The sequence below is a fragment of the Paenibacillus oryzisoli genome, assembly GCF_001653565.1.
In the GTDB taxonomy this organism is placed as follows: Bacteria; Bacillota; Bacilli; order Paenibacillales; family NBRC-103111; genus Paenibacillus_E; species Paenibacillus_E oryzisoli.
In genome coordinates this window covers 1-115,343 of record NZ_LYPB01000047.1, presented here as the reverse complement: position 1 = coordinate 115,343, position 115,343 = coordinate 1, and the positions used below count along the sequence as shown (strand labels likewise).

86 protein-coding genes and 1 riboswitch (1 of these 87 running past the window's edge) are annotated in these 115,343 nt (G+C 44.1%); of the genes, 74 read left to right on the top strand and 12 right to left on the bottom strand.

Annotated features, from left to right (window positions below; translation table 11 throughout):
* The 23 genes from A8708_RS04625 to A8708_RS35225 form a co-directional block, all read left to right on the top strand.
* A protein-coding gene (locus A8708_RS04625) for a PrkA family serine protein kinase (protein WP_068662345.1) crosses the window boundary here: on the top strand, positions 1-47 show its 3' portion. It extends 1,849 nt beyond the left edge of the window; the window shows 47 of its 1,896 coding nt (coding positions 1,850-1,896); its start codon lies beyond the left edge, outside the window; it ends in the stop codon at positions 45-47.
* A gap of 146 nt (positions 48-193) precedes the next feature.
* Positions 194-415: a hypothetical protein gene (locus A8708_RS04620; protein WP_068662344.1), complete on the top strand. Its 222-nt coding sequence runs from the start codon at positions 194-196 to the stop codon at positions 413-415.
* Positions 387-710, top strand: a complete 324-nt coding sequence (locus A8708_RS04615; RefSeq protein ID WP_068662343.1) for a hypothetical protein — start codon at positions 387-389, stop codon at positions 708-710. The genes A8708_RS04620 and A8708_RS04615 overlap by 29 nt, the downstream gene beginning before the upstream one ends.
* Positions 711-1,153: 443 nt before the next feature.
* A complete protein-coding gene (locus tag A8708_RS04610; RefSeq protein ID WP_068662342.1) occupies positions 1,154-1,924 on the top strand; it encodes a tyrosine-protein phosphatase in 771 nt (256 codons plus the stop codon).
* A 36-nt stretch (positions 1,925-1,960) separates the two neighbouring features.
* Positions 1,961-4,372 (top strand): S-layer homology domain-containing protein, encoded by a 2,412-nt coding sequence (locus A8708_RS04605; protein WP_068662341.1) that lies wholly within the window; start codon positions 1,961-1,963, stop codon positions 4,370-4,372.
* A 123-nt stretch (positions 4,373-4,495) separates the two neighbouring features.
* On the top strand, positions 4,496-5,254 hold the full coding sequence (locus A8708_RS04600; protein ID WP_068662340.1) for a YveK family protein: 759 nt from the start codon (positions 4,496-4,498) through the stop codon (positions 5,252-5,254).
* Positions 5,235-5,924 carry a CpsD/CapB family tyrosine-protein kinase gene (locus A8708_RS04595; RefSeq protein WP_068662339.1) on the top strand — a complete coding sequence of 230 codons (690 nt, stop codon included), beginning with the start codon at positions 5,235-5,237 and terminating at the stop codon, positions 5,922-5,924. Before A8708_RS04600 ends, A8708_RS04595 begins: the two co-directional genes overlap by 20 nt.
* 25 nt (positions 5,925-5,949) lie before the next feature.
* Positions 5,950-7,770, top strand: coding sequence for a polysaccharide biosynthesis protein (locus A8708_RS04590; RefSeq protein ID WP_461824334.1), 1,821 nt, complete (start codon positions 5,950-5,952; stop codon positions 7,768-7,770).
* A gap of 74 nt (positions 7,771-7,844) precedes the next feature.
* Positions 7,845-9,071: a DegT/DnrJ/EryC1/StrS family aminotransferase gene (locus A8708_RS04585; RefSeq protein WP_068662387.1), complete on the top strand. Its 1,227-nt coding sequence runs from the start codon at positions 7,845-7,847 to the stop codon at positions 9,069-9,071.
* 4 nt (positions 9,072-9,075) lie between these two features.
* Positions 9,076-9,705, top strand: coding sequence for a sugar transferase (locus A8708_RS04580; protein WP_068662338.1), 630 nt, complete (start codon positions 9,076-9,078; stop codon positions 9,703-9,705).
* A gap of 16 nt (positions 9,706-9,721) precedes the next feature.
* On the top strand, positions 9,722-10,438 hold the full coding sequence (locus tag A8708_RS04575) for a GNAT family N-acetyltransferase (RefSeq protein WP_420848529.1): 717 nt from the start codon (positions 9,722-9,724) through the stop codon (positions 10,436-10,438).
* A 248-nt stretch (positions 10,439-10,686) separates the two neighbouring features.
* A complete protein-coding gene (locus tag A8708_RS04570) occupies positions 10,687-11,790 on the top strand; it encodes a glycosyltransferase family 4 protein (RefSeq protein WP_068662336.1) in 1,104 nt (367 codons plus the stop codon).
* A 19-nt stretch (positions 11,791-11,809) separates the two neighbouring features.
* Positions 11,810-12,931 (top strand): glycosyltransferase family 4 protein, encoded by a 1,122-nt coding sequence (locus A8708_RS04565; RefSeq protein ID WP_068662335.1) that lies wholly within the window; start codon positions 11,810-11,812, stop codon positions 12,929-12,931.
* Between the two features lie 61 nt (positions 12,932-12,992).
* Positions 12,993-14,165, top strand: a complete 1,173-nt coding sequence (locus A8708_RS04560; protein WP_068662334.1) for a glycosyltransferase family protein — start codon at positions 12,993-12,995, stop codon at positions 14,163-14,165.
* A 27-nt stretch (positions 14,166-14,192) separates the two neighbouring features.
* Positions 14,193-15,578, top strand: a complete 1,386-nt coding sequence (locus A8708_RS04555) for an O-antigen polymerase (protein WP_068662333.1) — start codon at positions 14,193-14,195, stop codon at positions 15,576-15,578.
* A 23-nt stretch (positions 15,579-15,601) separates the two neighbouring features.
* On the top strand, positions 15,602-16,222 hold the full coding sequence (locus A8708_RS04550) for an acyltransferase (protein ID WP_068662332.1): 621 nt from the start codon (positions 15,602-15,604) through the stop codon (positions 16,220-16,222).
* Complete coding sequence (locus A8708_RS04545; RefSeq protein ID WP_068662331.1) at positions 16,176-17,441, top strand: lipopolysaccharide biosynthesis protein; 1,266 nt, start codon at positions 16,176-16,178, stop codon at positions 17,439-17,441. The genes A8708_RS04550 and A8708_RS04545 overlap by 47 nt, the downstream gene beginning before the upstream one ends.
* 34 nt (positions 17,442-17,475) lie before the next feature.
* Positions 17,476-18,696: a nucleotide sugar dehydrogenase gene (locus tag A8708_RS04540; protein WP_068662330.1), complete on the top strand. Its 1,221-nt coding sequence runs from the start codon at positions 17,476-17,478 to the stop codon at positions 18,694-18,696.
* Between the two features lie 472 nt (positions 18,697-19,168).
* Positions 19,169-19,256: riboswitch (cyclic di-GMP riboswitch) on the top strand.
* A gap of 46 nt (positions 19,257-19,302) precedes the next feature.
* Complete coding sequence (locus A8708_RS36735; RefSeq protein WP_275667867.1) at positions 19,303-19,431, top strand: hypothetical protein; 129 nt, start codon at positions 19,303-19,305, stop codon at positions 19,429-19,431.
* 513 nt (positions 19,432-19,944) lie between these two features.
* Entirely contained in the window at positions 19,945-20,646 is a 702-nt protein-coding gene (locus A8708_RS04535; RefSeq protein ID WP_068662329.1) for a hypothetical protein, read from the top strand.
* Positions 20,647-20,683: 37 nt separating this feature from the next.
* Complete coding sequence (locus tag A8708_RS04530) at positions 20,684-21,247, top strand: hypothetical protein (RefSeq protein WP_068662328.1); 564 nt, start codon at positions 20,684-20,686, stop codon at positions 21,245-21,247.
* 23 nt (positions 21,248-21,270) lie between these two features.
* Positions 21,271-22,236: a copper amine oxidase N-terminal domain-containing protein gene (locus A8708_RS04525; RefSeq protein ID WP_068662327.1), complete on the top strand. Its 966-nt coding sequence runs from the start codon at positions 21,271-21,273 to the stop codon at positions 22,234-22,236.
* A 100-nt stretch (positions 22,237-22,336) separates the two neighbouring features.
* Positions 22,337-22,762 carry a hypothetical protein gene (locus A8708_RS35225; protein WP_068662326.1) on the top strand — a complete coding sequence of 142 codons (426 nt, stop codon included), beginning with the start codon at positions 22,337-22,339 and terminating at the stop codon, positions 22,760-22,762.
* Between the two features lie 60 nt (positions 22,763-22,822).
* On the opposite strand, the gene A8708_RS04515 is transcribed toward A8708_RS35225, so the two are convergent.
* On the bottom strand, positions 22,823-23,605 hold the full coding sequence (locus tag A8708_RS04515; protein ID WP_068662325.1) for a CPBP family intramembrane glutamic endopeptidase: 783 nt from the start codon (positions 23,603-23,605) through the stop codon (positions 22,823-22,825).
* A gap of 253 nt (positions 23,606-23,858) precedes the next feature.
* Here A8708_RS04515 and A8708_RS04510 point away from each other — a divergent pair, with 253 nt between their 5' ends.
* On the top strand, positions 23,859-26,210 hold the full coding sequence (locus A8708_RS04510; RefSeq protein WP_068662324.1) for an AraC family transcriptional regulator: 2,352 nt from the start codon (positions 23,859-23,861) through the stop codon (positions 26,208-26,210).
* A gap of 12 nt (positions 26,211-26,222) precedes the next feature.
* Here A8708_RS04510 and A8708_RS04505 read toward each other — a convergent pair whose 3' ends face one another.
* From A8708_RS04505 to A8708_RS04495, 3 genes are read right to left on the bottom strand one after another with little or no spacing between them, the layout of a single operon-like run.
* Positions 26,223-27,188 (bottom strand): ROK family protein, encoded by a 966-nt coding sequence (locus tag A8708_RS04505; RefSeq protein ID WP_068662323.1) that lies wholly within the window; start codon positions 27,186-27,188, stop codon positions 26,223-26,225.
* The gene (locus A8708_RS04500) at positions 27,185-27,838 is read right to left on the bottom strand and encodes a D-sedoheptulose-7-phosphate isomerase (RefSeq protein WP_068662322.1); all 654 of its coding nucleotides are present in this window, start codon (positions 27,836-27,838) and stop codon (positions 27,185-27,187) included. The genes A8708_RS04505 and A8708_RS04500 overlap by 4 nt, the downstream gene beginning before the upstream one ends.
* Before the next feature lie 12 nt (positions 27,839-27,850).
* Entirely contained in the window at positions 27,851-30,184 is a 2,334-nt protein-coding gene (locus A8708_RS04495) for a glycoside hydrolase family 2 protein (protein ID WP_068662321.1), read from the bottom strand.
* A 279-nt stretch (positions 30,185-30,463) separates the two neighbouring features.
* Here A8708_RS04495 and A8708_RS04490 point away from each other — a divergent pair, with 279 nt between their 5' ends.
* A complete protein-coding gene (locus A8708_RS04490) occupies positions 30,464-31,471 on the top strand; it encodes an SGNH/GDSL hydrolase family protein (RefSeq protein WP_068662320.1) in 1,008 nt (335 codons plus the stop codon).
* A gap of 72 nt (positions 31,472-31,543) precedes the next feature.
* Here the strand turns inward: A8708_RS04490 and A8708_RS04485 are convergent, their stop codons facing one another.
* Complete coding sequence (locus A8708_RS04485; RefSeq protein WP_068662319.1) at positions 31,544-32,395, bottom strand: AraC family transcriptional regulator; 852 nt, start codon at positions 32,393-32,395, stop codon at positions 31,544-31,546.
* Positions 32,396-32,665: 270 nt separating this feature from the next.
* Here A8708_RS04485 and A8708_RS04480 point away from each other — a divergent pair, with 270 nt between their 5' ends.
* From A8708_RS04480 to A8708_RS04455, 6 genes are all read left to right on the top strand, one after another.
* Positions 32,666-33,568 (top strand): ABC transporter permease, encoded by a 903-nt coding sequence (locus tag A8708_RS04480; RefSeq protein WP_068662386.1) that lies wholly within the window; start codon positions 32,666-32,668, stop codon positions 33,566-33,568.
* A gap of 12 nt (positions 33,569-33,580) precedes the next feature.
* Positions 33,581-34,489, top strand: a complete 909-nt coding sequence (locus tag A8708_RS04475) for a carbohydrate ABC transporter permease (protein ID WP_068662318.1) — start codon at positions 33,581-33,583, stop codon at positions 34,487-34,489.
* Between the two features lie 72 nt (positions 34,490-34,561).
* Entirely contained in the window at positions 34,562-36,118 is a 1,557-nt protein-coding gene (locus A8708_RS04470; protein ID WP_068662317.1) for an ABC transporter substrate-binding protein, read from the top strand.
* Positions 36,119-36,242: 124 nt separating this feature from the next.
* Positions 36,243-42,494, top strand: a complete 6,252-nt coding sequence (locus A8708_RS04465) for an OmpL47-type beta-barrel domain-containing protein (protein WP_204787462.1) — start codon at positions 36,243-36,245, stop codon at positions 42,492-42,494.
* Between the two features lie 60 nt (positions 42,495-42,554).
* Positions 42,555-43,631 (top strand): Gfo/Idh/MocA family protein, encoded by a 1,077-nt coding sequence (locus A8708_RS04460; protein WP_068662315.1) that lies wholly within the window; start codon positions 42,555-42,557, stop codon positions 43,629-43,631.
* Entirely contained in the window at positions 43,624-46,200 is a 2,577-nt protein-coding gene (locus A8708_RS04455; RefSeq protein WP_167355849.1) for a glycoside hydrolase family 2 protein, read from the top strand. The genes A8708_RS04460 and A8708_RS04455 overlap by 8 nt, the downstream gene beginning before the upstream one ends.
* 87 nt (positions 46,201-46,287) lie before the next feature.
* Here the strand turns inward: A8708_RS04455 and A8708_RS04450 are convergent, their stop codons facing one another.
* A complete protein-coding gene (locus tag A8708_RS04450) occupies positions 46,288-47,118 on the bottom strand; it encodes a helix-turn-helix transcriptional regulator (protein ID WP_068662314.1) in 831 nt (276 codons plus the stop codon).
* 142 nt (positions 47,119-47,260) lie between these two features.
* Between A8708_RS04450 and A8708_RS04445 the strand changes: the two genes are divergently transcribed.
* The 8 genes from A8708_RS04445 to A8708_RS04410 all read left to right on the top strand — a co-directional run bounded on the left by A8708_RS04445 (position 47,261) and on the right by A8708_RS04410 (position 62,188).
* Positions 47,261-49,276: a beta-galactosidase gene (locus tag A8708_RS04445; protein ID WP_068662313.1), complete on the top strand. Its 2,016-nt coding sequence runs from the start codon at positions 47,261-47,263 to the stop codon at positions 49,274-49,276.
* A 243-nt stretch (positions 49,277-49,519) separates the two neighbouring features.
* Entirely contained in the window at positions 49,520-52,327 is a 2,808-nt protein-coding gene (locus A8708_RS04440; RefSeq protein ID WP_068662312.1) for a glycoside hydrolase family 2 TIM barrel-domain containing protein, read from the top strand.
* A 53-nt stretch (positions 52,328-52,380) separates the two neighbouring features.
* Positions 52,381-54,921: a beta-mannosidase gene (locus A8708_RS04435; RefSeq protein ID WP_068662311.1), complete on the top strand. Its 2,541-nt coding sequence runs from the start codon at positions 52,381-52,383 to the stop codon at positions 54,919-54,921.
* 200 nt (positions 54,922-55,121) lie between these two features.
* Positions 55,122-56,015, top strand: coding sequence for an ABC transporter permease (locus tag A8708_RS04430; protein WP_068662310.1), 894 nt, complete (start codon positions 55,122-55,124; stop codon positions 56,013-56,015).
* Positions 56,016-56,018: 3 nt separating this feature from the next.
* Complete coding sequence (locus A8708_RS04425; protein WP_068662309.1) at positions 56,019-56,912, top strand: carbohydrate ABC transporter permease; 894 nt, start codon at positions 56,019-56,021, stop codon at positions 56,910-56,912.
* 63 nt (positions 56,913-56,975) lie between these two features.
* Positions 56,976-58,646, top strand: a complete 1,671-nt coding sequence (locus A8708_RS04420; protein ID WP_068662308.1) for a type 2 periplasmic-binding domain-containing protein — start codon at positions 56,976-56,978, stop codon at positions 58,644-58,646.
* Positions 58,647-58,804: 158 nt separating this feature from the next.
* Positions 58,805-60,589 (top strand): sensor histidine kinase, encoded by a 1,785-nt coding sequence (locus A8708_RS04415; protein ID WP_239696534.1) that lies wholly within the window; start codon positions 58,805-58,807, stop codon positions 60,587-60,589.
* Positions 60,590-60,592: 3 nt separating this feature from the next.
* A complete protein-coding gene (locus A8708_RS04410) occupies positions 60,593-62,188 on the top strand; it encodes a response regulator (RefSeq protein WP_068662307.1) in 1,596 nt (531 codons plus the stop codon).
* Positions 62,189-62,504: 316 nt separating this feature from the next.
* Here the strand turns inward: A8708_RS04410 and A8708_RS04405 are convergent, their stop codons facing one another.
* Genes A8708_RS04405 through A8708_RS04395 form a run of 3 tightly spaced genes read right to left on the bottom strand, consistent with a single transcriptional unit; the run spans position 62,505 to position 66,127 of the window.
* Positions 62,505-64,076 carry a glycoside hydrolase family 32 protein gene (locus tag A8708_RS04405; RefSeq protein ID WP_082927268.1) on the bottom strand — a complete coding sequence of 524 codons (1,572 nt, stop codon included), beginning with the start codon at positions 64,074-64,076 and terminating at the stop codon, positions 62,505-62,507.
* Positions 64,077-64,113: 37 nt separating this feature from the next.
* Positions 64,114-65,298 (bottom strand): acyl-CoA dehydrogenase family protein, encoded by a 1,185-nt coding sequence (locus A8708_RS04400; RefSeq protein WP_082927267.1) that lies wholly within the window; start codon positions 65,296-65,298, stop codon positions 64,114-64,116.
* Positions 65,270-66,127, bottom strand: coding sequence for a PIG-L deacetylase family protein (locus tag A8708_RS04395; RefSeq protein WP_068662306.1), 858 nt, complete (start codon positions 66,125-66,127; stop codon positions 65,270-65,272). The genes A8708_RS04400 and A8708_RS04395 overlap by 29 nt, the downstream gene beginning before the upstream one ends.
* A gap of 237 nt (positions 66,128-66,364) precedes the next feature.
* On the opposite strand from A8708_RS04395, the gene A8708_RS04390 reads away from it, so the two are divergent.
* From A8708_RS04390 to A8708_RS04350, 9 genes are all read left to right on the top strand, one after another.
* The gene (locus tag A8708_RS04390) at positions 66,365-66,613 is read left to right on the top strand and encodes an acyl carrier protein (RefSeq protein ID WP_068662305.1); all 249 of its coding nucleotides are present in this window, start codon (positions 66,365-66,367) and stop codon (positions 66,611-66,613) included.
* Positions 66,614-67,031: 418 nt separating this feature from the next.
* Complete coding sequence (locus A8708_RS04385) at positions 67,032-67,940, top strand: ATP-grasp domain-containing protein (RefSeq protein ID WP_204787461.1); 909 nt, start codon at positions 67,032-67,034, stop codon at positions 67,938-67,940.
* On the top strand, positions 67,933-69,024 hold the full coding sequence (locus A8708_RS04380; RefSeq protein ID WP_068662303.1) for a hypothetical protein: 1,092 nt from the start codon (positions 67,933-67,935) through the stop codon (positions 69,022-69,024). The genes A8708_RS04385 and A8708_RS04380 overlap by 8 nt, the downstream gene beginning before the upstream one ends.
* The gene (locus A8708_RS04375) at positions 69,014-70,183 is read left to right on the top strand and encodes a radical SAM protein (RefSeq protein ID WP_068662302.1); all 1,170 of its coding nucleotides are present in this window, start codon (positions 69,014-69,016) and stop codon (positions 70,181-70,183) included. Before A8708_RS04380 ends, A8708_RS04375 begins: the two co-directional genes overlap by 11 nt.
* 40 nt (positions 70,184-70,223) lie before the next feature.
* Entirely contained in the window at positions 70,224-71,207 is a 984-nt protein-coding gene (locus A8708_RS04370) for an ABC transporter ATP-binding protein (protein WP_068662301.1), read from the top strand.
* Positions 71,204-72,013 (top strand): ABC transporter permease, encoded by an 810-nt coding sequence (locus tag A8708_RS04365; RefSeq protein ID WP_068662300.1) that lies wholly within the window; start codon positions 71,204-71,206, stop codon positions 72,011-72,013. Before A8708_RS04370 ends, A8708_RS04365 begins: the two co-directional genes overlap by 4 nt.
* 3 nt (positions 72,014-72,016) lie before the next feature.
* Positions 72,017-72,829: an ABC transporter permease gene (locus A8708_RS04360; RefSeq protein WP_068662299.1), complete on the top strand. Its 813-nt coding sequence runs from the start codon at positions 72,017-72,019 to the stop codon at positions 72,827-72,829.
* A 17-nt stretch (positions 72,830-72,846) separates the two neighbouring features.
* Entirely contained in the window at positions 72,847-73,755 is a 909-nt protein-coding gene (locus A8708_RS04355) for a methyltransferase domain-containing protein (protein ID WP_068662298.1), read from the top strand.
* Between the two features lie 45 nt (positions 73,756-73,800).
* Positions 73,801-74,925: a hypothetical protein gene (locus A8708_RS04350; RefSeq protein ID WP_068662297.1), complete on the top strand. Its 1,125-nt coding sequence runs from the start codon at positions 73,801-73,803 to the stop codon at positions 74,923-74,925.
* Between the two features lie 43 nt (positions 74,926-74,968).
* Here A8708_RS04350 and A8708_RS04345 read toward each other — a convergent pair whose 3' ends face one another.
* A complete protein-coding gene (locus A8708_RS04345) occupies positions 74,969-76,012 on the bottom strand; it encodes a LacI family DNA-binding transcriptional regulator (RefSeq protein ID WP_068662296.1) in 1,044 nt (347 codons plus the stop codon).
* Positions 76,013-76,433: 421 nt separating this feature from the next.
* On the opposite strand from A8708_RS04345, the gene A8708_RS04340 reads away from it, so the two are divergent.
* The 17 genes from A8708_RS04340 to A8708_RS04260 all read left to right on the top strand — a co-directional run bounded on the left by A8708_RS04340 (position 76,434) and on the right by A8708_RS04260 (position 101,263).
* Positions 76,434-77,789 carry an ABC transporter substrate-binding protein gene (locus A8708_RS04340; protein ID WP_068662295.1) on the top strand — a complete coding sequence of 452 codons (1,356 nt, stop codon included), beginning with the start codon at positions 76,434-76,436 and terminating at the stop codon, positions 77,787-77,789.
* 136 nt (positions 77,790-77,925) lie between these two features.
* Complete coding sequence (locus tag A8708_RS04335) at positions 77,926-79,680, top strand: sensor histidine kinase (protein WP_239696533.1); 1,755 nt, start codon at positions 77,926-77,928, stop codon at positions 79,678-79,680.
* Between the two features lie 8 nt (positions 79,681-79,688).
* Positions 79,689-81,305: a response regulator transcription factor gene (locus A8708_RS04330; protein WP_068662293.1), complete on the top strand. Its 1,617-nt coding sequence runs from the start codon at positions 79,689-79,691 to the stop codon at positions 81,303-81,305.
* Between the two features lie 230 nt (positions 81,306-81,535).
* Positions 81,536-83,383 (top strand): glycoside hydrolase family 32 protein, encoded by a 1,848-nt coding sequence (locus A8708_RS04325; protein ID WP_068662292.1) that lies wholly within the window; start codon positions 81,536-81,538, stop codon positions 83,381-83,383.
* Between the two features lie 24 nt (positions 83,384-83,407).
* On the top strand, positions 83,408-84,340 hold the full coding sequence (locus A8708_RS04320) for a carbohydrate ABC transporter permease (protein ID WP_239696532.1): 933 nt from the start codon (positions 83,408-83,410) through the stop codon (positions 84,338-84,340).
* Positions 84,341-84,359: 19 nt separating this feature from the next.
* Positions 84,360-85,196 carry a carbohydrate ABC transporter permease gene (locus A8708_RS04315; RefSeq protein WP_239696531.1) on the top strand — a complete coding sequence of 279 codons (837 nt, stop codon included), beginning with the start codon at positions 84,360-84,362 and terminating at the stop codon, positions 85,194-85,196.
* A 45-nt stretch (positions 85,197-85,241) separates the two neighbouring features.
* A complete protein-coding gene (locus A8708_RS04310; protein ID WP_068662291.1) occupies positions 85,242-86,243 on the top strand; it encodes a carbohydrate kinase family protein in 1,002 nt (333 codons plus the stop codon).
* A 375-nt stretch (positions 86,244-86,618) separates the two neighbouring features.
* Positions 86,619-86,741 (top strand): AraC family transcriptional regulator, encoded by a 123-nt coding sequence (locus tag A8708_RS37045; protein ID WP_420848528.1) that lies wholly within the window; start codon positions 86,619-86,621, stop codon positions 86,739-86,741.
* A 96-nt stretch (positions 86,742-86,837) separates the two neighbouring features.
* Positions 86,838-87,143 (top strand): HAD family hydrolase, encoded by a 306-nt coding sequence (locus tag A8708_RS04300; protein ID WP_068662289.1) that lies wholly within the window; start codon positions 86,838-86,840, stop codon positions 87,141-87,143.
* 710 nt (positions 87,144-87,853) lie between these two features.
* Complete coding sequence (locus A8708_RS04295; protein WP_068662288.1) at positions 87,854-90,973, top strand: GH32 C-terminal domain-containing protein; 3,120 nt, start codon at positions 87,854-87,856, stop codon at positions 90,971-90,973.
* A 113-nt stretch (positions 90,974-91,086) separates the two neighbouring features.
* The gene (locus A8708_RS04290) at positions 91,087-97,533 is read left to right on the top strand and encodes a family 16 glycoside hydrolase (protein WP_068662287.1); all 6,447 of its coding nucleotides are present in this window, start codon (positions 91,087-91,089) and stop codon (positions 97,531-97,533) included.
* Positions 97,534-98,091: 558 nt separating this feature from the next.
* Positions 98,092-99,015 (top strand): NAD(P)/FAD-dependent oxidoreductase, encoded by a 924-nt coding sequence (locus A8708_RS04285; RefSeq protein ID WP_068662286.1) that lies wholly within the window; start codon positions 98,092-98,094, stop codon positions 99,013-99,015.
* 26 nt (positions 99,016-99,041) lie between these two features.
* Complete coding sequence (locus A8708_RS04280; protein WP_068662285.1) at positions 99,042-99,281, top strand: glutaredoxin family protein; 240 nt, start codon at positions 99,042-99,044, stop codon at positions 99,279-99,281.
* Positions 99,282-99,311: 30 nt separating this feature from the next.
* On the top strand, positions 99,312-99,884 hold the full coding sequence (locus A8708_RS04275) for a peroxiredoxin (protein WP_068662284.1): 573 nt from the start codon (positions 99,312-99,314) through the stop codon (positions 99,882-99,884).
* A 196-nt stretch (positions 99,885-100,080) separates the two neighbouring features.
* On the top strand, positions 100,081-100,230 hold the full coding sequence (locus A8708_RS35220) for a hypothetical protein (protein ID WP_157264537.1): 150 nt from the start codon (positions 100,081-100,083) through the stop codon (positions 100,228-100,230).
* A 319-nt stretch (positions 100,231-100,549) separates the two neighbouring features.
* Entirely contained in the window at positions 100,550-100,858 is a 309-nt protein-coding gene (locus A8708_RS04265) for a hypothetical protein (RefSeq protein ID WP_157276877.1), read from the top strand.
* A 177-nt stretch (positions 100,859-101,035) separates the two neighbouring features.
* The gene (locus tag A8708_RS04260) at positions 101,036-101,263 is read left to right on the top strand and encodes a hypothetical protein (protein ID WP_068662282.1); all 228 of its coding nucleotides are present in this window, start codon (positions 101,036-101,038) and stop codon (positions 101,261-101,263) included.
* 533 nt (positions 101,264-101,796) lie between these two features.
* On the opposite strand, the gene A8708_RS04255 is transcribed toward A8708_RS04260, so the two are convergent.
* Positions 101,797-102,870: a LacI family DNA-binding transcriptional regulator gene (locus tag A8708_RS04255; RefSeq protein ID WP_068662281.1), complete on the bottom strand. Its 1,074-nt coding sequence runs from the start codon at positions 102,868-102,870 to the stop codon at positions 101,797-101,799.
* A gap of 244 nt (positions 102,871-103,114) precedes the next feature.
* On the opposite strand from A8708_RS04255, the gene A8708_RS04250 reads away from it, so the two are divergent.
* Positions 103,115-106,231, top strand: a complete 3,117-nt coding sequence (locus A8708_RS04250; protein WP_068662280.1) for a beta-galactosidase — start codon at positions 103,115-103,117, stop codon at positions 106,229-106,231.
* A gap of 866 nt (positions 106,232-107,097) precedes the next feature.
* On the opposite strand, the gene A8708_RS04245 is transcribed toward A8708_RS04250, so the two are convergent.
* On the bottom strand, positions 107,098-107,334 hold the full coding sequence (locus tag A8708_RS04245; protein ID WP_068662279.1) for an AbrB/MazE/SpoVT family DNA-binding domain-containing protein: 237 nt from the start codon (positions 107,332-107,334) through the stop codon (positions 107,098-107,100).
* Between the two features lie 254 nt (positions 107,335-107,588).
* On the opposite strand from A8708_RS04245, the gene A8708_RS04240 reads away from it, so the two are divergent.
* The 8 genes from A8708_RS04240 to A8708_RS35215 all read left to right on the top strand — a co-directional run.
* Positions 107,589-108,443 carry a sugar phosphate isomerase/epimerase family protein gene (locus A8708_RS04240; protein ID WP_068662278.1) on the top strand — a complete coding sequence of 285 codons (855 nt, stop codon included), beginning with the start codon at positions 107,589-107,591 and terminating at the stop codon, positions 108,441-108,443.
* Positions 108,444-108,445: 2 nt separating this feature from the next.
* A complete protein-coding gene (locus A8708_RS04235) occupies positions 108,446-109,462 on the top strand; it encodes a Gfo/Idh/MocA family protein (RefSeq protein ID WP_068662277.1) in 1,017 nt (338 codons plus the stop codon).
* A 22-nt stretch (positions 109,463-109,484) separates the two neighbouring features.
* Positions 109,485-110,267 (top strand): glucosamine-6-phosphate deaminase, encoded by a 783-nt coding sequence (locus A8708_RS04230; RefSeq protein WP_068662276.1) that lies wholly within the window; start codon positions 109,485-109,487, stop codon positions 110,265-110,267.
* A complete protein-coding gene (locus A8708_RS04225; RefSeq protein WP_338044175.1) occupies positions 110,176-111,438 on the top strand; it encodes an N-acetylglucosamine-6-phosphate deacetylase in 1,263 nt (420 codons plus the stop codon). The genes A8708_RS04230 and A8708_RS04225 overlap by 92 nt, the downstream gene beginning before the upstream one ends.
* Before the next feature lie 99 nt (positions 111,439-111,537).
* Positions 111,538-112,443, top strand: a complete 906-nt coding sequence (locus A8708_RS04220; RefSeq protein ID WP_068662274.1) for an AraC family transcriptional regulator — start codon at positions 111,538-111,540, stop codon at positions 112,441-112,443.
* Positions 112,444-112,469: 26 nt separating this feature from the next.
* On the top strand, positions 112,470-113,555 hold the full coding sequence (locus A8708_RS04215; RefSeq protein WP_068662273.1) for a Gfo/Idh/MocA family protein: 1,086 nt from the start codon (positions 112,470-112,472) through the stop codon (positions 113,553-113,555).
* Positions 113,556-113,804: 249 nt separating this feature from the next.
* Positions 113,805-114,773: a GNAT family N-acetyltransferase gene (locus tag A8708_RS04210; protein WP_068662272.1), complete on the top strand. Its 969-nt coding sequence runs from the start codon at positions 113,805-113,807 to the stop codon at positions 114,771-114,773.
* Positions 114,748-115,343, top strand: a 596-nt coding sequence (locus A8708_RS35215) for a hypothetical protein (RefSeq protein ID WP_157264535.1), incomplete at its 3' end; no start/stop codon positions are given. The genes A8708_RS04210 and A8708_RS35215, both read left to right, overlap by 26 nt.

Here is a 115,343-nt window from a genome sequence, read left to right as displayed (position 1 = left end):
GCGCGAATGAATTACTCCGATATGTAGGAAGCTTATTGAATAGATAGGCGAAAGACTTGAAGCCAAAGACCTGAGAGGGTGACGACCCCTTAGGTCTTTTTGCTGTGCAAAGGATGCTGATTGTTGCCTAACACGAAATCTAGTAATCTCTCATATACTACTTTAGCTTCATATAAGGGAGGTGTAGAAGATTATGGCAGGAAACTCAATGAAAATAACAGGCGCGTATATTTTATTCGTAGTCAGCTTTCTAGCTATCATCTTGACCTTGGAGATGAAGCTTTTATCACCTTTGGGGGGGATTTTCATTGCAGGTGTAAGCTTCACTGGTGCTGTTCTGATGTGGAAGGATGCAGTCGAGTCATTACAAGGAGTTGGCACGGAACATGTCAACCGAGCCAAAGCCGATCGCTGATAAACAAGAGGATATAGACAACACCCCCCAGAAGTCGAAGTCTGAATCAGGAAAGTGGAGCGATCTATTTGGTTTCGGCAAGATGATGGACAAACTCCCACTTCACAAGCTCTCTGCAAGAATGGCTTACTGCATGTTTTTCGATTTACTCTTATTGTTTTTTGTTCTTATTTTACGTGCGACGGATACCAAAATGAATGATTTTCCGAATGCATGGGATTTCAGACTAATCGTACTCACGACCATTGTTGTTTTCTTCGTAGGCCTGTGCGATATGATGAAAATGAAGAAATAATTGCGATGAAATCCGTATTCGAAGCCTCTTTTGTAAAAAAAATTTAAAGAGGCTTATTTTTTGTTAGTAACATTTCGGGGGAATTGTAAACTATAGTTTACAGAAAATTCAGCATTTTACACAACGGTGAATAATGTCGAAAAATAAAGGTAGTTTGTAGAACTTTGTCGAATCAAATGGGAAAATAGGATATTTTAGTCTATTCTAGCAGTTCGTAAGAGAATCCGCATAAATTGCGCATAAAATTCGGAACTATTACAAAGGCGAAAATTTCATAAATATTCCATAAAATTCGTAATTTTTGGTACTTGGTACCTAGTCCGTAAGGTAGGCAACACATCGTATATATGATACACTTTGTGTACGAGATATACGAGAAAAATGATTATTATCCAAATTTTTTGTCGAAATCATCCTGTTTGTTTTCGTGATTGGGGTTTCCTATGATTGACATACATAGTCATATTCTGCCAGATTTAGATGATGGGGCATCTGATCTGGAACAAGCCGTTCTCATGGCAAGGGCAGCCGTGGAACAAGGAATACATACAGTAATTGCTACTCCCCATCATGAAAATGGTAGATTCACCAACGATGCAACTTTAGTTATAGAGCAAGTGAATTTGTTGCAAGCGGAGCTCAACAGGAGGGATATTCCTCTTCATATCCATCCTGGTCAAGAGATTCGCGTCTACCGAGAATTAATGGACGATCTAGAAGCGGGGCGCGCCATCACGTTAGATGGTTCACGCTACGTCCTTTTGGAATTCCCATCGGATCGCATCCCTTCGGGAATTGATGAGGTCTTGCACGAACTGCTGCTGCTGGATATCGTACCTATCATTGCACACCCGGAGCGCAATCGTGAGATTGCCCAGGATCCTACGAAGTTGCTCCAATTAGTGCAGTTAGGTGCTTTGAGTCAAGTGACAGCTCATTCCCTGCTCGGTCACTTCGGCAAGTCCATTGAATCACTGTCATTTGATTTATGCAGGAATCACTTAGCACATTTTATTTCGTCAGACGCACACAACACGACAAATCGTGGGTTTGCACTGGCCGAAGGCTATGAAGCTTTGCGTTCAGAACTAGGGCAAGGAATTGTGGTTTCTTTTCAAAACAATGCCAACAGGATCATACATAACCTATCGATTGAAACGCATTCCCCTGTTTGGTCGAAACCCAAGTGGTTTCAGTTTTGGAAATCTAAATAAAAGCAAGACAACTAATTTAAAGAGGTGAATTTTAGCATGACGATGAAAAAGAAATTAACGGTTACAACTTTGGCAGCGAGCATCATGTTTGCATCCATTGCTGGACTTCCATTGAGTGAGAAAGGTCTAGCTAACAAATTAGGGATTACGGCGGGTGTGGCTTCTGCTGCTACTGTTCAAGATCAACTGAATGCCCTGCGCACTGAACTTGCAAGAGATACACAAGGAATTGCAGATGTTAAGGCGACTAGAGATAATATCGCGGCACATACTTTTACAGATGTCGAGATGAAAGCAATTCTTGGGCCTGTATGGACGAAAGTTGCTGCGAAAGTGAATGCCAAGCACTTGACGGTTAATGTTAGCTCCGTATTTGCACTCTTTAATAGTCTGGACCTGTTCTATGATGGATCTGGCGCGGCTATAGAAGATTTGATTAATAATGAGGATGTTAGAACTGCAATTAATACTTTATTTGCCGCAGTTGATCTTCCGATCATTGGTCAAGTTGGCGGGTTGAGCAAACAAAGCATAGTTGAATTCCAAGATAAAGTCATTGAAGCTTTAAAGAACGAGTCCAATCAAACTACTCTAAAGTTAGGCGTGCTTGATGCGTTTGCGACGGAAAGTTTAGATCCAATAGTTGTTGCTATGAACACCGTAGTTAGAAATGACGTTTTAACGAAAGATCTACCTTTAAGTAATTTCTTGTCCTTATATGATATTGACCTTGAGGACCTTAATGAGATTCAAGAAAATGTTTCCAACTATTTTGAACTAAATAATCCTGCTCAGGGTGCACAAGCCAAATTAGCATCTAAAGCTGTTATTTCAGCTGGTTTGAGAAATGTACTTGCGGATAAAATCATTTATACACCAGGTGCATCTACTTCGATATCCGTCGCACCTGGCTCATTATCAGTACTCGGTGTACCAACAAGTAGTTTTATTGAATGGTCCCTTCACAGCGGAACAGGCGTGAAATACGAAGGTGGTAAGCTAGTTCTTGACGGTGGAAACTACGGAACTGGTATTATCCAAGCACGTGATTCTAAGTTCGGACTACTTCTATATATTTCACCTACGCTTACATTGTCGAAAACAGATGATACTGCTATAGGTGGTGGTGGTGGTTCAGTTAATACACCGGATCTAGAAGCAGCAAAAGAACTAAATGCTCTAAAAGGTCAGCTTGAAGGTGCATCAGAAGAAAAGAAACAAGAAATTTTCCGTAAAGCACAAGAAGCAGTAGCCAATGCCATTCGTGAACTAGCTACATTTGATCTGAACAAGTCGATTAAAGTTGAAGGCGACACGGCGAAACCAACGCTAAATGCGACTGAGCTAGCAGGCAAGATGAAAGATATTGCTGGAAAAGCGAAAGTGCTTAACGATCAATTGAAACAATTGAATCCTAATGCGACAGCGGAAAAGATTCAACTTACACTTGATTTCGGTTCAATCTCTGCCAAAACAACGGAAATCCCGTTAGGGAAAGCATTGTTGGATGCGGCCATTGCTAATGGTGTTGGCACAGTAGCGATTGCAATGAACGGTCTTTCACTTGGCGTGAATCCTAACGAATTTGGTGCTGATACTTCTCTTAAAGTAACTAGTCAAGATTCCAAAGTTGCAACAAGTGCAACACAATTGCCTGTAGCAGCTGGGGTTTACGAATTCGAATTTACATCTGGTGGCAAGAATATCAGTAACTTCAATACACCTGTTGAAGTGACGATTCCAGTTCCTAACGGCAGCAAATACGATACAGAATTGTTATCCCTAGCCAAAATCGTAGATGGCAAATTAGAATTCTACGGTGGCAGCTATGAGAATGGTGTTCTTAATGCACTACGTACAGGATTCTCCACCTATACAGTAGTTGAGAATAAAGTTGAATTCGGCGACACAGCTTCCGTTAAAGCATGGGCTGGCAGACAAATTCAAGTTGCCGCATCCAAAGGTATCCTAGAAGGTCGTGCAGATCAATCTTTCGTACCGAACGGACAAGTAACACGTGCAGAATTCGCGAAAATGATCGTCAAAACGTTCTCACTAGAAAGTGCAACAGCAACTGAGAACTTTACTGACGTCAATGATTCCGACTGGTTCAAAGTCTACGTGGCTTCTGCTGTTAAGAATGGTATCGTAAACGGGAAAGAAGAAGGCAAGTTTGACCCGAATGGCAACATTACACGTGCTGAAATGGCCGTAATGTCCGCTAGAGCACTTGCACTTAAAGGGATTTCATTGAGCCCAGCTAAGGTTGACGAAGCGCTCAAAGGATTCACGGATGTGAACGCAATTAACACATCATTGAAAGCTGGCGTTGCGCTTGCAGCAAATGAAGGCATTGTTATTGGTGAGGAAGGCAACGTATTTAATCCAAATGCGAATTCCACACGTGCTGAAGCCGCAGTTGTTATCTATCGTTTGTTGAATAAATAGAAACCGTATATTTCAGGAGGAATCCTCATCTCTACCAGATAGAGGGGGATTCCTTATCTTTTGTGTAAAATTGAAACCAACGACCAAGGTGAGACATGACATCATGTAGATGGAGGGAATGGCATGGAACTGGATTTAAAAGATTACTTGAAGATTATAAAGAAAAGGGTGTGGATGATACTTTCAATTGTTGTTCTGGCTACAGTAGCAACGGGGATTATCAGCTATTTCTTTATGCAACCCATCTATCAAGCATCCACCAAGTTAATTGTAAATAAATCAAATGATCAAATAGGCGTATCTCAAGTTGATATCAATACAGTGAATTTAAATATCAGACTCATTGACACGTATAAAGAAATTATTCGTACGCCAAGAATCATGGATAAGGTCGTTGCCGAATACCCACATTTGAAAATGACTGCTGAGCAGCTCGTCAAAACGGTAAAAGTGAGCTCAGTTAACAATACACAAGTTATGACGCTTATTGTAGAAGATCCTTCGTATGCACGTGCAGCGAGCATTGCCAATGCTGTGTCCATCGTATTCCAAGATGAAATCCCTAAGATTATGAAAGTCGATAATATTTCGTTGCTGAATGAGGCCAAAGATATAGAGAATCCGGTGCCTGTGAAGCCGAATAAAAAATTAAATGTAGCAATCGCCTTCGTCGTGTCCTTAATGATTGCACTAGGAATTGCCTTCCTATTGGAGCACTTTAACGATCAACTGACAACAGAAGAAGAAGTAGAGCAATTCCTCGGATTGCCAACACTAGCTATGATTACGAAGATGAAGCCGGAAGATTTCCAGAATCATCATAGCAAACAAATGAACGAACAAGTCGTGGGAGGACGATCGGATGTCAAACTCAACCAATAAAAGACCTATTATTACACATCAGAATCCCAAATCTCCCATTTCCGAATCATACAGAGCGTTAAGAACGAACATTCAATTCTCATCCATTGATGAGGAATTGCGAGTCATTATGGTGACGTCTGCTGGACCTGGCGAAGGTAAATCAACGACACTAATCAACCTAGCTGTAGCTTATGCACAGACAGATAAGAGAGTATTAGTCATTGATGGGGATCTTCGAAAACCAACCATGCACCATACTTTGCGCGTATCCAATCGTTGGGGACTTACCAACCTGCTAACGAATGAACTTACCATTCGCGAAGTGCTTCAAGACACATTCATTCCTAATTTGCAGATTATTACTTCGGGACCTATCCCACCTAACCCATCCGAGATTCTTGCTTCTAAGAAAATGACAAGCACGATTGAAGAATTGAAACAACGCTTTGATGTTATCCTGATCGACGCTCCACCCGCAATTGCTGTAACGGATTCGCAGATTATTTCTTCTCGCTCAGATGGTGTTATCTTGGTCGTGAATTCGGATCGGACGAAGAGAGAGGCCGTACTTAAAGCGAAGCAGAATCTAGATAATGTACGTGCGAGGATACTTGGCGTCGTCTTGAATAACGTAGATCGCAAAAATAAAGATGCTTACTATTACTATTATTATGGTGAAAGTCAATAAGATCACCTATGAGTGAGGGATTCCCGTGAAGTTAGGCAACAAACAGACAATACTTGTTATGCTCGATATGTTTCTGATTTGGTTAAGCATATTGATTGCCTATTTATTGAGGTTCGAATTGCATATTCCTGCGTCCTATATGAGACAGTGGGTGGAATATTCAGTGTTATCCATTGTTGTGGGATCTGCTTGTTTAATCTACTTCAAGATGTATCGACGCGTTTGGGAATATGCAAGCATAGGCGAAGTCATTTCCATTGTCAAAGCCGTCGTCGTTACCTGCACGCTATCTTATTTCATTATGATTTTGTTACATGAGCCAAGAGTCCCGTTCGCCATATTCATCAGGGTAATGGAGAACATGATTCTTATCATTGGAGCAAGTCGTTTTGTCTGGAGAGTGGTTAGAGATAAATACTACAAGAAGAAATCTAACCAACGGAAAGCGTTAATTATTGGGGCAGGTGCCTGCGGAATCTTAATTGCTAAAGAGTTGAAATATAATGCCAATTCCCCCGTTTATCCTGTTGCCTTCGTTGATGATGATCCAGCCAAGTTCAAGCATATAATCATGGGTGTCCCCGTTCTTGGTGACCGAAATACGATTATTCAAATCGTTGAATCCAGTGAAATTGACGAAATCATTATTGCAATACCATCCGTTTCCAAACTGGAAGTTTCTGAAATCATTGCAATTTGCAAACATACCAAAGCCAAAATGAAAATTATTCCTAGGATTAATGACTTGATCGAAGGCAAAGTCACAATTAATGCAATTCGCGATGTGCAGGTAGAGGATCTGCTTGGCCGTGACCCGATTAACGTTGATCTCGAGGGTATTGCGAATTATGTACAAGGTAAAGTCGTTCTCATCACAGGAGCAGGAGGGTCCATTGGCTCCGAATTGTGTCGGCAAATTGCACCTTTTCATCCCCATAAGTTAATTTTGTTAGGTCATGGTGAGAATAGTATTTATACTATCGAGAAAGAGATACATAGACTTTTCCCAACCTTACATATAGAAGCAGTGATTGCAGACGTTCAAGATATGGAACGAATGAAAGAAGTCTTCCAAACTTTTCAGCCAAAAGTTATTTTCCACGCAGCTGCTCATAAACACGTTCCCCTCATGGAACGCAATCCAGCAGAAGCTATTAAGAATAACGTTTTTGGAACCCGAAATGTTGCAGAATGTGCTCATCAATTTAACGCAGAAAGATTTGTACTCATCTCAACGGATAAAGCCGTCAATCCCACAAGCATCATGGGAGCTACAAAGCGGATTGCTGAACAAATCATTCAAAGTATGGATCTCGTCAGCCAAACCAAATTCGTAGCCGTGCGCTTCGGTAATGTACTAGGTAGTCGCGGTAGTGTAATCCCGCATTTCAAAGAACAGATCGCCTTAGGCGGTCCTGTAACCGTTACGCATCCTGAGATGGTGCGTTATTTCATGACTATTCCTGAAGCTGTTCAGCTAGTTATCCAAGCAGGTGCATTCGCCAAAGGCGGAGAGATCTTCGTCCTAGACATGGGTGAACCGGTCAAAATCGTTGATCTAGCTATTGATCTTATTCGTCTATCCGGTTTCGAACCAGAAGTCGACATTGAGATTCAATTCTCTGGCGTTCGTCCAGGAGAGAAGCTATATGAAGAGCTGCTGTTAAGTGAGGAAGGGCTAGGGAACACCTCCCATGACCGTATCTTCGTGGGAAGTCCCCTGAAGATTAGTCAGAGTGAATTAGCATTGAAAATTCTAAGATTAGAAAAAGTAATTGCTGATAAACATGGAACCGTCTATGAGGCTGTAAAGCATTTGGTGCCGAGTTTTAGTAATGTTGGTTAGAGGGATTTCGGTAGTAAGTTTGATATTACAAAAATTGTATGGTTAATGAGGTGGAAAATATGACAAACACTAATATGATTAATATTAACATGAGAAATATTCCTTTCTCTCCACCCGATATAACAGATGCTGAAATTGAAGAAGTAATTAAAACAATGAAGTCCGGTTGGATTACAACTGGGCCAAGAACAAAGTTATTTGAGATGAAAATAGCAGAATATATTGGTTCTAATAAAGCTGTTTGCTTAAATTCTGCAACAGCGGCAATGGAACTTACATTGCGAATTCTGGGAATCGGTGTTGGAGATGAGGTAATTACAACAGCTTACACCTATACTGCTACTGCTTCGGTTATTGAACACGTGGGTGCAAAGATTGTGTTGGTAGATAACGCGGCAGATTCTTATGAAATGGACTATGAGAAGCTAGCTGATGCTATTACAGAAAGAACGAAAGCTATCATTCCTGTTGATTTAGCTGGGAAAATGTGTGATTACAAAACAATATATAAAGTATTAGAAAGCAAGAAAGAGCTATTTAAAGCTAATAATGAATTTCAAAAGCTGTTCGATAGAGTGATAGTGATGTCTGATGCTGCACATGCTTTTGGAGCTGAGGCAAATGGATTGAAATGCGGAAACGTTGCAGATTTTACTTGTTTCTCTTTTCATGCAGTGAAAAACTTGACAACTGCCGAAGGCGGTGCGGTTGTTTGGCGAGATAGAATTGGTTTAGATGATGAGTGGTTATACAAGCAATTTATGCTATATAGTCTTCACGGACAATCTAAAGACGCGCTTGCAAAAACGCAAAAGGGCTCATGGGAATATGATATTATCTATCCTGCGTATAAGTGTAATATGACTGACATTATGGCAGGGTTTGGGTTGATTCAATTAAATAGATACGATGGCCTAATGAATAAACGTAAAGAAATTATAGAAATGTATGATAATGCGTTGCTGCCGCTAAGGATTCAAAGATTAGTTCATTACGGCGAAAACTTCTCATCTTCTGGACATCTTTATTTAACTAGAATACCTGGAATAGGAGTAGTCGAGCGAAATGAGATTATTACAAGGATGGCTGAGGCTGGGATTGTGTGTAATGTTCATTATAAGCCATTACCAATGTTTACTGCCTATAAGAATCTAGGTTTTGATATAGAAGATTATCCAAATGCCTTTAGTATGTATGAAAATGAGATTACATTACCTCTTCATACTTTGTTAAGTAAAGAAGATATAGATTATGTGACCGGTACTTTGAAGAATTTGCTAAATGAAATCCAAGTGAGGTAACGGGATGTATAGGATAATATTTAAAAGAGTATTTGATGTTTTACTAGCAATAATTATGTTGCCGATTCTAATGGTTATCTTGATTATAGTCGGACCAATAATTTATCTGGAAGATAAAGGACCTATATATTATAATGCCCCTCGGCTTGGTAAAAATGGTAGAATTTTTATGATGTATAAGCTGCGTTCCATGAGAATGAATGCACCTGATTTAAGAAATGCTGATGGATCAACATTCAATGCTGAGAATGATCCTAGATTAACTAAGATTGGAAAGTTTATTCGAAAGACAAGCTTGGATGAATCACCACAATTGATAAATATAATCAAAGGGGATATGAGCATCATTGGACCAAGACCCGATTTGCCTGAACATAGAGATCTATATGAGGGGAATGAAAATCGGAAGTTAGAAATCAGACCTGGTGTTACTGGATTTAATCAAGCTTATTATAGGAATACGATACCATGGAAAGAACGTATTCAAAATGATATATACTATGTAGATCATTTCTCTTTGTGGCTTGATATTAAAATTTTCTTTAAAACTGCAGTATCAGTGATAAAACGTGAAGATGTATTTGTAACAGAAAATAGTGTGAAAACAGTTGATAATAATGGTGTTGGTTTGTAAAGTGGGGGTGCCAATGGTGGAAAGAGCAGTAACATTTAATGACTTAAAGTGGGATACAGATTTCTTCGGTGTTACAAGTGCAAAAGCCATCTTGCATAAGCCGCTAACAATCGATGAATGGGATGTATTAAATGGGAAATTTAATGACTATCAGTTTGTTTCTATTGAAAATAGAAATTCAGAGCCAGTGAATGCTCAACTAATTGGAAAATACACCTCAGCATACTTAGTAGATGTGAATATACAATTTGCGAAGAGATTAGAAGAATCTCATACAGTATCATCCAATATTGTAATACATCAAGCACTTGACAAGAATGATCAAATTCTCAAGATTGCAGATTTTCAGTTTTCAAAATTTACAGAGGATTCTGAGTTAGCAAAAAGAAGCGGTGATCAAGTGTATCGACAATGGTTAATAAATTCTTTTGGCAACTCAGAGAAGTATTTTGCAATATCAAAGGATAAGAGTGATATAGTAAACGGATTTTTGTTACATTCCTATTTTGAAAATAGTTGTGTGGTAGAGCTTATTGCTGTTTCTAAGATTAGTTCAAAGAGTGGGATAGGCACAGAATTGTTTAAGGCGGTTGAACAGTTTTCATACCAACGTGGGATAAAACAAATTAAAGTCGGTACCCAGGTTCGAAATATGGCAGCAATCAACTTTTATTATAAAGTCGGATGTAAGCAAATTGGTTGCCATCAAGTGTTTCACTTGTGGAACATGTAAAAATGAAATTATTGTAGGTTGGAAGAATTAATCCGAAAAACGATTATCGTCTAACAGAGTATTTTGTTTTAGCAAAGAAATAAGAGGCTCTAAAGTATCTAGTTTTTAAGTTCATAGAAATTCTATAGCGATTTCAAAGTGATTTATACTTGTTATGGATTAGAATTATTAATGTGTACTACTTTATAAATGCTAGTTTACTTAGTTTAAGTAAAAATATTGATGCAAGTAGCTAGTTTGGGGGAAAAATGAAGAAAATTCTTATTGTTTCGTCGGTAAGTAGACAGTTTTATTTGTTTGAACAAGGGAATATAGAAGTTTTGAAATCATTAGGATATGAGATACATGCTGCTGCAAATTTTAATGATGCAAACGAAAGGTTGGATACTTTAGATATTATACGACATCATTTTGATATTGAGCGTTCACCATTTTCATATAAAAATTTAAAAGCATATGGCCAACTTAAAAATATCTTGAAATCTGAGAAGTTTGATGCAATACACTGCCATTCACCAATTGGAGGCGTGTTGGCACGACTAGCAGCGAAAGCTGTAGGAAATTGCCCTGTATTATATACTGCTCATGGGTTTCATTTTTATAAAGGTGCAAGTTTAGTGAATTGGGCAATGTTTTACCCTGTAGAAAAGTTATTGGCGAGGCATACAGATCATCTTATTACTATTAATAAAGAAGATTTTAATAATGCTAATAAATTTAAAGCAGGACAAATACATTATGTTCCCGGTATTGGCGTGAGCACAAAATTATTTAATGAAAATGCAGTCAGTAGAGAGATGAAGCGTGAGGAATTGGGGATATCAGAAAATACAATGGTATTACTTTCAATAGGTGAACTTATTAAACGTAAGAATCATGAGACTTTAATAAGAGCTTTATTGAAAGTAAAGAAAAAGAATTTTGTGCTTTTAATATGTGGTAGAGGAGTTTTGGAAAGCTACTTAAAGGAGCTTACTATTTCCTTGGGAATTCAAGAGAAAGTCAGATTTCTAGGTTTTAGAAACGATATCAAGGAAATTTGTGTCGCATCTGACATATTTGTATTTCCTTCGTATCAAGAAGGATTACCTGTTTCTGTGATGGAAGCAATGTCTGCAGGCTTACCAGTTATAGCATCTGAAATACGAGGGAATATAGATTTAATACAAAATGGTATTGGGGGATATCTGTTAAATCCTGATGATATTGATGGATTTGCTAATTCAATTCAAATACTGATAGAAGATGCTAAGTTACGTAAGGTCATGAGTGTGAAGAATAAAGATGAAGTGAAAAGATATGATATAAGTAAAGTAAAAGCTAGAATGATAGAAATATATAGTTCACTTTAGAAGAAAAGAGTGTCTACGAATGAGAGTTATATTTGTACGATCAAATCCTGTCGATCCTGATTCTAGAGTGGAAAAAGAAGTGAATAGTCTTATTAAAGCAGGACACGATGTTGAGATTCTCGCATGGGATCGAAGCTCAAAATATATTATAAAGGATTCTCAATTGAATTTAGAATTTGGTAATGTGAAAATCCACCGTTTCGGAATACCAGCCTCTTATGGTGGTGGAGTTCAAAAAAACTTTTGGCCATTATTTCAATTTCAAATAAGGGTATTTAATTGGTTGATCAAGAATAAACATCGGTATGATGTTATTCATGCTTGTGATTTCGATACTGCTTTTATATCTAATATAGTTTCAAGGACAGTAAAGAAGAAGTTGGTCTATGATATTTTTGATTATTACGTAGATTCATTTAATGTACCTCAAAAACTTAAAAAGTATATTGTTTATCAAGACCATGCCATAATAAATAAAGCGGATGCTGTAATCATATGTACCGATAAAAGACAAGAACAAATTAAAGGGACTAGTCCTAAACGGTTAGCTGTAATACACAATACACCAGCTAGAATTGAACATGGTTTTCAATTAAATTTGGAAACCAATATAACAAAAATAGTATATGTTGGGATACTTGGAGAAGGAAGATTTATACGTGAAATAGTGGAGATTGTAAAAAAAAATCCTCAATATGAGTTTCACGTTGGTGGTTTCGGGGAATATGAGAATTATTTGGAGAAAGTAGCGTTGGAATTTAGCAATATTATTTTCTATGGAAAGCTACCATACCATAAAACACTTGAGCTAGAGAGTAGTTGTGATATAATGACTGCGATTTATGATCCGAGTGTACCTAATCATTATTTTGCAGCTCCTAATAAATTTTACGAAGGATTAATGTTAGGTAAGCCGTTAATTATGGCGAAGAACACAGGTATGGATGCTATTATAGAAAAAAATGGTTTCGGTGAGGTAATTGACTATAATCAAGAGAGTCTTGAGAAGGCTCTAATGAAGTTAGTTGAGCGGAAAAAAGAGTGGGGTGAAGCTTCGACCCAAATGAAGAACCTGTACCGAGATAAATATAGTTGGGATGAGATGGAAGTAAGGTTAATTAATATTTACAGAAATATATAAATAAGGTTTATTGAAGATTCGTTAGACTTACGTTGTTAATGTAAAGGAAGGTAATTTGTAAGTGAAAATTTTATATGTAGTTTCCAGACCTTTAGAGATTAATACATCTTCTTCAATCAGAAACCGAGCGACAATTGAGGGATTATTAACATTAGGACATAATGTAGATCTTATTACGACTGAGTTTGATAAAAATCATTCTAATTATGATCATAGTTTATCCTATAGTAATTTAAATGTAAGATATCTAAAATTGGGTGGAATACAAGATATTGCAAAAATCACTAGGAAATTCAAAGCAATACAACCGTTTAAAAAGTTAGCCTATAATGTAATGAAATTCTTTGAGATTTATGACAATCTCAAAGGGATAGTAGACTATGTAACAAAGGATCATTTGGAAATAACAGATAATAAATATGATTTAATTATCTCTTCATCAGACCCTAAGTCGTCACATCTTTTTGTTAGAAGAATGTTTGAAAGAGGACTAGTAAATAAAACTCCATGGATTCAAATTTGGGGGGATCCATTTTTGTCGGATATAACTAGAAGCAATAAATTGTTAAATTCAAAAATAAAAAAAGAAGAGAAAAAACTCTTTGAGTTTGCAAATAAAATAATCTACGTGTCAAGTTTAACAATGAATGAACAGAAAATATTATATCCGGAGTATTCTATGAAGATGGATTATATACCAATCCCATATGTGAAGGAAGAAGTTTATCCTAATAAAGAAATTGATAAAGGGAAATTAACTTTTTTATATTGTGGTGATTATTCATCAAAAATAAGAGATATCAAACCTCTCTATAATGCAATAAATGATTCTAGACATAATTTAATCATATGTGGATTAAGTGATATTAATATTGATTGTACAGACCGAATTCAAGTTTTCCCTAGAGTATCATTCGAGAAAACTAAAGAATTTGAGAAGGAGTGTGATGTATTAGTTCACTTAAGTAATATTGCAGGCACACAAATCCCAGGTAAAATTTATCAATATTCTGGTACAAACAAGTTGATTTTATTTATACTTGATGGACAAAAAGAAACATTAATAAAAACATTTAATAAATACAGCCGTTATATATTTACAGATAATAAAAAGAACCAAATCGAAGAGATAATCACCCGAATTGAGAGTGATGAATTTGAAAACACAAAATTTGTGGTGAAAGATTTCAGCCCAGAAAACATTGTAAACAAAATTATTAGCATAAACACATAAGTAATTATTAAAACTGGAGTGTAATTAATGGCAATTTGGCTAGTATTATTTTTATACAGTGTATTGTTGATAATAGGGATCTATAATCTGTTTACTGAGTATAAGCATAAGAAAATTCTGAATGCATTCATATTTTTTCATGCAGCATTCATATTGTATTACATATTAATTCCAATTTTTAGTCTGATCTTCATAGACATAAATTCTAAAGGTTTAAAGGGGTTTATATTATGGATTAGTTTAGGTGATTCATATGACATATTTTATGCATTTTCTTATACGGTAATTGCTTATTCAGTGTTTATGATTGCTTATCGTATAAGGTTTACATCTAATATAAAACGAAATAGTAAAGATAAAGGAAATTCTAAAAATGAAAACAGAATAAACATAAGTGATAATAGTAGAGTATATAAGCTTGCAGTTCTCGCGGGGGTTTCTTCATTAACAATTGGTGTGTTTGGTGAGTTACTTATAGCTAATAGTCTTGGAGGTATTCTTAATGCGTTAGCAATGGGGGATCAGTTAAGAGCTTATGGAAGTGATAATTCATATTTAATACCTCAAAATAGACTTTTTGCAATAGTATTAATGGTTAGTTCACTTGCTTCAACTTATTTCTTAGTTTATGCATTAAGAATTAAAAGAAGCGTTTGTGTTCTAGTTATCCTCTTAATATCAATTTTTGCAAGTATTTTTCTTCTTTTTATTAATGCAGGAAGGTTAGGAGTATTACTTTTTGGACTAACATTTTTTATAGATTTTGCTTTTAGAAAATCTAAACATCCATTTATATATATATTTGTATATTCTATTATAGGTTTTATTTTACTTAAACGTCTTGATGATCTATTTTTCTACCTTAGTTATGGGTATATAAAACAAAGCTCAACTGATTTTGGTTCATTTTTAAATGAATTTGCGTTTCCATATCTAAATTTATTAAATGTGCATCATATTAATGATGCCTTTGGACTTAGAATGGGTGTGGATTATTTTACTTGGATAATTAATATTTTTCCAAGCTCAGTGTTAAATGTTTTCGGTCTAACGAAAGTAACATCAGGTTATGTCTATATAACACAATACTATTCAGGAACTGACATTCAAGGTGGAATTCCAACAGATTTAATAACCTTAGGGATTAGACAATTTGGTTTTATAGGTATATTGATAATATTTATAATCGTGGCTGGTATATGTAAAAAAACGGATGAAGTGATTGATCATTTACATTCAGATAAATTTTATTTCATTACATTGAGAATAGCACTAATTATGTTTATCATAGTTCCATATGCTGATTTAGATTCATTCTTTCGTAATAGATATGACATGATTATGGTACTACTATTTGCTGTTATGGTTAATTTAATTAACTATAAGTATAACAGAAATGCTAAGAGGAACTAGTTAATGGGGGATAAAGTAAAAATATGAGGTTTTTTATACATAAGATATTTATTTTATTTTCAAAATTGATTATGCCTTTATTTTTTAAAAAAGAATTTCTAAAAGGACGTTGGTTTGATAACAATATTGAAGGTTGGAAATGGTGCTGGAGAAGTTTATTATTTCAAAAATTTCTAGGAAAGAATAGACATGTTCCATTTCCTGTGTCCCATAATAACATAATCGGAAAAACGGATAAAATTTTCTTTAATGTAAATGATTTGAATAATTTTCAACACATGGGCTGCTATTTTCAGAATTGGAAAGGCGGAAATATTGTAATTGGAGAAGGTACATATATTGCTCCAAACGTTGGGTTAATTACTGAGAATCACAATATATATGATTTAGATGTACATGAAGAACCTAAAGATATTATTATTGGTAAACATTGTTGGATAGGAATGAATGTAGTAATTCTACCTGGTGTGGTGTTAGGGAATTATACCATAGTTGGTGCAGGTGCAGTCGTAACTAAGAGCTTTGAAGAAGGACATTGTATAATTGGTGGTGTAGCCGCTAAGAAAATAAAAGATTTAGAAAAGGAACTGCGATCTAATGCAAATAAGACTGAAAAAGGTACTGCTAGAATCACAGTATTTTAAATATATTTACCAATTAACAATGGGATCTTTTCTTGCTCAAATAATTACAGTTTTAGTAGCACCTTTTATGACAAGATTATATGCACCTGAAGAGATAGGTATTTATACCTTATTATTGACTGTAGTAACTATATTTGGGCCTGTTTTGTGTGGAAAATATGATCAGGCAATTGTAGCTGCAGAAGATGAAAATGAAATCGTACAATTAATTGTTGGAAGTATTTTTGTTTCTTTTGTATTTATTATATTAATTACAATAGGCTTTAATATTTATTTAACATTGAATTCACAAATAACAGATAAAGTTGGAGGATTCGCTTATTTAGTAATAGGTGTATTATTTATTACAGTGTTTGTTAATATCTTAACCGCATATAACAACAGGTATAAAGAGTACAAAATTATTTCAACTGTTATTGTTACTAGAACATTGGCTCAAAATGTAGGGGTATTAGTCTTTGGTCTTTTAAAATTTGGATCAATAGGTTTATTATTATCTCAATTAATAGGAATGTTAGTAGGGTTTAAAAGACAAGGAAAACACTTATATCAGAATAGAAGAAAACTAAGGGAAGTAACTTTTAAAGGAATAAAAACATCCTTAATTAAATACAAAGATTTACCAAGATTCTCTATGCCAGCACATTTTATAAATACAGCAGCATACTCCATCCTAAACTTTTTTATTATCGATCTCTTTGGTCTAGCAGTTTTTGGATTCTACGCGATTTCTTATAGGATCTTAGGGTTACCTTTAAATTTGATTAGTATGAATGTATCAAAAGTTTTTTTTCAAAGAGCATTTGAAGAAAAAAAAATGTTAGGTAATTATAGGAGTTCGCTAAAGATAATAAGCGTTTTTCTTTTGTGTTTATCTATACCTATGGTAATAATATTATTTATGTTAGGGCCATTTGTATTTAGACAAGTTTTCGGGGGAGGGTGGAATGAAGCAGGAGTTTATGTGCAAATTCTATCTCCAATGTATGGGCTTAGGTTTATAGTTTCAGCTTTAGCTCCCGCGTTGATTATCTCTGGGAAACAAAAGATGGAATTTTATATGTCCAATTTATTTATAATAGCATCGGTTCTTTCTTATATGGTTTGCAAATTAATGGGAGGGGAGATATACATATTCTTAACAATTATAACTTTAACTTATTCTTTAATTTATATAATTTTCTATTTATATATATATAAATTAAGCAAGGGTATTTGAGCTAAAGCTATCTTGTAATAGAGGGGTTTAACAAATGATAAATATTATAGGTTTAGGTTACATTGGTCTTCCTACAGCATTAATGATCGCGAAGTATGGAGTTAAAGTAGTAGGAACTGATTACAATATTGAACTCATAACTACTTTAAATGAAGGGAAAGTGACCTTTGAAGAAAAGGGTCTAAAAGAACTTTTTCAAGAAGCTATTGCAAATGGGATTGAATTTACTACAGAATATCAAAAAACACATACATATATTATTGCAGTACCAACACCTTATCTTAAAGAAAGTAAGAAACTTGACTCGAAGTATGTAGTTTCAGCAGTAAACAGTATTCTTGATATTTGCGAGAAAGGTGCAGCCATAATCATAGAATCAACAATTTCTCCAGGTACAATTGACAAATATGTTCGGCTAGTAATAGAAGAAAGAGGGTTTGTAATTGGGGAAGATGTACATTTATTACACGCACCTGAAAGAATTATCCCAGGCAATATGATTTTTGAACTCGAAAATAATTCAAGAACAATTGGGGCAGATAACCCAGAAATTGCTGAAAAAATAAAGGGTTTATATTCACATTTTTGCAAGGCAGAGATAGTGATAACAGATATAAGATCGGCGGAAATGTCAAAAGTTGTAGAAAATACTTATAGAGATATTAATATTGCATTTGCTAATGAATTAGCAAAAATTTGTCGTACTGATAAAATGAATGTTTATGAGATTATTAGAATCGCAAATAAACATCCAAGAGTTGATATATTACAACCTGGTCCTGGTGTGGGGGGACATTGTATTTCTGTAGACCCATGGTTCTTAGTTGGAGATTATCCTGATCTAACTAATCTTATATTAACAGCACGAAAAATAAATGATTCTATGCCAAGGCATGTATTAGGCAGAATTAGAGATATTATGAGGAAACATGATATAAAAGATATATCGAAAGTAGGTATTTATGGTTTAACATATAAAGAGAATGTTGACGATACAAGAGAAAGTCCAACACTTCAATTGTTAGAGAGAATGGATGAGCATTTGGCATTTGGTGTTAAAATATTCGACCCTTTTGTTAAGAAAAGAATCGTTGATCATCAATTTATGAATTTCGAGGATTTCTTAAACGAAATAGAAATACTTGTTATTATGGTGGGACACGATCATATCAAATATAATATGAATCTTATAAAAGGTAAGATTATTCTAGATACAAAGAATATTTGTACATTTGATGATGCATATAAACTATAAATAAAATTAGGACGAGTGGAGAAAAAACAGATTAATATATGATTGCAAATCGATATCATTAAGTGTATTTCTAGTTAATGGTTAAAGTTGAAAAGAAAAGATTTTTTCAACGAGGCTTTTGACTGGATATTAAATTCACACACTTTTTAACACCAATCACCTACATATGAATATCTTTCTTTGCAATAACACAGTTTGTTAATAATTATCACTCTTAAGCTGTGGATTTTTCACTTATCAATGAGCTTTTCAGAGATAAGTTCCATCGACATTTATTAATTTATTTGGGCAAACACAAAATAGAAATACTCGTCTAATTTTCGAAAGTGGATGAACTTCTACTTGAGTAAATGAGGAGAACTTGTAACCTAGTACTTCCGCCCCTCCCTCCAAATCAATAATCACGACAAACAGACCATTGCCGCATTTCTTGCTTTTGCTACAATGAGTATACAAGTCAATCACATAAATCGGACGATAATGGCAAAGCTGATGAAAATCAGTGACGCAAAGCTATAGGGACTAAGCTGGTTATGCCAGTATGTCAGCCAGCTTCCGAATCATCGTGCCTCCCAGTGATTTATGTGAAATCGAGGAGGGATTGAGATGGATAAGTATTGGCATTCTTTTTGGCTGAGATTTAATGAGGTTATCCTGGAGAGTTGCATTTGTGATGTGGAGCGGACGAAGATTTTTAATAAAATTAGTTATCATCGTACGAAACTGTATACATAATGAAAGCACCCTGAGGGTGCTTTTTTGGTTGTTCGTTGAATGTTGCCGCGGTATTGTTTTAAACAGAAATTAGGTCTGTTGACCATGACTCTGGTCCCTCTGCAAGTTTCAAATCCTCAGGTATAATGGTTGTAAGTAGAGCTTGTACAAAACTAATTATTTGGTACTATTTGAGAATCGCCTGCGTTTAAATCCCCAACATTTGATCCAAATGTCGCCTTCATCATCTTTGAAAAGCTTGATACCTAGTAGTTTCAATGGGGTCCATACTTCTGAAAAGTAGTAGTTAGGCAATCGCATCATCTCCTGTGTAAGATGTATATTACTTTTGAATATAATCGTTATAAATTGAAAAGTATGTCGAAACATGTCGCTTGCTTTATGTAGCGATTATTTTTGCGTTCCAATGCACCTGGTGGTGCATTTTTTTTGCGTTTTCGCTACAATATGTGACTTATTGACTCATAGAGTTTATAATAAAGATATCCATTATGTGACTTGGCTGGTGATGATATGAAGAAAAAGAAGTGGACGAAGCGACTAATCTGGATCGGAAGTAGTGCTGTTATGCTGCTTGTCATTGGGTATTTAGGCATGAATATAGCGATGTCATATTTCCTGAATTCTATGATTCCCTCGATTCCTTCGGAGATTAGTCAAGCGGCTGATGAAGAATCTAGTGTGATAGCTTCTGATGGTAATAGTATGACAATGGCAACAACTGAATCGAAGGAGCTTAATAATCCTGATGTGAAGAAGCTAGATGAGGTGTCTACGTTAAGACCGCAAGGGACGTCGGTTCCTACCGGTACGTCACTGGAGAAACAAGCTACTGATTCATCTACTCAGAAATCAAATGATTCTAAGGGTATTGAACAGGTGCCTACACCAACTCCAGCAGCTACGAAGAATGGGACAGGCTACGAGGCTCAAATTACGACGGAGAAGGCGAAAGAAGTACAGGAAGCGATTACGCTTAAGGAGAAGGCTTCTGTGACTTCGGTGCTTATGAAGAAATTAAGTGCGTCTGATCTCCAACTATTTGCGAAGATGGCTGGCAATGGCATATCTCCTGAAGAGAAGAAGAAAGCCAAGGATATTATTTTGCAGAAGCTAACGGAAGACGAGTATAACCAATTGATTGGTATTGCAGCGAAGTATGGCTTGAGCCAAGGGAAGAAATATGCAGATACGCAGCCGAAAGCTACAAAGTAATGAAATAACAACTGTTAATCGACAGTAGGGGGTTGAGATGAGAAAGAGACTCATACTGACAGTCATTGTGCTAGGTATGCTAGGAGTAGGCGGATATACGGCTTATAGCTACGCGATGAATGTGATTGCTGACAAATTAGCCCAACAACTTGTTATGGATAGTGGGACAAGCCAGGAATGGTTGGCGTCCATGGATTTGCCTGCTATTGCAGATACAATTGAAATTCCTCCTGCTGGTACACGGAGTGTTGAGACATCGAAGTCTGCCTCTGATGATAAGTCGAATGAAAGCGTTATGCCTAAGGATACGGCTGGTCAGGTAAGCAACGTGAATACCGCACAGGGGCAAGAGGCAACTACGGGAAATGAACCGAAGAAGTCGACTGCAACAGAGAAGAAGGAAACTCTTCAATTTGATAATAAGCATGAGGCAGTTAAGTTCGTAATGAGCCGATTCTCGGCATCTGAACTTAACAAGCTTAGGCAAATGGCTAGCGGCGGATTGACGCCTGAGAAGAAGGCGGAGCTGAAGAAAATTGCCTATACGAAGTTTAGCGCAGCCGAAATTGCAGCTGTACAGAAAGTGGTTTCCTCCCAATAATACATAGAAGAGGTGTTCAGGAAGTGAAAGCAAGTCAACGACTGAAAGTAATTACAGGTTTATCATTAGCGGTTATGATGGGGATTACTGCGCAAGCATCAGCAGCACAAGCACCATTGGATGTGAATGTGTATCAGGTTCCGATGCATTTTACGTTTGATGGGAAGGAATACGCTCCTCCAGAGGGTCAGCAAGGTTTTATTTATGAAGGCACGACTTATGTCCCTATTCGATTCATTTCTTACTCACTAGATAAAGCGGTCAACTGGGACCCAACTACCTACACGGTAACGATTGCAGAGCCTCAGGCAACAGATAAAATCAATATCAGTGAGTATAAATTGAATACGCAGGTTTACTCGAAAAGTAATGAGAAGTTCGATAAATCGAAATTGGCTCCAAGCAATTTGAAGGTGTATAAAGAGAAGATTAATTATGTTTTTGATGGTGTAAAAAAGAGCCCGGCCGATGAATTACCAGGGTATATTGTGGATGGCAGTTTGTTTGTTCCGATCCGATTCTTCTCGGAGTCTGTCGGGAAAACGATTAACTGGAATCCGGAAACTTATACGGTGTCTGCCGACACGAAGGAAGATAAGAAGCCTGAAGTGAAATTACCGGAGACGAAGCCTGTTGTAACGCCGCCAATTGGTGGCGGGGTTGGTGGTGGAGGCGGTGGCGGATCCACCATCAAAGCATCTGAAGCTTCGATTAGAGCTGATGCTGAAGCAAAAATGGATCAACTAAAAGCAGAAGCAAAAGCTGCATTACAAGCACTATATGATCAATATAAAGCAAATCCAGATCCAAGTTTGATCCTGGAAGGACTCGCGAAAGTTGAGCAATATGATAATCAATTTGCTCAACTTAACAATGACACGAAATCAAAGCTAAGTGAAAACGGTTATGATACTTCTATCACGGATAGGTACAAGGAACAATACGAGCAAATGAAAGAAGATGAAAAAGCTAGTATTAACAAAAAATAACCCCGCCCATTTTTTGGGCTTTCATTCACCGAGTAGGCTATCGCACACATACAGTATAGTAAGAAATCAAACTATACAGAGGATTGTGAGTGATTCCGATATGACGAAGCGTGAAGATCAAGAATTTCGTCCACCGCTCGGAGGGCATGGCGGCGGTATTGGCCATGGACCTGGAGGCATCGGTGGACCTGGCGGTATTGGACACGGCCCAGGAGGCATCGGAGGTATCGGTGGACCTGGAGGTCCCGGTCATTTTCCTGGAGGCCCAGGAGGTATTGGCGGCATCGGAGGTCCAGGACATTTCCCCGGAGGCCCGGGCATTGGTCACGGCCCCGGGTGGTATCCGCACGGCGGCGGCTTCAACAATGTGTTGCCTTGGGTAGTAGCGCCATTGTTATATGGTGCGGCGACGCAACCGTATTATCAGTATCCGCCTTATTATCAATACCCTTATCCATACCCGCCATACTATCCGCCCTACCCACCGTATCCCCCGTACCCTATAAAAAGGGATGAGGAAGTATAGTTCGCTGCATGAAAAAAAGCTGCCTAACAAGTAGGGAATCCCTGCTTGTTAGGCAGCTTTTTATAGGGAAGGTCTATTCTGAATTGTACGCATTCGGCGTTTGCGTGTTAGCCTAACAACTAAATAAGCGCCATAGAGCAAGTAGCAGATATTTAGTACAGCAACTACAAATATTTCGTTCGCTGTTGTGGTTGCATTCGTCAACTGAGCCAGCGCATCGAACATAAAATGGAAAATGATTAACGGAAGAATACGAGCCGTAAGGACAATTAGTAACGCTAAAATGAGTCCAATGAGAAACGCGTTTATGATCTGGAGCGCAATCGACAACAAATCATGACCATTTAGGGCATTGGCCATATGTAGGATACCAAAAAAGATAGAGGAAAAGAGGATGTAAAACAGAGAACCTCTATCCTTTAATTTTTCCCAAATGATCCCTCGGAAGATAGACTCTTCGGTATACCCGACCACAAGTGAAAACAGGACAATCAAGACAACCTTGCCTAAGGATAGTTCGCTATTGAATCCGCCAATCACAGGTTGAACTAAAACAATGATACCGAGCGGAACATAATACAACGCATCCTTAGTATTGGCTCCTGTCAGTCGCTTGAATCCATAGATGGCCATCGTTCTGTCTTTCCTTCGCATATACAAGGTAACAGCCATCGCCATGACAAGGAATGCGCATCCTTGGGCAACCATCATACCTGTTTCTCCCAAGCCTCGCACAGTAGCTACAGCTGATGCTACAGAAATGAGTAAAGTCAGCACAATGCCGAGGAATAGCGAGAATAGAACGGGGCGATTTTTGTAAGTTTTATCTGACTTGTTGAGCATGCCAATACACCTCTTTCATCCATATGTAAACGAATTCCATTATACCGAAAATTGGATAAAAAAGGAATGCTGTGGTTAAAAGATCATGACTAAACTTAAATAGTACCAATTTTATAGGAAAGGACTTATATTAAAGTATACATGCTAACGTAAACCAATTACATTGAGATGACACCCTACATAAATTCCGGTGGCACGAAGGGACAACTGCATGCTAGTCTCTTTCACTTCGAACAAAGGAGAATATGAAGGCATGAATATAAAATCATTTTTAGGGGCTAAAGCCTATTTTATAAAGATAGTTCTTTGGATTAGCATAGCGATTTTAATTCTTGTTGTTGTTCTTTCAACGGTCATTTATATTAATTCTCAAAATCTGTTGGTCAAAAACGAATATGCAGCCAATCAAAAAATACTGTATCAGGTTAAATTTAATATGTCATTTATGGATCAAACCATTTCTAATTTATCCAAATTTCTTTACTTGAACAGTGATGTAACCGCCATCATGTATGCGAAAAAGGAAGATATGATTGAGGTATCAGGTCACATGTCTAAAGTCGTGAGCTCTGTCACTTCAGCTATTCCTTATATTCACTCGATGGGTATTTATAATCGGAATTTGAATCAATCCTATAGTACGGGTTTTCCTTTGTTTTTTAAAGATCAGATGCTCTACGACTTTATCAATTCGGATGGAGCACTGCCTAAGTTGAAACCGATATTCCGTGATATCAAAAAATTAGTAAACGGGGTAACCGAGTCTGAGTATGTATTCTCTTATTTCATATACGAAGCTACGGTAAGTGGGGATAAGCCGGACGGCGTTGTCGTTATTAACGTTAAACCGGAATGGTTACTGGAGAATATTAATCAAATCAATATGATCGATAAACAAAAGGGCGATAACGTATTTATTGTGGATCAGGCTGGCGAGTACTTAACTGATGGTAAAGATGACCCTGCGATCAAGAAGTGGTTGAAAACAGACTTTGTAGCGTATAAAACAGCACATCCACAGGGAGATCGAGATGGTTTTTTTCAAACCAAGCATGACGGAACGAAATATTTAGTTACTTACACCAGTGTCGACAATACAGGGCTGACGCTGTTAAAAACGCAGCCTGTACTTGAAATCTATACCTATATCAACAGTTTAAGAAATAGTATTATCATCATCACGCTCATTTTTCTTGTCATGGCGATTGTGATTTCCATCGGTATTTCCCGGAAAATATATGGGCCAGTGGGGAAACTGGTGAATTCGATTATGTTGGATCGGATACGTAGATCGGACAAAGACGAGGTCGTTGATGAATTCTCTTATTTGAATACCGTGTACAGACAATCCATGGAAATGCTCGATCATTATGATAAGGAAAAGATGCAGTACCAAGATGTCATGAAGCACTATTGGTTAAGCAGGCTGCTTACGGAGAGTTCACCGATGGGCAGGTCAGAATTAGAAAGCATTTTTAAGGAGATGAGAATTTCTTTAGTTCTGGATAGTTCTTATGCCATATGTATATTGAAAATTGATAACTATAAGGAATTTCAGCAAGCGTTTCATGCCAAGGATAAGGATACGATTCGTTTTGCTATGATTAATATTGCTTCTGAAATTATTTCTAGAAGTTACCCTAACGAAGGTCTTGATATGAAGGACGATCATGTCGTATTGATTGTGAGCGTACCGGAAGAAGAGGAGCAGTTTCAATCCCATATCCACTCGCTTATTCAAGAAGCGCATGAGAATGTTTCTCGTTTTTTTAAGGTCTCTTTTACGGCATCGATTAGTGAAAAGACGAGTCACATGCAAGAATTAAATGGCATGTATAATAAGACTCTCGATCAGGCGATGTATCGTTTATTACTCGGGCATTCCTCTGTCATTACTTACGAAACGGTTAAGAGAAATGTGGAAAGCAAAAAAACAGGATATGCCAAAAATGATGAAGAACGGCTTGTTAAAGCGATGAAATCGACCAACATTGTTGCGATCGAGGAGGTTTTGGGGACCATTTTTGAAGAGGTGGGCACGCTCAATTATCACAATGCACTGGTCTCCATCATAAGACTTGTGGATGCGGTCATAGAGACGTTGGAAGAAATGAAAGTGACAGCTGCGCCATCTTTGCATATCTCTTCGATCTCTCGCAATATCATGGAGAAGGAGACGATTGCTGAGATTCATCGGATCATTGTAGGTGCCCTGCAAGATTCGTTCAAAAAAGATTTCGAGGGAAATACCACGAAACTAAACTACTTTTTGGTGGATGCCGTCACGGAATATATTCATAACCAGTATCAAGACCCTTCCTTGAGCTTGACTTCCATTTCGTCGATTATGAAGATATCCACTAGAAATTTAAGCAAAACATATAAGGAAGCAACCCATATCTCGATTCCTGATTACATCAACGAGTATAGGTTAGCCAAAGCGGCAGAACTACTTATCCATGATAACCTTAGCGTGTATGAAATTGCTGAAAAGGTCGGAATCTTGAATGAGACCTACTTTTTCAGCATGTTCAAAAAGAAATACAAAGTCACACCGAAGGAATATGCCCTGCAAAGGAATTTGACTAATTTGATTACAAAGTAAAGCAAATGGGTGTCATATCACCTGATAAGCGGCAACAGAAAGACTGGCGTAATCACCAACATGATCGCCTAATCCGGCAGGGACTACGCGGCATTCACGATGAGCATGTGGGAGCGCTTCTCTGTGAAGCTCCTCAAGTGTGATAGCTTCGAGGAGGTCGCGCTGTCTGGCATAAATGCTGCCAATGACGATCAACTCGGGGTTAAGCAGGTCTACCAGGACAGATAGTCCTCGTCCAAGCTGGACCCCTACCGTTTGAAACACCTGTAATGCTGCAAGGTCCCCTGCTTGTGCGGCCTCCGCTATTCCCTGAGCTGTAAGCGATGCCAGTTGCGCTTCGAATCGGCAATAGCTAGGAGGCTGTCCCATTGCCAAGCCCTCCTCAGCTTTCAATCGTCCTAATTGGACGATGCCGCCTCCGCTGCAGTACCCTTCGAAAGAACCCGCTTTGCCGTAACCAATGGGTCCTGTGGGCTCTAGCCTCATATGACCAATCTCACCGGCCATATCATTAGTCCCCGTGTATAATTTACCGTCCAGAATAAGACCGGCGCCCATACCTGTGCCAAAAGTAAGGAATATCATATTCCGGGTTCCAACGCCAGCACCCCAACGCCATTCTGCCAATGCGCAGGCATTCGCATCGTTCTGCAAACCAACGAGGACACCGAAGTGTTCCTTCATTATGCTAACAATAGGGATGTGATCCCACCCGGGCAAATTCGGGGGTGAGTGAATGATCCCTCGTTTGCTGTCCAGTGGCCCTCCACAGCTGATGCCAACTGCTGCGAGTGTACTCCCTTGTTCAAGCAATAATTGATCTAGGACAGAAATCATCTTCGTGATGGTTTCATACGGATCTCGGGGAGTAGGAAATTGAACTTTTTCAACTAGGGTAATCTCATTATGTTCAATCCGTTTCCCAATCGTAACGGCACACTTCGTTCCTCCAATATCGATGCCAGCTAGAATTGTCATGATCCGAAAAACTCCTTTTCCAACATGGTGCATAAGACATGATAAACCGGCAGATGGCGCTCTTGAATGTCTGGTGTATGCTCCCAAGGCACTGCTATTGTCACGTCGCATAGCTCATTTAGGCGGCCACCTTGTTTTCCAGTTAATCCGACGGTATGCATGCCTATCGCTCTTGCGGTTTGAACGGCACGGAGGACGTTAGTGGAATTCCCGGAAGTGGAGAGGGCCAGAAGGATATCCCCCTGTTTCCCGTAGCCATACACTTGTTGGGCGAAGATCATCTCCGGTTCTACATCATTGGCAAAGGCAGTTATCAAGGCAGCGTGATTAGTTAAGGAGATAGCGGGGAGCGCTTGCTGCAGATGGTCTGCTAAATAGGCTCCCTCTTGTGCGTGCCATTCTTTGACTAACGAGTCCCGAAATGATATGGGAACAGGCCTTTTGGACAGAAAGCCCTTCATCAGCTCACCGACTATATGATCACAATCCGAGGCGCTCCCCCCATTGCCGCAAAGCAGCATTTTCCCACCGGTATGGAATGTCCCCGCACATAATTGAAATGCCGCAATAATGTCAGGCGTACATATTTCTAAATCAGGATAACGCGTTACAAGCTGCCCCATGTGGTTTTCCACAATCATTTTCTCCATCGTGGAACTCTCCTATCGACCGATTTCATCGGCTTGAAATTGGTTGGTAATAGCAGCAATTTGCGGCAGCCAGCCTTTATAAGCTTCCAATGAGAGGGCTGGGAAACCAAGCAGGTAGTGATTGCCATAGGTTCGTCCATTAAGGTTCCATTGAATTAGAAACAATTGCTGCTTGGCATGAGAAATCGGAATTTTCCCTAGTTCGGTAGTTCCGTTAGCCTCGACCGTGAAGCTTCCCTCCATAAGCGTTTCATTCGTATCGCCATCCCAAATACGATATGTTCCAGCAGCGGATTCTCTGGAATCATTGCCTGCAGCTACTCGAACATGCCAACTCGCAGGCTCATCGATCATAATGCAGACAGGGACTTGGCTTCTTTGAATGTAATGAAAAGCTAACTTCTTACTATAGTAATAATCGACGACAGCGTCGGAGAATTGTGGCCACCCGTCAATCATATTCCACCAGATAATGCCTGTTTTCCGCCATTTTTTAAGCCGAGCCGTTTCGATAAAAAACTTCTTCGCCTCAGCTTGGGAAATTTGCGAAGCAAGTATGAAGTCTTCCAGGGATTCAGGAATAGCCCCAAACAGCTCTTTAATTTGATTCGCCATTAATTGGATCCGTGTCGCGTTATGTCCTTCATAGCCGCTAATTGCCGTTGCGTGGGCGACCCATTGCTCATCCTTACTGTTAAATGGCCATAGATGATCGGATTCGATGAATTTCTGAATTGACGCTAGATTCGGACAGCCGTGATAGCCAATTTCAGATATAAAATGGTCATTACTCGTCTTATAATAGGAACTTTTATAATAATCCCGCGGCCCCCAAAGATGCCGTTCAGGAGCCAGGTTCATGTTGCCTGATCGGATAACCTCAGGTGACAGATAGGGAGAACTTGGCAAATAAGCACGGTGAGGATCATGGAGCTGAATCACTTGCGGAAGCAGGTTACGGGTAATGGAATTCACATTAGGATCAGGCAACCCATACCACCCATAAGCCTCGTCGCATTCATTATCCCCGCACCATAGGACAAGCGAAGCGTGGTTCCGTAATTTGCGGACAACAGCGCTTGCTTCAAGTCGCATGGACTCGCTGAACTCGGGCGTCTGTGGATAGACAGCGCAGGCCATGGCAAAGTCCTGCCAGACCATCAAGCCATGACGGTCGCAGAAGTCAAAAAAAGCATGATCCTCATAGACATTGCCTCCCCAGCAGCGGACGATGTTACAGCCTGTTTCAGAGAATAGCTGGAGAGCCTTCTCGTAGCGACTGGCGTCTCGGCTATGAAATGCATCCATCGGCACCCAATTTGAACCTTTGCACATGATTGGGGTATGGTTGATTTTAAATAGGAATTCGCCGCCCGATTCAACCGTGGTTGTTTCTGTGCGAATCAATTGAACATGACGAATGCCGATCCGCTCTGTACGTGATGCGAGTACACGTCCTTGATGAATCAGTTCGGTGGTAACCTCATAGAGAGGAGCTTCTCCGTATCCATTTGGCCACCAGAGCAGGGGATTCTCGATGGATACGGTCAGGGAGCCGACGTTGAATAAGACAGGCCTACTCAGCTGAAAGTGAGAAGCTCCTGATCTGCCGCTCACACGTATCTCCAATCCATGATAAAAATAGGCAGGATCTGTGGCCACTCGGTAATATAATCCGATTTCGGCCCTTGAGAGACTTTTATCCACAGATAGGGTATAGAAGTATAGGTCTGTCAGGGCATGCTCCTCGCATGCGACCAACGATACGGATCTCCAAATGCCCGCCGACACTGCACGGGGCATAATATCCCATCCGAAGCTATGAGCGGCCTTGCGGACGAATAGCTGCTCGCCATTGGGGATCTGTGCATAGCAAATCGCATCGGTGCTGCGCTGCCCTGCCTCGATAATTGGCGAACGCAACCGTACAAATAGCGTATTCTCACCATCGTGTAGGAGCGAATCTGTTGTTTCGAGACTCACCTCAATGAACATATTGTCGCTGGAGCCAAGTTCTTCGCCGTTCAACCAGTAAGTTGCGCAGCAGTCAACCCCTTGAAACACCAGTTTGGTTCGCTTGCCCGCCATCGTCGGCGGAGCGGTGAACGTTAAGCTGTACCACCACTCATAGAGCTCGTAAGGGCGGAGTTCATTGATATTCGTTCCCAAGAAGGGCTCAGGAAGCAGGCCGCTCCTTACCAAGTCGAGCTCGACATTCCCTGGTACTTGAGCGTTAATACAAGGCAAATCTAAGCTGTTCAATTCATCTGGATGGTGGACCTGCCATTCTCCTTGCGGAAAATAAACAAGTTTCCATTGACCGTCAAGGCATAGTTCTTTTGTCATTTAAAAACCTCCTTCAATTAAGTGCCAATGGACTCATTGTAAAAGGGAGGCACGGATAAAACTTGCCGTATGTTCAGAATACTTGCACGATTATCGGATATGACTTATTTTGAAGGAAAATGCCGAATGTGTAATATACTTTGCCGTAAGTATCACCTAAAGTTAAAATGTAATATGAGTGGTCATGAGGAAGACTTAGAGCATCAATTTAATCCGATAATCTGGCTCAAGTTGATCTCAAGTGAATATGATTTTACTTATTGAAGGAGTTGCATGCCCATGAATCCAGAGAGTCGTCGGCAGACTGCGGAAGCATTTATTTTTGAGCAAGAAGAGAACGTGTCTATCCGATACCGTCCTTCGGCCAAGCAGAGGTTGGTATTGCGGAGTCATACGGATGAGAGTCATCCGGACAATATCATGTACACAGAGGGCATAGACTATGTCGTCGATTATGATCGCGGTGTCATTCGTCGGACGAAGCAAAGTGGGATCCCGGATTGGTCCCATCACGAATTATACGGCCAAACAGAGTTTGATCATACAGCCTTCAAAAATTGCAGCAATCGTGAATTTACCGTGTATGGGGATTATGTGTGTGATAGCGTTCCCTTAACGGAGGGTTTTGTTGTCCGCGATAGCGGGAAACTAGCAGGAGTGGAGCGCTGGCTTTCCAAGTTGCGAACTGGCGAGGAGTGTTCGATCGTTGTCTTTGGGGACAGTATTAGTGCAGGTGGGGAGGCGAGCGAAGAGAAGTTTATGTACTTCAATCGAGTTCATCAACTTCTCAATGACGAGTATCCGCACAGCCGAATCCGCCTGCTGAACAAATCAGTCGGCGGTGAATCGAGCAGAGATGGAATCAATCGCATACAGCGCGATGTCATTGCTTTGAACCCTGATCTCGTAATTATTGGTTTCGGCATGAACGATCAGAACAAATATGGTGAAGGGGTGGGCGTATCTCCGGCGGATTTTGAAAGTAATCTACGTCAAATGATTGAAGCCGTCCAGAAGTTGGACAGCAGTGATCTTGTGCTCGTGACGCCTTGCTGGCCGAATCCGAAATGGTGGTATGCCAGTGGATGGACTGGCAGGTATGCGGAAATCATCCGCAGGCTGGGCCGGGAATACGGTGTCGGCGTAGCCGACGTCACAGCGGTGTGGGAGCAGGAACTGGCTGCTGGCAAATCGCCGGGAAGTCTGCTCCTGAACAATATCAATCATCCGAACGATTACGGGCACTGGCTGTATTTCCAAGCTTTTGTCCCGTTGCTGAAAGCTTGAGAAATCAAGCTTTCTTTTTTTTGTCATACAAATCATGTGCGCAAGATGGGCCCACCGTCGTCGAAAACTACCTCACAGAACCCGCCGCCCAGCACGCGGAGACACCCCATACTTGCTTTTAAAACAACGAATAAAATAAGGTAAAGAATTAAAGCCAGAAGCCAGCGCGATCTCCGTAACAGGTAAGGAGGAATTATGCAGCAACCTATGGGCATATTGAAGCCGATGCTCCTGGACATATTGTTGAAACGACTGACCGATGATGGTACTGAACTTTTCGCTGAAATAGTTCGGGCTCCACGATGTGTGGGCGGCTGCTTGTTTCAGTGTAAGGGGTTCACGGAAATGGAAATCGATATAGTTCAAGGCTTTGCGCAGCTTACTTCGTTCAGACACATCGCTGGATGAAGTCTCTATGGTCGTCTGGGGAACATTCGGAATCATACGCAGCAGATCGACAAGCAATCTATCCAACGTGGCGCGGATTGCTTGTTTTTGGCCGATTCTGGGAGCCATGCTTTCTGCCAACAATCGGCGGCATTCCCCCTCTATGTATACCAATTGCTCACCCTCACAGCGAATGGACAAGCGGTTTGGCTGACTAAAGAGGAAGAGTCGCAGATCCTCATCGAGCCACGCTTCTGTAAATTTTAAATTAATTAATCGAAGCGGGTAACCCCGATCAGGAATAATGGTATGGAAATCAACAGGGGTTAATAGGTAAATGGAGCCTGGGACGAGTTGGGACGACTCACCGTTTAAGATTTGGGTTCCTTTTCCAGATAGAATAATCTCCATCTCAAAAAATTCATGGCCATGCACATCGTGAAATCGGCTTACCTCATATTCGGAGATGCTGAAATGAAAGGTTGGCGTTAGAAATTCATCGATCATATACCGATAGGGTGTTGGCACTTTGGGCATGTAAAGGCTCCTCTACCTGATTTCTTTAGGAGTAGTATACAATATCAACCGCTTTTGTTGGCGATTCCAAGAAGGTTTTCTTCCGTATTTACTGAGGTTAAAGGAAAACACTTGATTTGAAGGTTTCTATCCCCATGGAAAGCCAGCGAAGCTACACATTTTTGGAGGAAAATACCTAGTTTATAATATACATTCCCTGGGGCATCCCCTAAAGTTGGGGTATCGACCAAGATGGCAGTCAAAATTACAAAGCTAGGATGTGTTGGATGGATGGTAAGAATTTTCAAGAAAAATTTCGGAGTAACCTTACTGGCTTTGCCAGGATTTCTCTTGATTTTACTCTTTAATTATGTGCCGCTTTACGGATTGCTCCTTCCTTTTAAGAATTATAAGTACAATCTTGGGATTTGGAATAGCCCTTGGGTCGGGCTCGACAATTTCGGATTCTTATTCAATGGCAATGTGCTGTACAGGGTTCTACGCAATACGCTCCTGTATAACATGGTTTTCATTGTTTTGGGGACGTTCCTCTCCATCGTTATTGCCCTATTGCTATTTGAGTTAAGTCGCAGATTCGTAAAAGTGTATCAAACCATCTTGTTTATTCCTTACTTTATTTCATGGGTAGTCGCTGGTTTTGCCTTCCGGGCACTGTTTGATATGGAGCATGGTGTCATTAATAGCCTCTTGATTTCCGTGGGCAAAGAACCCATTCTCTGGTACAGTGAGCCGCAATATTGGCCATATATATTAGTGGCTGCTGCAGTTTGGAAGGGACTTGGGTATGGATCTGTTATCTATTACGCCGCTCTGATGGGGATTGATGCCGAGTATTATGACGCAGCCAAAATTGATGGCGCAAGCAAATTAAGGCAGGCGTTCTCCATCTCAATTCCAATGATTAAGCCGATGATTACGATGTTAGTTATCCTGCAGATCGGAAGTATTTGCTATAGCGATTTCGGTTTATTCTACAATGTCACATTGAATTCATCCTTGATCTATGAGACGACGGACGTCATTGATACGTTTGTGTACCGCTCATTAATTGATATGGGCGATATCGGAATGGCATCGGCAGCAGGCTTCTTTCAATCGATCGTCGGGTTTTGCCTGGTTCTGTTAACCAATACGATCGTAAGACGGATTAATCCTGAAAATTCACTTTTCTAAGGAGCATCGACTATGAATTCTTACAAAGCAATTCGGTTAAGACCTACACTGACCATAGGGAAATTAGTGATTCATATCTCATTTATTCTGTTGTGTGCGGTGTGTGTGTTTCCTTTCCTTGTCATTATCGGCACCTCATTTCAAACGGAAAATGACATTATCAAATTTGGCTACTCCATGATCCCCAAGAATTTTACGTTAGATGCCTATAAGGTAATCCTGCGTGAGCCAACTGTTTTGTTAAATTCATATCTAGTTACTATTGGTACGACGATCGTGGGGTCATTAGTTGGGATGTGGGTGACCACCACCTACGCATACGCTATTTCGCGCAAAGATTATTCCTACCGTACGTTCCTTGCTTTTTTCATCTTCTTCACAATGCTCTTCCATGGGGGGATGGTTCCATCTTATATTCTGATGGTGAAATGGTTGGGACTACGCAACAATATCTTGGCACTCATTTTGCCCTATCTGATAAGCGGTTGGTTCGTGCTCCTCATGAAAGGATTCTTGCAGACGATACCGGATGCGATTATTGAGTCAGCTAAAATGGACGGCGCAGGCGAGCTGCGAATATTTACGCAGATTGTTCTCCAAATAACCAAACCAGCATTGGCGACGTTGGGTCTGTTCTTCGCACTCCAATACTGGAATGACTGGTGGCTGACCTTGCTCTACATGGATCAGAACAATTTAATGAAACTGCAATATTTACTTATTCGTGTTCTGAAAAATATGGAGTACTTAAATTCGGCTGAAGCCATTCAGTATGGACTTGTGAAACCAGGTATGCAAGTACCTTCATTAACTGCTCGCATGGCGATGTGTATTTTGGCTGCAGGACCGATGCTGCTTGTTTTCCCGCTTTTTCAAAAGTACTTCGTACAGGGGCTAACGGTAGGTTCGGTAAAAGGTTGATAGTTTCTAGATGCAGGAAAACCACGCTGCGTCTGTAAATTATATAAAGACAATATAAGGGAGGCAATCCACGTGAAAGGTCAAAAAACGAAAGCTTCAACATGGATCGTACCAGGAACATCCGTCTTGCTTGCAACAACGATTGTGATTAGCGGCTGTAGTACAACTGAAAAAAAGAGTGAAAGCACTAGCCCAGCTGCAAGTCCAGCTGCAAGCGCAGCAGCGAGTACGAGTCCGACGAAAGATTTTGTGGAGATTAGCTGGTATATGCCCAAACCGATCGACAATATGAAGGATCAGGAAGCGGTTGAAGCGGCAGCGAATAAACTGATCAAGGAAAAATTGAATGCCAATGTAAAATTTAACTTAATTGATAATGCGGGCTGGGAAGATAAGATCAAGCTGAAATCCGCTGCCGGCGAGCCTTATGATCTCGTATTTACGTCCAATTCGTCCAATAACTTGAATGCGAATGTGCAAAAGGGTGCTTTTATGCCCCTCGATGACTTATTGCAGAAGTATGGTCAAAATATTTTGAAGAAAGTAGATCCTCGCGCTTGGAAAGCTGTTACTTACAAAGGGAAGATCATGGCGATTCCTGCACAGACCCCGTACAGTCCGGCATCTGCTTATGTATTTAAGAAAGATTTAGTTGAAAAGTATAAATTCGATTATAAGAACGTCAAGAGCCTTGCTGACTTAGAGCCATTCTTGAAAACGATTAAGGAAAATGAGCCGAACATGATTCCAGTTATTGCAACGGCCAATGGAGCGACCTCTGGCGTAGGATTACCCGATTATACAACCGTTGTAGGTGGGATTTCTTATAGCGAGAAGGACGGTAAATTCGTCAAGACGCTGGATATCCCACAAAATTATGAAAATTATAGAATCATGAATGATTTCTATAAAAAAGGCTACATTGCAAAGGATGCAGCGATCAAAACAGATTATTTAGCTGAAGCGAAATCCGGGAAATATGCCGTGCTGCGCGATTCAGGTGGTTATACGGAGGATGGGTCGAAATCGACAAGCACCTACGGATTCCCAACGGTTGAAACGTTTAGCTCACAACCGACCATTTCAACTGCATCCATGACGGCAGCTGCGACGGCGATTAGTGCAACGTCGAAGAATCCAGAAAGAGCGATGATGCTGCTCGATTATATTTGGAGTGATAAGTACTTATTGAATACACTTGCTTATGGCGTTGAAGGTAAGAATTACATAGTTAAATCGGGAACGGTTAAAGATGCTAATCCAACGATCGAAGCTAAGAGTGGTGCTGAACAAACATGGGCGATTTGGCACAACTGGCTTGGACCGCTTTGGGATCAGTGGGATTCCAACTGGAATTCAACGAAAGCGTTAGAAGCGATGAAGAAAACAAACGATAACGGCAAAGCATCGGGTCTGCTCGGATTTGTCTTTAATAACGAGCCGGTGAAAACGGAGATCGCACAAATCAATGCCGTGAATAAAGAAGCGAATCCAATCTTTACGACCGGATCTATGCCGGATTATCCGAAGTATGTTGAGGACACGAAGAAGAAATTGGTTGACGCTGGCATCGACAAAGTGATAGCTGAGATCCAGAAGCAATATGATGCTTGGAAGGCAGGAAAATAACTAACTAACGACATGTTCTTGTGACAACAATGACACTGCTGCACCTAGGCAGGGTCATTGTTGACAAGAAACCAATAAAACCAATCGGGAAGGGCGTTTAATAATGATTAAAAAGCTCTTAAGCATGATCGTTACAGCCTTAATTGTATGCGCTTTCATAACTATATTTGAGCCACCGCATGCTCGTGCGGAAGGAGCAACTCCGGAAGTTGGGTATGTCATGGATGAGGATTTCTCGTTCTTATCAGCCTTGACACCAGGGAATAGTCAGCCATCCGGGTGGGATGTTCGCGCTGCAGGAGGTGCTTTGGTCTCCCTGTACAATACGAATTTCAAAATCAGCGATACGAGCACGGTGCTGCCCGTTTCTATGAATAAGAAATTTGTTTCTCAAAGCGCAGGCAGTTTGACTATGGAATTTCGAATTAAGCCATTGTCCATCATAGACGGTTTGAAATGGCAGTTGCTCAGCAATGAGGTTGTAGGCGTCAGCTTAATTACGCAAAACAATACGCTTAGTCTGGAGACTGGCGCCAACACCGTTCTTCCCCTGCAAACCTATACGGCAAACAGTGAATATGGCATCAAGCTCGTTATCAACCTGAACACGCATACGACAGATGTGTATATCAATGGCGTGATGAAGGCGAACGGTGCATCCTTCAAAAATGCCGTAACAAATCTGAATCAGTTTCAAGTGAAAACAGGCGATGCCTCCATGGGGGAATTCTACTTTGGCCCTTTGAAAATTTATAAAGGGTACGCCGTTAATGAGAGGCTGATTTCGGTCATTAATGGTGGCGCGATTCCACAGGATTGGACTACGGTTACGTCAGGCGGCGCAATCACCGTCGGCAGTATGCTTAGTTCCCCGCAGCCGGATATTAACAGCATGAAGCTGAACGCGGCTAGTAGCACCGGCAGTATGAGTCTGTCTAAAGCGATATCACCAATGGCGGATAATTTTACTTACGACTTCAAGGTTCTTTACAAACAGAAGTCGGATGGATTGGAAGCTGAGTTAAGGAGTGGCACGACGAGCGTCATTAAATTAACGACAGCGGGCGATAAATTGGCTTATGTCAACGGAAGCGGGCAAACTGTTCCGTTGGAATACGCGTATCTAGCGAATCTTTGGACGCACATTCAGATCAAGGTGAACTGGGCGACGGCTACAGCGGATATCTATATCAATGATAAGCTTGATACGCAAGGTGTAGCTCTCGCTTCAGGCGCGACCGCTGTTGACAGTATCAAATTTACAACAGCCGCCTCATATCGGGGAGAGATGTGGCTCGACGATATTCTCTTGTATAAAATGTTGCCCCTCCCGGCTGACTATGTACCGGCTCCTGTTGCGGTCAGTAAGATCGAGGGCGCTCCGAAAGTGGGCGTTCAAAGCTGTCCGATGTGGCGAGAAGGCCATCATCTGGGTTGGGATATGATTCAACCGTACCCGGATCGGACACCTCTTCTTGGTTTTTATGATGAAGGTAACCCGGAAACGGCGGATTGGGAGTCGAAATGGCTGGAAGAGCACGGGATCGATTTCCAGATGTCCTGTTGGTTTAGACCGCTTGGCGGAGATACGGATCGCATGCCGATTAAAGATTCGTATTTATCCCATGCTTTGGATAACGGTTATTATAATGGCGCGTATAGCGATTCAACCCAATTCGCAATTATGTTCGAAAACCTCAATTCCAAGGTCAAGGATGCTGAAGATTTCCGGACGAATCTGATTCCGTACTGGATTGAATATTATTTTAAAGATCCGCGTTATATGAAGATCGACGGAAAACCTGTTTTCACCATCTACAATTATGAAGAGCTAGTAAATGCTTTTAAACGCAACGACGGCAGCGATGACAATGTGAATGTGAAGAAGGAACTGGATAACTTACGGGAAGAAGTGAGCAAAGCGGGGATTCCAGGTATTATCCTGCTGAACGTGTATAACGGGACCGACACTTCGCAGTTGGCGAAACGCAAAGCTGTTGGCTTTGATGGCGTGTATGCGTATTCCTGGGGCTCCTTTGGCGGACATCCGGAATTTCAGAAATTAAAAATGACGCAGGAGAGGGATGCCGGCGCCATTGATATTATCCCCGGTTTGAGTATGGGCAGAGATGATACGGCTTGGGGCCTGAACTTCGGTTATTATGCGACGCCGTCGGAATTCGAGTCTTTGGCGCAGTGGACGAAGGATAGCTTTATGCCATCGCTTCCTACGGGCAGTCTTGGTAAGAAGCTCGTTATGCTAGATAACTGGAATGAGTTTGGAGAAGGTCACTTCATCATGCCTGCGGGGCTAGCAGGTTTCGGTTATGTGGATGGGATTCGCAATGTGTTTGGAAGCAGTGAACCGCATACGGACAGCGTGCCAACGCAGGCTCAGAAGGAGCGGATCAATACCCTATATCCTGCGGGGAGAGTGGTTCCTAATTTAAACCAACCTCAGCCCGTGATGACCAATGTCTACGGGAACATGTGGGAATTCAATACGCCGGGCGATGCGGAGGGCTGGACGGTTGAGAAGCAGATTGTCGGCGTGACCGTACAGGACGGCACCTTCTCGGGGGTAACGAACAATACCGATCCCGGCATACGTTCTGCTGATCACCTTGGGATTAAGGCAGAGGACATTCCTTATATTGTCATTCGAATGAAGAACAGTGCGAATGATATTGACGGCCGCTTCTTCTTTACGACGGAGACAGATGGAACCTGGAATGAGGCTAAAGCTGTCGGCTACTTTGTAAATCCATTGGATAGTGGTTATACGGAATACATGATTGAGGCGTGGAGGAACAAGAACTGGACGGGGACAATCAGGCAAATGCGGATCGATCCAATTTCGGCTGTAGGACCGATCAGTATTGATTACATTCGAACAATTTATTCCCCGCAGCCGGGTATTCGGACTTATGTAGACGGTACGTATAAACCGTTCAGCCAACCAGCACTCATGCAGGATGGCATCGTCATGGTTCCTATGAAAGAGACTTACTTGCAAATAGGCGCAAAGCCAGAATGGGACCCTGCGACGAATACTCTGTTGGCTGTGAAAGATAACGTCGTCTATAAAGTAAAGGTTGGCGATAGCATCGCTTATAAGGGAAATCAGGCAATTACATTAGAGCATGCGCCTGTTAAGCTTGCGAACGGAACGGTGATGGTGCCGCTCAGCTATCTTCGCCAAGCATTTGGCGCAGTTGCGAAGTGGGATGCCACTGCGCAAACAGTGAGTGTGTATCCAACAGCGATTACTTGGGATTTTTCGACGAGTAGCGGATGGACGGCTAACAGCCAAATCACGAATCCCGTCGTGGCGAATGGTGTATTCAGCGGAACTTCAAACGGGATTTCCGGAAGTGTGCAGCCTGCTATTCTTTCACCGGACGCTTTGGATATTGCGGCTTCTGATATTAGGCGGATTCGAGTCAAAATGAGCAATATGACAAGCGGCGAAGAGGCGAAGATTTATTTTACGACGACCGGGGATACCAGTTGGAATGAGGCGAAAATGATCTCTTCCTATATTCTCGCAAATGATTCCGTTTATCGCGAGTATGTGTTTGATACGTCAAGCTTAGCAGCTTGGACGGGAACTATCAAACAGCTCCAAGTGGTGCCTACGACGGCTTCTGGAGCCTTCAGCCTGGATTCCGTTCAATTGGAAATTACGCCAACTGTTGCACTAAAAGGAGATAATCTCATTGAAGATCCGGGATTTGAAGGAAGTACAACTTCACAATATAGGTTGCAGAATGCGACTGCTGCCAAGGATACAACACAATCACATAGCGGTCATCAGTCCGTCAAGATCACGAAATCGACGCGTTACGGCAGTATTAGTTTCCCAGTGAATGTGGAAAAAGGCAAGCCGTATACGTACTCAGCTTGGGCCAAGTTGGCAGCAGGCACGACGACCAATGAATTTTTAAGAGTGGGAATCCAATATAACTTGGACGGTGGTCCTCCCAAGCAACTCATTATTTTCACAAGCTCTGGTCTGAAAGCGGGAGAATGGACACAGATCGAAGGTACTTACACGATTCAGGAATCAGGAGTCGTAACGAATGTTCTGATGTATCTCTATACGGAGATTAACAATCCAGGTGGTGTTTACTATGTCGATGACGTTGGGGTTAAGCCAGTAACAGATTCCGGAAGTTCAGCTTGGGTTCATCCATCGCATATAAGTTTTGGTGCGACTTCAATGACGGTAGGTGTTGGTAAAACCAAAGCATTGGTTCCTGGCTTCACACCAGTGAATGCCAGCAATAAAGAGGTAATCTGGCGTTCGAGCAATCCAAGCGTAGCGACCGTAGATATGAACGGCATGGTGTATGGTGCAAGCTTGGGTACGGCAACCATAACGGCAATGACGGTAGATGGCGGTAAAGTTGCATCTGTGCTCATCACCGTAAATAATACGATAGCCGTTACAGGGGTGTCGCTAACACCAACTTCGCTCAGTTTGCCGCTCGGCACTCAGCAAATCCTTGTCCCGACGGTAACACCGGCCAATGCGACCAATAAGCTCATCAAATGGGAATCCTTGAATCCGGTTGTAGCGGCAGTCGATGCCAATGGGACGGTTACAGCCGTGGGGACGGGCACAACCCAAATTAAAGCAACCTCGGATGATTCGGGTATTGCGGCCATTACAACGGTTACGGTAACAGCACCGACGAACGTGGTAAAAGGCACAAACCTAATTGTAGATCCTGGCATGGAAGGCAGTACGTTAGCCCCTCCTAATTACGCTTATCAGGCCTTGCCTTCGCTGACTTCGACGGAACATCATTCGGGCCAGCAGTCCTTACTATTGACGAAGACAGACCGATACGGAGGTGTTAAATTTCCTGTCCCACTTGTAAAGGGTAAACCCTATTACTATTCAACTTGGGCGAAACTAGCATCTGGTTCTACCACAACTGAGACGATTAGGATCGGTTTGCAATATAAGGTAGACGGTAATCCTATGATTACACAGTATATTATGTTCATCAGTCCAGCCCTAAGTGCTACAGAATGGAAGCAAGTTCAAGGGAGTCTCATTATTAATGAAACGGGTGTTGTAACCGATACGACCATGTTTTTATACACGGAAATCCCCGGTACCGGCAATCCTTTTTATGTCGATGATGTTGAAATCAGACCATTGACCGTCGATGATGTGCCTCCCGTTACGGTCAGTGATGCACCGTCCGGCTGGCAGACGACGACTCAGGTTGTTCACTTGACGGCGAGCGACGCGGGAAGTGGCGTCGCAGGCACGTTCTACAGCGTGGATCATGGAGCTTACATCGCTGGGAATACGATCTCCATCGCGAACGAAGGTGCACACACGCTGGATTTTTACAGCAAGGACTCCGCTGGTAATCAAGAAGCGACGCAAACCGTCACTGTCCAAATTGACAGTACGGTTCCGACAACAACGGCGGTCGTTGTCCCATCAGCGCCAGACGGACCGAGCGGTACTTACATCAATCCTGTTACGGTCACGCTTAACGCTTCTGATAACTTGTCTAGCGTCAGCCAGGTTGTCTATAGCGTGAATAACGGCGCGACATGGACGCCTTACACAGCTGCGATTACCTTCGATAAGCAGGGGGCGTATACGCTCCAATACCGTGCGACCGACGTAGCGGGCAACAGCGAGACAGCCAAGAGCATAAGCTTCAATCTTGCCACTTCAACGGTGAAGGTTCAACTCAAGGACAGTACCGGCAATCCCCTAAACGGCGGCGTGGTTAAATACTACGACGGCGGATGGAAAGATTTTGGCATAACGGATGCTTTGGGAAATGCAAGCAAATCTTTACAGGATAAGAGCTATACCTTTGGCATCACGTATGAGGGAACGTATAAGGAAATTGTACAACATACAGGAACGGACGCTGTCGTCGTATTTCAGACCGTCAAAGCCAAGGTACAGTTAAAGGATAGTCTGGGGAATCCGCTCGATAGTGGTACGGTGAAGTATTATGCAGGAGGCTGGCGGAACATCGGCAATACAAGCGGAGGCGAGGTCAGCAAGGAGGTACTGCCTAGCTCCTATACCTTTGGCATGACTTATGGGGGAAGATATAAGGAAATCGTACAACATACAGGAACAGACCCCGTAGTCGTATTTCAGACGGTCAAGGTTACTCTACAGCTGAAGGACAGCCAAGGGAATCTGTTAGACGGTGGTGTGGCAACCTACTATGCAGGAAGTTGGCAGACGATTGGCGCTACAACAAGCGGAGGCGTTAGCAAGGAATTATTGCCTGGTTCTTATACCTTTGGCATGACTTACAATGGCATTTACAGAGAGATCGTCAGAGACATCTCCACAGATCCAACGGTTGTATTTCAATTGTAAAAGGAACAAGGAAAGCCTCCCCATTATGGGGAGGCACTTCATACCAACAAAGGAGATTGCATGGTGACTAAGATAAAAGTAGGTATTATCGGTTTAGGTGAGGTTGCGCAAATGGTTCATTTGCCAATTCTGGAGTCCCTGTCTGAGCTTTATGAGATTGAAGCCATATGTGATATTTCACCCCAGCTGTTAGCTAAGATTGGTGAGAAATATCGTGTGAAACACATGTATTTACACATGTCTGATATGTTGGAACAGTCTGCTCTTGATGCTGTTTTTGTACTAAATAATATGGAATATCATACGGAATGTACAATTGCAGCGTTGAACAAGAACATACACGTATTTGTAGAGAAGCCCATGTGCATTACCCAAGGTGAGGCTCATGCGATTATTCAGGCGCGTGACGCGTCTGGTGCACATGTCATGGTAGGCTATATGCGACGTTTTGCTCCTGCCTACCTGCGGGCTCTCGAAGAAGTAAAGACGCTGGGACCGATTATATATGCACGCGTGCGGGATATCATTGGCCCCAATCAATTTTTCACGCGTCAATCCAGCCCTATTTATCGTTTCAATGATATCCCGGCTGAAGCTATGCAGGATCGCAAAGAGCGGAACGCCAGACTAATGAGAGAGGCGATTGGCGATGTGCCAGATGAGATGTATGGCGCCTATGGCTTGTTGCTGGGACTCAACAGTCATGATATTTCGGCGATGAGAGAGTTGATTGGCTTGCCGATCCGGGTTAAAGCAGCCTCCTCATGGCTGGGGGGCAGATTCAAGAATGCAATCTTTGAATATGAAGGTTTTAACGTGACCTTTGAGACCGGTGTTGATCAACAAGGCAGATTTGATGGGCATATCGAGGTGTTTGGGGAGAATAAATCTATCCTTGTCCAATACGATACGCCATATATTAGACAGTTGCCAACGACGCTGCAGATTAGTGAGACCATTGGAGACAGCTTCGATCAATCTACTGTTCGGCCGACCTACAAGGACGCTTATGTGTATGAGTTGGAATATTTCCACGAAGTCGTTTCGAAGGGGATGCCACCCAAGACGACACCAGAGGATTACTTGCAGGATCTCCTTATTTTTCAAATGGTGATGGATGCCATACAGCATGAATAAACGGGAGCATATGGGGAATACAATGAAACTTCAACTAAACGAAGATTGGCAACTAACGTGGGAGCCGCTTTATCGTCAGGCTGCCGATTACTTTCAAGTTAAGCATAAAAGGCAGAATTGGCTGCAGTCCGATTTGCCCTGTGATGTGCATATGCCGCTCATAGCGGAAGGGATTATCATGGAGCCGCTCGTTGCGGATCAGTGCTTTGCGAGTGAATGGATCGAGGAACGCTCGTGGTGGTTTAAGAAGACTTTGATCTTAACGGATGATCAACTGCAGGCAGACCAAATTATTCTTCGATTCGAATCCTTGGATGTAGAAGCAGATATCTGGTTGAATGATGCTCATCTGGGCCATCATCGCAGTGCTTTTTATCCATTTGCGTGTGATGTGAAAGGGAAGTTGCAGCAAGGAGCTAATCAACTCTTTGTGCGCGTTACTTCGGGATTGGAGCTCTATTCGGAAAGCGATCTTGCGCTAATCCGTGAGGCTAAAGTGGTGTATAAGAATGAGCAGATTGGGCATAGAGGTGACCATCGCCGTGGCATGCTGAGAAAACCGCAATACGTATTTGGCTGGGATTGGGGACCGCGCGTTGTGACGTGCGGGATCATGGGTGAAGTGAGTATGGAATTCCTCCAAAGTTTCCAAATTCGCGACATTCATGTCACAACTACAAGCTTGGATGCTGTCAGCCAAACGGCACATTTACAGTTTCAAGTAGAGTTAGAGAATCTGCATCCTTTTCAAACCTTAGAAACAGAGCTAAATCTGGAACTGCTATATCAGGGCAAGGTAGTGCAGCTTATTCACAAAGATTGTTGTCTTCGTTCTGGGCTGAACTATATCGCAATGCTGATGGAAGTGCCTGACCCTAAGTTATGGTGGCCCAATGGAATGGGCGATCAGCCAATGTATACCGTTCAGGCAACGCTCCAGACGACAACGCAGGTAGTGGAATACCCTTCCTTTTCATATGGGATACGGACATTGCACTTGAACATGGATAAAATCCCAGAGCATCAGGATGAACGTTCGTTCACTTTTGAAATTAACGGCGTGTCTGTCTTTAGTAAAGGAGGAAACTGGGTTCCTGCGGATGCTATTTATGCGCGGGTCACGGATGACACCTATGAAGTGCTGCTGCGTGAAGCGAAAGAGGCCAATTTCAATATGCTGCGTGTGTGGGGCGGGGGCATTTATGAGAGGGATATCTTCTACGAGAAATGTGACCAGTACGGGATTCTCATTTGGCAAGATTTCATGTTCGCCTGTGCGAAATATCCAGATCACTTAGCTTGGTTTCGGGACGAAGTAGAGCGGGAGATCGATTATCAAACTCGTCGGCTTCGCAATCACTGTTCCCTTGCGCTTTGGTGCGGCAACAATGAGAATCATTGGGGTTTTGAGGAATGGTGGAATGAGACACAAGCTGCCGATTTCTATGGGGGAGCCCTCTGTTACAATGACATCGCGCCACGCCTTGTCCAGCAGAACTGCCCGGCTATTCCCTATTGGAATAGCTCGCCATACGGGGGGGCCCATCCGAATGGCAACCAATCGGGCGACACGCATCATTGGAATGATTGCATGATGCATGCCGATATGGATAAGCGAATTACACCCGAGGAATATGACAAGGTGAGCGCTAAGTTTGTCTCGGAGTTTGGGTATATCGGACCCTGCCGGAAAAGTTCCACGGAGATGTACCATAATGGTGTACCGCTTGATCACAAGAGCAAGTTATGGCAGCTTCATACGAATTTTTTCGAAAGGGATGCGGTACTCGCCGGAATTAACAAGCATTATGTGGCGACCGAACAATTGAGTACCGACGATTATTTGCTATACGCGGGCATATGTCAGGGTGTCATGCTAGAGTATTCACTTGAGGCTATACGGTCTAAATTGTTTTGTTCCGGGGCCTTGTTCTGGATGTACAATGATTGTTGGGGTGAGGTAGGCTGGTCGATCATTGATTATTACCTAACCCGTAAAATCTCTTATTATTTTGTAAAACGGGCGTTAGCACCGGTTAAGCTGATTTTGCGCGAACAGGGTGGGGTGACACAGCTCACGGCGATAAATGAAACTAACTCAACTATTCGAGAAGTCCTAGAATACGGCTTTGCCTACTATAATGGAAGCGGGAGGCAAGCAACTGAGGTAGAAGTTGAACTCGCTCCCTTCTCGCGAGAAGTCGTTTTGCAGTGGGCAACACCGACGTATCCTCCGAACGAGGCGTGTATTTTCGTCAGAGCGCTAAGTGAATCAAGTGAAATAATCCCAGCAGTGATACACAACGAAGTGTTTCGCGAGCGCATTTTACCGCATCCACAAGTAAGCGTGTCCAACATCCAAGCCTGTGGAGCTGGGCAGATTCGCTGCACGGTTTCAAGTGAAACCTATGCGCATGGCGTACATTTTGGGTTGGACGAAACGATTCAGTTGAGTGACGAGTATTTCGACTTGCTCCCAGGTGAGAAGCGTGATATTACGATACGACACAGGGAGATTGCCCTCACCATGGATCAAATTGTGCCTCGAGGAATCATAGTAAATCATTGAGGTTGCGGGTGGTGTACCACTGGGTGCTGATCCGGAATGTGGATCATGATCAGTTCGTTTCCAGTGTGCACCACTCCCCAATCCAATTTATCCCCTTCTTAACCGTCGAAACTGTTCCGGCGTCATGTTCTCGGATTTGCGGAACCGTTGGATATAATAGGCACTACTTGAGAAGCCGACCTTCTCCGATACATCCTTAACAGTCAGTTCGGTGGACACCAACAATATTTTTGATTGCAGAATGCGGCAATCGGTCAAGAACTCGATCGGTGTTTGACCGATGAGTAGATGGAATTGTCTACTGAAGTGGGAGACGCTGTAGCCAGCCCTCGCCGCCATCAGTTCCAGTGTGAGGAACTCCTCGCTGTGCAATCGGATCCATTCCGAGGCAGCAATGATAGTGTTTCGCTTTCCGTTACCCGACATCACTTGTGAGTTCCCTGCATGGTTTGCAAGCTCAGCTATCATTTCGTAGAGCAGCGCCGACAGGCGGACCTCGCCTATTTCTAGAGAAGGACCATACAAGAGTAAATCACTCCAAAGATCGTCTAATCTTTCCGCATCTCTCCAAGAAAACGTCCAAACCTCTTGCCCCCCTTTGCCGTGCAGTATCTCGTCAATTCCTTCGCCTTGAAAATGTACCCATCGAATATCCCAAGGATTCTCACTATCCGCATAATAGATCTGTTCGACACCAGGACCATAAAGAAAACCGGATCCAGCATGGAGAGTTATGGTATCGTCACCAATTTTTAAATAACCTGTACCACTACGGACAATGTGCCAATTATATGACCTGAATTGCCCGATTCCCCTGTTCTCGCTATGAGAGGGGTCATTGTAGTAATGTCCGAATGACTCAGGATAACATACGAATCGCTTAAACCGGGGCTGTGCAATAAAATGGTTGATTCTCATGTTTCCCTCCATATTTAGCATAATATTGATATGATGATCAAAATATTAGGATTTACCATACTTTTGACGGTATCTATAATAAGTCTATTAAGATGAAAATAAGCATAATAACAACATATCTATTTGAAGAGGGGAATTCAAGATGTATTTTGGCGTAGACTATTACCCAGAGCATTGGCCGGAGGCGCGTTGGTCGATCGACGCGAAGATGATGAGGGAAGCTCATATTAATATCGTAAGGTTAGCGGAATTTGCTTGGGCGAAGATGGAACCTGAGGAGGGAACCTACGATTTTACGTGGTTGGATCGTTCCATCGAGGTATTTAGTAAGGAGAAGATCAAGATCGTTTTAGGAACACCAACAGCTGCAGCTCCCAAATGGTTGATGGATAAGTATCCCGATATGTATCCCAAGGACGTATATGGACTAACCAAAGGATTCGGGACGAGAAGGCATTACTGTCTAAATCACCCTGTTTACCGCCATTACTCCAAGCAAATCGCACGTGCTATGGCTGAACACTACAAAGATAACGGAAATATCGTCGCCTGGCAGATTGACAATGAGTTTGGCGGAGCCTGTTATTGCCAAAGCGATTTACATGCATTCCGAATTTGGCTTCGCAAGAAGTATGGAACGATAGATAAGCTGAACCAAGAATGGGGTGCGATCTTCTGGAGCCAGACTTATCGAACGTGGGAAGAAATTATCCTACCTGTCTACTCGTCCAGCGACGGCTTCAGCCAAAGTGGAGGTGGAGGTAACGGGATGTCAACTCCGTTTAATCATAATCCAGGTTTGCAGCTCGACTATCAGCGCTTTTTCTCTGATGCCACAGCTGACTATCAACGACTACAAATCGAGGAAATTCGCGCCTTCAGCTCTTTGCCGATCACGCACAATCTGATGGGTCACTTCAACGAACTGAATTATTTCGACTTGGGCAAAGATCTCGACTTCATCAGTTGGGATAACTATCCGAACAATATGTGGGCCAAATCCAAGCCAACGAATACCGCTATGGCGCATGATCTCATGCGAGGTATCAAGAACAGCAACTTCTGGATGATGGAGCAGCAAAGTGGACCTTGCGGATGGCATTCGATGGGGGATACGCCTGAACCAGGACAAGTACGCTTATGGACATATCAAGCGATCGCACATGGAGCCGAAGCCATGGTTTACTTCCGCTGGCGGGCTTGTACCGTAGGTATCGAACAGTACTGGCATGGTATTCTCGATCACGATGGTCTCGGTCGCAGACGGTACAGGGAAGTTAAGCAAATCGGACAAGAACTCAAGATGCTATCGAGTCTCTTTGTAGATGCGAAGAACGCTAGCCCCGTGGCACTTATTAAAAGCTATGACAATGTATGGAGCCATCGTGCCCAACCCCACAACCACAAATTCACTTATGGCGGACTGCTTGATTCCTATTACAAGGCTGTTGCTAACCAGCATATCGGTATGGACGTAACTAGCGTGGAGAACGACTTTACTCCCTATAAACTTGTTATAATGCCGGCCTTTAACCTCATGACGGAAGAAATCTCAGATAAGTGCAAGACTTATGTGAAGAATGGAGGATCATTGCTTATCACGTTCCGTTCAGGCACCAGGACCTGGAATAATCAGATCACCACCTTGACGTTTCCAGGATTATTCCGCGAATTAGCAGGTGTTGAGCTTGAGGAATTCGATTCCATTAACTTCGGCCGAACCGTCACAATTGACGGCTCGTTCGGTGAAGGCACGTCATCAACATGGTGCGACGTGCTGAAGCTTACCGGTGCAGAGGCGCTGGCTGATTATGATAGCCATTACTATAAAGGCACACCAGCCGTGACTGTGAACACCTTTGGGAAGGGCCGAGTCTATTATGTTGCTTGCGACTTGAACGATGAGGCTATGAGTAGTCTGATGGGCCTCATCGTTCAACGTGAGCAGATATCGACTTGCTTACCTAAGTCGTACGAAGGAGTAGAAGCTTTAGAAAGATCTAAGGATGGGCAATCGTATCTTATGGTACTAAACCATCAGAATGCAGAAGTCACAGTGGAGCTTAACGGCTCCTACCGCGATGCGTTAAGTGAGACGGATGTTCATAACCAAATCGTTCTCGCGCCTTATGCAGCGCATGTACTACTGAAGATATAATTCCTATACAAACACCTCTCCTAAGTCAACGCTTAGATAACTAGGAGGGTGTTTGTTTTGTTATGCATTTATTTTGGACTATTTCAATAATTTAGGAAATAAATTGTGGTTTTATACGTTAACTTCTTCTCAAATCGATAGAAATCTGATCGTTGTTACATATCACGTTAACGGAACCCTATGTACAATAGTGGTATAAAGAAGAGTTTTGTATCATTATTTGCAGGGAGATGTGGATTTCACATGTTGGATAAGATAGGTTTGGAAGGAAACTGGAAGCTGCAGTTGGATAAGCATAAGCAAGGGCTACAATTACCATATGAAGATTCGATTGAATTGCCTAATACGACGTCTAATGCCCGAAAAGGAGAGAAACTCGATAGCATTCAGATCGGGGCTCTAACAGATGAATATGCGTTTGAAGGGAGCGCTTGGTACGCCAGGGAAGTTGAAATTCCAGAAGAGTTTGGCGGAAAAACCTGCGTTCTATTTCTTGAACGAACAAGGATAACAACCCTCTGGATCGATGGGCGGGAGATTGGAACGCAGAACAGCTTGAGTACGCCACATCGCTATGAGCTTCATGATGGCCTTAGCGCGGGCAGACATGAAATTATACTACGAGTGGACAATACCGGGTACCCGAGCAAAGGCGGACATCTCACTTCCGGCGATACGCAAACCAATTGGAACGGAATTACCGGCCGGATTGAGCTGCAGTTTTACGGTGAAGCTTTCATGAATAACGTGCGAATTTATCCCGATCTTCCGAAGCGCTCATTCAAGATTACCGGGAACATAGTCGGAGATTGGGCCAAGACGGCATTGACCATCACAGCGGAAAGTTTCAATGGGGAAATAAAACATGAGGCACCAGTGCAGCTTTTTGAGCTATCCTCTAACGTTGTCTCAGTGAACTATGAGCTAGGGGAGAACGCCTTACTGTGGAGTGACGCGCAGCCGAACCTGTATACCTTGAACATTCGTTTGAAAAGAGAAAGTGGAGAAGTACTGGATGTGCAAGAGTTAATCGCGGGATTACGGGAATTTAAGACGAACAGGGACAAATTCACGATTAACGGGGCGAATACACTCCTGCGCGGAAAACACGATGGCTTAATCTTCCCGCTTACCGGATATGCACCTACTGAAGTAGATGAATGGCTAAGGATTATGGGCATTTCAAAATCGTACGGGATCAATCACTACCGGTTCCATACCTGCTGTCCGCCCGAAGCCGCATTTATTGCTGCAGATATACTCGGCATCTACATGGCACCCGAGCTGCCATTCTGGGGAACCGTCACCGATGAAACCTATGAGAAACATGATCAGGTTGAGCAGGATTATTTGATCAGCGAAGGGTATGCCATGCTGGAAGCTTACGGGAATCATCCTTCCTTCGTCATCATGTCACTTGGGAATGAACTTTGGGGCAGTAAAGTAAGGCTCGATGATATTTTAAAAGCTTATAAATTAATCGATGATCGCCATTTGTATACGCAGGGATCCAATAACTTTCAGTTTGCTCCGGACATTTTGACAAACGATGATTTCTTTTGCGGTGTGAGGTTCTCGAAAGACCGACTGATCAGGGGGTCTTATGCGATGTGTGACAGTCCTCAGGGACATATTCAGACGGACCGGCCTAACACGATGAAGGATTATGACGACATGATCGTGCCTCAACAGATTTCTTTCAATGACATGGAGAACGGCAGCGGAGCCACCATTCAAATCCAGTACGGCACCGGGGTCAAGACGGTAGAGGCGAATAATACGGGTAGTGAACTCATTCCTCAGGTTCCAGTCATTTCTCATGAGATTGGCCAGTTTGCCATGTATCCTAATTTCGAGGAGATCAGTAAATACAAAGGATCCCTGAAGGCTAAGAATTTTGAGGAGTTTCGGAATAGACTTGAAGCGAAAGGCCTTGGTCATCTGGCAGAAAAGTATTTTTATTGCTCTGGAAAACTGGCAGTTGAGTGTTATAAGGAAGAACTGGAAGCCGCATTCCGCTCGAAGCGTCTTGCGGGTTTTCAGCTTCTGGATATTCAGGACTTCAGCGGACAAGGGACAGCGTTGGTCGGTATTCTGGATGCCTTTATGGATTCCAAAGGACTTATCACCCCTGAAGAGTGGCGCAGCTTCTGTGGGGATGCCGTTCTGCTAGCCCGGTTTGAGAAGTACAACTATCAATCAGGCGAAGTACTCCAAGCTCAAGTCGAACTTAGCTATTATCGTGATCATTCACCTAATGGGTTGATTATGCAATGGGAATTGCGAGATGGTGTCACCCTAATTGGCGAAGGTGAAGCCATTATTTCGGTGAAATCAAGCGATAATTATATTGAAATTTGCGAGATTCGCATGCAGCTTCCAAGCGTAACGAGTATGACGAAAGTAACTCTTCATCTGAAGGTTGATCAAGCAGGCTTGAGCAAAACCTATGATTTCTGGATTTATCCTGAAAATGCCGTGCTTGATGTTTCAGATATTCATTTGTTCCATTCGCTTGATGAGAAAGCGGTCACATTGCTTGAGAAGGGCGAGAATGTGCTGCTTCTTGCTAAACCGGACGGATTAAGCGGGACGGTTCCTGGCACATATTGTACCGACTTCTGGTGTTATCCGATGTTTCGTTCCATTTCCGAAAGTATGAATAAACCTGTACCTGTCGGGACAATGGGGCTAATGATTGACAAAGATCATGCCCTTTTTAATCATTTTCTTACAGAAGAATACACGACGTATCCTTGGTGGGAGATCGTTACTCACTCTAGCTCTGTTATTCTGGACGATTTACCGCAATCTTTGCAGCCTATTGTCCAAACAATCGATAATTTTGAGCGCAATCATAAACTGGGCTTGTTATTTGAAGCGCGTGTTTTAAACGGAAGTGTTTTGATGTGCGCAATAGATTACGAGAATATCGTAGCTACGCTTGAAGGCAGACAGTTACTGTTTAGCATGATTAGTTATCTGAAATCAGAAACTTTTGCTCCTCAGACAGAGATTAATCTTGATCAATTGCAAGCTATTTTTTCATAATTAAAGATCTAATTGAGATCATGTTCTGAGTTGGACAACACATTGGAGGAACTATGAACAACAAACATTTTGTAGTAAGCAACTGGAAATTCAAGGCGTGCGATGAGACCGATTGGATGCCAGCTCAGGTTCCCGGTACCGTGCATACCGATCTATTAAGAAACGGCAGTATCGCCGATCCGTTCTACGGGATAAATGAACACGAGCAGCAGTGGATCGACAAAGTAGATTGGGAGTACGAAAGCACCTTTGAATTGGAGAATGCCTGGTCGGATCTACCGGTGATCGAAATCGTGTTCGAGGGATTGGATACGTACGCTGACGTTACATTGAACGGGAATCACGTGCTTTCGGCCGATAATATGTTCCGTGTATGGAGGGCAGATGTCAAGCCACTGCTGCGTCCAGGTTTGAATACATTGACTGTACGGTTTCGTTCACCAATAGCTGAAGATTTACCAAAGCTGGAGAAGCTAGGCTACAGCCTGCCTGCTGCGAATGATCAGTCCGAGCTTGGTGGTTTAGGTGATCATCGTCTTAGCGTATTTGCCCGCAAAGCACCCTATCATTACGGCTGGGATTGGGGGCCGCGCTTTGTGACAAGCGGCATCTGGCGTGAGGTTCGCTTGGAGGGCTGTGCGGGTCCAGTTATACGCGATCTTTACATTCGTCAGGACCGTATCAGTCTTGAAGCAGCAGAGCTGACGGCCATACTAGAGGTAGAAGCAGTTGAATCTTGGTCAGGCCATCTGCGTGTATCTACGGGTGAGCAAGTGTTGGCAAAGGGAATTACGCTTGAGCCAGGTGTACAAGAAGTGGCGATAGAAGTGAAGATCCCTGAGCCCGCATTGTGGTGGTGCCGGGGGCTGGGCGAACCGAATATGTATGAATTTAACGCGGAGCTAGTTGGTGAGGATGGCCGTATCCATGTGGTTACGGTGAAAACTGGACTGAGGGATATTAAGCTGATTCAGGAAAAGGATGAAGCTGGAGCTTCTTTTCGCTTCGAACTGAATGGGATCCCATTTTTCGCCAAAGGGGCTAACCATATTCCTAACGATAGCTTCCTGACTGAGGTGACGGCGGAGCGTTATCGTCACGAAATTGCTTCAGCAGCCGAAAGCGGCATGAATATGTTGCGGGTATGGGGCGGAGGTATATACGAGCAAGACATTTTCTATGATTTATGCGATGAATATGGCATTCTGGTTTGGCAGGATTTTATGTTCGCTTGCAGCATGTATCCTGGGGATGAAGCTTTCCTCAAGAATGTTGCCCTTGAAGCTGAGCATAATATTAAGCGATTGCGCCGCCATCCCTGCATTGCGCTATGGTGCGGCAATAATGAAATTGATTCAGCTTGGTCGAATTATGTGGAGAATAAAGGCTGGGGCTGGAAGCGAAACTACACAGCGGAGCAGCGTGAACAAATATGGGCAGACTATGAGTCGGTGTTCCATGATATCTTGCCAAAAGCCGTGGCACGACTGGCGGCCGATGTGGCGTATTGGTCATCCTCGCCTATGCGCGGTCTTACGGGAGATGAGAACCAGCATGCCTTTAGCTTATCCGGCGAAGGTGATATCCACTACTGGGGCGTGTGGCATGCTTCAGAACCGTTCGCTAACTACAATACGCATATCGGTCGGTTTATGAGTGAATACGGATTCCAGTCGTTCCCTGAGCTGGATTCCGTGTTGAAGTATGCACCAGAAAGTGAGCTGGCGCTGGAATCTGATATCATGATGGCCCATCAGAAAAATGGGCGTGGCAACCAGTTGATCAAGGAATACATGGACATGTACTTACCTATGCCTAAGGACTTCAAATCGTTCCTGTATATGAGTCAGGTACTCCAAGCGGAAGCAATCCGTATTGCAATTGAAGCGCATCGCCGGAACAAGCCCTATTGTATGGGCACGCTGTACTGGCAGATGAACGATTGCTGGCCGGTCGCTTCCTGGGCTGGCATCGACTACTACGGACGCTGGAAAGCGCTGCAATATGCGGTTCGCAGAAGCTTCCGGGACGTCATATTGGCGATACACGAAATGGCAGATCGTTCGATTGCCGTTAATCTCGTTTCGGATAAGAGAGAACGGGTAATGGGTTCGCTATGTATATCTCTGTATGACATTCAGGGAGGTCTAATTAAAGAGGAGACACTTCAGGTTGAATTGGCAGCGGATTCGGTGACTGAAGCGACGGTACTGAACCGAGAGCAGTGGCTCCAAGGCTGCGATCCACAGCAGGTTGTTCTGCAAGCTGTATTTCATGTTGATGGAAATTTGGTAGACAGCAAACCTTACTATTTTGTCTCTGCGAAGGAGATTGTCCTTCCATTGACGCAGATCTCGGTGCAGGAGGTTTCAGGCAGCGGTGGCACTCGTTATACGCTGCAGAGCAGCGTGTTGGCTCGGCAAGTTTGGATCTCTGCAGAGGTGGAAGGGATTTTCTCTGACAACTATTTGGATCTAATCCCAGGAATACCGGTCACGGTGGAGTTTCAACAGCGCAGCTACGGCGTGGGAGAGGCTTTTACCCCAGGAAACCCCGGCAAGCTGACGGTACAATCAATGGCTGATTTTGTGTAGGTTGGCAGGTTAATACGCGAATCCTCGTAGTTTGTTCTTACAAACAGAAGAAGATATCTTCCATATTGGTTGATGTCTTCTTTTAAGGATGATAGCGCTTTCTTAAAACATCATATGAAATCGATAGAAATCTAATCGTTGTTACATGTTAAGTTCTCCCCTTCCCAAGTAGAATAATGATATAGAAAAGGAGGGAGCATATGATTTCAACGTTATATAAATATCGCTGGCAATATATGATGATTTTACCAGCAGTCGTGTTGCTGTTTCTATTTAATTATATCCCTATGGCCGGTATTCAAATTGCCTTTAGAGACTTTAAAATAGGCTCTTCTGTTTGGGGAAGTAGTTGGGTTGGCTTGGACAATTTTTCATTTTTTACTGAGCCTCAATTTTGGAAAGTGGTTCAAAACACGCTTTACATTTCGGTTTTGAAATTTGTTTTCGGATTTCCTATGCCAATTCTGCTCGCTCTCATGATCAATGAGGTTAAAAATTCGACTTTTAAGAGGTTTGTGCAGTCGGTTAGCTACCTGCCTCACTTCTTCTCTTGGATCGTCGTAGCTTATATCCTGCAATCATTCCTTACGTTAGATGGCGGGCTTGCGAACGATTTGATCGGACGGTTAGGAGGAGATCCCATTTTCTTCCTTGGTTCTACAGAATGGTTCCGCCCTATGATCGTTTCAAGTGGATTGTGGAAAGAGGTTGGTTGGAATACAATTCTCTATTTAGCGGCAATCACGACGATAGATCCTCAACTCTACGAAGCGGCAAAAGTTGAAGGAGCGGGCAAACTCGCTCAAATACGACACATTACGCTGCCGGGTATGTTGCCAACGATATCAATCGTGTTGATATTAAGCATTCCGAGTTTAATCAATGTTGGCATGGATCAGATTTATCCGATGATGAATTCCGCGAATCAAGATGTGGCGGATGTTCTTGATACTTACGTACTTCGTAATGGACTTAAACAAGGCTATTTCGGCATGGCAACCGCTGTTGGTTTAATCTCATCAGTCATTAGCCTGCTGCTTGTCGTAGCTACGAACTCGGCATCCAAGAAACTAAACGACGAGGGGCTGTGGTAACACATGAAATCAAATGGGTTTGAACGTGTGGGACAAGCTTTTATTGTTGTCTTGCTACTGGTATTATGCGTGTCAATCATTTATCCATTCCTATACATGCTGGCAATTTCTCTTAATACCGGGGCAGATGCAGCAAAGGGAGGGGTGTATCTTTGGCCCCGTTCGTTCACTTGGATCAACTACGAAATCGTACTAGGTAATTCAGTCATTCGACATGCTTATCTGATTACTATTTCAAGAACAGTTTTAGGCACGGTAGGCGGATTGGCTGTTACCATGTTAGCCGCTTACGGGTTATCCTATAAACAACTTCCATTTCGGAATGGCATTCTAATGTATGTACTTCTCACAATGTTGTTTAGCGGGGGATTAATACCTTACTATATTCAATTGTATAATCTCGGACTAACGAATACCTTCTGGGTCTATGTTATCCCTGGTCTATTCTCCGCATGGAATATGTTCGTCATGCAGAAATTCATACAGGGCATTCCCGAAGCATTGATAGAATCAGCCGAATTAGACGGTGCGGGACCGTTCCGTATTCTCTTTCAAATTATCGTTCCGCTTTCAAAGCCAATGTTAGCCGCGTTAGGACTTTTTACGGCTGTAGGGCATTGGAATGATTGGTTTTCAGGTGCTTTTTATGTTAGCAAACAGAATTTGATCCCGGTTCAGACATTCTTGCAGCAACTACTAACTGCCCAAGATTTGTCAGCCGTTATGAGTTCAAATCAAAACCAAGAAGCGCTTGCACGAAGCTCCTTGAGCAACATTACACTCATGTCGATCAAAATGGCCACGGTTATGATCAGCGCACTTCCGATTCTAGCTGTTTACCCTTTCCTGCAGAAATACTTTGTCAAAGGTGTAATGGTCGGTTCAGTCAAGGGATAACTCCAGGGTATTAGGCATTCTATATATACCAGCTAAGTTAGTGAAAAAAAGGGAGGCATAAAAATGAAAATGAAATCAGGTGGGTTAAAAAGTTCTATGTTGCTGGGGTTGGTTGCCACGTTGGGTATTACGGCGGGGTGTTCAGATAGCAGCAGTACTGGACAAAGTAGTACATCACCGGCTAAGGAAACTTCTAAAACAGCTGCTGCAGCTAACTTTAAGCTTTGGCTGGGTTGGACAGCAACAGTTAATAATGATAGCTGGGTACAAAAATATTGGAAAACGGAAGAACCTAAAGTTGATGTTCAAATTGAAGCAACACAAGGGGATGCCGTTACCGCACTTAATCTAAAGCTGAGTACTGGCGGTTTCGATGATGCAGCTATTTTTGAGAGAAAACAAGTAGTTAATGATGCTATGAAGCGCTCCAATGTGATTCAACCGCTCGAGAAATACTTTAGTATGCCAGATAAGTATCCCAATTTGGCAGCAATTCCAAAAGTATATCTGGATCAGATGAAGGATGGGGATGGACATATTTGGTCACTTCCTTCTTTCTTTGATGTGAATCCGACAGATCCATGGCCAGGTTGGTCCTCCAATGCGTGGTTCATTCGCAAGGATGTTCTTGAGAAAGTAGGAATGAAAGTAGCAGATCTCTCAACACTTCAAGGCATCGAAACTTATTTGGAGAAGGCTTCGCAATTAAAGGATGAGTCAGGAAAGCCGCTTCTACCAATGGGGATTCTTACAGATAAGAATGAAGAGAATGCTGTGCTTGCCGCGTTCGGCGTGACCGTCGCTTCAGCAGGTGGTGTTACGCAAGTTAAAAAAGACGGCAGCAATTTTATTTTTAAGTATGACAACCCAGGGTTTAAGGCTGCTTATAAATGGATGAATAGTTTATACAAGAAAAATCTCATAGATCCAGAAGCACTGACTGATAAAGGTGAAAGATATGTCGAGAAGAACAAAAGCGGCCGTTATGCAATGAATGTTGGAAGCTTTTGGAATTTGAACAGCTCACTTTGGGAACAACTTGATGGCCCAACAGCACCGGGCTGGTTCTATGAACCAATTCCTTTCCCTAAAGTTGATGGCGTTAGCCAGCTTGGTTATACTCAGATTATTAACCCATATCCGCAATACGATACGTATATTAGTAAAAGTACGAAGAACCTAGATGCTATTCTATCATTCTACAACTATACGTTAACACCGAAACCAGAGATGAACATGGTCATTAACGAAGGACCTGCAGGTAAGTATTGGAATTGGGTCGATCAACCACTTGGTAAATGGAAATTTACAGACCCGCAATACAAAGAACTGCGCAACTCAGGCGATAATGCCAAAAAAGCACAAGTGACACCAGAGCTGTATTCAACATCAACGTTTAGCAATAAATGGTATGCATGGTGGACATCAGAGAATATCCATGCCGGTGGAGCTAAGACCGGAGAGTTTTCCCAACAAATCTCGAAAATGGGTACTACCCGAGTTGCAGAAAGTTATGACATGGTGAAGGCGAAGACAGGAGGGGCTTGGGAAAAGTATGCTCCAGAATTAGATTCGGTATATAAAGAATATCGGGCTAAGCTGTTGATGGCTAAAGACGATGCACAATTCGAAAAAGCTTGGACTGATTTCACTGCAGCACTCGAGAAACGTGGACACTGGAGTGAGCTTAAGCAGGAATGGAACGAACAGTACAACGGGATGAACAAGAAGTAAGCATACATGCCAATAGGTTGCTACAGACCTATACGCGAAGCAGCAGAATCATGTAAACTGAAATCAACGCATAAAGCGGAGCAGCCCATTCTAGGTGGGCGCTCCCTTTTGTAGTTTCTAACGTGTACTATTTTGGCTGAACAATAGGAGAATGCCTAGTGCGACACTGGATTGAAAGATATATTATTCATTTGACCCGTACAATGAATCTTCGCCGTAAATTCGTCGTTTTTTACGGATTGGTTGTATTTATTCCTACAGTCATTTTGGGATTAGGTGCAGGTTACCTGGCTCTTCAGAACGTCAGGGCGAACTATATGCTTACTATTAATGAAGCCATTCGACAGACGACACAGAGTGTTGGATTCCGAAAGCAAAGCTATGATCTCCTTGTAAACCGGACAGGAACAGACGGAGAATTGATCTCAAGATTAGCACGTACCTACGAGAATTGGTCGGAAAGGATTGAGTCGGTGAACTATGTCGACCGATCATTTCAAGTTATGAGCCGTTATTTGCCAGGGATCGACGATTTTACAATTTATCATGTTAATCCAACGCTTGTTGAAGATGGAAGACTTCTGCGAAAGCCCGCTCATCGTCCATTTACTGGGGGTGATGAAGGGGTATGGTATGAAAGTGTAATGGCATCACCTATCTCCTTGCAATGGTCAGAAGTACCAGGGGAGAACACAAAGTTGGTCGTTTCGAGAAAAATAACGAATACTAGTGGCTATGCCTTTGGTGCGATCTATATGCTTTTGGATTATGGAAGCGTATTCGGTGAATTAATGGATCGTCCCTTTAACGGTGCTGGGAGCCTATACCTCTTGGACGAGCATAATCGCATTGTTGCGGCCTCCAACCGAGGGATGATTGGCCAAGACGTTGCAAATACGACTATATCTAAATTCTGGGAGAATATTGGAGATAACGATAGCATTACTTATGAAGGCAATTATTTTGCAGTCCGACATTTGAACGGTGAATGGAAAGTTGCAGCGCTAGTCCAGATGCGCCAATTGGAGAAACAATCCTCCATTATTGTGTACAGTATCGTGGCAATTACCATCTTCTTTCTGTTACTTTCTTTGTTCCTTGTCATGATTGTGTTTAAGAATATTGTGATACGAATTCGTAAATTAGGTACCAGGATGAGTAATATCGCTGAGGGCGATTTCAATGTCTGGCTTGAGAATCGGAACAGAGACGAACTCGGTGACCTCGAGATCATGTTTAATCAGATGGCAGGTAGACTTGGAAACTTAATTGAACTACTAAGCAGTGCAAAGTTAAAAGAGAAAGAGTCATCGTTTCAGGCTCTTCAAGCGCAGATCAATCCTCATTTTATTTATAATTCGCTCAGTTTGCTTCAGTGGCGAGCGCTTGATCAGGGAGATAAAGTTCAAGTGGAAGCAATTGAAGCATTGACAACTTTTTACAGATTTGCACTGAATAATAAGTCTAATATTACGTTTATCAAGAATGAGCTTGAGCATGTACGTGCTTATTTGGACATTCAACAGCTCAGGTATCCGGAACGTGTCCGTATTGAATGGGAGATAGAGGAGGAAGTGTTAGAGCTCTATTCCATAAAGCTTATTTTGCAGCCCATCGTTGAAAATTCTTATATCCATGGGCGCATATTTACACGTCCGGATGCATGTATTTCTATTTCAATTAAGCGATATCATCATATGATTCATTTCCAAGTGAGAGACAATGGCAGCGGTATAGAACCGGCTACATTGGCACGTATCCACAATGGTGAACAAGCAGGCAAAGGAAATGGGTACGGTTTGTTAAATATAAGTGAACGGCTTTCTTTATATTTTGGCAATAAAGGCAAGTTTGAGATCGAGAGCACACTTGGTGTAGGAACGGTAGTCACAATCCAATTGCCTGTCTACGCGGAAAAACCAACTATTCGATGGGAGGGATGATAATTGCTGCAGGCATTAATCGTAGATGACGAGCCAACACAGATTCAAGGACTAATTCGACATATCGATTGGGCGAGTTTGGGTTATACGCTGCCATTTAGCGCTGAAACAGGCGAAATGGCTATTCCTATTCTTGAAAGCAATAAAATAGATGTACTAATCACGGATATTTCCATGCCAGGTATGAATGGAATCGAACTCGCTGGCGTAGCAAAATCCATACATTCAGAAATTCAGATTCTCATCATCAGCGGGTATAATGAATTCGAATTCGCACAGGATGCCATTGAAGTCGGGGCTCATGGATATGTATTAAAGCCCCTTAAATTAAGCGAAATCGAGCGAAAACTTAACATATTTCGTCAAACACTTGAGAACGTGAAGCAAATCAATGAACAGACGCTGCATCTTAAATCCGTCGTATTGGAGAGTCAGGTGTTACTAAAGGAATCTTTTGTTCTTGAGTTGCTTGCTGATGAGCCGATTGAAGAGGATACGCTAACATCGTGGTTGCATCTTCTTGAACTACCGAGTGTGACCGATCGAATTCTGTTAATCATAGCCTCACTCGATCATCAGAATAGTCAGAGTCGTGATGTCAAAAGTAAACTATTGCTCAGTTCAGTACTTCAGCAATCGATTTCTGTTTCGTTAAATGAAATGGGGTTCGTTTTGGTTGCGCCGTTGAAATCTGAAGGAGTCGCTGGTATTTTATTAAATCCATCTACCGATACAAGGATGAACCTCGATAAACAGATGGGTTTCGTTCAAGACTATATGCGAAATACGTATCAAGTCTCGGTCACGATTGGTGTCAGTCGGGAAGGGCGTCAATGGACTGAGGTGGGACAGCTATACCGAGAGATTAAGTATACTGTCGCTGATGCACGGCGAAGTGAGAACGGCTTACTTGTGCATGTCGGTAGTGAAGAACGAAAGGTATTTGAAAACTTTACGCAGCGTGAAACCATACTTCCCAATTTGCTTGCTCTCGCAGAAACTGACAATAAGGAGCAGTTAATGATCGAGGTAGGGAAGGTGTTCAATGAAATGGAGGGAAATGCCCACTCGTTCGGCTATATGCAATCATTTAGTGTCAGTTTGCTTGGGGAGCTTTCACGCAAAATGTGGGACGATGTGGAGGGGATTTCCCATCTCAGTAATCGTGCCTTGCACCGGCTATTGGAATGCCGAACAGCCCATTTACTTAAAGACATCGTCCTTGAATATATGGATTCTGCCTTCATCATCGCTCGGAAGGAACGCACGATACAGCAGCATCATCTCATCAATAATATCGCTACGTATATCGAAGAACAATTACCAACGAGCGTAACGGTTAAACAACTGTCGGATAAATTTCATATTAGCGCAGGACATTTAAGCGTCTTATTCAAGAAGGAAACAGGTCAGACCATTTCTGACTTCGTCAAGAGTTTGCGAATGAAAAAGGCTAAGGAATTGCTGCAGGACCCGAGCATAAAGATTTATGAAGTAACGGAGCGAGTGGGTTTTCAAACTCCCGCTTACTTTACATATCAATTTAAGAAGAACGTGGGCTGCACACCGCAGGAATATCGGGATCGTTATTATCAATGACACTTAGCATGCAATTGGATTGGGACAGTACAGTGCAGCTTTCCGAATGAATATAAAAATGAGAATCATGTGATCGCTGTGAAGGAGTGATGTATCCAGAGTATGACACAAGTGTTCGTGGATATGAGTACAAAATAACCGATAAACATGCAACATAAAAAGGACCGTCAGGATTGAACGAACTTTTGAAGTGACCCCAATTGTTAGACACAATCTAACAATTGGAGGTGCAGTTCAGATTGAACGAACTTTCTGACGGTTTTTCTTATCTATCTTGCGAAATTCGTTAAGGTTTAGTGATGAACTTAAAGGAGTCTTAAATAGGTTTGCTTTCCCAAATTCCGGTGATTTCATTGATTTGCAGGGAAATGACCTTAACTTCTCCCCCGAGTGCATACAGCTCAAGTCCTTGACTTTCGAAATCAGGAAAAATTAAATCTGTGATAACAATACTACCTTGATTAACGAATAATTCGATGTTCGATCCATCCAGATAAATAGTCAACTGAATCCGCTTGTTCTCAGACTTAAGCGGCGCTGTGTGTTTGGCTGCGAAATCCCTATGGAAATCCGATGAACCATGATTGGTTCGATCTAGGAACAATTCTTCCTTCACGACATCGTAGCCGATGACAGTTTCCTGACTGGAAGACTTACGAACCTTGAAACCGAATTCTGTCGCAGAACCTATTTCAAATTCCCCGATAATTTCAGCTTTAAGAGCGGTTGTTTCAGATAAGGGGTTGTCACCTGCGTTAACGGTCAATTCTGTCAGGTTTAATATTGGATTCCGCAACTTTCCTAACTCCGTTACTGGTTTTTGGATCATGCGAAGTCCTTCAGGATACGCTTTAAGCTGGATTTCCCGTGGGAGCGACATGTTTCCGCGCCACTCCAATGATGGCAATTCTTTGGCATAGCGCCAATTGTTCATCCAACCGATCCAGATTGCCCGCCCGTCTTCATGCGGAATTCCGTTCCAGGTGACTGCTGCATAGAAGTCTGATCCGAAATCAATCCATTGGATATCATCAATGGACTCGATGGCTTTATCCGGCACGAATGATTGACCGTCGAAGTGACCTATGAAATACATCATGCCTGAACCGCCTGCGGGCGGCTCAGGATCGTTCCCACTTTCCCCGTTAAGGTCCCCGACACTCAGAATCAGAACCCATTTTGTTTTGTTTGGATCATTGTCTACGGATATCTGGACGATATCAGGACATTCAAATACACCTCGATGAACGCCTGTTACCTTCGATCCAAACTCGCTTGCATAGCTCCATGATTTGAGATCTTTTGAAGTGAAGAACTCTACGCGATCTCTCGCGGCCAGCACCATTACCCATTTGGACGATTCTTCATGCCAGAATACTTTGGGATCGCGGAAGTCAGGTGTTTCACTCGCAGGAAACAGAACAGGATTTCCCTCGAACTTTGTCCATGTCCGTCCTTGATCTCTGCTATAGGCGAGGCTTTGTACTTGCGGTTTGCCAGGCTGAGCTTGATTCCCTTCATTCGTGTAAAAGGCAACAAGACCGGATCCTTCTTGATCAAAGAAGCCGCTTGTGTTGTTGATATCCACTACTGCACTGCCCGAGAAGATCGCTCCGTCCTTGTCAGGCGCTATAGCCGGTGGGAGTTCATTCCAATGAACTAAATCTTGGCTTACCGCATGGCCCCAATGCATGTGCGGGAAGTCGGGGCTGGTAGAGTTAACCGTGTATTGGTAGAAGAGGTGGTATTCACCTTTGAAGTAGACCAAGCCATTCGGATCATTCATCCAGTTTCTCTCAGGTGAGTAGTGATACTGGGGTCTGTATTTCTCTGTATAAGAACCAGTGAAAACCTCTTTTGTGATTTTGTTCTCTTTGGAAATGTACATGGTGTGTGTCTCCTTTGTTGTTGTGAAGTGTATGAGTTTAGAACCAGTTTTTCTCGAACAGGCTCAATTTTCCATTGGTAGTCAATAACAGGTCATTGCGATACATCAAGCGCGCTGATTTGAGATCGCGAAGGGTTCTCTCTAAGGGGATGGTTTCGTTTTTCGTATATCCGTATCCGACACCGGCCAAATTCACCATTTCATCAACGGCGTCATACAACATTTCTGACGCTAGTATTTTCAAATTATTGATTTGAATGCTGAAAGTATTGGTCTGTAAATTCACGGGATCATCAGAACGAATCCTATCGTACTGCCTGATCATCTCTTTCAGATAATGGTCCACGGTATCGAGTTTGATCCTGATTTTTCCTAATTTTTCGAAGAGTAGATCGGAATTCATGTTGAATTTCGAACGATTGGCCGGTCTTCTTATCACCGATGTCAGTTTCTCGAAGACTCCTTTGGCGGCCCCCAGCCAGCTGGAGGACAAAGCAATATGTCCAACAGGAACGATGGTCTGAAGCGCAATTTCTTTGAATCCGTTGTTGGATTTCAGAATATGGGCCTCTTCAAGCTGAGCTTCGATCTCCATGCCGATACTACCTGTACCGCGCATTCCCATACTGTTCCATGCCGAGGTATAGTCGATTTTGGCATTATTACGGTCCACAATCGCTACGACGACATCTTGATCACTATAATCAGTAATTCCGCCCATATAAATCAGAAATAAGTCCCCGTGCTGCCCGCCGGTCACGATCGGTGCCGTTCTTTGGAGAAGCCAGCCCTGATCTGTTTTTTGCAAGGGCGAGACGGATTTGAAGATGTTTTCATTTTTGTTCTGTTCGGTCGTGATGGAGGCGATGTAAGTCTGTTCGGAAGCTAACCTGAAAAGTAATTGTTGACGATATGAACCATGTAAGTGCTGGACTAGAAGGGCGACCTGTTGACAATGCATGCTCCAAATAACGCCGGTATTCAAGCAACTACTGGAGAGTATCTGCGCTATTTGAGACACCGTTTCCAAGGAACAGCCAGATCCGCCGTAGGCTTCAGGTACAAGAAGGGACATTAATCGTCGTTGCTTCAGCACATTCAGACTATGAACAGGAAACATGGCTTTCTCATCAGCTTCATGGGCATACATAGAAATTTCCTGAGCGACTTCCTTGGCACCTTCAATTAGCCGTTCATTTAAAGAACTGGGGGGAGTTATCATTGATTGTCCCGCTTTCTTTGGAAGTTAGGCTTACAGGATTGTAACTCGTATACAAGTTAAATCCATAACAAGGTTGGTGTTGGTCGAATCCCAGAGAGGCTCCAAGCATTTGTTTGAACATAGTGAACCGAGATGACCATAATAAGCGCTGCTGAGATTTATAAAGTTCAATCGCTCTTATTTTGGCTTTGAGGTGGTTCTTGGATAAACGGATTCGGTTAACTGAAAAACCGCATGCCAGATCGGCTCTCCAATCCTGGTCGAAACCGTAACTTTTGTACGGCAAGTCTTCGTAATAAGCGAGTTTGCTTGAGGTCGTGCCATGTACGGAATCCAACCAAACCTCAGCAGCTCTTCTAGTGATGCAATGATCCACATGTCGGCCAATACCCAGCGGGATATAGACTTGTGCATACTTATCCAGATCCAGCTGCGCAATCATTCGCGTTGTCACTTCTCGGATTACGGATAGCTCTGACTTTAAATCAACTCGAAATAGTTCTTCAAGTTTCTGATAGTGCGGAGTACCGTCAGGTTTCCTTCGGTAAATGCATTCCTCGACATTTAAATGGATACAATCGGCGCCAAGAGAGTTTGCAGCCGAAAGATCTTCTCTACGCCGTACATACATCACTTGAGATCCGATATTAAATTTTTTGTGGAGAATTTTCGCCAGCCAAGATAACGATGGATGCGAGTTCTCGGCAGTAAAAACGGTAGCGATAGTAACTGCGTTTCCTTCTTGAACTAACCAACACATATAATCCCCACAGGAAATGATAGCGTCATCCAAATGAGCCGACATAAATAAAAAATGGGATTTGCCCAACTAACCGACCTTCTTTTTACTCGGATTGTAAACAAATATAAATGCATATGAGTTAATTATAATGTTCATTTGCATATATAATATGTTTATTTGTAAATTATATCATAACTTTTCTGAATTTGAAGCCACTTTATCGAATATTTTTCTCCTTTTTGTGTATTGTAAAAATAATGCAATTTGTTATACTTGTGTTGAAATGAACATTTATTAATTTACAAAAGAGGAGTTGTGATTGTTATGTTTGAGAAAATAAAGGAAATTATTGTGAAAGTAAAAGAAGATAACACTGTGGCGGAAACGTTAACCCCAGCATCTGACTTGATCAATGAGGTTGGTCTCGATTCACTGCAAATGATCAGCTTTATTCTTCAAGTTGAGGAAGCTTTTCTCGTCGAAATTGATTATGAGGATTTTGATATGGCCCAAATGAAATCAGTTGAAACGTTTATGGTATTTCTCTCCAAGCTGGATGCGAATGTTGGATAAGATACTTTATGTCGGAAGTCTGGACTCTGAATCGCTCTGGAGAGATACAAGTTATAGCAAGCTGCCAGCAGTTCATGATGAGCAGCGATCTCGGATTGTGATGGCCATGGATGAATTAATGTTCCCCTTCTGCTCACATCGCGATGGATTATTTACCAGGTTTCCGATGGAAGATTCGCACAGGGCCTATTTGCACAAGCTTGGCTTTTCTTTTGATCATCGTTCCTGTGAGGATGCATCCGAAAGAGAGGATATGTTTTGTACATTAACCACTAATACTAACCTCAAGACATGGATTGCTAGTTTCAACAAACTCTCCCCCTACTCTGTGTTGGAGCGAACGCAAGAGCTACAGAAATGCCATTTTACTACTCAGATATTCCCTTCATATGAAACGGTTAGACTAGTGAATTCAAAAATGTATTCAGCTGAGTTGTCCAAACGATTGACAGGGAGCAATGAAAGTTACCCAGTGCACAGTGCGGATGAACTGCATAATGTTTGCCAAACGATTTTATTCAAACATAAAGCTCTATTGATTAAAGATCCGTTTGGCGTGTCAGGAAAAGGAAATATAAAAATAGACTCGATTAGCGCGGTAAAGCGATTGGTGCAGTATATTCAAAGGCAAGAGCAACGCGGAGCCAATACGGCTTTTATCGTTGAGCCTTTCTTTGACGTAGAACGGGATTTCTCCTGTCAATTTCATCTTGAGCCAGACGGGTCATTCCGTTTTATCAGTATGCAGCAGATGCTTAATCATCATCTTGCTTACCTAGGCTCATATTCCATGGCCAAGGAAGCTGTGTATGAATTGGAAAACAGGGGTTATTTCAAAGTCATGGAGAACATAGGCTCGGCTCTGTACGAGCAAGGGTATTTCGGGCCAGTTTGTGTAGATTCCATGCAGTTGACGAATGGGACGTTAATCCCAATTGTGGAAATCAATGCTCGCAAATCCATGGGACTGATTAATCATTATCTTGACGGCTGGCTGGCAACTGATCACCGACAAGGATTCTTAACCTTTTTGTCCTTGGGCTACCGCAACCATTTTGATTACGAAGCGATGCTTCAGGACATGGAACGGGCCAAGCTTTTATTCACCCCCCTACAGGGAGAGGGCATTGTGCCCCTTTCTTCTGCTACGTTGCTCGTGAATGAACTATACCGAGACAGAGACGTCAGTATGGGAAATGAGGAGGAACCGTTTCTCAAAGGCAGGCTATATCTCTCGGTGTTCGCTAAAGATGTGGAAGTAAGAATGCGACTGCTGAGCGGCACGCGAGCTTTGCTTGCGAGTCAAGGGGTAAGTGTTTATGACTAATGCGGGCACAAGCATATTTTCTTTATTGTGTGCCGGCAATTCTCTGGGGGTATATGTCCCGGCCATTCAATTGAATTATCAGCTTCGGCAGCAAAATCAGCTCACAGAGATCCATATACTAGAAAATCTGTATAAAGATGAAATTAAGGCCAGAGTGCCAGCCATTAAAAAAGCCTTTCATGACCACTTCGATCTTGCCAAAAAATCGGCGAAATGGGTGCGGGATGCAAAGGAATCTTTGGACTCTGAAAAGGTCAAGGTTTTGTTAAGCCAGTGGTATGGCGAAAAAAGAACTCGGTTTATTGTATTTACCGGATTCTGGATCCCAGTCTTAGAGCAATATCAGAAGATGATGGAGCCTATTGAGATAAGAGTTGATTTGCTTCGCATGGACGCTGGTATATCGGCTTCTTATCAGGTGTACAAAGAGCGGTGTAACGTTTTTCGCAACATATGGTTTTTCAGTGCTGAAGAAAACAAAATCTTGAGAGAATTTACGGTTTCCAATCAACGTGCCCTGCCTTATTCGTCTCGGGATCAAGGTATCGTACTACATGGCGGGGGCTGGGGAATAGGGACTTACAGGGAAGCGAAGGAGATGCTGCTTGCCTCACATCACCGATTGACTATGCTTGCTTATGCATTCGAAGAGATTGAAATCCACGAACGAATTGCATATTACATGAATGATCCCGAGTGGAGTCCGTGGTCCCATGACGAACAAGGAAACTACACGTTTCCTCCACTCGGAATGATTAAGCATGGTAGGGAACCTATTTTTCACAATCAAGACTGTTATCCGCTAATGTTTGATGTTATTCGAAGCGCAAAGGCAATTGTCAGCAAGCCGGGAGGCTATTCTTTGTTTGAATCATTTGCCGCGGCTACGCCATTTGTATTCTTGGAGCCGTTCGCCGAGCATGAAGTCGTTAATGCGGAATTCTGGATCAGCCAAGGATTTGGGATCTGGTTTAAGCAATGGGAGAAGGAGCATTTCTCGGATCGTTGTATAGAAAAACTGCATGAGAACTTACTTGATGCCAGAAACCAGATTTCCCAAGGAGGACAGTACAATGCAACCTAAAACAAATGTACAGTTTGATGAGAATGTTTTTCAGAATATTAAAAGAACGATTATGAATATGTCGAGAGCAAGCCGTGCAAGAGCCATGGACCCACGCTACGCGATGGAGATTCCCGAGGATATAGGTATCAAATTGAACAACGGTTGCAATCTTCGCTGCAAACATTGCTATGAGTGGAACGAGGATGGCTTTCACTGGGATATGGCGAAATCAGAACAAAAGCGGGAAATCGATATCGAGATGGTCGATCGAATTCTTGCCTTTTCACGTCCTAAAAAATCGAAGCTGTATTTATGGGGAGGTGAACCGCTTTATTACAGCAAATTTGATGTGCTGGCCGATCGTCTAGAGAAAGATCTCAGAACGACAACCATCTGTACGAATGCCATTTTAATTGAAGAGAAGATGGATTCTATTCTTAAGTTTTCAGATGATCTTGTCCTGCTGATTAGCCTTGAAGGATTCGAGGAAGAGAATGATGCAATACGGGGCAAGGGTACTTTCAAGAAAGTGATTAACGCGATTGATTTGCTACTAGATCTTCAAAGAAAGCAGATTTATCGGGGCAAGATCTCGGTCAGTTTGACGATGAACGATCACATGATATCCAGGATGTTTGAGTTTATGAAGTTCTTTGAGGAAAAAGGCGTGGACTCCGTTTACTTCGTTTACCCATGGTATATTTCACCGGAGTCTGCAACTGAGATGGATCAGTATTTCTCAGAACATTTCAACTGGCTGCAGCCTTATCAAAGCCAATCATGCAGCTGGCATTCGTTTACTTACCATATTTCCCCTGAAAACATTCCGCAATTAAAGGAAGAAATCCGAAGAATCTCTAAGCATACCTGGAACATCCGCATCCGCACCATGCCAGCGCTGGAGGAGGATGAAATCGCACCTTTCATTAAGGGAGAGCCTCTCGTTGGGATGAAGCGGACCGAGTGTCTGTCCATATCGACAAGAATGGATTTTCTGCCAAATGGAGAAGTTACTCCTTGTAAATTTTTCCCTGAATTTTCCGTCGGCAGTATTCAGGATCGGGATGTCAAGGAAGTTTGGCATGGGGAATTATACGGTAAACACCGGGAGACTCTGTCCTGCGGATTGATGCCAATATGCTCGAGATGTGGTTTGCTTTATCATTATGGACGTTGATTCGATGGTAACAAGCAGTTAAAGGGGGAGACACGGGGCATTGGAAGCGATAAAAGTAGAAGAACTGTCCAAACAGTTCGAGTATTACACGAAAGAGTTGGGGATTAAGAACTCGATTAAAAACTTATTTTTTCGCGAAATGTTAATAAAGGAAGCCGTTAAATCGATTTCGTTCGAGATTCAAGAAGGAGAGTTTGTTGCTTTCCTAGGTCCGAATGGCGCGGGTAAAACGACGACGTTAAAAATGCTTTCCGGTATACTGCATCCGACCAACGGCTCCATTTCCGTGCTTGGATACAAGCCGTATGAGCGGAAAAAGGAATTCAAAAAACAGTTTTCGATCGTAATGGGACAAAAAAGCCAGTTGTGGTGGGATCTACCTGCATCGGAGTCAATTCTGCTCAATAAGTATATTTATCAGGTAGAAGATAAGGTATACAAGCAATCTCTGGATGAACTCGTAAGTTTGCTGAATGTCCAGCATGTGATGAACGTTCAAGTACGAAGGTTATCACTGGGTGAACGGATGAAGATGGAACTCATTGCAGCTCTTATTCATAGACCTAAGCTCATGATTCTTGATGAACCGACCATCGGACTCGACATTGAAACACAAAAGAAAGTAAGGAATTTTTTGAAATATTACAATGAACATCACAAAACCACCATTGTGTTGACGAGTCATTATATGAAGGATATTGAGGACCTCTGTACCCGTTCACTGCTGATTGCCGACGGCAAGCTGATTTATGACGGCAATTTAAAAGATATCAATGTGAAGTTGAACCAAAACAAGATTATTAAACTAAAATTTTCAGCAAGCGTCAAAGCTGATCAGCTAGCATGTTTTGGTACTGTTCGACACTCGGATCACGATCAGGCAACGCTGGAAATTCCGAGGGAACAGGTAAACGTGATGTCCAGAGAACTGTTGACGCAACTTCCGATCCAGGATATTTCGATTGAAGACATTCCTATTGAGGAAATGATAGTTTCCTTATATCAAAGGAACCGTGATGAATGAGAGCGTATGAGAAGTATTACCGCATCTTTAAGCTGGGAATCCAATCGTCGCTCGAGTATCGAATGGATTTCGTATTCTCCCTAATCAGCGCCTTTTTTCCGATCATGATTCAGTATTTCATATGGTCGGTTGTGTATGGCTCATCCGATTCCACGCAGTATTTCGGGTATTCGTATAACGAGATGATTCTATATACGATTATAGCGGCGATCGTGACCCGTATCGTAATTACCAATATGGATCATGAGATGGCGGTTGATATCAAAAATGGAAATTTAAACAAGTATCTTGTTCAGCCGCTTCACTATTTACGGTTTCGCATTAGTCATTTATTCGGACAGAAGCTGCTTTTTTTCTCCCTCATGATTATAGCTATTTTTACGGTTATACTTTACTTTTCATTTCAAAATGGAAACCCGATTCAAATTCGACGTCTTCTGCTTTTCTTGCTTGCAGTCCTGCTTGCGTTCCTGCTCAACATGATGATTTCCTATGCGATTGCAGCCATCGCCTTCTGGCTCTCGGAGATTTCTTATTTCTTCGAAATGACAGGCCTGATGGTAATTATTATCAGCGGAGGGATGTTCCCGATCGAAATATTCGGACCAAGAGTAAATATCTTGTTAACTTATCTCCCTTTCAAATTTACTATTTATTTTCCAGTGAACGTAATTAATGGAAAACTCGATATGGACGCAATTTTGCAAGGCATTGGTATGCAGTTTTTATGGATTGTCATCATGTATCTCATTTCTCGGATCGGTTGGAGCATAGGCATGAAAAAGTATCTCGGGTTAGGAGGATAACCATTGCGAACGGGGCTTGGTTCTCTCAAAAACTATCTTCTCATATATGGATTATTTATTAAACACTGTTTCATGGCTCAAATGGAGTATCGCTCCAATTTTATTATTGGGATCGGGGTTGAAATTGCCTATCTCATCTCCAAGTTGCTGTACATAGCGGTCGTTTACAAAACCGATTTGCATATCGGAGACATTTCGCCGGACGGGATCCTCATGTTCGTTGGTACGTTTACACTGATGACCGGAATTTACTCGGGGTTCTTTTTTTACAATTCCATCCGGATAGCGGAGTATATCAGAGAAGGCACATTGGATTTACTAATCGTAAAACCGATTTCGCTGCAGTTTCTTGTTACGCTGAGATACATGAATTTTGGAACTCCGATTCCCAATGTCGCAGCAGGGATTGTGATGGTAGTAATTGGCTGGCGCGCCATGGAAATCCCGGTAACGTTGCTTCATGTATCCGCGTATTTGCTCTTTATCGTGGTAGCGATAATTCTAACCTACTGCCTGATGTTTCTTCCGCATGTGCTATCTTTCTGGTTTGTCAATACGGGAGGACTGGCGATGATCTTCTATTCGATCTGGGATGCCAATAATATGCCCATGGCCATTTATTCCCGTTTGGTTCGAGGAATCGGCGTTTACATACTGCCGTTTATGATTATTACCAATTTCGGACCCTTATGGGTCATGAATAAGTTAAGTGTGTACCAACTGGTATGGGGACTATCTTCTCCTATCGTCGCATTGATTTGTTTTCGATTGTTATGGAAGCAGGGCATCAAAAAATACAACAGTGCCAGTAGCTGAGAATGGGAGGTTTAATTATGTTATCAACTGTCAGGCTTGTATGCCCTGCCTGCAAATCACTACTAGAGACAACCATTTATGAAATGAATATGAAATGTACGTTATGTTCAGCCAAATATCGGCAACATGATGGCATTCCGATCATGCTGCCTGATCAGTATGATGCACACAAAGAGGGGGTCAAACGAATGTTTACCTCCATGAATGAATCCCTGGAGGAGAAGGGATTGTCCCGATTCTCGACTTTTATCAATTGGGGTTATGTACCGCTTGAAGAGGATACCGGCGGATCTTTCAGGACGATGTCAAATTCGGTGCGACTTTTGGATGAGGTTATGGAAGGCATTGATTTGACAGGAAAAAATGTGTTAGAAGTTGCTTGCGGGAGAGGCGGTAATATTCGTGTCTTGTTAAAGAAGTATAAGCCCAAGTCCGTTATTGGCCTTGACCTGACGGAATCCAATATCACTTTTTGCCATCGGCATTACCGTAATCAACAAGCCTATTTTTGCGTAGGGGACGCCGAGCATCTTCCTTTTGCTGACAACTCATTTGATATCGTCTTGAACATTGAAGCATCGGACCTTTATCCGAATATGGAAGGATTCCTGGAGGAGGTTTATCGGGTTCTTAGGCACGGTGGGGTGTTTCTTTATGCAGATGATCTACCGGTTTCCAAATTGCGGAAGAGTGAAGCTTACACGCAAAACTTGGGATTCCAAGTTCGAACTTACCGGGACGTGACGAAGAATGCGATTCACTCTTGTGAATCTTCGCTTTCTACTCGCTTGAAGACTCTGAATGATGCGGTTGCAGCTGATGGTGAGATTATGGCGTCTTTGGGGGCGCCCGGTACGGATTTGGTCAAGGAAATGAAAGAAGGAAAGCGCCTCTATACGATCCGGCAGCTTATTAAACCCAGTTGATTAGTTGAAGCCTCAAGGCTGAAAAAAAGAAGAGGATGTGAGGTATTGAAGAGAATATTACCTGTTTATCTGGATACGGGACTTACCACGGATTGTTTTCATTTTATGAAACTTGCGCCTCTCTTTGGTGATGAACGTTTTCACCCTTGGTACATGGAAAGGTTTATTGAGCTGGAGATGGGAATGCGCGATGGAGAATCGATTGAAGATTTCTGGCTCCACTATTATCGGTTGGAACATGTCGATTTGGATCTTCTGTATCAAGGGGTATACAATTTTCATTACTTCACGGGTACAGATTTCTTGGATATTGTATCGACGTCGATAGACCATATCGATCAAGGGAGTTACGTGGTGCTGATTTGTGACAATTATTATATTCGCAATTCCGAACATTTCCGCAAGAGTCATGACATACATGAGTATTTATTGTTTGGCTACGACAAGCTAGAAAACATGTTTAACATTCTGGCAATAAAAGATCATAAATGGACGACGGAGACGGTTTCGTTCGAAGATATTAAACAAGGATTTGTTGGCGGGTTGGACACCATGCGAAATGAGTTTAAAGAACTTTATCGCCTGTTTCGTTATCATATGCCTGCAACCTCTTTTTCTCCTAAATTAAACGATATGAGAAAACCTAATTTGTCTAAAATGTTGGAGTCCATCGAGAATTATTTGACGGGCGAGGTTAGACAGATTGCCAAACGTAAAGGAGCAGGAGAGCGGCCTTACGGCAGCTACGTTGAATGGTCGGGCACTTGTATCTATGAAGGATTGCGGAATCGAATATGCGGGGTAGTCGAGGTAGAGCCTTCGCTGCTCATGGATAGAGGTATTATACTCGGCATCAAAAGAATGTATGAAAACAAACGGGGAATGTTAAACCGTCTGCATTATTTGCACAATAATGACTATATTCAATTGGATTGCAGTCTTACGGACATGTTCCAAGAGCTTTGCGAGAGTTTGGATAAACTTATGAGTTTAATGATGGTCTTCTATTATCGACCGGGATCGGAGGTTATGGCTTCTATCAAAAAAAGGATTAGCGAGACCGAGAAATTGGATCATACTGCTATGACAGGTGCATTTCAAGTCATCTATAATGGTTTGAAAAGGGGATTGCATCAAGAAGTGTCAGGCAGTGCACAGCAAATAACCTAACGGTGATTTCGCCGCTAGGTTATCCTCAAGATGGTGCCTTGAATCATGATTCATTTAAAGTTCCCGTTGATTCGCGGAATATCGGCTTTGTTTGGATATGAGTGATTTGAGGAGGCCTCTTGGGATTCTCGACCCTGGCCAATAACATAGCTGCAGCCATCACACCCATTTCTTCCCGGCAGATATGGACGGTTGTTAAATGTGGCTCCACGATTTGCGACTCAGGTGAATTATCAAAACCACAGATTACAATTTCCTTAGGAATTTGCACATTCTTGTTTTTTAGAATTCTCATCACGTTAATGGCAATAAAGTCATTGGCACAAATAAAAGCAGAGGGGAGGCTGTTCATATGATCCAACTGCAGACTCAACCAATTAGGGTCCGCAATGTATCGATCTTCTTCAACTATGCATACTTGGAGGTCAAGTTGTAAGCGAGATTCGATTAAGGCCCTTTGGAATCCTACCCATCTTTCATTGAAACTTTTGCAATGATGGTAATCGCCAATGAAGCCGATACTTGTATGACCATGGTCTATTAATTTTTTTGTCATGTAGTAAGTACTATGTTCGTTTTCCATGAGGATAACATCTGCTTCAAGTTCAGAATAAAAGATATCTGCAGTGGTATCAATAAAAATGGTTGGGATGCCTAAGGAGTTGATCAATTGTGTGTATTTCTTATCGAATAGCTCAATGCAAACAATTCCATCCACTTTTTTGGGATCAAAATTATTAGGCAGCACTAACGCCTGAATGTCCGATTCCCGAACGATATGAATGGATAAATTAAAACCGTCCGAACTGATTTTCTTCTCAAGTCCACCTAGAGATGAAGCGCCAAAATGACTATTACTAGGCATATTTGATGTTAAAAGGGCAATATTGCCCGTATTTTTAATGGTTAATGTGTTCGTATCTACTAAAGCCAATTGCTTGTAGTTTAACTCTATCGCACGCTTCAAAACCCTATTTCTCGTTTCTACAGGAATACTTTCAATGCCGTTAAGAGCTTTGGAAACAGTATTCCTGGAAAGTCCCAATGAGTCCGCGATATATTGGATCGTGATTTTTTCTTTACTCATAATTTTACTCCTTCTATGGACAATGACAATGATCGTATCGATAGATTAATTTAAAGTAAGTGTATACTGTTACAAGCCAAATGTCAATATGTCATGTTACAAATGTACAAATATGAATTTCGTTAAAGTGCATTTGCATAATTTTGTATAAGGTGATATTTTGATGTAGACAATAAGTCTTGATGTTTAAAAGTGATATTTCTAACTATTTTAGATAGATTAGTAGCTCGCTTCATTAATAGATAACAGGTGAAACACAGTCAAGTAGAGATGCTTACACAGAAGTGCTTACACAGAAGTGAGCTGCAGGATATGATAATTTTATAAGTTAGAAGCAGAGCATATTGAATTTATTGTTTTGTCCCCTTTGATAAGATAGTAACAAGAACAACAATAGAGTAATGAGAGGGGCAATAATTGAATGAAAAAACTTAGTCAAACAGTCGTAAGCGCTATCGTAATTGGTGGATTGCTGGCGGGATGTTCATCCCAAAGCGATAGTGGAAGCACTTCTTCGCCATCAGCACCAAGCCAAACAGATCCAGCCGTGAAAAAAGATGAAAAAGTAAAACTCACGTTCTGGAGAAACTCGGGGAATGATACGGAGAATGCAGCTTACGACAAGTTAGTGGCTTCTTTTATGCAGAAGTATCCGAATATTTCCGTGGAAATGACACCGATTCCATACTCGGATTATGACACGAAATTACGCGTATCCATCGCTTCCGGAAGTCCGCCGGACATCATGGCTCTTGATGCGCCAACCGTCGGTTCGTATGCGAACGCGGGAGCTCTTAAGCCATTGACGACGTACTTCAAGACAGACGGCAATATGGAGGATATTCCGAAATCAACACTAGCAACCTACACGTATCAAAATGAAATTTACATGGCACCGCTGACCGAGTCTTCCATTGCGATGTTCTATAACAAAAAGCTTTTCCAAGCGAAAGGCATTCCGCTTCCTTCCAAAAACCCTGATGAACCATGGACATGGGATCAAGTATTGGATGCTGCGAAGAAAGTGAATGATCCTGCGAACGGAATCTTCGGTATCGATCCTGCACAAGGCTTTGGCAACGCAGGTGCAACAGCCTACTTCAAATATCCAATCATTTGGCAGCTTGGCGGCGAGATCATGAGTCCAGACGGTAAAACGTCCAAAGGCTTTTTAGATTCACCACAAACAAAAAAAGCCGTACAATTCTTCTCCGATTTGTACAACAAAGATAAAGTATCTGCACTGGAGTATCCACCAGATCCGTTCCCGAACGGCAAACTGGCAATTACGATTGACGGCTCGTGGTCCTTGGCTAATTTGAAGGAGAAATTCCCTAATTTCAAATTAGGCGAAGACTATGATATTGCACCATTGCCAAAAGGAACAGCGCAAGCGGTAGCCAACGGCAGCTGGGCGCTTGGTATTTCGGGGAAAAGCAAGCATCCAGATGAAGCCTGGAAGTTCATTAACTGGGTTACTGGGGAAGAAGGACAGAAAACGTATGCGGGTATGACGAAGGATATCCCATCCCGTTATTCTTCTGCCAAGGCGTTCCCAGAGCTGAATGAGTATCCGAAGAACATCTTCGTTATTCAGAATCAGAAGTACGGCAGACCGCGTCCAATCACGCCGATCTTCCCGCAAATGTCAGATGCTGTGAACAAAATGTTTGAGGATGTCACGATCGGCAAAAGGAACATTGATGCTTCCATCGCAGATGCCATAACGACAATTGATAAAGCGTACGCAGATGTTCTAGCACAGCAGAAGAAGTAAGCAGCTCCAGATAAGTGAGACGAATCATTTTAATGATCGTCTCTTTGTCGTTGTTACGACAGACGGCCCGGGGTATGATATAAAGTATCAGACAGAACGGGGGACTATTATGTTTTTCTCATTGAGGAGCCGTTTGATGGCGGTATTCTCGGTTCTACTGCTTCTTCCTTTTGCCACTTTGGCCTATATCCTTAGTGAAGAAGCGACCAAGTCAATCAAGTCATCGATCGAAGCTTCAACATCGCAAACGATCGAGCAGTTCGCCTCGCATGTCGGGACGTTGCTTACGCAGGTCGAGGACACGGGCAATCAGGTGGTGAGCGCCAGAACGACGCAGGATTGGTTGACCGTACATTTGAATCCGGATAGTACGATTCAGGAACGCGTTCTCACGAAGCAACGATTGCGGGAGTACTTCTCCTCCTATGGGGTGAACAACTCCAGTGGCATTTCTATTAGTGCTTTCGCCGAGGATGCTGGCGGTGTCTGGACGCAGGACAGAACCTATAAGAACAGCGCGTGGTTTCAGGATTTTATGAAAGAAAATAAACGTTGGACGACGGCACACAAGGATGTCGATCAGTCGGATGAATTTATGAGGGCGCGTTCGATTAATAGTTTCCTTTTTCCACTCGTTCAGCTGCAATCGCTTAAAAATAGAGGTTTCATCAAGGTGAATTATCCAACAACCTTGCTTCGCAATGCCATTGAAAAGATCCATGTGGGGAAGACGGGGAAGGTCGTTTTGCTGACGCATGACGGCAACAGTGTGCTTGATCAGAATCTATCCGAAGACAAGGACATGCTGGGGAAAGGGCTTAAGCAGATTGATGCACGTTTTGATGGGGAAGCTAGTGGAATTTTCCCATTGGAGGCAAAAGGAGAGACGAATCTGCTTTTTTTCCGCAAGCTGCCCCCTCAGAATTGGACGATTATCGGGAGTGTGCCTGAGGCTGAATTGTATAAAAAAATCACACACATTCGCCAAACGATGCTTGTCGTTAGCATTTTGTTGCTGATTATCGCGATATTAACAGCCTTTTGGCTGTCGGCAGGCATTACCAAGCCGCTGAGTGTGATGGGGAGAGCAATGAGGCATGTAGAGCGAGGGGAGTTTCATCAGGCGCTGCACGTGATGCCGAAGGTTGGCGAGGGCCATAGCGAAGTGAACTATGTTACAAGAGTTTTCGAGCAGATGACGCACCGACTGCGCTATTTGATCGAGACGGAGTTCGAAACGAACTTGCGTAGGAAAAATGCTGAGTATAAGGCACTGCTGCTGCAAATCAATCCGCATTTTTATAATAATACGCTTGAAATCATTAGCGGTCTGGCCGCGATGAAGAGGGAAGACCTTGTAATGGATGCGACGGAAGCTCTGGGCAAAATGATGAGATATTCCCTCAACCTGGGTAGTGATTTGGTTCGAGTAGTGGAAGAAATGGCGTATATTCGGGATTATTTGTTCATCCTTCATTTGAGGCATGAGGAAAGACTACAGATTGTGATTGAAGAAGATCCCGTGGTAGACCAGTTCTTAATCGCGAAATTCATCATTCAACCCCTGGTAGAAAATGCAGTGAAGTATAGCTTAGAAAAGGACGGCGTCGCGCAGGTTACCTTAAGGACGAAGTTGCAGGTGGATAAATTGCTGATCTCCGTGAAGGATAATGGCATTGGAATGTCTGAGGAATTAGTCCGAAGTTTACTAGAAGAAATCAAAACGGGCGATTCTGTTGCGATTCTCAGTACCGAGGGGCAGAGTATCGGGCTTCGTAATGTGTTATCCCGATGTCGGCTGAATTATGGCGAACAATTTCAGATAGAGCTGCATGCCAAGCTGGGTGAGGGGACGGAATTGAACTTAATTCTACCGTTGATAAGGAGCTGACAATCGAGATGTACAGAATCATGCTGATTGATGATGAGGTCGGCGTTCGTAATAGCATTAAAGCCAAAATCGATTGGAAATCCGCCGGGTTCGAAATCACGCAGGAAGCGGCAAATGGCCTGGATGCCTTACAGCTTCTGGAGGCATATCCGCTGCCGGATGTTATTATTACAGACGTTCGCATGCCGCAAATGGACGGAATTGCCTTCGTTAGCGCATGCAAGGAAAAGTACCCTGCGCTTCGTATTATTGTGCTCTCGGGCTACTCGGATTTTGAATATATGAAGGCTGCTATTCAGCTCGGGGTGAAGGATTATCTGCTCAAACCTGTGGTTCGCAGTGAGCTGACCGCACTTCTCGGCAAGCTAGCAGCGGAGTTGGAAGAGGATCGCAATCGCCTGCGGGAGCAAGGTCAAGAGGAAATCAAAAACCATCAACAACTGGGGTTGATGCAAGAGCAACTTATTTGGCAGCTGGTGAAGGATGAATGGTTCAGCGTATCTACCATGAAGGAACGGATGGAGCAGTTGCAATTATCAGCGTTAGCAGTTGACGATGTCCATGTTCAATTTGTAACTGTAGAGATGCGTATCCCACCAGGGCGCTTAGACGATTGGAGTGAGCGGAAAGACTTACTGTATTTAGCTTTTCAGATGTTGTGTCGGGAGTCCGCGCAGAAATGGGAGCATATTTATCCGTTCTACGCGATGAGTCACCCTGCGATGATACATTTCGTTATACGGGTTCAAATTGCCGAGCATGATCGCTTCTTGGCTGAATTCGTGCGTAAGCTGAAAAGGGACATCCAAAACTACCTCAAAGTAGACAGTGTTCTTGGTATTGGCGAGCCTATCAACGGTTTGAGGCAGCTCAAAAATGGCTACGCATCTAGCATGCTTGCCTGGAGCCAGAGCACGATTCATTCCGATAAAGCGGGGCTGGATCGGAATATGCTCGCCATGACGCATAGCTTTTCACCTGAGATGGAGAGAAAGCTGATGCAAAGCATAGAAAATCTCGATATGCCTGCTTTTACAAAGCAGTTACAAGCCATTTTCTCCGCGGATCGAGATACGCCAATGTTTGTGTTCACCTTTTTGGCGTTGCGCATGATTCTCCTGTTTAACGCCATTGCGAAGAAATTTGAGCTAGGGGATGCGTCCTTACAGAGCTATCTCTGGAACTGCCAGATGAGTGTGAGAGATTACTCCTCTCGGGAGCAAGTGCTCGACCAGCTGCACGACATGGCCAGGCTAGTTATGGAAGAGGTGAGGAAAACCAGGTTCTCCAGTGGTCAGCAAATGATGGAAGCCATTCGCAATTACGTGGATGAGAACTTTTCCTATGAGCTCACGCTGGCCTCGTTGGCCAACATGTTTCATCTGAATGAAACGTATTTGTCTGGACTGTTCAAGCAAAGCGTGGGTGTAACTTTTAGTGACTATATCACGAGGCTGCGTCTGAATAGGGCTGCGGATTTGCTCAAAGAAAGTGAACTCAAGCTAACGGATATTGCTACGTTGGTGGGATACTCTAGCTCGAGCTATTTTAGTACGGCTTTCAAGAAGTTCTACGGGAAGGGACCGAAGGAGTATCGGGAGGAGGGGCAAAGTAAATTTTTATAATTTTGTGCACCATCGGCTCAAAATCAGCACTTGCTAATAGTGAGAATTTCAAACCAAAATACCTTCATCCAACAGATGAGGGTATTTTGCCGTCTGCTAACGAGCCCCATCACGTTACTTCCCTGCAAATCATTTTAAAACACAACTCCCAATAATATTGAAATCTTTCTATTCGCGGACTCGTTACAATAACGATACATCAAAACAGACAGCGATTAGAGGGAGGCACCATGTGGAAGAAAATAGGGTTATGGATGGCAGGTAGTGCCGCGATCGTAGTTCTGGTTTGGGGGGGGACAGTTCTGGTCGCGGGGAATGGAAAAACAATGGACTCGACCAGGGAAACAACCTTCTCCTATGCGAAGGATCCTACTTATTATACGGAAAAGTTTCGCCCTCAGTATCACCTGTCGCCGGAGTCAGGAAATCTAAGTGATCCGAATGGCATGGTGTATTTCGAAGGGGAGTATCATCAATTTTACCAAAATAGCGGCCAATGGGGTCACGCGGTTAGTAGGGATTTAATCCATTGGGAACATCTGCCGATCGCTCTTGCCAGGGATTCGCTCGGTGAAGTTTGGTCAGGCAGCGCGGTTGTGGATGCGAAGGATACGAGTGGATTCTTTGGCGGCAAGGCGGGGCTAGTCGCGATTTTTACGCATTATAAAGGCGGCCTGCAATCTCAAAGCATTGCATATAGCTCAGATAAAGGACGAACATGGAGCAAATATGAAGGAAATCCAGTGATTCCTAATCCGGGATTGAAGGACTTTCGAGATCCCAAAGTGATCTGGCATGAGCCTACGAAATCTTGGGTGATGGTGGTATCGGTCGACAATCGTGTTCAATTCTACACATCACCTGACCTGAAAGCATGGAAGCTTGCAAGTGAGTTTGGAAAAGATCAAGGCTCCCATGCGGCGGTTTGGGAATGTCCGGATTTGTTCGAGCTACCTGTAGAGGGCACCCAAACGAAGAAGTGGGTCTTAACTATCAGCATCGGTAACAACAACACAACCAAAGGCTCCACAGCGCAGTACTTCGTAGGCTCGTTCGACGGTCACACGTTCAAGAACGAAAACCCACCTTCCGATGTCTTGTGGACAGATTCTGGGAAGGATTTCTATGCCGCTATGTCCTATTCGGATATTCCGGCCAAAGATGGACGTCGCATTTGGCTAGGCTGGATGTCCAATTGGCGTTATCCGTTCGTGATGCCGACAGGGGCTTGGAAGGGGAATTTGTCTATCCCGCGCGAGCTGCGGTTGAGGAATATCCCTAATCAAGGCATACGATTGATTCAGGAGCCGATCAAGGAGTTGCAAACGCTGCACGGCAAAGAAGTATCGATTAAGAAGCAGCAGTTAGCAGATGGGGTTAATCCTTTTGAACGTGTAAAAGGAACTTCATATGAACTTGTCTCGGAGTTGACTATTCAGCCAAATAGTAAAGTAGAATTCCAACTTCGTAAAGGAATCGATCAAACAACGAAAGTCACCTATGACGCTTACGCTGAAAAGCTAACGATTGATCGAACTCATTCTGGGATCAGTTCATTCGAGAAAAACTTTGCCGAACAGGTAACGGCACCATTGAAGCTGAAGGATGGCAAGCTTAAGCTTCAATTTTTCGTGGACGAGGCTAGTTTGGAGATATTTGCCAATGACGGCGAGGCTGTTGTCTCCAGCCTGATCTTCCCTGATCCTACGAGCAATCGACTGGACTTGACCGCGTCAGAGGGCAGCGTCATGTTGGAAAAAGCGCAGTTTTATCCAATGGGGACGATTTGGCGTAAGGAGGATGTGGATGGGGCAACGCCTCAAAGAATAGTGTTAAACAAAACTATGCTTGATATAGAGGCGAACAGCAGCCAACATGTCGCAACATCCGTTCTTCCCCTGAGCGCACCACAGGAGCTGAAGTGGACATCTAGTGATGAAGGAATCGCGTCCGTTTCAGTAGATGACGAGGGGGCAGTTGTGAAAGGTGTCAAGACAGGGCAGGTTGAAATCAAGGCGACTAGCCAGGATGGGTCTGTCACGTCGAGTCTCCAAGTGTATGTTTTTGATGGTAAATGACAGATGTGAATGGAGAGGTGAGTTATGGCTACTGTAGAAACGATGGAAATGGTGAAAACGGTAAGTTCCAATAAGAAAAGATTGCAAAGCTTTCGCAAGCATGAGCAAGCTACTGCATTCTGGTTTATATTCCCGGCAATAGCCTTGCTGTTTGTGTTCGTGTTTTATCCTATGTTGCAAGCATTTCTGATCAGCTTCAAAAATTATTCATTAGTCGGCGCTGGCGACGTGTTCGTCGGTATGGATAATTATATGCAGCTTATGAAGGATCGCGCCTTTTTTAATAGCTTGAAGCACTCATTTTATTTTGCTCTGATTGTAATTCCGATTCAAACGAGCATTGCACTTGGCCTTGCCCTGTTAATTCAGAAGAAAACCGCGACTTCCGGGCTTTTCCGAACGCTTTATTTTATCCCGGTTATTATATCGACGGCAGTGGCTGCAACGGTTTTTAAGCTCATTTATAACAAAGAGTTCGGCCTGTTGAACAGTGTGCTCAAAGCGCTGCACATGCCGATTACAAGTTTCCTATCCGATCCGAAAACAGCGATGAACGGTATTGTTGTCCTCGGAATTTGGAAAGGTGCTGGGTTTTTCATGATCATTTTCCTAGCAGGCTTGAACAATATCTCACCTGATCTCTATGAAGCAGCCAGAGTGGATGGCGCATCACGGATACAGCAGTTTTTTAAAATTACATTTCCATTGCTCAATCGGACGATGGCTTTCGTGGTCATCATGACGACGATCGATGCGATCAAACTCTCGAGCTTAGTCTTCGTACTGACAAATGGTGGACCCAATAGCTCAACGGAAACAGTTGTTTTCTACATTTATAAACTGGCTTTCACGCAAATGAGGATGGGGTACGCGACGGCCGCGGCTTTTGTACTGTTCGCGATTGTATTGACGATTTCACTGATCCAAATGAAGCTTTTCAACAAAGACACAGACTGACAACGAGGAGAGATTCGCTGTGAAGAGGTTAACAAACATCGTAACGATGATCGTCATGATAATAATTGCTCTGATTTCTGTCGCTCCTATCCTATGGATGGTTACTGGCGCTTTTCGGCCTTATCAAGAGCTTTTCAAATATACATCGTTGAATATTCACTTACTAGTTCCCGTAGAATGGACATGGAAGAACTTTCATAATGTCATTTTCAATGCGCGAAATCCGTTCTTGCGCTATATCTGGAATACACTGTTCGTGGCTTCCATCGTAACGATGCTAGTGTTGATCATCAATTCAATGGCGGCATTTGCGTTTGCAAAGCTTAGGTTCCCTTTCAAAACCGTCGTATTTGCCTTATTTATGTCGGCGATGGTGATTCCGGGTGAGGTCACCCTCGTGCCTAACTATTTGTTAATGCATGATTTGGGCTGGTTGAATTCGTACAAAGCATTGATTATTCCTTCTATGTTGTCCGTATTCGGGATCTTTATGTTACGCCAATTTTTCGCGGAGGTTCCGAACGAAATGATGGAAGCTGCTCGGATCGATGGAGCAAGCTTGCCTCGCACTTTTGTAGCTATTGTGCTTCCGGCTGCCGTGCCTGCGTTAATTACGCTTGGACTGATGACCTTCCTAGGGAACTGGGATTCCTATCTATGGCCGCTCATTGTGATCAATGATCAGAAAATGCAGATGATCCAAGTCGGGATTTCCACATTTTCCTCGAATGAGGGGACGGATTGGTCCAAGGTATTGGCGGCGAATACGTTATCTACCGTTCCGATTTTACTGTTATTTCTATTTTTGCAGCGTTACTATATTCAAGGGATTACGATGTCGGGCATCAAAGGATAAGACGGAATTTGGACCAAATTATACAAATGAATGGGGGGCTTGGGCATGAACTTCGATGTGGTTGCGCTTGGGGAATACTTGATTGATTTCACGCCTGCTGGTCGTTCTGAAGCGGGACAGCCGTTGTTTGAACGTAACCCGGGCGGAGCACCGGTGAATGTGGTAGCTGCTTTGGCGAAGTTCGGCAAGCGAGCGGGGTTCATCGGAAAGGTGGGCAGTGACCCGTTCGGTTTGTATTTGCGTGAGGCTTTGCTTGATGTCGGTGTGTCGGACCATGGGTTAGTAGCGACAGATGAGGCGCATACGACGATGGCATTCGTTCAGCTGGATGCAGAAGGTGATAGATCTTTTCATTTCGCTAGAAATCCTGGTGCGGACCAGTTGTTGAGGGAGGATGAAGTCCATTTAGCTATGCTGGCGGAGGCGAGAATTTTTCACTTTGGTTCGATTTCGATGACGGCGGAGCCAGTGTACACAGCGACATTAAAGGCTGTGCATGTTGCGAAGGAGCGGGGGGCACTGATATCTTATGACCCGAATTGGCGTCCTTCGTTGTGGAAGGATGAGGCGCAAGCGCTTGAGGCCATACATGTTGGTTTAAGCTTAGCGAATTTAGTTAAGGTTTCCGCAGAAGAACTCGTCTTTTTGACGGCAGAGCAGGATCTGGAAAAGGCAGCGAGACACCTGGTTGAGCAGTATGGGATTACCTTGCTATTGGTCACAGCAGGAGGATCTGGTTCTTTTTATCAGATGAAAGATTGGTGGGGCAAGGTGGATACCTACCCCGTTCTTACGGTGGATACCACAGGTGCTGGAGATGCGTTTCTCGGTGCTTTGTTATATAAAGTTTTGGAGATGGGGATGCCTCTGCAGGAATGGCAGGAAGAGGAGTTGCGAGAAGCACTGGACTTTGCTAATGCCGCAGGGGCGCTGGCGACAACTCGGAAGGGGGCCATCCCGTCGCTTGGTACGTTTGAGGAAATTCATGCGTTAATGCAAGAGGGAAATAGACCAAGTTCCACTTCTGACCCCCGAAGAACTGGATGAATGATCGGAACGTTTAATATACGACGATGGTGAGTACCACCACTTCTATCAATACACGGTTAGTTCCATCACTCTCGACTTCCCACACATGTCCGAAGTATCCATCGGATCGGTTAGAGACGGTTATAAGGAAAATCCAGCAAACCCTTGTGTTTGCTGGAATTTTTCATTTCAAAACTTATTTGTCCCCCAACAATGTAGAGACTCCGTGGGCAGATCGAGATAGGAGGTTACCGATTTGCAAAAGAAATATCTGGATTATGAAAACGACAGAAAAATAATTCGGGTCCAACAGAAATATTTTCCTACCTCAGAGGATGTATATTCGGTCAATTTGGCGACAAAAGATTACACATTTGGAGGAAATCCTAATTTTTGGCTCCCGAAGTCGGCTTTAAGGACGACAAATATTTCTATAGAGTGTTTAAATGTCGACTTGGTGTGACACCGGACGAATATCGCAGGAACAAGCACATGCAGTCCCAAAATATTTATTGATGTACTGCGACAGTTCTCAATAACCATGGTTTAAATGTGGATGAAGTGAGAACTGCTGACAAACTGCTTTAGTGATTATAAAGGAGAATGTTGGCCATGAAGAAAAACTTGTGGGTGTTTAATATTGATAACACTCTAGCTAATACGAATGAAAAAATTCAGGAACGCGTGGATGGGTTTGGAACAAAGCTATGCCCCTTCCCGCTTCCTTCTGGTTTTTTCGAGGATAACCCGGATGTTTTCTTGGGAGCAGCTCCTTATAGCGGTTCAGCAGAAGCCCTACGGCGCCTTGAAGAAACGGGTTCAAAAGTTGTATACGTGACTACTAGATCTCCATGGTTTAGGAATCTCACCGAACATTGGCTTCGTATGAATGGCTTTCCTCTAGGCGAAGCCATATAACAAAGGATATCCAAACCGTTTTGAGACATGGTCGGTGTTTCCGCTAGCAGGAGCAGCGATTTCATAACAAGGAGGAAGCCCGGTTGGGCTTTTTTTGCGTCATGTAACATGTTCGTCATGGAATTTTTAGATCAAGCTGAAGGCATAGAGGTGAGGTAACGTACAAGTGGGAGTATAAACATTTTAAAAGTATGAAACAGAGAATATTGAATTTAATCGCCTCTTTCATTTGATACGATGATTTCGTAAGGCTCATACACAATTAAGAATGGGGGAGTTAATCGAGTAAGTTAATTCGTTTACAGCACAATGCTTGCCGGGACTACAACAAACAGAACCAGGTCTTCTTAAACAACAGGGTAAAGACAATGCAAAATAAATAGGTGCAAGTGAACCTGAATGTCTTCTTGAAACCGTCACTATTTAAGTAATTGAGTACATGGATTCCCGTAGATGTCGGTTTGATTTCTTCTGGTAGTAGATAGAATGACTGCTTTGTTCTATCGTAGAGAAAACACCTCTTCGATATGGTAGTGATTGCTCGATACTCACACTTTACCAATCGAAGCGGTGTTTTCTATGTTATCAGGCTGACAATTCAACAGAGCACAACTCCAGGCTACTGAAATGGTTAAGCTGATTTTCTAGGTGTGAAAGCTGAGTTTATTGATTATCATTTACACAATCCAATGAATGGGAGTGGATGGCTGATGTTGAAGAATCGAATGTTTTATGGGGTAAAGCTCATACTTGTGATGATGCTTGCCATACCGATTTTATGGTCAGGTAACGCTGCAAGAGCAGCGGCCGATGGTTCCGGGGTGAATACGAATCTAAGTGGATGGGGGACGTCGGGGGATGCGGGGACGTTAATGAACAATGCAGACGGGAAGCTGTTAACATCCACTGGCAATTTCTTTGGATTGTCCACCACGGTTGCTGACAATTTCACGTATGAAGCGGATGTGACCATTCGCCAATTCCAAGGGGTAGGTGCATTGGTATTCCGCTCCAATAACAGCGGCTGGGGCTCTTATATGCTGCAGATCGATCCGGTGGGCGGCCGGATTCGCTTGAAGGATGCGAACGGAGATCGGGAGCTGGGCGTATACGGCGTTTCGCTTGCCTCTAACACAACCTATCACCTGAAAGTGAGAGCTGTTGGATCAACGCTCGAGGTATACTGGGGGAACAATGCTACACCTGTTATTAATGTAAATGACACTTCTTACAACGGAGGTTGCTTAGGTCTTCAAGTTTGGAACAGCTCGATGCTTTTCCAGAACATTATAATGACGCCGGAATCAACCACTCCGAATACTCCAAACGTGAACACGAACTTAAGCGGATGGGCGACGTCGGGGGATGCGGGGACATTAACGAACAGTGCAGACGGGAAACTGCTCACGTCTGGCGGCAATTACTTTGCGCTATCGACAACGACTGCCAACAATTTCACGTATGAAGCAGATGTGACCATTCGCCAATTCCAAGGGGTAGGCGCATTGGTGTTCCGTTCCAACAATAGCGGTTGGGGTTCTTACATGCTGCAGATCGATCCGGGAGGCAGCAGAATTCGCTTGAAGGATGCGAACGGAGATCGGGAGCTGGGCGTATACAGCGTTTCGCTTGCGATCAATACAGCCTATCATCTGAAAGTGAGAGCTGTTGGATCAACTCTCCAGGTTTACTGGGGGAACAATGCTACCCCTGTGATTAATGTAAATGATACCGCTTACAATGGAGGGTGCTTAGGTGTTCAAGTTTGGAACAGCTCGATGTTGTTTCAGAACATCATAATGACACCGGATTCAACAACTCCTAATAATCCACCCGTGAACACGAACCTAAGCGGTTGGGTAAATAGTAATCTGAAAGGATGGACGTCAACGGGCGAGTGGACATTGAATTCGAACGTTGTTAAAGGAGTCGGATCTGCGAATGCTGAAGCGACTATTATCGCCGACAGTGTGGCAAGCGATTTCGTGTTCGTGGGCGACGTAACGGTGGATTCGGGGGCGCCGCAAGCGGTCGCAGGGTTGATGTTCCGTACCGACAGGGAAGGCACGAACGGATATATGCTTCGGATACGGCCGAGCGATCATACCGTCACATTACTCAAAAAACACGGGAACACCGAAACCGTCATCCAATCGAAATCCGGCATTCCTTTGTCCACTGGCAACAAACACCATATTGAAATAACAGCGGAAGGTTCGAACCTTACGGTTTATGTCGATGGGTATTCAGCGGAAAAGATCGTAGCACAAGATGCGGACTTTAAGAGCGGATACGCCGGAATGACAGTGACGAATGGCGCCGCCTACTATCAAAATGTGTATCTTACGCCATACAGCGATTATTATACGGAAACGTACCGGCCGCAATACCATTTTACGGACGCGCGAGGATGGGCCAGCGATCCGAACGGACTGGTGTATTTTGAAGGTGAATATCATCTGTTCCACCAGGATGGAGGCCAATGGGCTCATGCCATCAGCACCGACCTTTTACATTGGAAGCAGATGCCGTTTGCGTTGACATGGAACAACTTGGGGCATATTTGGTCGGGGTCCGCGGTTGCGGATGTAACCAACGCTTCAGGGTTGTTTGGGGATTCGGGCGGCAAAGGTTTGATTGCCTATTATACTTCACACCATCCAGATAAACCGAACGGCAATCAGAAGATCGGGGCTGCGTACAGCAAAGACAAGGGGCGCACGTGGGTATATTATGGGGACGACGCCATAGTGCCCAACCCGGGCGGCATAGACGGCAATTGGGATTTCCGCGATCCGAAAGTCGTGCGCGACGATGTCAATAACCGATGGATTATGGTGGTATCTGGCGGGGATCACATTCGCTTCTATACATCGACGGATCTGCTTCATTGGACGTGGACAGACAATTTTGGGTATAGCCAGTATATACGCGGAGGGGTGTGGGAGTGCCCGGATTTGTTCCAACTTGCGGTGGATGGGAATGCGAACAATAAAAAATGGGTGCTGATGATCAGTACCGGCGGCAACCCCAATACGCAAGGTTCGTCGGCGGAATATTTCATTGGTCAGGTAACGGCGGAAGGGAAGTTCGTTAATGACAACCTGCCGGGCAAAGTGTTGCTTACCGACTCCGGGAAAGAGAATTACGCTTCGATGTCATTCTACAACACACCAGATAATCGGCGCATTACGCTGGGATGGATGTCAAATTGGGATTACCCATTTAGCTTCCCGACCGAAGGTTGGAAAGGGCAATTGACAATTCCCCGCGAGCTGTCGTTAAAGACCGTGAACGGGAACGTCATCCTTGCCCAGAATCCGATTAGCGAACTGAGTTCATTGCGTGGAACCGATTTCTCTGTTAACAATGTTTCGGTAACACCGCAATCCGGCAATATTCTCCGAACGGTTAATGGAAAGGCATACGAAATTGACGTGGAACTCCAGCTCCCCAATTCCGGAGCGGCTACCGAGTTCGGATTCCGATTGCGGGAAGGCGGAGGACAGAAGACGGTCGTCGGCTATCGGAGTACCGATAACAAGATGTTCATTAATCGATCCGCTTCCGGCAGGACGGATTTTGCTACCAATTTTACGACGTTGCATGAAGCGGTTGTGCAGCCCGTCAACGGTGTCGTCCGAATGCATATCCTTGTGGATGAGTCTTCTGTAGAGCTATTTGGCAACGACGGGGCAGTAGTCTTCTCTGATATCATCCTACCGGATTCCTCTAGCAACGGGATGAGCTTTTATGCATCCGGTGGAACGGTTGTCGTGAAGGCATTACACGTGTATTCCTTGAAAAATACATGGAGAAGTACGAACTAGATAGCAATACCGTACAATGAATAGCGCTGGATCGCCGATTGCTGGAATTCAGAGTCGGCGATCTTGCTCAATCCAAAATGAATGGGAAGGGATGACCGATGTTGAGGAGTCGAATGTTTTATTGGGTAAAGGTCATTCTCGCGATAATGCTTGCCATACCGGTTTTATGGACAAGTAACGCTGCAAGAGCAGCGGCTGATAGTTCAGGAGTGAACTCGAACCTAAGCGGCTGGGTAACTTCGGGGGATGAAGGAACATCAACAACCAGTGCAGATGGGATGCTGCTCACATCCACCGGAAATTTCTTCGCGCTGTCGGCAACGCATGCCGAAGATTTTACGTATGAAGCGGATGTGAGCATTCGGCAATTACAAGGGGTAGGCGCGCTGGTGTTCCGCTCCAATAACAATGGCTGGGCCTCGTATATGCTGCAGATCGATCCGGCTAGAAGCCGGATTCGCTTGAAGGATGCGAATAATGATCGAGAACTGGGCGTATACAATGTTTCGCTTGTGGGCAACGAAGTGTATCATTTGAAAGTGAAGGCGGTGGGATCGACGCTTCAGGTCTACTGGGGGAACGATACTACCCCAGTAATCGCTGCCAATGACGCCACTTACAGCGGAGGCAATTTGGGCCTTCAAGTTTGGAACAGTTCGATGCTGTTCCAGAACATCATAATGACGCCTGAATCAAGCACTCCGAATACCCAAACTGTGAACACGAACTTGAGCGATTGGGTAACTTCGGGGGATGCAGGGACGTCAACCAGCAGTTCAGACGGGATGTTGCTCATGTCTGGCGGCAATTTCTTTGCGATGTCCGGCACGACGGCCAACAATTTCTCTTATGAAGCGGATGTGAACATTCGCCAATTCCAAGGTGTAGGATCATTGGTGTTCCGTTCCGACAACAGCGGCTGGGGATCATATATGCTGCAGATTGATCCGGGTGGCAGCCAAATTCGCTTGAAGGATGCGAACGGAGACCGGGATTTGGGCACTTACAGCGTCTCGCTTGCTGTCTACGAAACGTATCATTTGAAAGTGAACGCGGTGGGATCGACGCTCGAAGTCTACTGGGGGAACAATACGTCCCCGGTGATCGAGGCAAGTGACTCCACGTATAACAATGGTTACTTAGGCCTTCAAGTTTGGAACAGCTCGATGCTGTTTCAGAACATCATCGTCCGCAATTTGAATGAGGTTTTACCTGATGTGATTACAAACCTAAGCAGCTGGGAGACGTCGGGGGATCCGGGGACGTCAATGAGCAGTGCAGAAGGGATGTTGCTCACGTCCGGTGGCAATTACTTTGCGATGTCCGGCACGAAGACCAACAATTTTACATATGAATCGGATGTGACCATTCGTCAATTCCAAGGTGTAGGTTCATTGGTGTTCCGTTCCGACAACAGCGGCTGGGGCTCTTATATGCTACAGATCGATCCGGGTGGCAACCGGATACGCTTGAAAGATGCGAACGGAGACCGGGAATTAGGTGCTTACAGCGTTTCGCTTGCGGTCTACGAAACCTATCATCTAAAAGTGAATGCGGTAGGATCGACGCTCGAAGTCTACTGGGGAAACAATACTAACCCGGTGATCGAGGCGAGTGATACCGTTTATAGCGGAGGTTACTTAGGTCTTCAAGTTTGGAACAGCTCGATGCTGTTTCAGAACATCATCGTCAACGATTTGAATCTAAGTTTCCCTGGCGTAAACAGTAATCTGAGCGGGTGGCAACATCGGGAGAGTGGTTCCGTGACTTCGGATAAGGAAGGCATGCTGCTCTCGTCGGACGCGAATGTGATGGCCATGTCAGAAACGATGAGCGATGACCTGAATTACGAGACAGATCTCATGCTGAAAAGCGAGAATGCCGTAGGCTCGCTAGTATTTCGATCTGACAACAGCGGCCGAAACGCATATTTGTTACAGCTGGATCTGAAGGCTCAGAAAATACGTTTGATGGATGCGAATCACCGACATCCAAACAGACTGTGGATCGAGAAGAACGTGACTCTTGCCGCAAATCAGATTTATCATTTGCGTGTCAAGGCGGAAAAGTCACATATTCAAGTGTATTTTGACGGGAAATATGATCCATTGATCGTTGTAGATGACGGAGAATACAGTAATGGACGTATCGGCCTTCATGCTTTTAACGGTTCGGTTCAGTTCCAAAATATCATGACAAGTGATTTGACATCGAATCTGAAAGGTTGGAGGTCAACGGGCGAGTGGACGCCGAATCTGAACGGTGTCAAGGGAGCCGTGCCAGCGAACGCGGAAGCGACTCGTATCGCTGACAGTGTGGCAAGCGATTTCGTGTTTGTAGGCGACGTGACGGTGGATCCGATGGCGCCGCAAGCTGTCGCAGGGTTGATGTTCCGTACCGACAGGGAAGGCACGAACGGATATATGCTTCGGATACGGCCGAGCGATCATACAGTCACATTACTCAAAAAACACAGGAACACCGAAACCGTCATCCAATCGATATCCGGCATTCCTTTAACCGCTGGCAACAAACACCATATTGAAATAACAGCGGAAGGTTCGAACCTTACGGTTTATGTCGATGGGTATTCAGCGGAAAAGATCGTAGCACAAGATGCCGACTTTATGAGCGGATACGCCGGATTGGCGGTGACGGATGGAGTCGCCTATTTTCAAAATGTGTATCTTACGCCATACAGCGATTATTATACGGAAACGTACCGGCCGCAATACCATTATTCGCCAGCGCGAGGAGCGGTCAGCGATCCGAACGGACTGGTGTATTTCGAAGGTGAATATCATCTGTTCCATCAGGATGGAGGCCAATGGGCTCATGCCATCAGCACCGACCTTTTACATTGGAAGCAGATGCCGCTTGCGTTGACATGGAACACCTTGGGGCACATTTGGACGGGGTCCGCGGTTGCGGATGTAACCAACGCTTCTGGATTGTTTGGGGATTCGGGCGGCAAAGGTTTGATTGCCTATTATACTTCAGGCAATCCGAATAAGCCGAACGGCAATCAGAAGATCGGGGTTGCGTACAGCAAAGACAAGGGACGCACGTGGGAATATTACGGGGACGACGTCGCAGTGCCCAACCCGGGCGGTATCAACGGCAGTTGGGATTTCCGCGATCCGAAAGTCGTGCGAGACGATGACAATAACCGATGGATTATGGTGGTAGCTGGCGGGGATCACATTCGCTTCTTTACATCGACGGATCTGCTTCATTGGTCGTGGACCGACAATTTTGGATATAGCCAGTATGTACGCGGAGGGGTTTGGGAGTGTCCGGATTTGTTCCAACTTGCGGTAGACGGAAATGAAAACAATAAAAAATGGGTACTGATGATCAGTACCGGCAGCAACCTGAATACGCAAGGTTCGTCGGCGGAATATTTCATTGGTCAGGTAACGGCGGAAGGAAAATTCGTCAATGACAACCTGCCGGGCAAAGTGTTGCTTACCGACTTCGGGAAAGAGAATTACGCTTCGATGTCGTTCTACAACGCGCCAGATAATCGGCGCATTGCGCTGGCATGGATGTCAAATTGGGATTACCCATTTAGCTTCCCGACCGACGGTTGGAAAGGGCAATTGACAATTCCCCGCGAGTTGTCGTTAAAGACCGTGAACGGTGACGTCATCCTTGCGCAGAATCCGGTAAGCGAACTGAGTTCATTGCGTGGAACCGATTTCTCTGTTAACAATGTTTCGGTAACACCGCAATCCGGCAATATTCTCGAAACGGTTAATGGAAAGGCATACGAAATTGACGTGGAACTCCAGCTCCCGAATTCCGGAGCGGCTACAGAATTTGGATTCCGATTGCGCGAAGGCGGAGAACAGAAGACGGTCGTCGGCTATCGGAGTACCGATAACAAGATGTTCGTGGATCGATCCGCTTCTGGCAGGACGGATTTTGCTACCAATTTTACGACGTTGCATGAGGCGGACGTACAACCCGTCAACGGTGTAGTCCGTATGCATATCTTCGTGGATGAGTCTTCTTTAGAGGTATTTGGCAACGACGGTTCAGTGGTCATATCCGACATCATCCTACCGAATTCCTCACGCAGCGGGATGAGCTTTTATGCATCCGGTGGATCGGTTGTTGTGAAGGCATTACATGTGTATTCCTTGAAAAATACATCGAGAAGTTCGATACTGGATGGCAATACCGTACAGCGAATCGTGTTGGATCATCGATTGCTGGAGCTCGGGGTCGGCGATGAGCGGCGTGTTTATGCAGATGCGGAGCCCTACACGGCACTCGACAAATCGTTGATGTGGGAAACGAGCAATCCGAACGTTGTAACGGTGCAGGATGCGGATGATAAAAGCGCGAGATTACAGGCCGTTTCTTCGGGGACTGCAACCATTACGGTCAAATCAGCGAGCGGTGCTGTTCAACGATCCATGGAAGTCATTGTCGGTTCATTCTCGACGAATTTGAGCGGATGGAATGTTCATCCCGCATCGGAATGGGTACCTACATTGGACGGGATCCGCGGGTTGTTCTATTCGGATTCGAACAACATGTCGGGCAATCAAGCGACTGATTTCACCTATGAGACCGACATGATGATATCGAAGAACGGCGGGGCTGGTTCGATCCTGTTCCGGGCGAGTGCGGATGGCTCCAATGGCTATTATTTCAACGTGGATCCGAATTTGCAATTGCTTCGGTTGTTCTATAAAGCGGGCGGACAATTCGACGATCGACAAATCATAGCCAAAGTGCCGAAGTTTATACAGAAAGGCTTGAATTATCATGCCAAAATCGTTGCTTCAGGGCCGCATATTCAAATTTATTTTGACAACCAGTTGGTGATTGATATTACCGATTATACGTATAGACAAGGATACTTCGGCCTAAACGTGTTTGGTGGTAAAGCGTATTATCAAAATGTGAACGTAACGAACACGACACCCATTGATTTGAACGATTATCATTTTATAAATATGAATAGCGGCCAAGTTCTGGGCGTAGATGATCAGAACAACTCTGCTAGAGTCAAAGTACAGCAACCCGATAACAAATCCATCAATCAGAATTGGACCTACTACAAGATCTCCGACGATGCATATACGATACGATCCGCGAGCAGCGACAAATCGCTGGATTGGGATATGGGGCAGAATAATATTCATTTGTATCCATTTCTAAATTATGATAATCAACAGTGGCTCATGATCGAGCATGAAGACGGAACGGTTACGATCGTTTCAAAAAGAGATCCGAGTAAAGCGCTGGAGGCTGAAGCCGACGGAGCGGTGCAGCTTGCAGACAGGAATGACCACGATATCCAAAAATGGAAAATCGTGCTGGTGGAAAAGCCTGTTATTTCAGATGATACACCCCCACCTTCTAGTCCTTCAGTTAGTAATCAAGACGGACCTGTCAAGGGGGCTTGGGTAATCACTCATCCTTTACTTGATAGCAGAGGGGTACTGAATGCAGAGGTTAAGACAGAGGACCTGCAAACCGCGATTAATAATGCTGCAGCATCAGGCAATGAAACTGTGACGATCGAGATACCTGTTAACAACTCGGCACTGTCTGTGAGTGCAGCCTTTCATACGGATGTTTTGAAGGAGGCTCATGACAAAGGTATTGACCGCATTGCAGTTAAGAGTCAATTTGGAACGGTAGCGATTATTCCTGATGCACTTGGAACAAACTACGGTACAATTCATTTGTCCATTACAAGGGTAGATCCAACCATTTTAGATGCAAAACAGCAAGAGAAGATTGGTAATAAACCTGTATATGATTTCAACATTAGTGTTAACGGAACTCCAATAAGCAAATTCGTATCTAAAAAATCCATGATGATTACTATGCCATACACCATTAAGCCAGGAGAGAATATTAATACAATTGTTGTATATTATCTTGGTGACGATGGCAAACTCGAAATAATCAAGAATGGAACCTATGATGCCGCAACAGGCGGGATTACTTTCTTTACGAACCATTTCAGTAAATACACAATAGCCGAAGTGAAAGCTGCATTTACTGATTTAGGTTCTGCGGAATGGGCCCGAGCAGCAATCGAATCCTTATCGGCAAAACAAGTGATCAATGGTTACAGTGCTGAGCAATTTAACCCCCAAGGAATAGTTACTCGCGCTGAATTCCTGAAAATGCTATTAGGAGCGTTAGATCTTGTGGATGCTTCCGCGGAAATCAGGGTCAAAGATGTCCAAGCTGATCAGTGGTATGCAAGACCGATTGCAACTGCTCAGAAGTTGGGTATTGTAAGTGGATACCAGGACGGTACATTTAGACCCGATCAGACGATTACTCGTGAAGAAATGACTTTGATGGTTTCTAAAGCATCTAAGGTTGCTCAAGTTCCTTTAACTGCTGTGGTAGCTAAGGACATATTTATGGATGATGCTGCGATTAGTGGTTTTGCAGCAGAGGCAGTGTCTGAGCTTCAACAAGCAGGAATTATCAACGGCTTTGAAGACGAATCTTTCAAGCCTAAGAATACGGCTTCTCGTGCAGAGGCTGCACAAATGATTAATAAAGTGCTTCTAAAATAATAGTAATGCTCAGGAAGCCCCTTACTCTGACAATTAGAGAAGGGGCTTCGCTTGAAGATCGTGGGATGTCACAACGTTTTACCTGTGATCAGACTAGGTTTTTACACGAGTGTCGGATGACAAGAACATTGTCCGGATTGCCGACTTCATTAAAAGCGCGCACTAAACTGAGCGACGGGCAGTCAAGTTAAACAAATAATGAAAATAGTATTGAACAATTATAGTTTATCGTGAACATGATTTGTTTACGAGGTGCATTATTGTATATCAGGAAGGGTGTTATGGGTTATAAAGAATCAATTTACAAAATGATTGAAATGTATGCAATTCAAGGACAATATTGTTCACTGTACATGCCAATCAAATTTATGAAATGATATAGGGATTTTCTTGTCCCTAATGAGGGTAGTTTCATGTCGTTGTACTACAAACAGTAAGTTTATTGATTAGAATTATTCTAAATAAGGTTGACTTTTATTCTATTTTATTTATAATAATTATTATCTAATATCTATTATTAATTATTGTGTAGGGCTTTATGAAAGGAGTGCATTACAGATGCACGATGTCATTATTGTTGGAGCTGGTCCTGCTGGAGCTTCTGCGGCGATTTATACAGCACGAGGGAATTTGAAGACGTTAGTTATTGATAAAGCGCCGAATACAGGAGCACTAGCCATTACGCATAAAATTGCGAATTATCCCGGTGTCGTTGGGGAAATGTCAGGTAAGGATCTGCTGGATACGATGCGCGATCAAGCCAAAGGCTTCGGAGCCGAATTCATCCAGACGACGATTACCGATGTGGATGTGGAAGGCGAAACGAAGTATGTGTTTACCGCTGATGGGATGTTTGAAGGCAAGTCGATCATTATTGCAACAGGCTCTAAAGGGCGAAATCGTATGCTGCCTGGTGAAGAGAATTTGATGGGACGCGGCGTGAGCACGTGTGCGACATGTGATGGGGCTTTTTTCGAAGGGAAGACAGTCGCAGTGATTGGAGATTCGGAAGAAGCCCTTGAAGAAGCACAGGCGCTAAACAAGTTTACGAAATCCATCCATTTCGTCGTTCCACGGCCTGAATTGCAAGGTGTTTACCACGTTCCAGAGTTGAAAGACACGAACATTCTCTACAAAACGAAGCCACTCGAAGTTCTGGGCGATAAGCAGGTTCAAGGTCTTAGAATTCGTACAAGCGCTGGCGGCGAGGAAGTGCTGGATGTGGATGGCGTCTTCGTTTTCCTATCTGGCAGTAAACCGGGTACAGACTTCTTACAGGGGCAAGTTCCGCTCGATGATGATGGTTTTATGATCTTGGACAGCTCGATGCAATCGTCGGTTGCTGGTGTATTCGGTGCTGGAGAAGTTAGACGTACGCCAGTTAAACAAGCCGTTGTTGCCGCTGCGGATGGTGCGATTGCCGCCATGGCCGTTGACAAATTCATTAATAAACGGGCTCAATTGATCCCGCAATACAAATAAATCAACCCTTAAGGAGATGACTTACTATGTCAAATGTAATCGTATATTCCAGTACCAACTGCCCGTATTGTGTTCAATTGAAAAAATACTTAACAGAGCAGGAAGTCTCTTTCGAAGAAAGAAACATTGATTTGAATGATCAATTCGGGCAAGAGCTTCACGATATGGGCTTAATGTCACTGCCAGTCACTGTCATTGGTGAGCACAAAATTCTAGGTCTCAACGTCACCAAACTCAAAAAAGCACTAGCCGAAATCGCTAGCTAATCTAATCTAAAACTCAAAGGAGATCACATCATGACACAACAAGTTACTGTTCAATCTCAAGCTACTACTTTTGCTAAAATAGGACTGCCGGCACCGAGCTTCTCCCTGCTTTCCACGAAAAATATGGACACGCTTGAGGAGAAGATCTCACTCGAAGACTACCGAGGCAGATGGGTCGTATTCTTCTTCTGGCCTTTCGATTTCACTTTCGTATGTCCGACGGAAATCACCGCGTTCAGCGACCATTACGAGCAGTTCTTGGATCTCGATTGTGACATCGTAGGCGCATCAGTAGACAGTGTCTACACGCATCGTGCCTGGACCCAAACACCGCGCGATCAAAACGGCATTGGCCCTGTGAAGTTCCCGCTGGTCAGTGACTTCTCCAAAGAAACAGCACGTGCCTATGGCGTCCTAGATGATGAGACAGGCGCGGCACACCGCGGATTGTTCATCATTGATCCAGATGGCGTGCTTCGCTATCAAGTGGTTACAGATATGAATGTGGGCCGCTCCGTTGACGAGACACTTCGTGTGCTGCAGGCATTGCAAGCTGGCGGTTTGTGCCCAGCGAACTGGAAGCCAGGCGATCGCACACTATAAGGTACTCGGCAAGATCAGCCCCGCCGTCAGCGGTAGGCTAGCGCTGCCAAAAGTGCAAATAACTACTGTAATTTTGCGTAACTTGAAGTAAATTATGAAGTGAGATCAGGTCGTGAAGAACATGCCGCTAGCATGGAAACTCGTTTCCGTGCTAGCGGCTATTTTATTTTCTTAATGTGGAGAGGGAGTTGGGAAAATGAATGACGAGATGAGTTTGCAGCTTCGTGCTGCGTACGATAAGTGGATGGAAATACCAATCAAGTCGTCCACAGGAGATCGGCGGCTGCGATTGCAAAAGGGTCTAGTTTTCTCACTAAAGAAATTCATTATCCATGTGCTCTGGTGATGATGGGTTCCGCGGAATCCAATATTGCCCAACCAGCGTTGTCTCCAACGGAACTAGCAATATTCGAATTTATTGAAAATAAGACGAAGGCCTACTCGCCTATTTCAATAGCTCAAGCTGTTGGAATCCATAGAAATACGGCTGTAAAATATCTTAAGTCTCTGGTTGAAAAAGGTAAAGTGATACCTGATGTCAAAACAAGTGGTCCAATCAGGAGATACCGTAGCAACAAGGGAGTATGACAACGGATCTCAATTAGTCGGAATGTGAACGTCATCAAGATAGCGTAGTTCGTATTTATACCCCCATTTGAAGTATAATGGGTACACTACAGGTAGATAGTGAGGTTGAATGCAGCATGGCGTCCATTGCGGACAAGGTATTTATGGGTTCTTTAATTTTGATGATGGTAGCTGTTGTGGTTAGCGGCATTGGCTTCCAATTCGTGAATTGGAAATCTCAGGTGAGTAATGAACTTGAGGAAGAAACGAACACGAGCAGCAATCGGAAAAAATCGGCGATGGATCGACAAGATAAAAGTTTGAAACGCATCGGGCGGTCATATTTATTTTGGATTGCGCTTGCGGGCATGCTGGTTTCTATCGGGTTAAGTTATTTATCGAAATAGGTAAAAACGTGAGCTGCTCATGTTCATGATGCGTGAGTTGTAGGCTTGTTTGGGTAAATATCGGGGAGAAATGACGAAAAACTACAATATTTGAGATACAAGATTCTCCAACATCCGCAGTGAATGTGCGTTATAAAGAATATATAGATTCTTTATAAAGGAAGAGGATGTTGATTTATGACAACTTATACACAATTGAAAACTGAGATTCAGATTATCTCTAATGAAATAGCTAAGCTATATAAGTGGCAAGATGAACTTAACAAACAATTGCAGGAAGTTTGTCTCCACGAAGACAAACTTACGCTCAATAATGTAGAATATTCGGGAATGCTGCAAAATATTGATTACTGTATGGATTGCAGAAAAACATTATCCCCCGATAATTGTGCAACAAGTGTTTAGACGAACTTCATTAGTTTTATGCAGAACAGCGAGTAACGACGCCTACCGGGCGTGCTTACTCGCTGTTTTTTTTGCGGTATGAAGTTGAGTTGGGGGAGTGATGCTAGCGACTTAATGGGCATGACGTGAGGGGGAAGGGAGATAAGGATGGACGATTAATGGTTGCGAGTAGGGTTGGGTTGAATGTAGCTAGTAGTGGGAGTAGTTGTAGGTGAGACTTGACATGTTGATGTGAATTGCAGAGTCAGATTAGGGGTTTGTGGCTGGGGTATCGTAAATATGCTGTTTTCCAGACAAATAGATGGATTTTATGTAGTTATATTTCGGGTTTTTCCGATCAAATGATCAATTGATGGAAAATATACAGTTAATTTTGCGCTGATTAGCAAATTTCAGTGAGAGCGGTGATTTTAGCTACATATTATACAGTTAAATCGATTTTTTGAGGAAAATTCACCTAAATAGCTGTATATTTTCCAGTTAATACTAACATGAAATGTCCTCGCCGCGTCCCCATAAACTTGCAAAAACGTCTAGCCAGAATCACGCGCAATAAACCGCGCTGATAACACCACTTTCTCCACCTGTCTGCCTGGATGCTGGAGGCGGTAGAGGAGCGTTTCGACAGCTCGAATGCCCAAGAATTCCTTGCCGAGCTCAATTGTACTTAATGCAGGTGTCGCATAGGCGGCGGCTTCAATGTTGTCCAGCCCAATAACTTTAATTTGTGCGGGGACATCGATTCCGTTACGTTTCAGGATTGGCAACAGCGCAAGCGCGAGGTGATCATTGGCACAAACAAAACCATCTGGCATGGTTTCCGGTGTCAATGCCGCCACTTTGCGCTCTAGTTGGTGGAGCATGTGCGGCTCGCCGTAGGCGATTTGCCATTTCTTCAAATGGTAGTGCTCGGATGGCCCGGCCATATCTTCGAGTGCCATGCGGCAGCCCCACCATCTCTCTTTGAAGGAGACGGCGAATTGATCATCGCCGATGAAGATCACTCGCTTCGCGCCAGCGGAGAGCAAGCGTTGACAGGCCATTTTGCCAGCATCCAAATTGTTATTAAGCACACAATCGACTTCGATGAGCGATTCATGATGGTCGATGAGGACGAGTGGAAGCCCACTCTGCTTCAATGAAATGACGGACTGGGCAGGAAAGGTACCGGCTAACAACTGCCCTATGCAATGCGACGGATCGAGATAAGAAGGCATCTGCAGCTGGGGTTGGTGATGTGGTGCGATGGGAACGATGAGATGCTCGTAACCCAGCTCTTTGCTAGCAGTGGCAATGCCGGCGAGAACCTTTCCCCAGAAAGGGTTGTCCTCCAAATAGGAAGACTGAATCCAGATCAGGATATAGGGGGAGATTCCGGTTTTGACGAGTGGATCCCCATCTGATAGATGACTGGCAGCAGGCAGATTAGTTGACATGGGTTGCGTGTGCTTCTGCTGGAGCGTATAGCCCATCGCTTTCGCAGTCTCCTGAATTCGAAGACGGTTGTCTTCGCTGACACCTGATTTACCAGATAATGCTTGAGAAACAGTGAACTTGGACATGCCTAGTCGATCAGCAATTTGCTGCATAGATACTTTAGGGCTCATGAGTGACATCCTTCTATGTAAAACATACGTTAATTTTTCAAATAACCTAACAAGACTATTGTTCATGATCATGGCAATATTGTCAATCTGCTTGTAATTAATGGTGGTATGCAAAATAAAGATTGACCGCAACTCAGAAAGTGAGTAAATTATGTTCATAATCGGGAGTTGTTAGGCTAACAAAAATAACAAAATAAACATGGCGTGGCGATTGAACCCGCACACCTATTTGGAGGATGAGAGCATGTTTACAACGATCATATTTTACGATCCTACATTTCCGTATGAAGGCATTCGGCCCGATGATAAAGCCGTTGTACAGCTGGGGGAATTAGGGGAAATAGTTGGAGCGGACGGGCTAGCAGCGGCGCTGGATCAAGGGGCAGATAATTTCATCCATCTCCATGGACGGTATTTCCCAAAGTCAGCATGGCAAGCCATCCTAACTCATGCGCGTAAGGGCAAAGGATTCGTGCACCTAGGCAGTGCTCCCTTCCGGGTACCTGCTTACCAAGGCACAGAGGGCTGGGAGCTGGAAATCGAGCAAACGGCGTACCATCAACAGCTTCAAATTCATGAAATCCTTTCCGTTGACGACGCTCCCATCGCTAGTTATATCGCGAATGTCGAGTTGCCGTTACTGGCAGGCAAGGAAAATCTGTTCGCCATTCAACCGACGGTTGGATTTGCGCTACATGTGACTAGGACTGATGATCACCCTGGTCAAGTTGGTTCGAGTGGTCCGATGGATGCACATTTCACGCCACTTCTGAAGGGGATTTCCCAAGAGGGACGTGAAGTGGCAGCGCCGGTCGTGCTTCTTGAGAATACGAAGGGAGCCTTCGCGGGGGGACGGTGGATTTTCGCCAATGTGGTCACGGATGAAGGATTTTGGCAAAATGGCGGGGCTGCACTAGTCGTGGAGTTAGCAGCCTATACAAAACGTGGCGTAACAGAAATTTGGTTCAAACCGAACTATGCTTGTTATGATCCGGGCGATCGTGCCGCCTTAACGGTTCAATTGCAGACAATTGCGAATCGTACAGGAGCTGTGTCAGCGAATGAGTCTTGGACATTCCACGTTCAGGTACTGAAAGAGGGGCATGGAACACCAGTCTGGACGACAGAATTCGGGATGAATGCGTCACGTGAGCTCTCTTTTAAAAAGGTAAACATCCCTGTTGATATCGAAGCAGGTTACTATACAGCGGTGTGTAAAGCGGTTGCGAATACGGGGGAGACACGCACGTTTAACCAGGGTTTCTGGGGTTATGATGCTGACTTGCTTCGTGAAGGAACACCGATGTCCTGTGATCGCGACTACTTCTGGAAGGACGGACGTCCGCTCCCGATTGTGGGGATGACGTATATGACGAGCGATGTGGCGAGGAAGTTTTTGTTCTTGCCGAACGTTGCAGTGTGGGATCGGGATATTGCGCAAATGGTCAAAGCGGGTATCAACCTGCTGCGTACGGGCGTGTGGTCGGCGTGGCGCCAGATTATGTTCGTAGATGGACATCCGTATGAGGAAGTGCTGCGCAGTATCGATGCTTTTATTTTGACTTGCAAAAGACACGGAATCGAAGTCACGTTTAATTTCTTCTCTTTTACACCAGAGCTGTGGGAGGGCGTGAATCCGTATTTGGATCCGCGCAGCGTGGAGGCGCAGAAGCGGTTTATTTCTTCGGTGGTGTCCAGACATAAGGAAACGACGAATGTGCATTGGGATCTGATCAACGAGCCGTCGATGTTCAATCCGAGCAAGCCTTTTGCTGGGCCGCAGTCCGCACATGATGCATTCGAGCACGAAGCGTATGTAGCTTGGCTGGAGGAGCGTCATGGTGATATTCGCAAGTTGCAAGAGCGTTGGAACATGTCCCCGGTGGAGTTGCCAAGCTTCGCGAGCGTTCGGTTAATGGATCCTGATGAAGTGAATATGAACACGACGGAAACTTTGGAGAAAAAGGGGTCCCCATGGCTGGACTACACCCTGTTCACCATGGACATGCATAATCGGTGGGCGAAGGAACTCATCGCGACGATTCGCAGTATTAACCCTGCACAGTTGGCGACTGTGGGACAGGATGAGGGATTGGGCGCTCAGCGGCCATCGCCATTCTTTTACGCGGAGGCTGTGGATTATACGACGGTGCATACATGGTGGTTGATGGATCAGTTGGTGTGGGACGGAATCTTCTCCAAGGCGTCGACGAAGCCGAATTTGATTCAAGAAACGGGCATTATGTATGTCGAGACGGCGGATGGGCGTGCTAAGCGTTCGGAGTACGAGTTGCGTAATATTTTGGAGCGCAAATATGCCTATGCCTTCTCAACAGGTGGAGCGGGGGCTGTTCAGTGGATTTGGAATATCAACTTCTATATGAATAACATCAATGAATCGCATATTGGTGCGTTGCGGGCTGATGGAACAGAGAAGCCGGAGGCGGATGTTTCGTACGATTTCGGGGCATTCATGGGCGAGATTCGCGATCTCTTCGTTGGCCGTCAATTAGAAGATGTTGTGGCTGTGTTCCCGTATTCAAATGATTTTTCCACGCGAAAAGTTGCCGGAGACGCAACAGCGAAGCTGACACGCACGTTGGCTTATGGGATGAATGTGCCGTTTCGCGGGTTGAGCGAGTATCATCTTGAAGCTTTAGCGTCGGATCAGCCGAAGCTGATTATCGTACCAAGTGCACATAACTTCAGTGATGCCGCGCTCGAGAAGTTGACGACGCATATTCGTGATAATGGTGGCACGCTGCTATTTACAGGGCCGCTAGGTTTGAACGAGTACTGGGCACCTGTTGCTCGGTTGACCGATCTCGTAGGTGAAACGGTGCTGGGCAACATTGTCCACGAAGAGGCGATGGTGTTGGACGGTGAGATGGTTCCTGTGTCCTTCGCTGGCGCACGGATCGCTCAGTTGAACAAGGAAACCACGCTCTCCGATGACGGTGGCTGGAACTCGCAACATGCTGTCGTTCGCAGCTACGAGCTGGGCAAAGGCAAGCTGATCTGGTGTCCACTCCCAGTGGAATTGGGTGAGCGCAGTGATGTGTTAGAGAAGCTGTACACGTATGCGTTGAATGCAGCTGGTGTTGAGCGCGAACTGACGTGGGTAAAAGGCGGGCAGCTGCCAGGCGTGTATGGACGGAAGCTCAGCTTCGAGAACGGAGCCCTGTTCATCTTCGTCTCGGAGTTCAGCGTGGATACGCCGATTGAAGTGACCGATCCGGCAACGGGCCGGAGCTATGCGTTCGAGCTGGAAGCCGAACGTACGGTGATGTTCGCCGCGAATTCTGCGGGCGAGTTGTTGGCGGTGTATCGACCTGAGCAGGTGCAGGTCGAGGTGAAGTAGGTAAGAGAAAGCCTCCGAATGAGAAGTGGTTCTCATTCGGGGGCTTTTTTGGTTATGGCGGAGAACGGCAAGGAGTCGGCAGCGGCATTAGGCGGCAAGAGTGAATCGTGGTGGAGATGGTGTAATAGGAGTAGGGAAGTCAGTTAGGTAGTTGGATTTGTTATAGGCGGGAGCAGGTGATAGGTGGGGCAGGGATGGGAAGGTGAGAGTAGGAGAATCAGTTGGGTAGCTGGATTTGTTTCAGTCGAAAGCAGGTGATGGGTGGCTTAGGGCGGGAAGGTGGGAGTAGGAGATCAGTTGGATAGCTGGATTTCAAATAGATGGAAAAAGTACAGTTATAATGGTCGTAATTCGTGAGCTGAGGCGAATAAATGGAAAATATACAGCTAATATGAACAGAATTGGTGGTTTATTCGATTCTGAAGGATATTAACTGTATGAAATCCATCTATTGGATCAGAATGGGGAAAATCCGCAAAAATAGCTACATAAAATCCATTTAAATATATTTTGAGCAGCGGAGGAGTAGGGAGAGTCGAACTGAGCAAGGTAGCGGAGGGAGTAGGGAGAGTCGAACTGAGTAGCGTAGTTGAGGGAGTGGAGGAGTCGAACTGAGCAAGGTAGTTGAGGGAGTGGGCTATCAAAATGAGCAAGGAAGTCGAGGCGGTGGGTGTCAGCAGATTGGCGTTTGAGGGATTGCGCCATACACTACAAAAAGCCCTCAGGGTAATCCCTGGAGGGCCCTTGGCCCTTTGTTCAACTATCAGAATTTATAAGTTTTACTTAATCATTATGCTGAATTTTTAGATAAACGCTACTGTCCTTCAAAGGACGGCGTAGTCTTTATTTTGAGCCTAGCTTTTCAATTAAGCTATCTCATCAATACAAGTACTGCAAACGAGCTTTCCTTTGAAATAGGTCATATCCTCGAAATTACCACAGAACACACAAGCAGGCATATACTTCTTGAGTGTTATACGCTCAGGGTCCACATAGACCTCGATGGCGTCACCGATTTCAATATGAAGCGTCCGGCGCAACTCAATAGGCAAAACGATACGTCCCAGCTCGTCTACTTTTCTTACAATTCCGGTTGATTTCATACAATTACCTCCCGTTTCGTGTATGAAGAACTACTTTAACTAGTTATAAAGTCTCATATTCTGTGTATACATCTATTCCACATATGCACTCAAATTCCTTTTATTTACTGGCTGTGATTTTCATTTAGGGGCTAATATACCACAAGTGCATGAAAGCGAAAAAAATGTAAACTTACTTCAATAGAAACGTCAACATTCCACCAGGCAATCTTGGTATAGTTAGGAAAATGACAAGCGAAGGTGGAGGATATTCATTGATTTGGGATCGATTAGGCGTGCTGACGGATGAAGTATCTCCGGATTTCGAGAAAGCGTTGAATTGGATTGCCGAGCAAGGTTTGAAACATGTTGAAGTAAGAGTTGTAAATGGTGTCAATGTCTCGGCATTGGCTGACGATCTCATCGTAGATATCCGCAAAATGGTTGAAGAGCGAGGACTATATGTCTCCGCTATTGCATCTCCTTTGTTTAAATGCGCGCTAGATCCGAAGCGATTCGTTGAATCCGGGGACACGTTTGGGCAGAAGGAACAAGGTGTAGAGGAGCATTTTGAGAAGCTGGATAGGGTTATCGAAATTGCTAAAGGGCTGGGGACAACACGCATCCGTATTTTCTCATTTTGGCGGGAGTTGGATCCGCAGCAGCATCGTGATGAGATTGTTCATCATTTAAAAAGGGCAGGCGACATCGCAGTGAAGGCAGGCATGATGCTGCTTCTAGAGAATGAACCTTCCTGTAACGGGGGTTTTGCAGAAGAGGTGGCGGCACTTGTAACTGCCATCAATTCTCCAGCTGTTCGAGGGCTTTGGGACCCAGGCAATGAAGCATACGGCGCCAGAGAGGCTTTCCCGAGCGGGTACCAATATATGAAAAATGCTTTGGCCCATGTCCATCTGAAAGATGCTTACATTCGTCAAGACGGAACACCGAAATGCGTCCCTCTTGGTTCAGGAGATGCGGCAATTACGGCTCAGATTAAGGCGCTTGAAGGGGAGGGGTATGCAGGATTGTATACCATTGAAACGCATTTTGTTCCAGAGGGTGGCAGTCAGCTGACGGGTACACGAATGACACTGGATGCGCTTCGAGCTCTGCTTGAGGAGGTATAGGTTTGGTTAACTGGAGGTTCGGAATTATCGGTTGTGGGTCGGTCGCTGATTTTCATATTGAGGCAATCCGTCAAATCGAAGAAGCAAGTCTAGTCATCGTATCGAGTCGAGCGGAGGCGAAGGCGCAAGCGGTTGCTGAACGAGAAGGCTGCTCCTGGACAGCGGACTATCGTGAGCTTTTGACCAGACCGGATGTAGATATCGTCTGTGTCACGACTTCAAGCGGCAGCCATGCGGCCATTGGTTTGGAGGTCGTGAAGGCAGGCAAGCATCTGATTATAGAGAAGCCGATCTCTATGAATGTGAACGATGCCGAGCGGCTCGTGCTAGCCGCCAAAGCGAATCATGTTACACTCTCTGTCATCTCACAGCGGCGGTTTGAGGCGCAGAATCAAGCGATTAAACGGGTACTGGATGAAGGCGCGCTCGGTAAGCTTCTGCTGGTCGAGGTATCACTCCCCTTCCATCGATCCCAGTCTTATTATGATAGTGCAGAATGGCGCGGCACGATTGCTGAGGACGGCGGGGCTTTAATGAACCAAGGGATTCATTGCTTGGATCTGCTGTTATGGTTCGCGGGTGACGTTCACACCGTCTTTGGCAAAGTGGCTACGCAGACGCATGTGATGGAAGCCGAGGATTTGGGATTGGCTATTTTGCAATTTAAAAATGGGGCGTTCGGTACAATCATGGCATCGACTAGCATCGCTCCAGGCTTTGCAGCAACGATCAACTTGTACGGGGAAAAAGGCGCGATCAAGTTGGAAGGCTCGACGATTGTCCATTGGACAGTGCCGGGGCGAAGCGAGCCAACTTGGGCTCAGGCAGGTGCCTACGGCGGCGTTACGGATCCGCGCAGCATCGTGTCGGATTTTCATCAAAGCCAGCTGCTGGACGTTATGGCTTCCATCGAAGCCGGCGATGAACCGCTGGTTACGGGAGAATCTGGGCTGCGCGCGGTGCAGCTTGTTGAACAAATTTATAAGAGCGCTGCTGAAGGGCGGCAACTGACTTTATGAGACTAATTGGAGGAGCGATTCTATGAGCGAGTCACAAGTGGAAGTACAACCAGTTTGGCAGACACGAATTGATGCGTTGAAGGTTAATGTATATCCGCATCGGAAAGCGTTGGGGCAAGCAGCAGGGCAAGATGCAGCCAATCAAATCAAGTCGTTGCTTGCTGAGAAAGCGGCTATCCGTATTATTTTCGCAGCAGCGCCTTCCCAAAATGAAATGCTCGAAACGCTGGCTCAGGATGAAGCCATCGACTGGTCGCGGATCACGGTGTTTCACATGGATGAGTATATCGGGCTTGATGAGGATGCACCGCAGCGGTTTGGGCGCTTTCTGAAAGATCGGTTGTTCGATCTCGTGAAGCCTGGCACTGTGCATCTCATTAATAGTATGAATGGGGCAGAGGACGAGTGCAGACGGTATAGCGCACTCCTCCAAGAAGCGCCGATTGATATCGTCTGCCTCGGCATCGGCGAGAATGGTCACATTGCTTTCAATGACCCGCCCGTTGCTGATTTCACAGATCCAGCGTTGATTAAACGTGTGGAATTGGATGAAATATGTCGGCAGCAGCAGGTGAATGATGGGTGTTTCAACAGTTTGGCTGATGTGCCGACCCATGCATTAACTCTGACAATTCCAGCGCTCATGTCGGGGAGTCATCTGTTCTGCTCTGTCCCTGGTGTAACGAAGCATGCGGCAGTCAAGCGTACATTGAATGGAGCGATCTCGACCGAGTGTCCATCGACGATTCTTCGGGAGCATCCGGACTGCACGATGTATGTGGATCGCGATTCCTATGGCCGTTAAAATGATTACCATTCGCGCACGCCATTATGCCACGGGAGCGCCTGTTGCGATTACTGTCCGCGATGGGCGGATCAGTGAGGTGGTGCAGGTGGATGCTGCTCAAACGGAAGAGCTGCCGATCGTCGCCCCTGGCTTGGTCGATCTCCAAATCAATGGCTATGCAGGATTAGACTTTAACCATCTTCCGCTGCAAGAGGAGACGGTTAGTCAGATCATCCGCAAGCTATGGCGGGAAGGGGTCACCTCCAGTTACCCCACCGTTATTACGAACTCGCCCGAGGCGATCGCAAGCGCGCTCAGCTGTATAGCAAACGCCTGCGCAGCGGATCCGGCGACAGAACAAGGCATTGCGGGCATTCATCTCGAAGGCCCGTTCATTTCGCCGGATGACGGAGCGCGCGGCGCTCATCGCCTAGATGCCGTAAGGCCGCCGGATTGGGACCTCTTCTGCCGCTGGCAGGAAGCGGCAGGCGGCCGCATCAAGATTGTGACACTGTCGCCGGAATGGCCGGACAGTGCCGCTTTCATCAAGCGCTGCGTCGATAGTGGGGTGATCGTGTCCATCGGACACACCGCTGCGGACGCAGGACAGATTGCGGAAGCCGTCGCGGCAGGCGCTCGGATGTCGACGCATCTGGGAAACGGGGCTCATCTGATGCTGCCGCGCCATCCGAACTACCTGTGGGAGCAATTGGCACAGGAGGCGTTGTGGAGTTGTGTGATTGCAGATGGGTTTCATTTGCCGGACCAAGTGCTGAAGGTTGTGCTGAAGGTGAAAGGGGAGCAAGCGCTGCTAGTTAGCGATGCCGTGGCCATCAGCGGTCTTGAACCAGGCGTCTACAAGACGCATATTGGTGGAGAAGTTGTACTTACCACAGAAGGCAAGCTTCACTTAGCTGCTGACCCCCGGCTGCTGGCTGGCTCGGCCCAGATGTTGTTGTGGGGCATCGAACATCTGAATCGACGTAGTCTTGTTGAGTTCTCATCAGCATGGGAGATGGCTTCGACACGACCCGCTCGCTTAATGGGATTACCTGTCTCAGGGGGCTTATTGGCAGGGGCTCCGGCTGATTTCGTGCTCATAGAACCTGTGCGAGATGACGGCCGTATCTCCTTGCAGAAGACGTACAAAGCCGGCAATCTCGTTTACGATAGAAGCAGTGGGATTTAAACCGGAGCGCTGTTCCGCGCTTCGACACGGTAGGGTTGTTCTATTCTGCCAATTGACATATGCTTGAAGGAAATATGGCTTCGGACGGGTGGTAATCGTATGAGCATGGAGAAGGGAATGACCTATTTTCAAACTAAATCCACACTGAAAAAGGAGTTTCCTTTTAAAATATTCCGCTACTCCAGCCTTACGCTGAAGCAGCCCTTGCATATCCACGAATATACACAGATTGCATACGTGCTCAGGGGCTTATGCAACCACCAGCTGCGCGGTAAGTCGCTGAATGTTAGCAGAGGGGATATGTTCATCATCACCCCAGGGGTGGAACACAGCTTGAGCGCAATCCAGGATCATGAGTTCGAAGTGGTGCTGATTGATTTTCTCCCCTATTTGGTGACGGAGCAGTTGAGACCTTTCTCGGATACCCTGCATCCTTTACTTCAAAATGCTGACGAACTGTCTGAGCCATCCTCTTTGCCGCAGCCATGGCTGCATATCGCCAAGTCGAAGCAACTGCTCGTTGAGCAGCTGCTGCAAGATATTCAGGATGAATTTGAGCATCGTGAAGCGGGTTATGAATATGCGATATGTACGAGCCTCGTCAAGCTGCTCATCATCATGGATCGCGAGTACCGCAGTGCTAGGCGAAAGCAACGTGTACAATCAACAACGACGAGCCAGCATCCTATCGAGGAAGTAAAACGGTATATTCACGATAATTACAGTCAAGATATTCCGCTGGAGCAAGGAGCTTTCTTAGCGAACATGGCGCCTGCTTACTTTAGTACGGTTTTTAAAAAAGAAACAGGGCAGAACTTCGTCGATTATGTGAATGAGGTACGCATTGAAAGAGCGATGGAGTTAATTCAGCGCAATATGCATACGATTACACAAATTGGCTTCCAGGTCGGATTTCATCATCTCAGCCACTTCATCCGAACTTTCAAGAAACGAACAGGCATAACGCCTACGGAATATAAAAAAACGTTTGGCAAGACCACCTAAACCCATGAAAGAAAGAGGTAATTGCGATGACCAAGAAAATTGTGAAGGTTGGTATTATTGGACAGGGGCGCAGCGGGCGCGATATCCACGGGAATTTACTTGTTCAATTGCCAGAGCATTACAAAATTACTGCGGTTGCAGATTCTATTCCTGAGCGGCAAGAGCTGGCGAAACAAGAATATGGTTGCCAAGCCTATGCTTCTTGGGAGGATATGGTAGCTGGAGAGGAGCTGGATTTGATCGTGAATGCTTCTCCGAGCCATCAGCATTTTCCGATTTCGCTGGATTTGCTTAACCGCGGTCTACATGTCTTATGTGAGAAGCCGTTGGCAAAGACAACGGAGGAAGTCGATCAGCTCATCGAGGCGTCTGAACGAAACGGTGCTATCTTGGCTGTATTCCAGCAGTCCCGTTACCAGCCAGCCTTCGTTCAGGTGCGTAAAGTGATTGAATCTGGCGTGCTTGGTCGCATCGTACAGATCGACTTCAGCTATAACGGGTTTGCTCGCCGTTGGGACTGGCAAACGCTGCAAAGCAATAATGGCGGCAGTTTAATGAATACGGGGCCGCATCCGCTGGATCAGGCTCTGCAACTCTTCGGAGCAGACGCACAGCCGGAAATCATGTGTATCATGGATAGAACGAATACCTTTGGAGATGCGGAGGATTATGTGAAACTCCTTCTGCGTGGAAAAGGAAGGCCTACAATTGACTTGGAAATTTCATCCAGTTCTGCTTTTCCACATGAACTGTTCAACATTCAAGGAACGAACGGCGGTCTCCATGGAACAGGGGATAAGCTGGAGTGGAAATATTTTAAAGCGGAGGAAGCGCCTGAGCAGAAGCTAATTCGAGAGCCGTTATTTAAAGCGGATGGGAAGCCTGCCTATTGCAGCGAGAAGTTGCCTTGGCAAACGGAAAGCTGGGAGGTTGCGATTCCAGACGGGAAGTCCTCTTTTGAGCATATGACAGAGAAGCTGTACCTGATGTTGTACGACTCACTTACCGAGGGGAAAGCGTTGGAAATTACTCCTCAGCAAGTGCGCAGGCAGTTGTGGGTTATCGAGGAGTGCCAACGCCAGAATCCTCACATTTATGCAAATAAGCAGTAAGATGCTATGCCCTGAACTCGCCTTTTAGGTGGGGGAGGGGCTTTTTGAGACCACATAAGATAAAACCACCTATAAAACGCGGTCGCTCATCCTCGAAGGACTTCGATAGAAGTTTTTCTCATAGATTTACAAAGAAGTGTAAGATTTGCTTATATGCGAGAGCGGCATGTTGTCCTATATTTCTCAGTAAGGCTATGCGAATTGCGTTAATTATGTAGGTGTGAACAGGTTACCTAGAGGAGGAGCAGCATGAACTGGATTTTCGAAGTGATGGAAGAGTCGCATCTGAGCGATATCGTGGCGCTTTGGAATAAGGAGTTGTCCGACACATTTCCGATGAGACTTCGACTGTTGGAGCAGAATGTCGTTGGCGATCGTCTTTGGTTAAGGGAAGGATCCTTGGTGGCGATAGAACAATCGTCGGGACGAGTTATTGGGTTCGTCATCGCCAAGATGGCTAGTCACGTTACCACGCGTTATGGAATTCGGGAGGACATGGGGTGGATCCAGGCAATGATGGTAGATCCGCAGCTTAGAAATAAGGGAATCGGCAGTTATTTGCTGCACAAAGCCGAAGAAGCCCTGCAGAGCGCCGGCGCGCAGCGGATCATGCTGGGTAATGATCTGCACGGCCGTCTATTTCCGGGGATTCCGGATGGACTCGAGGACACGAAAGCGTGGTTTGAGAAGCGTAACTACGCTTTCTTGGAGAAATCTTTCGATCTCTTGAACGCGTACGAAGACGAACCCAACGTAGCGTTGCCGTCTGTCCATGAGGCGACATTCCGAGTTGCCAATCGGGGGGATCGAGAAGGTCTAACAGCATTCATGAGCCGCTGCTTTCCTGGCGCATGGGATTATCAGCATCGCGACTATTGGGAACGCGGGGGTACGGGCAGGGAATTCGTGATACTGGAGAAAGAAGGCTCGATTATTGGGTTTTGCAGGATGAACGATGCACAGTCACCTTTGTTAGCGCAGAACATTTACTGGTCGCCGCTCTTCGAGGGGGAATTGGGCGGTATTGGTCCTCTAGGCATCGATGAGAGCTTTCGAGGATATAAGTACGGGATCTCAATTGTGCAAGCAGCGATTCATTACCTGTTGCAGCGTGACGTTCGCCATGTGGTCATTGACACGACACCCTACGTAGAATTCTACGGAAAGCTGGGTTATCAAAGTTGGAAGTGCTATGCGAGATACGCCAAGGATCTATAAGGTAGAAGTTAAAGAGGGAGCGGTTGCGCTGATTAGGCGTAACTGCTCCCTTTGTTCGTTTAGGTTTGTTTTGGGGTTAGGCTTTACTGTTACTGTTACTTTTGAAGTAGAAAGAGTAGCAGGAGTATCAGAAGTAGCAATAGTAGTGATAGTAGCAGGAGTATTAGAAGTAGTGATAGTAGCGATAGTAGCAGGAGTATTAGAAGTAGTAATAGTAGCGATAGTAACAGGAGTATTAGAAGTAGCAATAGTAGCGATAGTAGCAGGAGTATTAGAAGTAGCAATAGTAGCGATAGTAGCAGGAGTATCAGAAGTAGCAATAGTAGTGATAGTAACAGGAGTATTAGAAGTAGCAATAGTAGTAGAAGTAGCAGGAGTAACAGGATTAGTAGAAGTAGTTGAAGTTGGTACTATTGGTGTTCATGATGCCCATGTCATACCCATCGGCGCCAACCCCAGGCCGCCTGCCCATGCGAATAACTGGATTTTCGAGTCGATTTCACAATTCAAATTGAAAAATTGGTTAGAGTTCTTACGTGGCCTAAGCATTCATTTTTTAAAATTATGCAG

Coding starts and splice junctions, on each gene's coding strand:
- A8708_RS04620 (WP_068662344.1), top strand. CDS start 194: ATGGCAGGAAACTCAATGAAAATAACAGGCGCGTATATTTTATTCGTA.
- A8708_RS04615 (WP_068662343.1), top strand. CDS start 387: ATGTCAACCGAGCCAAAGCCGATCGCTGATAAACAAGAGGATATAGAC.
- A8708_RS04610 (WP_068662342.1), top strand. CDS start 1,154: ATGATTGACATACATAGTCATATTCTGCCAGATTTAGATGATGGGGCA.
- A8708_RS04605 (WP_068662341.1), top strand. CDS start 1,961: ATGACGATGAAAAAGAAATTAACGGTTACAACTTTGGCAGCGAGCATC.
- A8708_RS04600 (WP_068662340.1), top strand. CDS start 4,496: ATGGAACTGGATTTAAAAGATTACTTGAAGATTATAAAGAAAAGGGTG.
- A8708_RS04595 (WP_068662339.1), top strand. CDS start 5,235: ATGTCAAACTCAACCAATAAAAGACCTATTATTACACATCAGAATCCC.
- A8708_RS04585 (WP_068662387.1), top strand. CDS start 7,845: ATGATTAATATTAACATGAGAAATATTCCTTTCTCTCCACCCGATATA.
- A8708_RS04580 (WP_068662338.1), top strand. CDS start 9,076: ATGTATAGGATAATATTTAAAAGAGTATTTGATGTTTTACTAGCAATA.
- A8708_RS04570 (WP_068662336.1), top strand. CDS start 10,687: ATGAAGAAAATTCTTATTGTTTCGTCGGTAAGTAGACAGTTTTATTTG.
- A8708_RS04565 (WP_068662335.1), top strand. CDS start 11,810: ATGAGAGTTATATTTGTACGATCAAATCCTGTCGATCCTGATTCTAGA.
- A8708_RS04555 (WP_068662333.1), top strand. CDS start 14,193: ATGGCAATTTGGCTAGTATTATTTTTATACAGTGTATTGTTGATAATA.
- A8708_RS04550 (WP_068662332.1), top strand. CDS start 15,602: ATGAGGTTTTTTATACATAAGATATTTATTTTATTTTCAAAATTGATT.
- A8708_RS04545 (WP_068662331.1), top strand. CDS start 16,176: ATGCAAATAAGACTGAAAAAGGTACTGCTAGAATCACAGTATTTTAAA.
- A8708_RS04540 (WP_068662330.1), top strand. CDS start 17,476: ATGATAAATATTATAGGTTTAGGTTACATTGGTCTTCCTACAGCATTA.
- A8708_RS36735 (WP_275667867.1), top strand. CDS start 19,303: ATGGATAAGTATTGGCATTCTTTTTGGCTGAGATTTAATGAGGTTATC.
- A8708_RS04535 (WP_068662329.1), top strand. CDS start 19,945: ATGAAGAAAAAGAAGTGGACGAAGCGACTAATCTGGATCGGAAGTAGT.
- A8708_RS04530 (WP_068662328.1), top strand. CDS start 20,684: ATGAGAAAGAGACTCATACTGACAGTCATTGTGCTAGGTATGCTAGGA.
- A8708_RS35225 (WP_068662326.1), top strand. CDS start 22,337: ATGACGAAGCGTGAAGATCAAGAATTTCGTCCACCGCTCGGAGGGCAT.
- A8708_RS04515 (WP_068662325.1), bottom strand. CDS start 23,605: ATGCTCAACAAGTCAGATAAAACTTACAAAAATCGCCCCGTTCTATTC.
- A8708_RS04510 (WP_068662324.1), top strand. CDS start 23,859: ATGAATATAAAATCATTTTTAGGGGCTAAAGCCTATTTTATAAAGATA.
- A8708_RS04505 (WP_068662323.1), bottom strand. CDS start 27,188: ATGACAATTCTAGCTGGCATCGATATTGGAGGAACGAAGTGTGCCGTT.
- A8708_RS04500 (WP_068662322.1), bottom strand. CDS start 27,838: ATGGAGAAAATGATTGTGGAAAACCACATGGGGCAGCTTGTAACGCGT.
- A8708_RS04495 (WP_068662321.1), bottom strand. CDS start 30,184: ATGACAAAAGAACTATGCCTTGACGGTCAATGGAAACTTGTTTATTTT.
- A8708_RS04490 (WP_068662320.1), top strand. CDS start 30,464: ATGAATCCAGAGAGTCGTCGGCAGACTGCGGAAGCATTTATTTTTGAG.
- A8708_RS04485 (WP_068662319.1), bottom strand. CDS start 32,395: ATGCCCAAAGTGCCAACACCCTATCGGTATATGATCGATGAATTTCTA.
- A8708_RS04480 (WP_068662386.1), top strand. CDS start 32,666: ATGGTAAGAATTTTCAAGAAAAATTTCGGAGTAACCTTACTGGCTTTG.
- A8708_RS04475 (WP_068662318.1), top strand. CDS start 33,581: ATGAATTCTTACAAAGCAATTCGGTTAAGACCTACACTGACCATAGGG.
- A8708_RS04465 (WP_204787462.1), top strand. CDS start 36,243: ATGATCGTTACAGCCTTAATTGTATGCGCTTTCATAACTATATTTGAG.
- A8708_RS04460 (WP_068662315.1), top strand. CDS start 42,555: ATGGTGACTAAGATAAAAGTAGGTATTATCGGTTTAGGTGAGGTTGCG.
- A8708_RS04455 (WP_167355849.1), top strand. CDS start 43,624: ATGAATAAACGGGAGCATATGGGGAATACAATGAAACTTCAACTAAAC.
- A8708_RS04450 (WP_068662314.1), bottom strand. CDS start 47,118: ATGAGAATCAACCATTTTATTGCACAGCCCCGGTTTAAGCGATTCGTA.
- A8708_RS04445 (WP_068662313.1), top strand. CDS start 47,261: ATGTATTTTGGCGTAGACTATTACCCAGAGCATTGGCCGGAGGCGCGT.
- A8708_RS04440 (WP_068662312.1), top strand. CDS start 49,520: ATGTTGGATAAGATAGGTTTGGAAGGAAACTGGAAGCTGCAGTTGGAT.
- A8708_RS04435 (WP_068662311.1), top strand. CDS start 52,381: ATGAACAACAAACATTTTGTAGTAAGCAACTGGAAATTCAAGGCGTGC.
- A8708_RS04430 (WP_068662310.1), top strand. CDS start 55,122: ATGATTTCAACGTTATATAAATATCGCTGGCAATATATGATGATTTTA.
- A8708_RS04425 (WP_068662309.1), top strand. CDS start 56,019: ATGAAATCAAATGGGTTTGAACGTGTGGGACAAGCTTTTATTGTTGTC.
- A8708_RS04420 (WP_068662308.1), top strand. CDS start 56,976: ATGAAAATGAAATCAGGTGGGTTAAAAAGTTCTATGTTGCTGGGGTTG.
- A8708_RS04405 (WP_082927268.1), bottom strand. CDS start 64,076: ATGTACATTTCCAAAGAGAACAAAATCACAAAAGAGGTTTTCACTGGT.
- A8708_RS04400 (WP_082927267.1), bottom strand. CDS start 65,298: ATGATAACTCCCCCCAGTTCTTTAAATGAACGGCTAATTGAAGGTGCC.
- A8708_RS04390 (WP_068662305.1), top strand. CDS start 66,365: ATGTTTGAGAAAATAAAGGAAATTATTGTGAAAGTAAAAGAAGATAAC.
- A8708_RS04385 (WP_204787461.1), top strand. CDS start 67,032: ATGTATTCAGCTGAGTTGTCCAAACGATTGACAGGGAGCAATGAAAGT.
- A8708_RS04380 (WP_068662303.1), top strand. CDS start 67,933: ATGACTAATGCGGGCACAAGCATATTTTCTTTATTGTGTGCCGGCAAT.
- A8708_RS04375 (WP_068662302.1), top strand. CDS start 69,014: ATGCAACCTAAAACAAATGTACAGTTTGATGAGAATGTTTTTCAGAAT.
- A8708_RS04365 (WP_068662300.1), top strand. CDS start 71,204: ATGAGAGCGTATGAGAAGTATTACCGCATCTTTAAGCTGGGAATCCAA.
- A8708_RS04355 (WP_068662298.1), top strand. CDS start 72,847: ATGTTATCAACTGTCAGGCTTGTATGCCCTGCCTGCAAATCACTACTA.
- A8708_RS04345 (WP_068662296.1), bottom strand. CDS start 76,012: ATGAGTAAAGAAAAAATCACGATCCAATATATCGCGGACTCATTGGGA.
- A8708_RS04340 (WP_068662295.1), top strand. CDS start 76,434: ATGAAAAAACTTAGTCAAACAGTCGTAAGCGCTATCGTAATTGGTGGA.
- A8708_RS04335 (WP_239696533.1), top strand. CDS start 77,926: ATGGCGGTATTCTCGGTTCTACTGCTTCTTCCTTTTGCCACTTTGGCC.
- A8708_RS04330 (WP_068662293.1), top strand. CDS start 79,689: ATGTACAGAATCATGCTGATTGATGATGAGGTCGGCGTTCGTAATAGC.
- A8708_RS04325 (WP_068662292.1), top strand. CDS start 81,536: ATGTGGAAGAAAATAGGGTTATGGATGGCAGGTAGTGCCGCGATCGTA.
- A8708_RS04320 (WP_239696532.1), top strand. CDS start 83,408: ATGGCTACTGTAGAAACGATGGAAATGGTGAAAACGGTAAGTTCCAAT.
- A8708_RS04310 (WP_068662291.1), top strand. CDS start 85,242: ATGAACTTCGATGTGGTTGCGCTTGGGGAATACTTGATTGATTTCACG.
- A8708_RS04300 (WP_068662289.1), top strand. CDS start 86,838: ATGAAGAAAAACTTGTGGGTGTTTAATATTGATAACACTCTAGCTAAT.
- A8708_RS04295 (WP_068662288.1), top strand. CDS start 87,854: ATGTTGAAGAATCGAATGTTTTATGGGGTAAAGCTCATACTTGTGATG.
- A8708_RS04290 (WP_068662287.1), top strand. CDS start 91,087: ATGTTTTATTGGGTAAAGGTCATTCTCGCGATAATGCTTGCCATACCG.
- A8708_RS04285 (WP_068662286.1), top strand. CDS start 98,092: ATGCACGATGTCATTATTGTTGGAGCTGGTCCTGCTGGAGCTTCTGCG.
- A8708_RS04280 (WP_068662285.1), top strand. CDS start 99,042: ATGTCAAATGTAATCGTATATTCCAGTACCAACTGCCCGTATTGTGTT.
- A8708_RS04275 (WP_068662284.1), top strand. CDS start 99,312: ATGACACAACAAGTTACTGTTCAATCTCAAGCTACTACTTTTGCTAAA.
- A8708_RS35220 (WP_157264537.1), top strand. CDS start 100,081: ATGAATGACGAGATGAGTTTGCAGCTTCGTGCTGCGTACGATAAGTGG.
- A8708_RS04265 (WP_157276877.1), top strand. CDS start 100,550: ATGGGTACACTACAGGTAGATAGTGAGGTTGAATGCAGCATGGCGTCC.
- A8708_RS04260 (WP_068662282.1), top strand. CDS start 101,036: ATGACAACTTATACACAATTGAAAACTGAGATTCAGATTATCTCTAAT.
- A8708_RS04255 (WP_068662281.1), bottom strand. CDS start 102,870: ATGAGCCCTAAAGTATCTATGCAGCAAATTGCTGATCGACTAGGCATG.
- A8708_RS04250 (WP_068662280.1), top strand. CDS start 103,115: ATGTTTACAACGATCATATTTTACGATCCTACATTTCCGTATGAAGGC.
- A8708_RS04245 (WP_068662279.1), bottom strand. CDS start 107,334: ATGAAATCAACCGGAATTGTAAGAAAAGTAGACGAGCTGGGACGTATC.
- A8708_RS04230 (WP_068662276.1), top strand. CDS start 109,485: ATGAGCGAGTCACAAGTGGAAGTACAACCAGTTTGGCAGACACGAATT.
- A8708_RS04225 (WP_338044175.1), top strand. CDS start 110,176: ATGGAGCGATCTCGACCGAGTGTCCATCGACGATTCTTCGGGAGCATC.
- A8708_RS04220 (WP_068662274.1), top strand. CDS start 111,538: ATGAGCATGGAGAAGGGAATGACCTATTTTCAAACTAAATCCACACTG.
- A8708_RS04215 (WP_068662273.1), top strand. CDS start 112,470: ATGACCAAGAAAATTGTGAAGGTTGGTATTATTGGACAGGGGCGCAGC.
- A8708_RS04210 (WP_068662272.1), top strand. CDS start 113,805: ATGAACTGGATTTTCGAAGTGATGGAAGAGTCGCATCTGAGCGATATC.